Genomic DNA, 115,343 nt, shown 5'->3' with positions numbered 1-115,343 from the left:
TTCGTGGCTTCTATTGACACATCGGTAATAGACGAGCCCGAACCTATTTCTTCTATGGACGCAAAGAAATGGAACAAGGTGGTAAGCCGATCTGACGCTGTCGATAGTGCGGCTTGCCGATCAGACGGGTCAGGCGTGGGCCCATAGGCATGCCGCAAAACCCGTTCACCACATAGCTTCGCCGCAAGCTGCAGGGCTTCCCTGGCGATTACTGGCGCCCAATCTTCCTCGTCGTCTGGGTTTGTCCGCAAATGGCTCGTCCTGCTGACGAACAAATCCAGGGCTTGCTGCATCGCTCCGTGGTCCAATGGAGGATGACTCATGCGACGGTTCCAGCGCTGGTGTCACCCACGAACTGCCCCCACGCCTCCAGCAACCCACGCCGCATGTCGAGGAACTTGGCCCGCTTGTACGCACGGATCACCTTGTCGGGCACGACGTGCGCCAGGGCGGCTTCGGCCACCGCGTCGGGCACCTCGGGCATCTTCTCGGCTGCCCAGTCCCGGAATGAACTGCGAAAGCCATGCACGGTATAGGCGTGTCCCGCGTCCCGCAGGGCCTTGCTCAACGTCATATCGGAAAGCTGCTCATTTTTACGGTTGGGGAAGACGAGGTCGTCAGGCTCGTGACCGCCTTCCTCGAATATCTGCTTCAGCAGCGCGACCGCTGGCTTGCTCAGCGTGACGGTATGCGCGGTCCTGGCCTTCATCACCTCGGGCGGCCGGTGCCACTCCGCCTTGTCCAAATCAAAATGCTTGCGCCGTGCCGACCGAACCTCACCCGAGCGGGCTGCCGTCAGGATCGTCAGCAATAGCGCCTGACGCCCTTTGGTCGGTGCCCCGGCATTCAGCTGCGCCACGACGGCTGGGACTTGATCATAGGGCATGGCGGCGTAATTCCCGCCCTGTGCCTGCTTGGCCAAGCCGACCGTCACCGACTTGCGCGGCGCCTCACTCTTCCGCCACCCCTTCGACTTGGCGAAGTCCAGCACCTTACTGATGCGGAACCTCACCTTCCGCGCCATGTCGGTCTTGCTGGTCCAGATCGGCGCGACAGCGTCCCGGATATGCTCGGCATCGATCCGGTCGACACGCATCTTGCCTAGGGACGGATAGGCGTGATTCTTGAGCGAGCTGAGGAAGACAGTAGCGGTCTTCTCCGACCAGCCACTCTTCAGCGCTTCGTGTGTCGCCTTCGCTGCTTCCTCGAATGTCGGGACCTTACGGCGCTCACGGTCACGTTCAGCGATAGGGTCCAGCCCGGACTTGGCAGCAGTGCGCAGCAGCCCGGCCTTCTCCCGTGCCTCGCTGAGCGTCAGGACCTTTTTATGGAGGATGGGAATGGCGATCGGGGGAGGGGTGCTGCGATCCGCTCCGACGCGGCTGGTCGTGTCGACAGAACCCAGGCCAATGTCCCGTCGCTGCCCATCGACCTGCACGCGCAGCAGCCAGGACTTTGCGCCAGTCGGCTTGGCAAGCAGGTACAGGCCATCGCCATCGGCATGGCGTCCGGGCTTGGCGTTCTTGACCGATAGGGCTGTCAGCTTGCCCATAATTCTCCCTCAACCGTTCCCTCACTATATCGCGGCTTATAGCGAACGTCCACGAACGATTACGGAACAAATGGACTTTGTCTGTTCTCGTCATAGGAGAGGAAGCGGTCGGGAACGAACGGTGGCGGTCAAATAGTTAGATACCGGCCAGGGGCACCACTTCCGTCAGATCGTTTATCATAACCGCCGAAGCGCGGTGCCAGGCCCAGGCGCCGGGCCTCCGACCCGTGCACCCATAGCTTGACATGTTGGAGAATGTTGCTCAGATGTTCTCGCCGCGTGGATAGCGGGGCAGCAGCATGATCGACATTTCAGACGACGAACGGCGACGCGCCTTCTCGGTATGGCTGCGGAGCGGTAGGCTGCCATCGGTCAGAAGTGCTGATGGGATAGAGCTTAAATTCAATCCGTGGCATGACACTGAAACCGGACGGTTCACCTTCGCCGGTGCTGGGCGGCATTACGGTCAGTGGCGCGGCGGTGGTTTTTCCGGCGGTGGCGGCGGGAAGGGCGGGGGTGGCGGTGCGACCGGATCAGGGGATTGGCCGGCTCGACCATTGCAACCGAAATCGCAGAATTCGGCAAATCACACGACTTCAAAAAGCTCGATGCGGACTGCTTCTCCGAGCAAGCGGCCGGCACCTTCGCAGCCGTCCGCTCGCGGCACATGGGCCGGTGGTGGGTTCACGGGGGGTGGCGGTGGTAGCTTTGGTGGGGCGGGAGCATCCGGCACGTGGGGGCCCCCCGAGCCGACACGTCGGCCGGTTTCACGCGGTTCGGCGACTGCCATCGGGTTTTCGGATCGTTCCGGCGCGACGAACACGGCATCGCCACGACCTGCAAGCGCACAAAGCGAGCAATTCCGTACGGTCGTTCGCAACGGCTATACGTATCAGATAGACGCGCGAGAGCGGACGCGACGAGTTTCCGGCACGTTGACGGTTGCCGACGCCCCATCGCGGTCTCGTACGTCACAGCGACACGCTGGTGGAGCAGAGCGCCGCACGAGCGACGACGGTGGCCATTATATCGCGTCGCGCTTCAATGGTCCGACCGAGGCGTTCAACCATTTTGCGCAGGACGCCAATTTCAACCGGGGCGGCTACCGTCTGCTCGAGAACGAATGGGCGCGGGACAAACGTGCCGGACGGGCGGTGTCGGTGAAGATTGTTCCGCAGTTCGGAGGTGGTTCCGTGCGGCCGTCGACGATCAATGTGTGGTGGACAGTCGATGGGGAAAGAAAGAGCGTGAGATTTCCCAACGAACGATCGGAGAAGCGCCGTGGCGGAAACTGAATCGGAACGTCTGCTGGAGGAGATCGGCGGATTGCTGATGGAGGATGGCGAGTATCCTTCAGAACCTACGCTGCTCTACGCGCAACTCAATCACAACATGATCGGAGAGTCGATCTACAAGGAACTCGGCAATCAGCTCCTTTTTCGGTGGCCGGTGAACGAACGCCTTGCCTACGCACTCCTCGAATTGTGGGAGGCGCAGGACGGTCAGGACCGATGGTCGGAACTGGAGTATGTGCTTCGCGACGGCCAATTCGAAGTGGCCTACTTTTACCCGGACGAAATAGATCCGCAGGAAAACGTGATCGAGCGCCGCGAGCGTGCGCTGCGGCGACATTTCGGAGAGAAGCCGATCGTATACCCACCCTTACCCACAGACGACGAACTTCAGAGCTATGGCTTGTAGGTCACATCCTGTTGGGCGTTTGGCGCGAGATCGAAATTCTCCAATGATTTGAGTGGCCAGCTTTGTCTCCTGCGGGGCACCACTTCCGTCAGAGCGCGGATCATAGCCGCCCTTGCGATCGAAATCGCGAAATTCGGTACGGCATGGGCCCTCAAGCGGCTCGACGCGGATTGCGTCTTCCAGCAGGCAGTCCGCGTCTTCACGATCGACCGCTCGGGGCGTTTGGACTGGTGGCAGCTTCAGTTGGGGGCGGCGCATTTCCGGCACGTTGACCGTTGCCGACGTGGCGAGGCGGGTTCGCACGCTACAGCGCCGGGCGGGCGGCGTTGAGTGCCGCGCAGGCGATGATGGCGGACATTACATCGCCACGGGCTTCAACGGTCCGACCGAGGCGCTCGATCACCTTGCGCAGGATGCCAATGTCGACCGGGGCCGCTACCGCTTGTGGGAGGCGGGATGGGCGTGATCGGTGCCCGAAGCGCGAATAGGTACTGCGCGATGGAAAATCGAGGCCGCCTACTTCTACCCTGACAAAATCGAAGGAGAGAAGAATGCGTTCGAGCGTCGCAGACGTTCGTTGCTGCGGAATTTCAGCGATAAACCAGTCTTTTATCCGCCTTGGTCGCCAGCCGATGAGGGAATGTGCCTCTGCCGCTAGGTTGCGTTGAGACTCACGCCAACCTCAGGAATTAAATAAGTCAGTGACTTTCGTGGAAACTCCATATTTGTAAGTCGTCAGAGTAAGAAATTGGACGAATCTGAAAGGATTACTGGTCTTCGTCCGAAGCAGGCTAGGCAATATTGACTTTTCCATGATTGTTCTTTATATGTTCCGGTAGTTGTTGGGGGACAGCATGGCGGGAACATCTGGCGATAGGCAATCCAGTCCATTTTCATGGTGGTTGCGGACGGGTAGGCTGCCGTCGGCTCTGGGTTCGGATGGTCGCGAACTCAAATTCAACCCGTGGCATGATGCGGCAGACGGCCGGTTCACCTTTGCGGGGGCGGGGAGTCGTCATGGTGCTGGCGGTGGCGATGGAGGGCAGGCGGCTAACCGGCCTGTCTCGAGCCGGGGCGGACGCGTGCAGTCCCTGGGCAAGCCGGGACGATCGCCGATCGCTACGGCGCCGAGGCCGGGATCGGCGCGCGTGGTGCCGTCGACGATCGGCGGCCGAAAGTCTCGCACACTGGACGCGTCGCGTACGAAAGCCGAGGGCGTCGGAGGGACGCGACGCGACAATCCGCTCGAGCCTGTCGCCGAATTCGCATTGGGCGCGGGAGAAGGGATTTACGACGTCGGCCGAGGGACGGTGGCGGGTGTCTACTCCGTGCTCACGACAAATCCCGTCGTCACCATTCGCGAAGCCGGACGCGGAATTGCGAACACGATCGATACGGTGATCGCGGCGGAAGACACGCCTGCGCGAATCCAGATCGCGCGTGCGGCATCGGCCGTCGCCAATGCCTCCGCGCGGGATCTCGGTCGTGCGACGGGAACGATCGCTGCAAATGCCGCGCTGACGGCGGCGCCCGCGGCCGCGATCTCCAAGGTCGCGAAACTACGTCGACTGCGCATGGCGAAACCACGCCCGACCTTCGATCCTCCGCAAGTCGGCTGGAAAAGGGAAACGCTCCCGCCCAAGGATCCCTGGAAAGCCTATAACGACGCTGCGGTCGGATCGCGTCCGGGCCACGCGCCGACGCTGATGCGAACGATGGCGGACGGCTCGAAGCGGCCGGTGAAGTTCGATGGCGTCCAGGGCGATTACATGATCGATCGAAAGTGGAACGTTCGCGATCAGGCGAGGTCGCGAGCGCAGGTCATACGACAGTCCGAGGTTCTGGCGCAGCATAACCTGATCGGACTGTGGGAGGTCCCGTCGCCCGTCAAGAAAGCCAAAGCTCTCAGGCTGTTGAAAAAGCTGAACGTCCGCAACATTCATGTAAAGGTGGTAAAGCCATGATAGCCGAGCAGATCGCGCATATTATCGCCAATGTTATCCTTTTGCTCGATATGGACGAAGGGGACGAAATCGATGCCGATACGGGGGCACAGTTCCTTGAGTGGCTTGGGGCGAAACTCGAAGAGCTGGACCGCGATTTCCTGCGTCAACTGATAGATGCGTTCGGGGCCATCGCCGATCAATTTTCTGTCGAGAACCAGCAAGCGGTGCGCGACATACCCTATGGCTATTATCTCGAAGAGGCGCTGGCGGCCGACGATCCGGTGAGGCTGGCCGAGTTGGACGCCATCCGGGATGCGCGAGACTGATCGCGGTTTCGGGCGACGAAGGACTGCCTGGCCGTCGACGCGGAGAGGGTCGGCGATTCCGATCGCCAGTGCTGTCCCGTGCCTTATCGCGACGGGGCGTGGTCAGGCGGTATCGTCGCTTTCGTCGCGGAGCGCGCGTCCGGCGATCGTGATCTCACTGACGAAGCAGGCCAGCCCCGCGACCGCGAAGACGAGTCCGCCGCCGAAGAAGACGAAAAGGATCGTCGCGTGGCCGGAATCGCGCAACGTGCCCAGGAACAGCGTTATCGCCGCGCAACAGGTCATTGCCCCCGCCGCCGCGGTGAGGGTCACGGCGATGTCGAGGATTTTCGACCGCAAGCGCAGGCGGCGCATCTCGAAACTGTCCGATCGCCCGTCGCGCTTCAGCGCCTGGATCCGGTCGCTGATCCGACCGAGCCGCGTCGCGAAGACGTTCAGCAGCGAACCGACCGCGGTCAGCAGGAATATCGGTGTCAGCGCCAACTGGATGACATGGGCGGCGGCGTTCAGGGGGGCGGTCATATCGTCTCGGCTCTCCGTCGCAGGAGGATCGTTCCGCCCGCGATGATGTTCCGTGACGTTCGCGATTGTCCTGGCCAGACCCACCGCCTGCCCATCGGGTTCGCGTGCTACGCCAAGGTGATCAGCGGCAACTGAACCTCGTTGCGCGACAGGACGGCCTTGGCCCTTTGCGCCGCCCCGACCGCCTGGCGATAATGGATCGTCCCATAGCGCTCGGCCTCCGCGAACGGCAGCGGCGACCAATCCTCCGATGGATAGACCTCGTTGTAAATCGCCTCGGCCGCCGCGCGAAGCTGCGTGTCGTGTTGCATGACCATGTCCCTTTGCTTTGCAACGAATAGAACAAAGAGGGAACGATTCGCAAGGCGGCGTTGATCCACGTGGTAAAATCGATAACCTCCCTTAACCGACTCAATCGGTTTGGAGGATGCCATGGTTCGGACCCTGTTGTTCGCCGCCGCCGCCCTGACGATGGTGGCGACTCCCTCGTTGGCGGCGCCGTGCCGCGATGCGAAGGGCAAGTTCATCAAATGCCCCGACAAGACACCCGTGAAGGCGGCCCGCTGCAAGGACGCAAAGGGCAAGTTCGCCAAATGCGGCACGCCTGGCGCCAAGCCCGCCTGACCTGATCGGACCAGCGCCGCCATCGCGCCCGTCCGCTGGCGCGGTGGCGGACGCGGACGCTCCGCGCGATCAATCCGCGTTAAAGGCGGAAACCTCTGAAACCTCCGGCGCCAAGGCCCCATCGGCCCGACGCGCTCCGATAGCGTCGCCGATCAGCAGCAGGGCCGGATCCTTGTCACCGATGGTCCGGGTGAGGAAGCTCAGCGCGTCGAGGCGACCGGTGAGCAGACGTTCGTTCGGCAGCGAGACGTTGACCGCGATCATGACCGGCGTTTCGGGCGGCATCCCGGCGGCGACCAGCTGGCGTGCGATGACCGGCGCGGCCGCGCGGCCCATATAGACGGCGAGCATCGCATCGGGCGCGGCCAGTGCGGACCAGTCGAGCGAGAGCGCTTCCCCCTCGCGCAGGTGCGCCGTGACCAGCGTCAGGCGACGCGCCAGCCCACGCAGGGTCAGCGAGATCGTCCCCGAGGCGGCCGCCGCACTGGCAGCCGTAATGCCGGGACAGATGCGGACCGGGACTCCGGCCGCGCGACAGGCGTCGATCTCCTCGGTCGAGCGGCCGAAGATCGACGGGTCGCCGCCTTTCAGCCGGACGACGCGCCGCCCCGCGCGCGCGGCGGCGACGATCAGGCCGTCGATCGTAGCCTGATCCTTCGAATGGCGGCCCGATCGCTTTCCGACACTTGCGCGCTCGGTCGCGTCGGGGATCAACGCCAGGATATCGGGCCCGACCAGCGCATCGTGGAAGACGATGTCGGCGGCGGCGATTAGGCGTTCGGCCTTGCGGGTCAGCAGATCGGGATCTCCCGGACCTGCGCCGACCAGCCAGACCGATCCGGCGGGGAAATCATCCATGCGCATGGTGGGGCTCCTGGGTTTCGGCGAGAAGTCGGGCGAGGGCGGGGCGGCACGATCCGCAGTTGGTGCCGGCACCCAGCGCCGCACCGATCGCGGCGACGTCGGTAAGCCGCCGGTCGCGGATGGCGGCGACGATCGTGCGGACGCCGATATCGAAACAGGCACAGACGATCGCGCCGCGTTCGACCGCCGCACCGGGGGCGCGTCCGGCGAGGATGGTGGGCGCGACCTGCGGCGCGCTCAACTGCGCGATCAGCCAGTCCCGGCCGGGGAGTTCCCCGCGTTCGGTGACGAACAGCGCGGCGGCGAGTCGATCATCGGCGATCACCGCGACCCGGCGTGATCCGCGCGCGGGATCGGTCGCCTCGACCCGCTGACCTTTGGGCAGCATCGCCTCGAGCGCCGCCGGATCGCCATCGCCCGCGACCTCCCACAGCCAGCCGCCCGGCACCGCCACCCGCGTCGCCCACAGGCAGTCCGGCGTCGTGGTCGCCTCACCGGTCAGGATCGCGAAGCCGCGCCAGCGGGTCGCGACGGCGGTGATGCGGGCGGGGGTCCGCTTGAAACCGGGCTGGCCCGAATGGGGATCGGTCAGCGGGCGTGGAAGCAGCCCGGTACGCCCGCCGGTGGCGGTCCGGTCGGTCCAGTGGATCGGCACGAACAGCTCACCCGGCCGTTGCCCCACACCCACCGACACGCGGTAGAGGCTCTCCCCCTGCGGCGTGCCGACCCGCGCAAGTCCGCCATCGTGCAATTTCAGTCGCGCGGCATCGTCGGGATGAACCTCGACCAGGGGCTCCTCGCGGTGGCGTGCCAGCCTGGGGGCCAGGCCGGTGCGGGTCATCGTATGCCAATGGTCACGATAGCGCCCGGTGTTGAGCGTCATCGGCCAGTCGCGCAGCGGTTCGGCCAGCGGCTTCTGCGCGACGGGGATCAGGCGCGCGCGGCCATCGGGCGTGGGGAAGCGGCCATTGGCGAAGGGCGTGCCGCCCCAGCGGAACGGCGCCATCGCGTCATAGTCGCCATTGCCGCCGCTCGACCGGCCGGGCAGCGCGAACAGGCGCGAACCGTCGTTTTCATAATGGGATAGACGACAATGCTCGCGCCAGATCTCGGCCGGGCGGTCATAGGAGAAGGCGGTCTTCCACCCCATGCGGCGACCAACCTCCTTGACGATCCACCAGTCGGGCCTGGCTTCGCCGGGCAATGCGAACAGCGCGCGCTGGCGGCTGATCGTGCGATCGCTGTTGGTGACGGTGCCGTCCTTCTCGCCCCAGGCGGCGGCGGGCAGGCGGACATGCGCGAAGGCCGAGCTGTCGGTCTCGGCGATCACGTCGCTGACCACCACGAAGGGACAGGCGGCCAGCGCTTCGCGCACCGAACCCGCATCGGGCATCGACACGGCTGGGTTGGTCGCCATGATCCAGATCGCCTTGATCCGGCCCTGACCGAGTTCGCGGAACAGGTCGACCGCCTTCAGCCCCGGCCTGGGGGCGATGGTCGGGGACGCCCAGAACCGCTGAACCCGCGCGCGGTTCTCGGGTGCGAAGTCCATATGCGCGGCGAGCGTCGAAGCCAGCCCGCCGACCTCCCGCCCGCCCATCGCATTGGGCTGTCCGGTGATCGAGAAGGGCGCCGCGCCCGGTTTGCCGATGCGACCGGTGGCGAGGTGGAGGTTGATGATCGCATTGACCTGATCGGTGCCGGTCGTCGACTGGTTGATCCCCTGGCTGAACAGCGTGACGGTGCGCGGGGTGGCGGCGAACAGCTCGTAGAAGCGGCGCAGGTCGGCGGCCGCGACGTCGCAGGTCCTGGCGACCGACCAGAGGTCGCTGCCCTCGTCCAGCGCGGTCCAGAAGTCGGCGGGTACGTTGAGCGAGGTCCTGACGAAGTCCTCGTCCACCACGCCCGCCGCCCATGCCCAGGCGAGCGCGCCGTTCATCAAGGCCACGTCGCTGCCCGGCCGGATCGCGAGGTGGAGGTCGGCCTGCTCGGCGGTTTCGGTGCGGCGCGGGTCGATCACGACCAGCTTCGCGCCCGCGTCGCATCGCTCGCGGATGCGCTGATAGACGATGGGATGGCACCAGGCGGTGTTGCTGCCGACCAGCACGATGAGGTCGGCGGCGTCGATATCCTCGTAACTGGCGGGGACGATGTCCTCGCCGAACGCGCGGGTGTGACCAGCGACCGCGCTCGACATGCAAAGGCGGGAGTTGGTGTCGATGTTGGCCGAGCCGATGAAACCTTTCATCAGCTTGTTGGCGACGTAATAGTCTTCGGTGAGCAACTGGCCGGAGACGTAGAAGGCGACGCTGTCAGGCCCATGCTGCGCGACGGTGTCGCGGAAGCGTTTCGCCACGAGGTCCAGCGCCTTGTCCCACGACGCCCGGCGCTTGCCGATCATCGGGTGGAGGAGGCGGCCTTCCAGGCCGACGGTCTCGCCCAGATGCGTGCCCTTGGAACAGAGCTTGCCGCGATTGGCGGGGTGGTCGGGGTCGCCCTCGATCCGGACCGCGCGGTCACCGGTCACGGTCGCCCGGATGCCGCAGCCGACGCCGCAATAGGCGCAGGTGGTGCGGATCATAGATCCTCCCCGGCACGGGGAGGGGGACCAGCGAAGCGGGTGGAGGGGGGCTTCCGCAGGCGGATCGCTCGCGGCGATCCCCCTCCACCACGGCCTGTGGCCGCGGTCCCCCTCCCCGTGCCGGGGAGGATCATCACGCCGCCGCCTTCAGGGTGCTGGCGCGGCAGATCAGCACGCGGCCGCCGCTGATCTTCACCGGTACGGTCGGCGTACAGCCCTTGTCCTCGCCCAGCGCCTCGCCGGTGCTGAGTGAAATCCGCCAGTTGTGCAGCGGGCACGCCACCGCGCCGCCATGGACGATGCCCTGGCTCAGCCGCCCATGCTTGTGCGGGCAGCGATCGAGGAGGGCGAAGACGCTGTTCTCGCCGGTGCGAAAGACGGCGATGTCGTCGCCGCCCTCGACCTGGACCGTGCGGCTGCCGCGCAGCGGGATTTCCTCGACCCAACCGATATCGAGCCATTCGCCAATCATGCCAATTCTCCAACCGGCTGGAAGCGCGCCATCGGCGCATGGATTTCGCGTTCGGCCCCGGCGACGCGCTCGGCCCAGGGGTCTTCCTGCGAGAATTGCTGCGAATAGAAGAAGCGCCGGGCCAGTTCGGCGCGCGCCTCTTCGTCGGGCAGGAGGCGAGACTGGATATAGGCGAGGCCGACCCGCTCGATCCACGGCGCGGTCCGCTCCAGATAGCGCGCCTCCTCGCGATAGAGCTGGATGAAGGCGGCGCACATCTCCATCGCCTCTTCCTCGGTCGCGACCTTGCAGAGCAGGTCGGTGGCGCGGACCTTGATCCCGCCATTGCCGCCGACATGCAGCTCGTAGCCGCTGTCGACGCAGACCACGCCGAAGTCCTTGATCGTCGCCTCGGCACAGTTGCGCGGACAGCCCGACACCGCGATCTTGAACTTGTGCGGCATCCACGACCCCCAGGTCGCGCGCTCCAGCTTGACGCCGAGGCCGGTCGAATCCTGCGTACCGAAGCGGCACCATTCCGAACCGACGCAGGTCTTCACGGTACGAAGCGACTTGCCATAGGCATGGCCAGACACCATTCCCGCCGCGTTCAGATCGGCCCAGACGGCGGGCAGATCCTCCTTCCTGATGCCGAAGATGTCGAGCCGCTGGCCGCCCGTCACCTTGACCATCGGCGCGTTGAACTTCTCGACCACGTCCGCGATCGCGCGCAGCTCCTTGGGGCTGGTGATCCCGCCCCACATGCGCGGCACGACCGAATAGGTGCCGTCCTTCTGGATGTTGGCGTGCATCCGTTCGTTGACGAAGCGGCTCTGCTGGTCGTCGACATAGTCGCCGGGCAGCGCGCAGAGCAGATAGTAGTTCAGCGCCGGGCGGCAGGAGGAACAACCGTCCGGGGTCGACCAGTGGAGCCTCTGCATCACCTCGGGAATGGACGTCATCCCCTGCGCGACGATCTCGCGGCGGACATCGTCATGGCCGAAGCTGGTGCACTTGCACATGGTCTTGGGCCCCGCCTCGACCTCGCCACCCAGCCGCAAGCCGAGCAGGCTCTCGACGATGCCGGTGCACGACCCGCAGCTTGCCGAAGCCTTGCAGCCGGAGCGGACCGCATCCAGACTGTGCGCGCCGCCGTCGATGCAGGCGAAGACCTTGCCCTTGGTCACGCCGTTGCAGCCGCAGATTTCCGCATCGTCGGAAAGCGCCGCAACGGCCGCCTTAGGGTCCGCGAGGGCGCCCCCCTGGGCGAAAGCCTGGCCGAAGATCAGCGCGTCGCGGATATCGCCGACGCTCTCGCCCTTTTTGAGCAGGTCGAAATACCAGTTGCCGTCGGCGGTATCGCCGTAGAGCACCGCGCCGACGATCCGGTCGTCCCTGACCACGACGCGCTTGTAGATGCCACGGCTCGCATCCCGCAGCACGATGTCCTCCGCGCCGTCGCCGCCGCCGAAATCGCCCGCCGAGAAGACGTCGAGCCCGGCGACCTTCAGCTTGGTGGCGGTGGGGGCGGGGCGGTAGCCGGACGGCGCGCCGGTCAACGCATCGGCCAGCGAGCGGCACATGTCCCAGAGCGGCGCGACCAATCCATAGACCTGACCGTCATGCTCGACACACTCACCGACCGCCATGATGCGCGGGTCGGAGGTGACCATATGGTCGTCCACCTTGATCCCGCGCCCGACCTCGAGGCCCGCCGCGCGGGCGAGCGCGACCGAGGGGCGGATGCCGACCGCCATCACCACCAGATCGGCGGGGATCTCGCGCCCGTCCTTCAGGCGGATCGCCTCGACCCTGCCGTCGCCCAGGATCGCGGCGGTGTCCGCGCCGGTCAGCACGGTCTGGCCGCGCGCCTCCAGCGCCTGCTTCAAGAGCCAGCCCGCCGCCTCGTCCAGCTGCCGCTCCATCAGCGTCGGCATCAAATGAAGCACGGTGACCGTCATCCCCCGGAGCGAGAGGCCATGCGCCGCCTCCAGCCCGAGCAGCCCGCCACCGATCACCACCGCGCTGCCACCCCGCTCGGCGGCGGCGAGCATATGCTCGACATCCTTCATGTCGCGAAAGCTGATGACGCCGGGCAGGTCATGGCCGGGAACCGGGATGATGAAGGGATCGGAGCCGGTCGCGATCAGCAGCCGGTCGTATCCCAGCACCATGCCGCTCTTCGCGGTGACGGTGCGCGCCTCGCGGTCGATCGCGGTGACGGGATCGCCGCTGACCAGGGTGATGCCGTTATCGGCATACCAGTCGAGGCCGTTGATGACGATCTCGTCGAACGTCTTCTCGCCCGCCAGCACCGGCGACAGCATGATCCGGTTATAGTTCACCAGCGGCTCGGCACCGAAGATGGTGACGCGGTAGCGGGCGGGATCGCGCGCCAGCAATTCCTCGACCGCGCGGCAACCGGCCATGCCGTTGCCGATGACGACTAAGTGCTCGCGGGCGTCGCCCGTTGGCAAATGCTCGCGGGTATCGGTCGCCGCGACGACGGGGCGGTGTTCCATCAGATGGTCCAGTCCAGTTGCAGCCAAAGCTTTTGGGTGTCGGTGGCGAAGCGATCCGCCTGATAATTCGCGTAGCGGAGCGAGGCGGTGGTGCGGCCGATCTTCCCTTGCGCCAGCAGGTCGATCTCATTGCCGTAATGGCGGACCAGCCGGTCGCTTTCGAACCGGTGCCAGATCGCCGACAGGCTGACCGCCTTCACCGCGCCGACCTGTTTCCACCCCCAGCCGGTACTGGCGTACAGGTCGCGGATACCGTCGGGCGGGGTGGTGGTGAACTTGTCGGCCCAGCCCTGGAACTTGAAGATCGAGGACAAGGGCGTCTGGAAGCTGGTCAACGCCTGCCCCCTATCGGCGCCCAGCACCTCATAACCGCCGCCCAGGCGCGGGCCGTTCAGGTCAAGCGCGACATCGGCCAGCCAATAGTCGGCCGAATAGCTGTTGGGATTGCGGTGATAGTCCGACTGACGCGCCCAGCTGGCCTGATAGGCGAGCTTCGCCTTGCCCAAAGCCTTGCTACCCGCCAGCCGGGTGCCATAGGTCTGGCTCGACAGGCGGAAACCCTGCACGGCGGCCTCGTCCTCGTCGATCAGATAGGCGAACCCGGTCAGCGTGCCGATCGGCGAGGCCCAGCCGAGATTGGCCAGCACCGTATCACCGCCGATCGAACGCGGCCGCGCGCCGGTGCCGTCTATCCCCCAGACGGTACGCACGCCCCAGACATAGCTGAGGTCGGCCTTCACACCCTTCACCGGCACCAGCTCGACCCGCACCGCGTCGAAGGTCTGGCCGTTGTTCCGGATCGCCGCCGCACCGACGAAGCGCTCGTCGTCCAGCACGATACGCTGCCGCCCGACGGTCAGGGTGAGCGGATCGGTCTTATACTGGACCTGGGCGCGGTAGAGGCCGATGCTCTGCGGATCGCCGATCAGCGGACGGGCCGCATTCGGGTGCACGCCGTCGAAATAGTCGGGGACGATGGCGAGGTTGCCCTGCGCCTCCGCCAGCGCCGACCAGTGGCCTTCGCTCGCCTGCAAGCCCGTGCGGACCCGCATCGTCACGGCATCGGCGTCCTGGGGCAGTCCGTCCTGCGCGACATGTTCCTCGCGCAGCCGGACATCGACGAGCGGCTTGATCGTCTGGGCCGTCGCGGGGGCGGCGATGGCCATCGCAGACAGCAGGGGAAGGGCGCGGCGCATCGACATCAGATCCGCACGCCTTCGGCCGCGCCCCAGCTACGCCGCCAATGGCCCTTGACCAGTGCCAGTCCGGCCAGCGCGACCAGGGCAAGCGCGGCAAAGATCAGGAAGCCGCCCGAAAAGCTGCCCGTCCATTGCTTGGCGAAGCCCAGCGAGGAGGCGAGGTAGAAGCCGCCAATGCCGCCCGCCATGCCGACCAGTCCGGTCATCACGCCGATCTCGGCCGCGAACCGCTGCGGCACCAACTGGAACACCGATCCGTTGCCGACCCCCAGCGCCAGCATCGACAGGACGAACAGCGCGAGCGAGGCGGCGAACCCGTCGACCAGCGCCACGCCGGTCAGGGTGACGGCGGCGGCGGCAAAGACCGCCATCAGCGCCTTCACCCCGCCGATCGCGTCGGCCAGCGCGCCGCCCATCGGCCGCACCAGCGACCCGGCGAAGACGCAGGCGGCGGTGGCATAGCCCGCCTGAACCGGGGTCAGGGCGAAACGGTCGGTGAAATAGATGGGCAGGCTGGCGGCGAGACCCACGAACCCGCCGAAGGTGACCGCGTAGAAGCCCATCAGCCACCAGGCATCGGGCTGGCGAAGGGGCGCGAGATATTCGACCAGGCGGCGTGGCGGCGGCGCGCCCGGCGCGTCCTTGGCCATGACCATATAGGCGAGGAAGACCAGCCCCAGCGGCAGGCAGGCGAGCCCGAGCACCGCGTTCCAGCCGAACAGCTTGGCGAGCGCCGGTGCGAACAGCGCGGCGAGTACCGTACCCGAATTGCCCATGCCCGCCAGACCCATGGCCTTGCCCTGATGCTCTGGCGGATACCAGCGGCTGGCGAGCGGCAGCGCGATCGCGAAGCTGGCGCCCGCAAAGCCCAGGATCACGCCCAGCGCCAGCGTACCGCCGAAGCTGTTCACGCCCAGCACCCAGGCCGAGAACAATCCGGCGATGACGATGATCTGGCTGATGGCGCCCGCGCGCTTCGGTCCGATCCGGTCGACCAGCAGGCCGTTGACGACGCGAAGGATCGCCCCCGCCAGCGTCGGAACCGCGACCATCACGCCCTTTTGCGCGGGCGTCAGCGCAAGGCTGGTCGCGATCTGTGGGGCGAGGGGGCCGAGCAGGACCCACACCATGAAGGCGAGGTCGAAATAGAGGAAGGCGGCGATCAGCGTCGGCGTGTGGCCGCTCGACCAGAAACCGCCATCCTCCGTCTTTGCCTGTTCGGTGTCGTCCCAATATGCCGTCGCCATCGTGCCGCCTCCTTGGGGCCAGGGCCCAAAACGAAAAAAGCCGCCAGGACGTGGACCTTTCGGTCACATCCTGGCGGCTTCGTTGCCTCCAAGCGGGGAACGGGCCGTGCCCGCCTCCGCCAGCGCGCTACCCCGTCGTTGGAGCGGCCTGCGCTGCTATCTCGTGCCCGACGCCATTGCCGGGCGAATCGAAAATTGCCTGATTCGCGGCGAGCGTGCAAGTGTATTTCGCGGCTGCAGCAAAATGCCTCGAATTTCCCTCGTGCCGGGACGGATCAGGGCAGGCTGGCGAGATACCCCGGAATATCATCCGGATCGAACGCCCGCCCGTCGAAGAAGCGGTCGCTGCCCAGCACCAGCCGCCCTTGCGTAGAGCCCGCGCCGATAGGCTCGATCAGTGCGCCTTCCAGCTTGGAACTCGCGCCCGGCAGCGGTGCCCCCGATCCGGCCAGCGCGGCGCGGTAGAGGTCGGGGCGGAACACGCCCTGCGCGATTTCGGCGTCGCGGGGCGAGAAGGCCATGCCCTCCCACCGGATCATCTGCGCATAGAGCCAGGCCGCCTGGCTGCGCCACGGGAAGTTCGCCGCCTCGCGATACTGGAACATGAAATCGGGATAATGGACCGGCTCGCCACCCGGCGTCACGCGGATGCGATCGGTGATCGCGCGCAGGACCGCGTCGACCGGCGAGTCGAGATAATCCGGCCGCGAGAGGATCGTGGCGCTCTCCCGCACCGTTTCCGGATCGACGAAATGCGCCGCCGCGGCGTGAAGTGCGCGGACCAGCCGCAACAGGCCGTCGCGTCGATCGTCCGCCCGGTCCGCCCGCATCGCCAGCACCTTCTCCACCCCGCGCCGCCAGATCTGCGCGGTCGCCAGTGCGATCCGTCCGACGCCGCGATCGACCGCGATCGAATTCCACGGCTCGCCGACGCAGATGCCGTCCACCTCCCCGGCGGCCAGCGCATCGGCGGCGAAGGGCGGGCTGGTGACGACGATCTCGACATCGCTGTCCGGCCGGATGCCGACCCCGGCCAGCCAGTAGCGGAGCATGTAATTGTGGCTGGAATGGCGGTGCACCACCCCGAAGCGCAAGGGGCGTCCGGCATCGCGGCGCTCTTTCGCCACGCGCTTGAGCGCGGCGCCGATCGCCACCGGATCACCCAGCGTCTCGCCAAGGCTCACCGCCTCGCCCAGCCCGATCGAGACGGTGACGGCGTTGCCGTTCAACCCCAGCACGAAGGGAACCGCCATCGGCACCGCCGGACGGTCGCGGCCGAGCGCGGTCGCGATGGCGAGTGGCGCGACGAGGTGCGCGGCGTCGGTATGGCCATAGAGCAGACGATCGCGCACCGCCGCCCAGGTGACGTCACGCACCAGTTCGATCCCGATGCCCTCGGCCTCGGCAAAGCCCAACTCGCGCGCCAGGATGGGCAGCGCGGCATCGACCAGCGGCAGGAAGCCGATGCGGAAGAGGTCGAGGCTCACGGCAAATCTCCCATCAACTCCGCGCTGGTCACGATCGCCTCGGCCACCTCGGCGATGCGGCGGTTGGAGGTCATCGCGTGGCTGCGCAGCAAGGCATAGGCGGCAGGTTCGTCCACCCCGCGCATTCGCATCAGGATCGCCTTGGCCCGGTCGATCACCTGCCGGTCGGCCAGTGCGGTCCGTGCCTCCGCAAGCTCGGCCTGGAGCCGCGAAAAGGCCTGAAACCGGCGCACCGCCAGGTCGAGGATCGGCTTGATCCGCTGCTTGGCCAGGCCATCGACGACATAGGCGGAGACGCCCGCATCGACGGCGGCCATCGTCGCTTCCGCGTCCGACTGGTCAACGAACATCGCGATCGGACGGTCGAGCGCGCGCGACATGGCGAAGAAATCCTCCAGCACGTCGCGGCTGGGATTTTCGAGGTTGATGAGGACGACCTCGGGCGCGGCGCGCTCGACTTGCGCCGCCAGCGGGCCGGCGGGGTCGATCACCACCAGATCGGTCAGCCCCGCCTCCCGAAGGCCATCGGAGATGATCGCCGCGCGGGTGCTGCTCGTGTCGATGATCGCGATCCGCATATGGGCGTGATGCCGCGTCCGTTCGGCAGGGACAAGAGCGGGCGGGAAAGAACCGTCGGCACAGGTGTCTTGCCTCGGCTAATGTCCGACTTTACGTGGCACGAGGCGGGTCGTTCCGACGCGACCTCAATAGGATAGGGAGGGGGCGGTCATGGCGCAATCGAACCGGTCGCAGGGCCTGCGCGTCCTGCGCTTGTCGCTCCTGGCGGGCGCGCTCGCGCTCGGCGGGTCGGCGTTGCGGTCCGAATCGGCGGGATGGACGCTGTCGGGCGATATCGTCCCCGCGCACGACCCGGTGCTGATCCATGCGGGCGACGCCTATTATTCCTATTCGACCGGGCAGAATGGTCGCGGACCGCTCGTCGCGCGCATGTCGCGTGACCTCCACCACTGGACGCCGCTGGCCTCGCCGCTGCCCGCCATCCCCGCCTGGGCGCGGGCCGCCGTCTCCGGTGCGCGCGACATGTGGGCACCCGACATAACGCGGGTCGGTGGGCGGTATCGACTCTATTACTCGGTCTCGACCTTCGGCAAGCAGCGCTCGGCCATCGGTCTGGCGACGGCGACGACGCTCGATCCCGCCGACCGCGCTTATGGATGGCGCGACGAAGGGCTGGTGATCGCGTCGCATCCGGGCGACGATTTCAACGCGATCGATCCGGCCTTCGCCCGCGACCGGGCGGGCGGGCAGTGGCTGGCATTCGGCAGCTTCTGGGGCGGGATCCAGTTGATCCGGCTCGATCCGCGCTCCGGCAAGCCAGCACCGGGCGCGCACCCGACCATGATCGCGCGCCGCGCGGCCGGGGAAGCCGATGGCGGCGCCGACGCGATCGAGGCGCCGTTCATCGTCGATCATGGCGGCTGGTACTATCTGATCGTGTCGTTCGACCTGTGCTGTCGGGGCAGCAGGAGCAGCTATCATCTGCGTGTCGGACGCTCCCGATCGATCGAGGGGCCGTATCGCGACCGGTCCGGTCGCGCGATGCGCGAGGGCGGTGGGACCGTTCTGCTGCGGGCGGACGCGGAGGGACGCGATCGCTTTCGCGGGCCGGGTCATGCGGGCGTGCTCCAGGACCGTGACGGGCGCGATTATCTGATCCATCATGCCTATGACGCCGCCGCGAACGGCGCGTCGACCTTGCGAATCGCGCGGCTCGGCTGGGATGCGGAGCAATGGCCGGTCGTCGGAGCGGAGGCGCCTTAACTTCGGGTGCCGCCCGATTCGAGCAAACCCTTGGTCGAAAATGAATATGACGGAGCAGGTCACTTACCTCGTCGGCCATAGCGCGGTTGATCGCGGTTATATATCGGACAAGACCCGGTTGCGGCGTCTTGCACTGCGGAAAAACCGTAAGCGCTGATTATGCGGCACTATTCGCCGAATGTTTGCGCTACCAGTGCTGCGACCGCGCGCAGTGACGGTGTTACTGAAAAACCACGACATGAAAACTCCCTCATAAATTCGTCATCAAAGGCTTGACCAATTCTTGGGATAGTCAGACAAATCCCCGCGAGGGGCACCGAAAGTTCGGGCCATATGAGGGGAGATTCGATGAAGCACCACGTCCTGCTGCTGTCGGTTGCGCCATGGGCGCTGATGGCCGCGCCCGCCATGGCGCAGACCGCCGCACCCGATCAGGGCGCACAGACAGCCGATCCGAACGCGCCGATCGAGACCCAGACTCAAGTGGGTATCCAGCAGGATGTTCAAGAGGTTCCGGATCGCAGCCCGGTCCAGTCCTCGACCACCGGCCTGGAAAGCGAGGCCGTCGACCCGCGCGACATCGTCGTCACCGGCTATCGCGCCAGCCTTGGCAGCGCGCAGGCGATCAAGCGCAATTCCGACGCGATCCTCGATGCGATCGTGGCGCAGGATATCGGCAAGTTGCCCGACAATACGGCGGCGGAATCGCTGGCGCGCGTTACCGGCGTCCAGGTCAGCCGCTACAGCGACGAAGTGAACCAGGTGCTGGTTCGTGGCCTGCCCGACGTGGCGACGACCTTCAACGGTCGCGACATTTTTACCGCGGAGGGACGCCGCGTCGCGCTCCAGGATTTCCCGGCGGGTGCGCTGGCAGGCCTGGAAGTCTACAAGTCCGGGACCGCGGACCTGCTGGAGCCGGGCCTTGCGGGCCTCATCAACGTGCGTTCGCGTCGTCCCTTCGACTTCGAGAAGGGCTTTACCGTCGCGGGGGGCATTCGCGGCACGTATAACGATCAGTCGAAGAAGTTCGACCCGCAGGGCAACCTGCTCATCAGCCAGCGCGCCGACACCGCGATCGGCGAGATCGGCTGGCTCATCAACGCCTCCTATACCCAGGCGCAGTATCGCAACGCCGTCCGTTGGGGCGAGGGCAACACCAACTCTCCGACGGCGGGCACGACGGTCCTGCCGACCTCGGTCGGCCGCGATTTCCAGATCCCGACCGCCGTCGGCGTCTATAACGACAGTGGCAAGCGCTGGCGCCCGGCGTTGAATGCCAGCGTCCAGTGGCGCCCGGCGCACAATCTCGAACTCTATTACGACTTCCTCTATCAGGGCTATCGCGGCGAAATCGCCAATGACTGGTTCCGGGTTCCGCTGCTCGACAACAATCCGACGCTCAGCGACGTCGTCCTGCGCCCCGGCCAGCCGCTTCAGGTGCAGAGCCTGACCAAGACCGGCGGCTATCGTCCCGAGGCGTATCGCAGCACGGCGAAGGGCTACACCAACACCTATCAGGCGGCGGGCGGCGCCAAATGGGATGTGGGCCGCGCCCATCTGTCGACCGACCTGGCCTATACCAACTCGGAATATGGTTCGGACGAGTGGAGCTTCGACACGGCCTTTTCGAAGGTGCCGGTCGCCAACGTCAATTTCTTCGTCGATGACGGCGTGTCGTTCGACCTGCCCGGCTTCGACAACACCAATCCGGCCAATTATATCTGGCGCGGCTATTACGAAGCGACCTACCGCGTGCAGGGCAAGGGGTGGCAATGGCGCACCGACCTGGATCTGGAAACCGACCTGTCGCTGCTGCCCCGGCTGCAATTCGGTGTCCGCTGGACGGATCGCGATGCGTCGCTCAAGCGCGGCAACCGCTATGCCTATACCGAGCCGCTCGCGATTCCGCTGGCGGACGTACCGGCGGGCCAGTTGGGGCTGACCCAGAATGCCTTCCGTGGCAATCAGGGCTTCACGAGCTGGCTGATGCCATCGCGCGACGGCATCGCGGGCAACGCGCCGCAGCTTCGCCAATATGCCTTCGACGCGCTTCAGCGGCTTGTTGCGGGCAATCCGGCGGATCAGGGCTATCGCGACGCGCTGAACCGCTTCGCCTCGCCCGAGGTCCAGCTCGATCCGCTCGCCGCCTTCTACGCGACCGAACAGACCTACGCCTTTTATGGCCAGGCGAAATATGAGTTCGACGTCGGCTCGATCCGGTTCGACGGCCTGATCGGCACCCGCGTGGTCAACACGGTGGGCGAATATCGCGGTATCTCGACGGTGTTGTTCGATGGCGTTCGTCGCAGCGAGGTGCGCACCACGCGCGCCAATTATGTCGACATCCTGCCCAACGTCTCGCTGCGCGTCCGGCCAAACGACAAGCTGCAGATCCGCTTCGGCTTCACCAAGACGCGGACGAAGCCCGAATTCGGCCAGCTCAACCCGGCGCTGAACATCGAGCAGAACAGCCAGGCGGTCATCCCCAACCAGCCGCTCGACCCGCGCTTCCCGGCGGGCCTGAACACGCGGCCGAACGCCTATGGCAGCGGCGGCAACCCGGACCTGCGCCCGCTGACCTCAAGCAACTATGACGCGACGGTCGAATATTATTTCTCGCCGACCGCCTCGCTGACCGCCGCCGTGTTCTACCGCGATCTCGACGGGTTCATCAGCAATTACGTCAACCGCACCATCGATCCGTTCTATGGCCTGATCGAGATCAACCGGCCGGAAAATGCGGGCAAGGGCCGGATCAAGGGCGTGGAAGTCGGCGGCCAGACCTTCTTCGACTTCCTGCCGGGGCTGTGGAGCGGCTTCGGCGTGCAGGCGAACGTGACCTATCTGGAAGGCAAGCAGCGTTATCCGGCCAATCTGTTCGCCTCGGCCGGTGGCACCACGCCGCCGCCATTCGTGCCGATCACCGGCCTGTCGAAGTGGACCTATAATATCGCGCTGTTCTACGAGAAGGGCGACGTCTCGACCCGCCTGTCGTTCAACAATCGCGATGCGTTCCTCAACGGCAACTTCATCAACGGCGACGGTTTCTACAACGGCGAGGGCACGACCCGTCTCCAGCGGCTCGACTTCGGCTTCAACTATAACCTGACGAAGGAGATCACGATCGCCTTCGACGCGGCCAACCTGCTGGCCAAGCCGTTCAACAACTATCGCAGCTATGGCAACGGACTGTCCTACCCGCGCGACGTGCGCGACGAGGGGCGCTATTACGGCGCGGGCGTTCGCTTCCGCTTCTGATCCGATCGACCCTGATACGGGGCAGGGATGGCATGCCGCCATTCCTGCCCTTTTTTTTGTGTCCGAGCGGTCAGCAAAAACCCCACCGGTCGGGGTCGACCGGTGGGGCGCTTTGCGTCCGGGAGGAGGGATCAGACCAGCGCGTTGCGGCGGATCAGTTCCTTATACCACTGGGCGCTCAGCTTGGGCGTGCGCTTCTGGGTCGCGTAATCGACATGATGGAGGCCGAAGCGCAGCGCATAGCCGTCCGCCCATTCGAAATTGTCCATCAGGCTCCACAGGAAATAGCCCTTGAGCGGATATCCCTCGGCGGCGGCGCGGCGGAACTGGCCGAGATAGTTGCGCAGGTACATGATCCGGTCGCCGTCATCGACCAGCCCCTTGTCGTTCAGCACGTCGTCGGCAGACGTACCGTTCTCCGAGATGTAGATCGCCTTGGGCTTCCACAGCTCGCTGACCGCGCGGACGCCCCAATAGGCGGCTTCGGGGCCGACATAAAGCCAGGGCGAGGCCATGCGCGGCGAATGCGCCAGATGCGGCAGCGGGGTATAGCCACGCGGATCGACGGGGTTCGCCTTGACGTAGGTCGGCGTGTAGATGTTGAGCGCGACGAAATCGAGCGGGCTGCCGATCGCCGCCATGTCGCCCGCCTGGACCTTGGGCGCATCGGCCCCGGCGGCGGCGAGATAGCTGTCGATATATTTGCCTTCCAGGACGGCGGTCAGGAACATGGCGTTCTCGTCGCGCATCGCCTTCTTCGTCGCCGCGATATGCTCGGGCGTCTCGATGACGGGGACGAAGATGCTGGCATTGTCGGCGATGCCGACCTCGGTCCCCGTCCTGGCGTTGGCGCGGATCGCCTGGACGCCCAGGCCGTGCGCGAGCACGCCGTGGTGGCGGACCTGGTTGACCTGTCCCTGCGGCAGCTTGAGCCCCGGCGCGTGGATGCCGACCATATGGCCCAGATCGGTGAAGCAGCGCAGCTCGTTGACCGTCATGAAACGGTGCACGCGGTCGGACAGCTTGCCCGCCATGAAGCCCGCATAGTCGGCAAACGCCTTGGCGGTGTCGCGATTCTGCCACCCGCCGGGCAAAGCCTGCGGCAGGTCCCAATGGAACATGGTGACGTTGGGCTGGATACCCGCCGCCAGCAGCCCGTCGATCACGCGGTTATAGTAATCCAGGCCCTTCTGGTTGAACTTGCCGCGCCCCTCGGGGAAGATGCGCGACCACGCGATCGACATGCGATACGCCTTCACGCCAAGGTTCCTCAGGAGCGCGATGTCCTCGTTATAGCGGTGATAGCTGTCGCAGGCGACGTCGCCATTGTCGCCATTGGCGATCTTGCCGGGCGTGTGCGAGAAGACGTCCCAGTTGGTCTGCCCGCGACCATCTTCCTTCACCGCGCCTTCGATCTGGTAGGATGCGGTGGCACATCCCCACAGGAAGTCCTTGGGAAAGCTCAAATCCTCTGCCTGGGCGGCGGCGGCGCGGGTGGCGGCGAGCGTGCCCCCGCCGGTGGCGAGCGCGGCACCGCCCATCACCATGCCGGTCTTCATGAAATCGCGACGGTCCATCGAAAGTCCTCTCTGCAATCGGTATGATATTCGTGATCTGAACGGTGGCTGGCCGTGCCTTCAGCGCGGCTGGGCGAGCGGGCGGGTCAGGTCGCTCGCGACCCAGACCAGCGGCGCGTTCCAGTTGATCGCGACTTCGTTGTGGCCATAGGCCCGCGCATCGTCGATCCAGCAGCGCTGCCCCACGCAGCGCCCCTTCATCGGCGCGGAGACCGGCTCGGGAAAGCTGGTGCTGTTGGCGCCACCGCTCAGGACGCCGGGCGGCGGGCCGGGCATCTTCGCGTCGAACTGGTGCGCCCAGAAACGGTGATGGGGGTTCTTCAGCGGCTTCCACCCGAACCCGCTGACATAGCTTTGGTCGAGCGGGTTGCGGCCGAGGACATAGTCCATCGCGTCGACCTCGGCATCGCGGTAGCGCGGGTCGCCGGTGAAACGCGCGGCCAGCGCCAGGATCATCGCGCGTCCCATCAGCGCGCTGTTCGATCCCCAGCTATAGGCGGTCGAGGCGAAGGGAATGTGGTATCCCGAGCGCGAATCCTCGTCGAGCAACCGGTCGGCCAGCGCGATCAGCCTGGCGCGCGCCGCCGCGCGCTCGGACGGCATGACGCCGGTCGCGGTGGCGAGCGTGATCGTGCCGAGCGCGGCGGTGCCGGCCCAGCTCGGCTCGCCATGGAGCGGCGCGGTGTGGAGCGGATTGCGACGCAGCGCCTCGGCGAGTTCGGGCATGCCGGTCGTCGCATAGAGTTCGGCGGTGGCCCAATAAAGCTCGTCGGTCAGGTCGTTGTCGCCGTAACCGCCGCTGCCGTTGAACGCCTGCGCGGCGTAGATGTCGGGATTGCGCAGCGCCGCCTGATAGGCCTTGCCCGCCGCGACGAGGCAGCGCCTGGCGAAGGCGTCGTCGATCCCGCGCCAGATCCGCGCGCATTGCGCGGCCGTCGCGGCGAGGTTGAGCGTCGCCGCCGTGCTGGGCGGATAGAGCAGCCGTTCCTCACGATCGTCGGCGGGCGCGGTGGGCAGCCTGGTCCAGTTGCGGTCGGCGACCTTGTGATGCGCCATGCCCCCGGCATCGACCATGGTCAGCCGGTAGGGGCCTCGCCCCTGCTGCCCGACGGGTAGCGCGAGCTTCTGGCCGTCGGGCACCTGCATCGCGAGCAGGAAGCGCATTTCCCAACGAGTTTCGTCGAGCAGGTCGTTGACGCCGTTCCCCGCCTCGGGCAGCGCGGCGGCGCCATCGGGGAAGGGGGGCTGGCTCGCGTCCACTTCATAGAGATTTTGAAGCATCCACAGGGCGATGCCGCCATTGACGACATATTTGCCCTGGTCGCCCGCATCATACCAGCCGCCGGTGACGTCGAGCGTGTAGGGACAGCCCGGCCAATCGGTCCCGGCGAGATCGATGCCCTTGAAACAGGTCACGACCTCCTTCGGATGCCCCGCCGCGCGCGCCCATTGCGGCCCACCCGCAAAGCGCGCCTCGATCGCCACGCCGGCGCGCTGCTGATAGAAGAAGTTGAGCGCGGCGCGGGCGAGCGGATCGTAGAGCTTCGCATCGATCGCGAAGGGATGGCCGACATGGCCGTCGACCCGCAGCCTGTAGGTGCCGGGGGTGGCATAGCGGGTCAAGTCGATCTGATGGACCTTGTCGCCCGATGCGGCATCGGCTCCGAAAGGCGTCGTCCGCCCCTCCGCGACGACACGGCCAGCCTCGTCCAGCAATTGCCAGGGCAGCGGCGCCGATCCGCTGGCGGCGACGATCGCGCGCTTGGCGGTGTCCGGGCGGAAGCCGAGCTGGTTGAGATGCGGGCCCGGCGCATCGCTTGCACCGATCCCGAGCAGCGCGATCAGGGGAAGGACGATCCGCTTCACAGCAGCGGTCCTCCCGCAGCGGGGGCTGTTCGCGAGAAGGCGAACCCACCGTCGGCCGCGTCCGTCGACGTCAATCCGGGAGCGAGCGGCGAGGGCGCGGTCATGCGCAGGAAGTCGCCATGGCTGGGCAGGCGTGCCGCCACATCGGCATAGCCGCCGCGTATCTGTTCAAGCGCGTCGGCGACCAGATCCTCGTCCAGCGCATCGACGGCAGGCTCCCAGCTTTGCGGCACCAGGCCCTGGCCCAGGCACACCGCGACCCAGCTCGGATTGGCGAAGAGATCATAGCCTTCGCGGAACAGCCGCCCCTTGCCCGACCACAGCGCCATCTTGCGCGCCAGGCTGTCGGGCACGTCCATCGTCCGCACGCGGTTCCAGAAGGGCGTGTCGCTGCGCCGGGTCGCCTTGTAATGCAGGATGATGAAGTCGCGCACATCCTCGTACAAATCGTGCATCTGGCGGTTGAACTCGTCACGCTCGGCGGGGTCGAAGCGCGTGTCGGGGAACAGCGCGACCAGCCGCTGGATCGCTGCCTGGACCAGGTGGATGCTGGTCGACTCGAGCGGTTCCAGGAACCCGCTCGACAGTCCAAGCGCCACGACGTTCCGGTTCCAGCTTTGCCGCCGTCGCCCCGCGGTGAAGCGCAACTGGCGCGGCTCGCCCAGCAATTCGCCTTCGAGACTGTCGAGCAACTTTACCCGCGCGGTCTCGTCGTCGAGGAAGTCACTGCAATAGACCAGGCCATTGCCCATCCGGTGCTGGAGCGGGATTCGCCATTGCCATCCGGCGTCGCGTGCCGTCGCGCGGGTAAAAGGGTCGGGCTCGCGCGGATCGGGCAGCGCGCAGGGGGCGGCCACCGCCCGGTCGCAGGGCAGCCACCGGGCATAGCTTTCGTAGCCGGTCTCCAGCGCCTCCTCGATCAGCAGGCCGCGAAAGCCCGAGCAGTCGATGAACAGCTCCCCCTCGATCCGCCGCCCGTCGGCCAGCGTGACCGCCTCGACATAGCCATCCTCGGGGCGCAGCGCGACCGTGTCGATCCGCCCCTCGATCCGGGTGACGCCGCCCTGTTCGGCATAGCCGCGCAGATAGCGGGCATAGAGCGAGGCGTCGAAATGGAAAGCGTAGAACAGCTCGCGGATCGGCGAGCGGGCGTCGGCCTTGGCCCGGCCGAACCGGCCCGCCCTGGCGGCGACCGCGCTCATCGACCAGTCGGCGATGCCGGGGATCGCGCGGCGGTGATGTTCGCGCAGCCAGAGCTGGTGGAAATGCACCCCCTGAAGATCGTGGCCGAACCGCCCGAAAGGGTGGAAATAGCGCTCGCCCTTGTCGCCCCAGTCGACGAATTCGATGCCCAGCTTGAACGTACCGCCGGTCTTGGCGAGGAAGTCGTTCTCGTCCAGGCCCAGCATCTGGTTGAAGGTGATGATCGGCGGGATCGTCGCCTCGCCGACGCCGACCGTTCCGATCTCCTCGGATTCGACCAGGGTCACCTGGGTATAGCCGTTGTTGAGCAGCCGGGCGAAGGCGGCGGCGGCCATCCAGCCAGCGGTGCCGCCGCCGACGATGACGACCCGGCGGATGCTGTGGTCATGGGGGGGCGTCACGCTCATCGGGCAAGGCGTCTCATCTGGGCCGCGCGCCATTCGTCATGGGCGGGCATCTGGGGAAGGGCGGCGGCGATGGCGTCGGACAGGCGGGTCATGACCGCCGCGACCTCGCCATCGGGTACGCCGTGGACCAGCGGATCGACACGGCGCGGCAGGAATCCCTGACCGAGCAGCATCGCGGCCCAGCTATCGCGCGCGAAGGTTTCCTCTTCGTAGAAGGGAAGGCGGCCGCGCTCGGCGAACTGGGTCAGGCTGTGCTCCAGGCTGGCCGGGGGCTCGGCAAGGGCGACGGCCCGCCACATGGGTTCGGGGCGGCGCGCGGTGCGGTAACGCGCGGCCAGAAAGTCGCGAACCCGCTCCGCCTCGGCCAGCGTCTGCCGGTTGTAATCGGCGGCTTCGACCGGGGCCATGGCGCGGTCGGGTAGCATCGCGATCAGCCTGTCGATCGCGCTCAGCGCCAGATGGAGGTTGCACCATTCGAGTGGCTCGACCTGAGTCGCGGCGTCGCCGATCGCGATGCAGTTGCCGTGCCAGGGCCGGGGCCGCGTGCCGGGTCGAAGGGCGATCACGGGCTCCGGCCGTGCGCCACCCTGCGCCATCGTCGCGGCGGCGTCGGCATCGGACAGATAGGCGCTCGCATAGGCGAGGCCGACCTGTTCGCCGCTCGACCAGCGCCATCCCGCCGCTTGCGCGATCACCTCGGTCAGGACGGGTGCGCCGGTGCCCGCCGGGCTGGTGCCCAGCAGGACCCGGTCGCACGGAATCCATCGGCTCCAGTCCTGCCAGGCATCGTCGATCGCGCCGCGCAACACAGCCTGGGGGCCGCTGGCGTCGAGGAACAGGTCGGCGGTCAGCGACCGGCCCTGCGCGGTCGTGACCGCCTCGACATGGCCGCGCGCGTCGACGCCGACCGATGCCACCGAGTCGGCGATCTCGACCACGCCGACATGGGTCGCGAAGGCGCGCATCATCGCCAGATGACGCGGCAGGTCGAGCGTCAGGCCGAATTCGTGCGCGCCGAACAGCCCGCCCGGTGCTGGCGGAGCGAAGCGTCCGTCGCGCGCGATCCGGGCGGCGGGCGAATAGGCGTCGAACGGCTGTGCCGCGCCGTCACGTGCGGCGCGGACCCAGTGGAGATGAAACGCCGCCGGGCCGATGCCATGGCCATAGGGACCATAGGCGTGGACATAGTCGGGCAATCCCTCCGCCCAGCCGATGAACCGCGTACCGAGGCGATAGCCCGCCCCCGATCGTGTGACGCCGTCGTCGATGCCGATGCCCAGATCGGCCTGAAAGCCGGGCAGCGAGGGCAGGGTGCAGGCGATCCGGTCGGCGAGCGCGTCCGGCGGGACCGGGCTCGCGAGCAAGGTCACGTCGAGGAACGGCGCACGGCGCTTGAGCGCGGCGGCGGCGCACCATGCGGTCAGGCCGCCACCGACGACCAGGATGCTGCGTATCGGCGTCGCGTCGCTCATGCCGCCGCTACCATCGGGCAGTATCGCTCGAGGAAGCCACGATGATCGGGCCGTCCCGCGACCTCGTCCGCGATTTCCCGGCGCAGACCGTCGACCGCGCGCAACAGATCGGACGTGCTCGCGACATCGGCGCGTGGGTCCCATCCCCCGGGCACCACGCCCTGTCCGAGATAGACCGCGATCCAGCTCGCATCGAGGAAAACGCCCTCGCGATACTTCACGACTCGCGCCCGCCTGCGCCACAGGTCCAGCTTCTCGGCCAGACTGTCGGGGATCGGCATCGTCCGGACATAGTTCCAGAAGGGCGAATCGTCGCGGGTCGTGGCGTGATAATGCAGGATCAGGAAGTCGCGAATCCGGTCATATTCCAGGTCGGTGATCCGGTTGAACTCGTCGCGGTCCGACGCGGCGACCTGTCGATCGGGGAATAGTTCGACCAGCGCGGTGATCGCCTGCTGGACGAGATAGATGCTGGTCGACTCGAGCGGTTCGAGAAAGCCGCTGGCCAGGCCGATCGCGACGCAATTGCCGACCCAGCTTCGCCGTCGCCGCCCGGCCTTGAACCGCAGCAGGCGCGGCTCGGCCAGCTTTTCGCCCTCGACCGCCGCCTCCAGGGCGCGGGCGGCATCCGCGTCGCTGACGAAATCGCTCGCATAGACATAGCCATTGCCGGTGCGGTGCTGCAGCGGGATACGCCAGCGCCAGCCGGCAGGCATGGCGATCGCGCTGGTATAGGGGGTGACGGCGGTCTCGGTCCGGCACGGCATCGCCACCGCCCGGTCGGTCGGCAGCCATTTCGACCAGTCCTCGAACGGCTCCTCCAGCGCCTGGCCGAGCAGCAGCGAACGGAAGCCCGAGCAGTCGATGAACAGGTCGCCCTCGACCCGCTCGCCATCGGCCAGCGTGACCGCGCGTATCAGGCCGGTGTCGCCGTCCCGCTCCACGTCCACGACCATCCCCTCGGTCCGCACCGCGCCCGCCTCTTCGGCCAGGCCGCGCAGATAGGGGGCGAAGAGCAAGGCATCGAACTGATAGGCATAGCCATAGGTCGAGGCGAGCGTCTGCCCCTCGCGCAGCGGGTGGTCGAACCGCGCATCGCGTGCCAGCGCGCAGGCATAGGACAGCGAGTCGAGCGGCGGCAGATCATGCCCTTCGCGCAACAGCCGCGTCCAGTAATGGTGGAAGTCGATCGCCCCCGTGCCGCGTCCGAAGGTTCCGAACGGGTGAATGTAACTGTCCCCGATCCGGCCCCAGTCGCGGAATTCGATTCCCAGTTTGAAGGTCGCGCGGGTGCGCGCCATGAACTCGGCCTCCGGGATGCCGAGCCGCTCGTTGAATGCGCGGATATGGGGCAGAGTGGCCTCCCCAACGCCGACGACACCGATCGCCTCGGATTCGATCAGGCGCACGCTGCACTGTCCCGGCAGGAGACGCGCCAGCGCGGCGCCCGCCATCCATCCGGCCGTGCCGCCGCCCACGATGACGACCCGCACCCTTTCCTGCGACACGCCGCGTTCCCCTCGATCAGACCCGTAAAGCCAGGCCGTTCGGCCATTTCATGGCGCGCCTTTAACCGCGCCGCAATCCATCAAGATCGAAGCGTTGCAGGAATGTCGCACCTTGGTCCGGATCGGTTATTTGTCGGTTACGCGATAAGTTAAATGTCTTGTGAAAAGGTTTTTGGTAGCGCAATCAGCTGTCTGAATATTGCGCCGATAAGCGCAGATTCGACCTAATCGGGCGACGCCACAGGGGCGCGCACAAAGGGGGGGATGACCATGATGCGCACCTTTGCGCCTTTCACTGCCTATGCCGTTCGCGTTAACCGCCTTCTCATCGGCGCGTCTGCCGGTGCGTTGTGCATCGCCGGGCTGAGCGTGCCCGCCATGGCGCAGACCACCGGTTCGCAAACCTCGGCCGATCCGGACCAGAGCCCGAGCTCGCCGACCGGTTCGATCGCGGGACAGGGTACGGCCGGTTCGGCGACGCCGCGTACCAGCGCCAGCACCCAGGCACCCGGTTCCCAGCCGCCTGCGGGCGATGACGTCGGCAACGAAAAGGAAGTCGTCGTCACCGGCATCCGCCAGAGCCTGGCGAACGCGCAGTCGATCAAGCGCAACTCCGACACGGTCGTCGATGCGATCACCGCCAGCGACATCGGCGCGCTGCCCGACCGTTCGGTGACCGAGGCACTGCAGCGCGTTCCCGGCGTGTCGATCAGCCGCTTCGCCGCCGCCAACGATCCCGACCACTTCTCGGTCGAAGGGTCGGGCGTCGCGGTGCGCGGCCTGACCTTCGTCCGCTCCGAGTTCAACGGCCGCGACACCTTCTCGGCCGGTATCGGCGGCCAGGCGATCAACTTCTCGGACGTGCCCGCCGAACTGCTCGGCTCGGTCGAGGTGTACAAGAACGCCACCGCCGAGCTGATCGAAGGCGGCCTGGCTGGTACGGTCAACCTGAACACCCGCAAGCCCTTCGACAACAAGGGCTTCCACCTCGGCTTCACCGCCGAGGGCAATTATGGCGACTTCAAGAAGAAGTGGTCGCCGACGGGCTCGCTGCTGGTGAGCGACACCTGGGACACGGGCATCGGCCGCTTCGGCCTGCTCGGCAACGTCTCCTATTCGCGCGTGCAGAGCCGCGCGGACAGCATCCGCATCACCAACATCCAGACCCGCGACAATACGCTGGCGCTGGCGGCCAATTCGACCACGGCGCAGAATTGCCGCAATCCTCTCCCCGGCACGGTCGATCAGACGACTCTGCCTGTGGGCGGCGCGAGCGGCTTTGCATGTGGTGCGACCAGCACGCCTGGTGCGGACGGCTTCCTCGATCCGGCCTCGCTGCGGTACGCCCCGATCGGCGGTCAGTTCGCGACGCAGGAGTTCGACCGCAAGCGTGACGGCATCGCGCTCGCCGGTCAGTGGCAGAGCAATGACGAGCGGACGCTGCTGACCGCGCAGTTCCTGCGCACGCACACGGTCAACAACACCTCGGAACGCACGTTCGAAACCGCGCCCGACCTGTCCGAATACGATACCTATCCGATCGGCTGTCTCCAGAACAATCTGGGGCCCGCCAATTCGACGATCGCGCAATGCCCGACCGGCACGACCAAGAACTATGCCTACGACGCGGGTGGCCTGTTCCAGTCGGGTTACATCACCGCACCGGGTAACGGCTATCGCTCGGCGTGCAGCGGCCAGGCGACGTGCTGGGTTCCGACCGGGGGCACGCAGCAGTCGCTGGCGCGCGGTATGACGCGTGACGAGAATACCGTCACCGACTTCGGCCTGAACCTGAAGACGCAGCTCGACGATCACCTGTCGATCAACATCGACGGCGACTATACGCGCGCCACGAAGACCAGCACCGATTTCCGCGTGTTCGGTTCGACCTTCGCCGATTCCGAGCTCGACCTTACGGGCAATCTCCCGGTCGTCATCCCGCACAAGCCGTCGACGCTCCAGGCGAGCTGGGCGACCCCCAATCCGACGCTGAACCAGCAGAGCGATGCGGATTATTTCGCCAACCGCAACGTCCAGTTCTGGCGTGCGGCGATGGATCATCTGGAACAGAGCAAGGGTCGCGAATACGCCTTCAAGGCGGATGTCGACTATAAGTTCGACGACGGCAGCTTCTTCACCCATGCCAAGTTCGGTGCGCGCTATGCCGACCGTGCGTCGGAAGTGCGCTACACCACTTATAACTGGGGTGCATTGTCCGAAGTATGGGGCGGCGCCAATCCGGTGTCGTTCGCGCAGTCGCCGGGTCAGTCGGAACTCTACAGCTTCCCGAATTTCTTCCGCGGGGCGACCAACGGCTCGCCGGCGGCCTATTACTACACCGGTAATCTGACCGATGGCTATCAGCAGTCGGCGGCGTATTTCCAGTCGATCGGCAAGCTGTGGCAGCAGAATGTCCTGACCGCCAACCCCAGCGCAACGCCGCCAACCGTCTGGGCCCCGCTCGCCCAGCGTGCCGGTGTCGTCGCCGGTACGCCGTATCTGCCGTCCGAAATCCAGCTGGTGAACCAGCAGGACAAGAACGCCTATGCGCAGCTGAACTTCGCGACGCCGGGAAATCTGTTCGGCAATGTCCGGATGAGCGGCAATATCGGCGTTCGCTATGTTCTGACCGACGTCACGTCGTCGGGCTCGATCGGCGCGCCGACCCAGCAGCAGACGGGCACCACCGACGCGTTCGCCAGCCGTTGCGCGCCGCAGCCGGTTACGCAGAACGGGCAGCCTGTTCTTCAGAACGGCGTCCCGCTCGTCGCGGTGCCCTCGGGTATCTGTCAGCTCGGGCAGGCCGGGTATAATGCGATCCAGCAGTTCTCGACCGGCATTACCACGCCCGACACGGCGCACAGCCAGTATCATTACTTCCTGCCCAGCGCGAACCTGAAGTTCGGGATCGGGCGCGACGTGGTGCTGCGTCTGGCGGCGTCGAAGGTCATGACCCGTCCGGATTTTGCGAATATCCGCAACTTCCTGCAGCTGGGTTTTGACACCAACAGCGGCCAGATCACCGCCACGGCGGGCAATCCCTATCTGAAGCCCGCGACCGCATGGCAGTTCGACGCCACCGTCGAATGGTATTTCGCCCGCGTCGGTCAGCTGTCGGTCGACGTCTTCTACAAGTCGGTAAAGGACTTCTTCTATCAGTCGCTGACCAACCGCACGATCACCAGCAACGGCATCACACAGACGGTGCTGGTCCGTGGTCCGTCTAACTATGACGGCACCGGCAAGATCAAGGGTGTCGAGGTCGCCTATCAGCAGACCTTCGATTTCCTGCCGGGTCTGCTCAGCGGGTTCGGCGCAAGCGGGAGCTATACCTATATCGACAGCTCTGGCCTGCCCAATTCCTATCTGAACGGCGGCGCGCCCGCGAGCACCTCGAACATCAAGCCGGGCAATATCCCGCTCGAGGGCCTGTCGAAGCATACCGTGAACGCGGCGCTGTTCTACGAGAAGGGACCGGTCTCGCTGCGTGCGGCGTATAACTGGCGCTCGAAGTATCTGCTGACCCCGGCGGACGTGATCTTCCCGTACACCTCCATCTATCAGGATGCGGGCGGGCAGTTGGACGCCTCGGCGTTCATCAACCTGAACAAGTATCTGAAGATCGGCGTGCAGGGCGTGAACCTGGCCAATCAGGTCATCAAGACCGAGCAGGCCTATATCAGCGGTTCGACCGCGACCGCCCCGCGCTCGTACATCGTCAACGATCGCCGCTTCTCGTTCGCGCTTCGCGGAACCTTCTGATGCGGAGGTGAGGGTCGGAGCCTTCGGGCTCCGGCCGAAAGGTGACCGAACGAAATACCGCCCGCGTCCCGAAGGGGAGGCGGGCGGTTTTTGCTATGGGCTGTACCCTCATCCCCCGTTCAGTTCGACTTCGCTCGGTGCGAACGGGGCGGGGGCGAACAGGCTCTTGTTCGCGAAACGGGCGGGACGACGCTAGGCCGCCCCGGCCGTCATATCAGTTGTGCGGCAGCTTCGACCGATCGAAATTCGGCCCCAGGTCGAGCAGGAACGCCGGGCCGACCTCGATTACCTGCTTGGCGCCCGCCAATTGGACCGAGATGTTCGCCTTGCCCGCCGCGAAGGCCTGCGCCGCGACACCCGTCACGAAATAGCGCTTCCACGTCGATCCCACCTGCACCGGCTCGCTCGCGATCGGGGTATAGGGCGGCTCGGAGCCACCCATGCCGACCGGTATGGTCACCGTCTGGCCCTCGGCGGCGGCGGGCGCGCGCAGGAAGACCATGGTCATCAGCGTGTCGCCCACGGCGATCGGCTTGACCGTGGGATAGGTGACGCCGCTGTCCCATGGGTTGGCCCCGGCGCGCGCGACCTTGATCTGCACCGCATTGCCGCCGGGCACGTCGGTCGCCGGAACCTGCTTGGCGGTCTGGTTGGGGCCATAGGGCGTCCAGCCGATTCCGGGTGTGTTGATGGCCTTGTCGAAGATACTCGGCTGTGCCGCCGCGCTGGGCGCACCCGCCTGGTCCGTCGTCGCCGCAGGCAGCGCGGCGGTCAGCATCAGCATCCATCCGATCATGTGGCTATTCCCTCCTCTCGGCCGGATTATCCCGGTCCGTCGAATCGATTGTAACGCTCCCAAAATGGCTGCCAAGCGCTATTTTACAGCGCCTTGGCCCTATTGTCCTATGATCTTGACCAGCGGTTCCGCGGCCTGTCCCGACGGCAGGCGCCCGCTTGCGGAGAGGCGGCGCGCGGTGTCGTCCCAGCGCAGCGTCGCGCTTCGTCCGCCGGTCTTGCGATAGGCGTTGCTGGAGCCGTCATCGTCGTACAGCGGGAAGGCGGCATCGCGGCCGGGATAGACGCGGATGCTCTCCAGGCTCTGCGCGGTGGCGGTGCTGGGCACCTGCACGCCCATCGGCACGATCGAACCGGCGCGGACGAACAGCGGGATATGGTCGATCGGGGCCGCCGCCTCGATCCACTGGCCGCCGGTATAGCGCTTGTCGGTCCACCAGTCATACCAGTCGGTGCCGCCCGGCAGATAGACACGGCGCGACGTCTGTCCCTGTTCGGTCACCGGCGCGACCAGGAAGGCGGGGCCGAACATATATTCGTCGCCCAGCGTCTTGACGGTCGGATCGTTGGGGAAGTCCATGAACAGCGCGCGCATGAAGGGCGCGCCGGTCTGGTTCGTCTGCCGCCCCAGTGCATAGATATAGGGCATCAGCGAATAGCGCAGCCGCAGCGCGCTGGCGAGGATCGGCTCGGCCGCCGTGCCATAGTCCCACAGCGCGGTGCCCGGCCGCTGGCCATGGATGCGCAGTGTCGGGGTGAAGGCGTTATACTGGAACCAGCGGACGAACAGCTCGGGATAGTCCCGGTAGGACGGCGCCATCGCGGTCGCACCCGCCGGATCGACCAGCACGGGATGCTGCGCCTCCGGTCCGCTCGGCCATTGCCAGCCACCCGTGTCGCTCGACCAATAGGCGATGCCGCTCGCGGTCATGCCGAGCCCTGCGGGCACCTGCCGCCGCAGCGCCTCCCAGTTGGACTGGACGTCCGACGACCAGAACAGGCAGCCATTGGCCTGTGTGCCCAGATAGGCGGCGCGACACAGGATGACGTTGCGCATGTCCGGCCGGTCGCGCGCCGAGCCTTCCGCGACGCTGGACGTATGGAGCAGCGGATAGACGTTGCGGTAGCGATCGCCCGAACCGATGGCGTAGAAATGCCCCTCCGGCACCAGATCGGGCTCGGTCTCGTCCAGCCAGGCATAGTCGAAGCCCTGGGAAAAGATGTTGTCGCGGATCTTGCCCCAGAACCAGGCGCGCGCGTCCGGATTGGTGCTGTCGATCAGCGCGCCCGCGCGGTCGGAGCGGATCGGCAGGCCGTCGACGGGATTGCCGTCCTTGTCCTTCATCAGCCAGCCCTTGGCGGCGAGCGTGTCGTACCAGCGGCTTTCACGCTCGAAGCGCGGCCAGATGCTGATGATGCTGTGCATCCCCATTGACTTGAGATGCGCGTTCATGCCCGCGGGATCGGGGAAGGCGGTGCGGTCGATGTCGAGCTGCCCCATCCGCGTCCAGTAGAACCAGTCGAGCACCATGATGTCGAGCGGCAGGCCACGCTTGCGATAGCCGTCGGCGACCTCGGTCAGCTGGCCCTGGGTTTCGTAGCGCGCCTTGCTCTGGATAAGGCCGAAGGCGGCCTTGGGCGGCAGCGGCGTCGCGCCGGTCAGCCGGGCGTATCCGGCATAGAGTTCGTCGGTGGTCTTGCCCGCTATGACGAAGAACGACACCCGCTCGCCGACGTTGGACGCGAATTTGGTCGCGTTCATGAGGCCCGGCGAGACGGTGGTCGCGGACGGGTTGTCCCACAGGATCGCATAGCCCTTGTCGGTGACCATGAAGGGGACGCAGACGGACTCGCCGCCGGGGCGGTCGTAATCATGGCGACAGTCGATCGTCCGCCCGCGCAGGTCCAGCACGCCGTCCTGGAACTGACCGAGCCCGTAATAATGGGTGTCGAGCGTATCGGAGAAGGTCGCACCGGCGCGGAACGTCTTCTCGCCAGAGACGGTGTGCGGCGCCATCTCCCAGCCGTTCATCCTGGTCAGCGGCTTGCCGTCCGCACCCGCGAAGCTGATCGAGACGGGGGGCAGCGAGGGCGCGAAGTAGCGCTCCATCTGGCTGGGGGGCTTGGGCCATGGCTGTGCGTTGACGGTCACCGTCATGCCGGGCGAGGCGAAGATGTCGCCGGTCGTATCGGTACGGTGCGACCAGCCGCCATTGTCGCTCTTCGCGATCAGGCCATAGCCGGGCTTGCCCTCCGCCTCCGCCCGGTCAGTGGCGATGGTGACGCGGACGATTCCGGGGGCATAGGGCTCGACCGAGACGAGCGCGCCGTTGCGCTCGACGGTCGCCAGCGGATCGGCGGCCAGCGCCGAGGGGGCAACACTGGCCAAGAGAGCCGATGCGGCGACGGCCCAGCGCCGCCCACCCGTCATCACCGCCGCGCGCGCCATGCCCCGCATCAATCCATCCCCCATTAAATAAAGCGTTTTGTGTGAACGCTACCCTATCGCTGGTGCCGCGATGGGGGAAGGGGAAATGGCGTCAGGCGCGAAACGGGTCGCTGACGGTCGCACGGCCGGCGCGGTCATGCCGCCCGGCCAGCCGGAACCGGTATCGCGGGTCGCTCGCGCGGGTCAGGGTCAGGTCGTACCAGCCCAGCGAAGCGTCGAGCGGCCAGTGATGGCGGCCGGGCTTCAGCGGCGCTGGCGACGGGGCGGCGTTGCCCGGTTCGCGCCGAACCATCCTCAGATCGCCGAGCGTCGCCGGGACGAGCAGCGTGACGCCGCTGTCGTCGACGGATGCCTCGACCGGCGCGACCGACGCGCGGGCGGCGAAATGGCGGTGAAAGCCGTTGGGGCCGAGGATCCAGAGGTCATGGCCGATGGCGGTATCGGTGGGCCAGACATGGTCCACCGCTGTCCCCGCCGCCAGCGTGAAGCGGTGCGGCGCCTGGGTCAGCGCGTTGCGGTCATAGACATGGAACACCGCGCCTGCTCCCTCCGCCACGAAGCGAAGCCGGACACGGTCCGGATCGGCGGCCTGGGTCACGGCCAGACGATAGGGAAGGGGGCGCGAGCGGCGGATCCCGGTTTCCTGCTCGGGCGCGCCGACGAGGGCGGGGGCGTCGGGGCTGACCTGTCCCGGGATCGACGCGGCCCGCGCCGCCGTCTTGCGCGGGTCGGGCAGGCGGGGCGGCGGCGCGTGATCGGTGGCGGCGAAGTCGAACGCGCTGGTCAGGTCGCCACAGACCGCGCGCCGCCACGGCGATATATTGGGTTCGTGAAAGCCGAACCGCGTCTCGAGGAAACGGATGACGCTGCTATGGTCGAAGACCTGCGAATTGACCCAGCCGCCCCTGCTCCAGGGTGAGACGACATACATCGGCACGCGCGGCCCCAGGCCATAGGGGCGGCCGCGATAGGCGGGCTTGTCGACATCCGCGTCACCGCTCGACGGCACGTCGTGATATTCGCCCACAAGGTCGACCGTCGACGCCCCCAGCAGCGTGCCGTCGGCCGCGCGCGACGGCGCGGCGGGCGGTGGCACATGGTCGAAAAAGCCGTCATTCTCGTCGAACATGACGAACAGCGCGGTCCGCGCCCAGACCCTGGGATCGGCGGTCAGCGCGTCGAGCACCTCGGCGGTATAGGCCGCGCCCTGGGCCGGACTGGAGGGGCCCGGATGCTCGGACCCGGCGGCGGTCGCGATGATGTACGACACCTGCGGCAGGCGGCCCGCGAGCACATCCGCCTTCAGCCGGTCGAGCCCCCGTGTGGTCAGTGCCCGCTCCCTCAGGGCCGGGTCGCCCCGGCCATGATACGCATCGCGATACGCCTTGAAACCGACCAGCGGATTGTCGGTGAAATTGTCCGCCATGTCCTGGTAGATGCGCCAGTCCACGCCCGCCGCCTGCATCCGCTCCGGCGTCGTGGTCCAGCGATAGGGATCGGCCGCACCGCCATTCTCGACGAAGCTGTCATGCGAATTGGCGATCGCCGGGCCGCCCGCCCGTCCGCTCGGATCGTTGGTGCCGCTCCACAGGAACAGCCGGTTGGTGTTGGTCCCGGTCTGCACCGCGCAGTGATAGGCGTCGCAGATCGTGAACGCCTCGGCCAACGCGAACTGGAAGGGCAGGTCGGCGCGGCCGTAATGACCCATGGCGCGCTGTTGCTTGACCTCGGGCCAATGGCCCATCCGCCCTTCGTCCCAGGCAGCCTGCGCGTCGGGCCAGCTATGGGGCGTGCCCTTCATCCGCATCAGCGCGAAATGCCGCTCGGTATCGAGGCGGAAGGGGGAGACGAGGCGCGGGCCATCCGCGGCGCTGCGATCCATCTGTTGCCAGACGGTGCGGGGGGCTTCGCCAGGCGCCGTCGGGCTGAGGGGGATTGGGAAGCGGTCACCGAATCCACGCACCCCGCGCAGCGTGCCGAAATAGTGATCGAAGCCGCGATTCTCCTGCATCAGGATGACGACGTGGTCGATGTCGCGGATCGTGCCGGTTCGCCGATCGGGCGCGATCGCGGCGGCTCGCGCGATCGCCGGGGGCAACGCGGCGGACCCGGCGAGCATGGCCCCGGCAGAGAGGAGGGAGCGGCGGGAGAAGGTGACCATGCCCCGCCATGGCGGACATGTTTGACCGGAGCATGACGCACCCCCGATCCTCCCCGTGCCGGAGGGAGCAGAGGCGCCACTATACGCCGTCTATATGCGAAACCGGGCAATCGCTCTCGCATTGCTACGCTGGCCAAGCCTAATTGCCCGGCCCTGGAGGTCGCCCATTTGTTCGCGGCGGTCTTTCCATAGGGGCATATATGAAGACCATCACCTTTTGCGCCGCCACGGCGCTGTTCGTGTTTCCCGCCGCCGTTTCGGCGCAGAGCGCGGCGGAGACCGCACCGCCGCCGCCCGTCACGGTCAGCGGATCGGTCGCCCTCGCATCCGACTATCGCCTGCGCGGCATCTCGCAGTCGGACGAGCATATGGCGGTGCAGGGTGGTCTGACCCTGACCCACGAAAGCGGCGTCTATGTCGGCACCTGGGCATCGAACCTGGCGGGGTGGGGCACGTTCGGCGGCGCGAACATGGAGCTGGACCTGATCGGCGGGTACAAGACCAAGATCACGCCGAACGGCACGCTCGACGTCGGACTGACCTGGTACATGTATCCGGGCGGCGCGAACAAGACCGACTATGCCGAACCCTATGTCAAGCTGTCGGGCACGACCGGCCCCGTCTCGCTGACGGCGGGCGCCGCCTACGCGCCCAAGCAGCAGGCGATCGGCAAATGGTACGACAACGGCGCCAGCGCGGCGGCGGGTGTCTATGACCATCCCGGCGCGAAGAGCGACAATCTCTATCTCTGGGGCGACGGTGCCGCCGCGATCCACGGCACGCCGATCACCGCCAAGGCGCATGTCGGCCATAGCTGGGGCATGAACGGCCTGGGCCCCAACGCCACCGCTCCGACGCCGACCGGCGATTACTGGGACTGGTCGCTCGGCGCGGACACGACATATCGCAACCTGACGCTGGGTCTCGCCTGGGTCGATACCAGCATCTCCGACCGTGACGCCGCCTATCTGCGGCCGAGCTTCAGCAAGGGGCAGGACGGCACCGGCAATATCGCGGGCAGCACCTTCCTCGCCACTCTCACCGCCGCATTCTGAGGAGCAGGGATATGGACGATCTGATCTGGTTGCTGGTCATGGCCGGGCTGGTGGCGGCGACGCTCGCCTATGCCCGGCTCTGCGACCACGCGTGAGGGGGCTGAGACCATGACCCTCGACCTCTGGCTGGCGGCGCTGACCGCGCTCGGCCTTCTCGTCTATCTGGTGGCGGTGCTGATCCGCCCCGAACGCTTCTAAGGGGGCGGCATCATGACGCTTCAAGGATGGGCCCTGATCCTGGGCTTCGTCGCGATCCTCCTCGCGCTGACCAAGCCGGTCGGCGCGTGGCTGTTCGCACTGTATGAGGGGCGGCGCACGCCCCTGCATGTCGTTCTCGGTCCCGTCGAGCGCGGCTTCTACGCGCTGTCGGGTATCGACCCGGACGCCCAGCAGGGCTGGCGGCGCTACGCGCTGCACATGCTGATCTTCAACGTCGCGTTGATGGTCCTGACCTATGTCGTGCTGCGCGCGCAATATTATCTGCCGGGCAACCCGCAGGGGCTGGCCGGGCTGACCCCGCATCTGGCGTTCAACACCGCGATCAGCTTCACGACCAACACCAACTGGCAGAGCTATGGCGGCGAGTCGACCATGTCGAACCTCAGCCAGATGCTGGGCCTGACCATCCACAATTTCCTGTCGGCGGCGACCGGCATCGCGCTCGCCTTCGCGCTGTTCCGCGGGTTCGCAGGGCGCGAGACGAAGAATCTCGGCAATTTCTGGGCCGATATGACGCGCATCACCCTGTACCTGCTGCTGCCGATCTGCGTCGTCTATACCGTGTTCCTGATCGCCAGCGGCGTGCCGCAGACGATGGCGGGCGTCGTCAGCGTCGACACGCTGGAGGGCGTTCGCCAGTCGATCCTGCTCGGCCCCGTCGCCAGCCAGGAAGCGATCAAGATGCTCGGCACCAATGGTGGCGGCTTCTTCAATGCCAACAGCGCGCATCCGTTCGAGAACCCGACCGCGCTGACCAACCTGGTCCAGATGCTGTCCATCTTCGTCATCGGCTTCGGCCTGACCTGGTGCTTCGGCAAGGCGGTCGGCAACACGCGCCAGGGTTGGGCGATCCTGTCGGCGATGATCCTGCTGTTCCTGGGCGGTGCGGCCGTCTGCTACTGGGCGGAAGCGGCGGGCAACCCCGTGCTGCACCAGCTCGGCGTGGCCGGTGGTAACATGGAGGGCAAGGAGGTCCGCTTCGGCGTCGCCGCCTCGGCGCTGTTCGCGGCCGTCACCACGGCGGCATCGTGCGGCGCGGTCAATGCGATGCACGACAGCTTCACCGCGCTGGGCGGCCTGATCCCGCTGTTCAACATGCAGCTGGGCGAGGTCGTCATCGGCGGCGTCGGCGCTGGCATCTACGGCTTCCTGTTGTTCGCCATCCTGGCCGTGTTCGTCGCAGGGCTCATGGTCGGTCGTACGCCCGAATATGTCGGCAAGAAGATCGAGAGCCGCGAGGTGAAACTCGCCGTCCTCGCCATCGCCGTCCTGCCCTTGTTCATCCTGGGGATGACGGCTCTGTCCTGCGTCACGGGGCAGGGGCTGGCCGGGCCGCTCAACAAGGGGCCGCATGGCTTTGGCGAGATCCTCTATGCCTTCACCAGTGCGGTGGCGAACAACGGCTCGGCCTTTGCGGGCCTGACCGCGTCGACCCCCTGGTATGACGGCCTGTTGGGCGTCGCCATGTGGGTGGGCCGCTTCTTCATCATCGTGCCGATGCTCGCGATCGCGGGCAGCTTGGCGGCGAAGAAGCATGTCCCCGCCTCGGCCGGTTCCTTCCCGACCACGGGCGTGTTGTGGGTCGGTCTGCTCGTCGGCATCGTGCTGGTGCTGGGCGGCCTGACCTTCCTGCCGAGCCTCGCCCTTGGTCCCATCGCCGATCATCTCGCGATGATCCGCGGTCAACTCTTCTGATCGGGAGCGCCAGTCGTGGCCAATTCCCCTACCAAGAGCCTGTTCACCGCCGAGCTCGTGCTCCCGGCGATCAAGGCGTCGTTCGTCAAACTCAACCCGCGTGAACTGATCCGCAACCCGGTGATGTTCGTGACCGCCGTGGTCGCGGCGCTGCTGACCGTTCTGCTCGTCGTCGGGCATGACGGGCTGACCACCGGCTTCAAGCTGCAACTGGTCGTCTGGCTGTGGCTGACCGTGCTGTTCGGCACCTTCGCCGAAGCCCTTGCGGAGGGTCGCGGCAAGGCGCAGGCGGCAAGCCTGCGCGCCGCCAAGGCCGAACTCACCGCCAAGCGGCTGAAGGGCGCTGGCCAGGAGTGGGAGAGTGTCCCCGCCAGCGCGCTGAAGATCGGCGATGTGGTGCTGGTCGAAACAGGCGACCTGATCCCCTCCGACGGTGAAGTCGTCGCCGGTGTGGCCAGCGTCAACGAAGCCGCGATCACCGGCGAGAGCGCGCCGGTGATCCGTGAGGCGGGCGGCGACCGTTCGGCGGTGACGGCGGGCACCCGCGTCATCTCCGACGAGATCCGGGTGCGCGTCACCGTCAATCCGGGTCAGGGTTTCCTCGACCGCATGATCGCGCTGGTCGAGGGCGCCGAGCGGCAGAAGACGCCGAACGAGGTCGCGCTGACCATCCTGCTCGTCGGGCTGACCATCATCTTCCTGATCGCGGTCGGCACCATTCCGGGCTTCGCGTCCTTCGCGGGCGGCAGCATCCCGGTGGCGATCCTGGCGGCGTTGCTCATCACCCTGATCCCGACGACCATCGCGGCCTTGCTGTCGGCGATCGGCATCGCGGGCATGGACCGTCTGGTCCGCTTCAACGTGCTCGCCAAGTCGGGCCGTGCGGTCGAGGCGGCGGGCGATGTCGACGTGCTGTTGCTCGACAAGACGGGCACCATCACCATCGGCGACCGTCAGGCGAGCGAGTTCCGCGCCGTCGGTGGCGCCGATGTCGACGCGCTGGCCGAGGCGGCGCTGATGGCCAGCCTGGCCGACGAAACCCCCGAAGGTCGCTCGATCGTCGTCCTGGCGCGCGAGCAGTTCAAGGTTGCGATCGCCAGCCTGCCTTTCGATGCGGAGATCATCCCCTTCACCGCCCAGACCCGTATCTCGGGCGTGCGGATCGGTGAACGGCTGATTCAGAAGGGCGCGGTCGACTCGATCCTGCGCGCCCATCCGGGTGTCGGCGAGACGGCGGCGGCGACGCAACTCCGTCGTGTCACCGACGAAATCGCCCGGGCCGGTGGCACTCCGCTGGCGGTGGCCGAGAATGGCCGCCTGCTGGGTGCCATCTTCCTCAAGGACGTGGTCAAGGCGGGCATCCGCGAACGTTTCGGCGAGCTGCGCCGCATGGGCATCCGCACGGTGATGATCACCGGCGACAACCCCCTGACCGCCGCCGCCATCGCCGCCGAGGCGGGCGTGGACGACTTCCTCGCCCAGGCGACGCCGGAGGACAAGCTGGCGCTGATCCGTCAGGAACAGCAGGGCGGCAAGCTGGTCGCGATGTGCGGTGACGGCACCAACGACGCGCCCGCACTGGCGCAGGCGGACGTGGGTGTCGCGATGAACACCGGAACCCAGGCGGCGCGCGAAGCGGGCAACATGGTCGATCTGGACAGCGATCCGACCAAGCTGATCGAGGTCGTCGGCCTCGGCAAGCAGCTCCTTATGACGCGCGGGGCGTTGACGACCTTCTCGGTCGCCAATGACGTCGCGAAATATTTCGCGATCATCCCGGCGATGTTCGTGGCGCTCTATCCGGGCCTGGGCGTGCTGAACGTCATGGGGCTGGCGACGCCGCAATCCGCGATCCTGAGCGCGATCATCTTCAACGCGCTCATCATCCCGCTGCTGGTTCCGCTGGCGCTGAAGGGCGTCGCCTACAAGCCGATGGGGGCGGGGCCGCTGCTGGCCCGCAACCTCGCCGTCTATGGTCTGGGCGGCCTGATCGCGCCGTTCGTCGGCATCAAGATCATCGACCTTGTGGTCGGTGGCCTCGGCCTCGCATAAGGAGTTCACATCATGGGTAAGGATTTCACCTCCGCTTTGCGGCCCGCGATCGTGATGACGATCCTGTTCGCCGCGCTTCTCGGGATCGCCTATCCGCTGGCGATGACCGGGATCGGCCAGGCCATCTTCCCGCATCAGGCGAATGGCAGCTTGGTGGAGGTCGGCGGTCACGTCATCGGCTCCGAGGTCGTGGGCCAGGCCTTTGTCAGCGATCGCTATTTCCAGACGCGGCCCTCGGCGGCGGGCAAGGGTTATGACGGGCTCGCCTCGTCGGGCTCCAATCTGGGGCCGACCTCGCAAGCCCTGGCGGATCGGGTGAAGGCCGACGTCGCCAGGCGCCGTGCCGAGGGCGTGATGGGCGACATGCCCGCCGACCTCGTCACCGCCAGCGGCTCGGGACTCGACCCCGATCTGTCGCCCGAGGCGGCGCAGGCGCAGGCGCCGCGCATCGCCCGCGTCCGCGGTGTGGGCGTCGAGCAGGTCCGCGCGCTCGTCGTCGCCAAGACCGAGGACTCGGTGTTCGGCGACCCGCACGTCAACGTCCTCGCCCTCAACCGCGCGCTGGACGCAACGCCCGCGCGATGACGGGAGGCGAGCCGCGCCCCGATCCGGATGCCCTGCTTCGCGCCGCCGAGCGCGAGGGGCGCGGCCGCCTGAAAATCTTCCTCGGGGCAGCACCCGGCGTCGGCAAGACGTTCGAGATGTTGTCCGAAGGGGCCGCACGACGGCGCGACGGTGTCGATGTCGTCGTCGCGGTGGTCGAGACGCACGGCCGCGTCGAGACCGAGGCACTGGTCCGGGGGCAGGAGGTCATGCCCCGCCGCGCCGTCCCCTATGAGGGGCGGACGCTGCATGAGATGGACCTCGACGCGGTGCTGGAACGCGCGCCCCGCCTCGCATTGGTCGACGAGCTCGCCCACACCAACGCGCCGGGCAGCCGCCACCCCAAACGCTATCAGGATGTCGAGGAGCTGCTGGCGGCGGGGATCGACGTCTATTCGACGGTCAATATCCAGCACGTCGAGAGCCTGAACGACGTCGTCGCCAGCTTCACCCGCGTCCGCGTGCGCGAGACGGTGCCCGACCGCATCCTGGAGGCCGCCGAGATCGAGGTGGTCGACATTCCGCCCGACGAACTGATCGAGCGGTTGAAGGCAGGCAAGGTCTATCTGCCGCAGGAAGCGACGCGCGCGCTGTCGCATTTCTTCTCCAAATCCAACCTGTCGGCGTTGCGCGAACTGGCGCTCCGTCGCGCGGCGCAGGCGGTCGATGCGCAGATGCTCGACCATGTGCGCAGCCTTGGCGTCGGCGGGCAATGGGCGGCGGGCGAGCGGCTGGTCGTCGCGGTCAGCGAATTGCCCGGTGCCGACGAACTGGTCCGCGCCGCCAAGCGCGCCGCCGATGCGTTGCGCGCGCCCTGGACCGCCTTGTTCATCGATACGCCGCGCACCGCGACCCTGGGCGAGGCGCAGCTTCGGCGGCTGGCGGCGACGATGACGCTGGCGACGCAGCTCGGCGCGGCGGTCGCGACGGTGCCCGCGCCCAGCGTGGTCGAGGGCATCCGCGCCTTCCTTACCGATGCGCGCGCCACGCAGCTCGTCGTCGGCAAGGCCAAGCGATCGCGCTGGTTCGAGCTGCGTCACGGTTCGGTGGTCGACCGGCTGGTGCGCGAGACGCCGGGCGTCACCGTCCACGTCCTGCCCGTCGGCGAAGCCCCGGCCGACCCGCAGGACCGGCGATGGCGGCGCGGGCAATGGGGCTCGCCCATCGGTTATGCGCTGACCATGCTGGCGGTCGTCGCGATCACCGCGATGGCGAGCGCGCTGTTCCACATCCTCGACCTCGGCAATGTCGCTCTCCTGTATCTGCTGCCCGTCATGGCGGCGGCGAGCCTTTATGGCCTGCGGACCGGCGTCTTCGCGGGGATCGCATCGAGCCTGGCCTATAATTTCTTCTTCCTGCCGCCCGTGGGCACGCTGAGCGTCAGCAATCCCGAGAATGTCATTTCCATCTTCGTGCTGCTGGGCGTGGCCATCGCGACCAGCCAGTTGACCTCGCGCGTGCGGGCACAGGCCGATCTCGCGGCGGCGAGCGCGCGCGACAATGCGACGCTGGCCGGGTTCCTCCACCGGCTGAGCGGGCTTGCCGATCCGGCCGAGGCGGCGCGGGTGATCTGCGAGGATATCGCACGGCTGTTCGAGGTGCAGGCCGTGCTGCTCACGCCGTCCCCCGCTGGTCTGGCGGTCCAGGCGGCGACCAAGCCCGATTATCGGCTGGAGACGATGGAGATGGCCGCCGCGCACTGGGCGTTCGATACGGGCGCACCCGCGGGCAAGGGGTCGGCGACGCTGGCGGCGTCCGAATGGCTGTTCCAGCCGCTCAAGGCGGGCGAGCGGGTGCTGGCCGTCCTCGGGCTCGCGCGGGAGACGGGGGGAGAGCCGGTGCGCGCCGATCGCCTGCCGCTGCTGACCGGGTTGATCGACCAGGCCGCGCTGGTGCTGGAGCGATTGCGGCTGGAGGCGGAGGTGCGCGACGTCGATGCGGTGCGTACCCGCGACCGGCTGCGCGCGGCGCTGTTGTCGTCGGTCAGCCATGATCTGCGCACGCCGCTGACCGCCGTGATGGCCGCCGCCGGGCAGTTGCGACAGGGGGCGACGCCCGACCTGATCGCGACGATCGAGGGGGAGGCGGCGCGGCTCAACCGTTTCGTCGCCAATCTGCTCGACATGGCGCGCGTCGAGGCTGGGGCGCTCAAGCTCAAGATCGAGGCGATCGACCTCAGCGACGCGGTGACGGGGGCCGCGCATGACGCCCGCCGCGCGCTGGAGGGACATGCGGTGCGGCTCGACGTGCCACCCGACCTGCCGATGGTCCGGGCCGATCCGCAATTGCTGCATCACTGCCTGCTCAACCTGCTCGACAATGCCGGGCGCTATGGCGATCCGGGCACCGAGATCGTGATAGAGGGACGGCATCGCCATGGGATGCTGCGGCTGTCGGTGCTCGACCACGGCCCCGGCCTGCCACCGGGTCGTGAGGGCGAGGTGTTCGAGACGTTCCGGCGGCTGGAAGGTTCGGACCGGGTGATCGGCGGCACCGGCCTCGGGCTCGCCATCGTCAAGGCCTTTGCCGAAGCGATGGGGTTGAGCGTAGAGGCGGGCAATCGCGAGGACGGCGACGGCGCGGCATTCGCGCTGTGCTTTCCGCGACATCTGATCATGCGCGATGGCGCGCCGGAGGGAATGGCCTGATGCCAGCGACGATCCTGGTGGTGGATGACGAGGTCGCGATCCGCCGCCTGCTGCGCAATACGCTGGAACAGGCCGGGCACCGCGTCGTCGAGGCGCGCGACGGGCGCGAGGCGCTGGCCCATGCGGCGGCGGAGCATCCGGATGCGGTGCTGCTGGATCTCGGCCTGCCCGATCGTGACGGTCTGAGCCTGATCCCGCTGCTGCGCGGGCCGGCACGGGTCGTGCTCGTGGTCTCGGCGCGCGAGGCGACCGAGGAGAAGGTCGCCGCGCTGGATCTGGGCGCGGACGACTATGTCACCAAGCCGTTCGACAGCGAGGAACTGCTCGCCCGGCTGCGGGTCGCGCTTCGCCACGCGCGTGCGGCGGAGTCGGCGCCGAGCGTGGTGCGGACCGGCGACCTGGCGATCGATCTGGACCGGCGGCTTGTCATGCGCGGGGCCGAGGAACTGCACCTGACGCGCAAGGAATATGACGTACTGGCGATCCTCGCGCGGCATCCGGGTCGGGTGGTCACGCATGACAGGATCATCGACGCTGCCTGGGGCGGGGACGAGGACCCGCGCATCGATTACCTGCGGATCGTGGTGCGCAACCTGCGCCAGAAGCTGGAGGCGCCCCAACCCGTGGGCAGCGTCATCGCCAACGAACTGGGTGTCGGCTATCGGTTGCGGGTCGACGCGTGAGCCAATCGCCCCGGCCTTAACTGGGATGACGGGCCCTAGGGCCGGATCGACATTCAGCCTATTCTCCCCTCTCCCCTGGACAGGGGAGAGGGTTAGCGAAGCTTGCCAGCGTGCTGGCTAGCGCAGCTTGGGTGAGGGGTTGAGCAAGCCTTCGGCTCGCGCGCTCTTCGAGCGCATCACCCCTCACCCAGCTCCGACGAGGCCTTTGCCACGCAAAGACCAAGTCTGCGCAACCCTCTCCCCTCTGCGAGGGGCGAGGGAAGGACAGGCATAGTTCAATGTCGATCGGCCCTAGAACGTCTCTCCCGCTCGCAGCGTCAGGACCTCGACCCCGGTCCGCGTCACGGCCACCGTATGCTCGAACTGTGCCGACAGCTTGCCGTCGTCGGTCACCACCGTCCAACCATCGTCGGCGGTCGAGCATTTCCGCGTGCCCTGGTTGATCATCGGCTCGATGGTGAAGGTCATCCCCTCGCGCAGCACGTCGCCGGTGCCGGGGCGGCCGAAATGCAGGACATCGGGTGCCTCGTGCATCTCGCGCCCGATGCCGTGGCCGCAATAGTCGCGGACCACCGAATAGCCGCTGGCCTTGGCGTGCTTCTCGATCGCGGCGCCGACATCGCCCAGCCGCGCGCCGGGGCGGACCTGCCTGATTCCCCGCCACATCGCCTCCTGTGCCACGCGGACCAGCCGCCTGGCTCCGGGCGAGACGGTGCCGACCATATAGGTCTTGCTGGAGTCGGCGATGAAGCCGTTCTTCTCGAGCGTGATGTCGAGATTGACGATATCCCCGTCGCGGATCACGTCCTCCGCGCTGGGAACCCCGTGGCAGACCACCTGGTTGATCGAGCTGTTGAGCACATAGGCGAAGCCATATTGCCCCTTGCTCGCGGGCCGCGCCGCCAGGTCCTGGGTGATGAAACGTTCGACCAGATCGTTGACCGCCAGCGTCGACATGCCCTCCAGCGCGACGCGGTCGAGCATTTCGAAGACTTGCGCGAGCAACCGTCCTGAGCCGCGCATCAGCGCCAGTTCGTCGGGGGTCTTCACCATGTCAGGCGACTTGCGGCTGAGGCAGCGACAGGTCGGCCATGGTCATCTGCCCGCGCACGATCTCGTGGAAGGTGAGGCCGGGATTGGCCTCTGCCAGCATGCCCATCTTCATCCAGAACTCGGCCTGCGCGTTGATCGAGCGGCACATGACCGCACTGGCGCGACGGATATCCTCATGCAGGTCGTCGGCGATTTTTACGATACCCATATATGAACCGTATATGCTTCGTATAGCGGCGGTGCAAGGCCGATCAGGATGGCGCGGTGGGGCGGCTGAGAACGAAGGCCGCGCAACTGCCGATGATCGCGGCAACCAGCAGCGCCAACGGCCAGCGCGGCGTGGCGCTGAGCAGGAACAGGCCGTAGCCCAGCGCCATGCCGCCGCACGCCATCACCTTGCCGCGAACGCCGATCGCGCCGTTCCGTCGCCAGGCCCGCAGGACGGGGCCGAAGCGGGGATGGTCGAGCAGCCACGCCTCGAGCCGTGGCGACGAGCGCGCGAAGCAGCCCGCCGCCAGGATCAGGAAGATCGTCGTCGGCATCAACGGCAGGATCGCCCCGATCACGCCGAGCGCGACGAACAGGCATCCCAGGGTGAGCCAGCCGAGCCGTATCATCGCACGGGCGTAGCGGCGCGCATGGCCGGGGGGAAGGGGGGCGTGAGGCGGAGGGGGTAGCAGGTGGCAGGCGGGCCTCGCCACCGATCCCACCCCCTCCCGCAGGCGGGAGGGGGAAGGGGGGAGGGCCTCGCCACGAGCGACGTCGCCGGTGGCTTTCCCTCCCCCAACCCCTCCCGCCTGCGGGAGGGGAGTGAGAAGGGCAGCGCGCGGCCAGCTTTATCCGCCGGACCTTATCGCCCCGCCACCCCGAGCTGCGACAGCATGAAGGCCTGCCACTCGGCATTCTGGCGGATCCGCTCGAACCGCCCGGACTTGCCGCCATGCCCGGCTTCCATGTTCACGCGGAACAGCAACGGGTTGGCATCGGTCTTCTTCTCGCGGAGCCTGGCCACCCATTTGGCGGGCTCGTAATATTGCACCTGGCTGTCCCAAAGGCCGGTGCCGACATAGAGCGCCGGATAGGCCTTTGCCGCGACATTGTCGTAGGGCGAGTAGCTGAGCATGTAATCGTAATAGGGCTTGTTCGCCGGATTGCCCCATTCGTCATATTCGAAGGTGGTCAGCGGGATCGAGGCGTCGAGCATCGTCGTCACCACGTCGACGAACGGAACCTGTGCGATGATCAGCTTGTAGTCCTGCGGCGCCATGTTCGCGACGCCGCCCATCAGCAGACCGCCCGCGCTGCCGCCCATCGCCGCGACCCGGCCCGGCGCCGCATATTTCTGCGCGACCAGATAGCGGGTGACATCGATGAAGTCGGTGAAGCTGTTCTTCTTGTGAAGCAGATGGCCGTCATCATACCAGCCGCGCCCCATTTCCTGGCCGCCCCGGATATGCGCGATGGCATAGACCACGCCCCGGTCGAGCAGCCCGATCCGCCCCGCATCGACCGACGGATCGGTGGAGATTCCGTAGCTGCCATAGGCATATTGGAAGAGCGGCGCGGTGCCGTCGCGCTTCACGCCCCTGCGATAGACGAGGGATACGGGAATCCGCGTCCCGTCGCGGGCGGGCGCCCAGACCCGTTCGGTGACGTAGAGGGACGGGTTATAGCCGGGCACCGGCGTCACCTTCAGCGTGCGACGCGCGCCGGTGCGGGCGTTGATCTCATAGGTGGTGGTCGGCGTGACGAGCGAGCCATAGGTGTAGCGGACCCAGGGCGTGTCCGGCTCCTCGTTGGTCGACAGGCCCATGCGATAGGCGGGCTCGTCCGCCTTGACGGGGATGGACTTGCCCGCATCGGTGAGCAGGCGGATCATCCGGTTGCCGCCCTCGCGCTGGTCGATCGCGAGGAAGCCGTTGAACGGCTTGAAATCCTCGATGAACACCGTGTCGCTGCCGGGCACCAGGTGGCGCCAGGCGGCAACACCGCGCGCCGCATCGCCATCGGCCAGCGTCGCCAGCTTGTAGTTCTTCGCGCCCCGGTTGGTGCGGATGATCCAGCGGCCGCCGAGATGGTCGGCGCTGTAGCGGAACTCCCGCTCGCGCGGCGCAAGGACCGTGAAGGCGGTCGGCGCGTCGGCGGCGGCGCAGCGCTGCTCGTCGCTGACCGTGCTCGAGACGCTGATGCAGATATGGCGGTCGTCGGTGGTCCGCCCGACCCCCATGTTGAAGGTGTCGTCCTTCTCTTCGTACAGCATCCGGTCCGCGCTGACCGGCGTGCCCAGCAGATGCGCCATCACCCGGTAGCCGCGCAGCGTCGTCGGGTCCTTGGCGACGTAGAGCAGCGTCTTGTTGTCGGCGGCCCAGACGATGTTGGGCTCGATGTTGGTGATCGTGTCTTGGTACACGCGGCCGGTCGCTATGTCCTTCACCTTCAGGACATATTGCCGCCGCCCGACCGTGTCCTCGGCCCACGCGACCAATGTGTTGTCGGGACTGACCGACCAGTCGGACAGCGCGAAGAAACTATGGCCCTTCGCCATGCTCGGCTGGTCGAACAGGATCGCGGCGGGTGCCGTCTCGCTCCCTCGACGCCGTTCGATCAGCGGATAGTCGGCGCCGGTGACGAAGCGCGACGAATACCAATAGCCGTTCTTCAGATAGGGAACGCTGCTGTCGTCCTGTTTGATATGCGCGACCGTCTCGTCATACAGCTTGGCCTCGAGCGGCTTGAGCGACGCCAGCTGCGCATCGGCATAGGCGTTCTCGGCATTGAGATAGGCGAGCATCTCCGGGTTCTTGCGGGTGTCGTCACGCAGCCAGTAATAATCGTCCTCGCGCGAGCCGTTGGGCGAGGTGACCTGGAACGGCTTCTTGGCCACGACCGGCGGCGTCGCCTGCTGCGCCGGGGCGGGCATGGCCAATGCCATCAGACTCGTCGCTGCCAACCACCGCATCATCATGCCCCCTCAAATTCCGATGTGGGGAGGATGGCCGCGCCGGGGAATGCAGGCAAGCGCTTATCGGCTGGCGCGGCGAAGGATGGCGAATCCCAGAATGCCGGACAGCAGCGATCCCGCCAGCACGCCCAGCTTCGCCTCGGCCTGAAGCAGCGGGTCACCAGGAAAGGCGAGCAGGGTGATGAAGATGCTCATCGTGAAGCCGATACCGCAAAGCAGCGCGGTGCCGAACATCTGGGTGCGGGTGGCATGGGCCGGTGCGTCGGCGAGGTCGAGGCGAACGGCCAGCATCGTCATGCCGAAGACGCCCGTCACCTTGCCCAGCACCAATCCTATGCCGACGCCGAGCGTCACCGGCGACACCCAGGCCTGGACCGGCAGGCCGAGGATCGGCACCCCGGCATTGGCGAGCCCGAAGAGCGGGACGATCAGGAACCCGACCGGCCGATGCAGCGCATGTTCCAGACGGTGGAGCGGGCTGTCACGCGTATCCGCCTCGCAATCGGGACGCGCGGGGGTGCGGGTCATCGGGATGGTCAGTGCGAGCAGGACGCCCGCGATCGTCGCGTGAATGCCCGACCGGATCATGAATACCCAAAGCACGACGCCAACCAGCAGATAGGGCGAAAGCCGGGTCACGCCGCTTCGGTTGAATGCGACGAGCAGCAGCAGCATCGCCGCCGCGCCGCCAAGATCGGCCAGCGACAGGGCGGTCGAGTAAAAGGCCGCGATCACCGCCACGGCGCCCAGGTCGTCGATGATCGCCAGTGCGGCCAGGAACACCCTGAGCGTCGCCGGAACGCGGTCGCCGACCAGGCGGATGACCGCCAGCGCGAAGGCGATGTCGGTCGCGGCCGGGATCGCCCAGCCCGATGCGGTGCCCCCGCGATTGAAGGCAAGGTAGAACAAGGCGGGCACGATCATCCCGCCCAGCGCCGCCAGTCCGGGCAGCACGCGTCGCGGCCAGCTCGACAATTGGCCGTCCACCACCTCGCGCTTGATCTCCAGCCCGACGAGCAGGAAGAAGACCGCCATCAACCCGTCGTTGATCCAGTGCAATAGCGACAGCGGACCCAGCGGCAGATGGAGGATCGCGGCATAGGAGTCGGCGATCGGCGAATTGGCAAGGACCAGTGCCAGCGCCGCAGCGGCCATCAGGACGATCCCGGCGGCGGTCTGCGATTCGAGGAACTGGCGGATGGCGCTGGCGCGCATGGGATTTTTCATGGCTGTGGTCCGGGCGAGGCTGATCCTCGCTGGCGGCCCGACCAACGATCATCCTGCCCGCGCTTCACCAGCGAACACCCTGCCGCGATGTCACACGGCCCGCATTCGGAGGCAATCAAATCCTCCCCGGTTAGGGGCAGGGGGGCCATGCGAAGCGTGATGGAGGGGGCGGGGCGCCCGCTATGTGTCCCCCGTCAGTGAGCTATGCGCCCTCAGCTTCCGGCGCGGGAGCGGATGGATCCGGTCCGCTATCCTCCGTCCTGCCGCGCGTACAGGCGATGCCGATCGCCGCCGCGATCAACCCGGCCGCCGCGACGCCCGCCGCGATCTTCGGCCCGCTCCCGCCGCCGGTCTCGCGGACCGCATCGCCGAACAGGTCCAGCAGGTGCCGGGTCACCGCCTCGGGATTTTCACGCTGCGGGAAATGGCCGACGCCGGGCAGTTCGACCATCGTGAACGGGCCGGTGAACTTGCCCGGCACGTCGCGCGCGGTGGAGGGCGGGTTCACCCCGTCGACCGCGCCGTGCAGGTAAAGCGCGGGCAGCGACAGCGTCTTCGTCGCCTTCACCCTGTCGGCGAGCCAGGTGCCGCGCGGATCGGGCTGCGCCTCGTCCCAGCGCGCACGGTAGCTGTGGATCGTGACGGCGGGCCAATCGGGATTGTCGAAGGATCTGGCCACGCGCTCGAACGTCGCCTCGTCGAACCAGCCGGGGGGCGACCAGTTGACCCAGTGGACATGCGCGAAGCCACGCCGGTCGTCGCGCACGGCCTGCGCCCCGCGCCGGGTCGCCATGAACCAGTGATACCATTGCCGCTGCGCCTGGTCGAAGGACGGCGTCGCCATGCCGCCCAGGCGCGGTGGCGTGCTGAGCATCGCCAGCCGCCGGACCCGTTCGGGCCAACCGATCGCGAGCGCTTCGGCCGCGTTCGAGCCCCAGTCATGGCCCGCGACCATGAACCGGTCGATGCCGAGCGCATCCATCAGCGCGATCGCATCGAGCGCCAGGATCGCGCTGTCGCCGGTGCGCGGAGCATGGTCGTAGCGGAAACGCGTCGCGCCGAACCCGCGCAACGTCGGAACCACGACTCGCAGTCCCGCCTGTGCGAGCCGGGGCGCGACCTTTGCCCAGGTCGTCGCGTCGTCGGGCCAGCCATGGAGCAGGAGCACGGCGGGGGCGTCCTCCGGCCCGTAGAGGTCGCAGGCGATGGCGAGGTGGTCGGTGGTGATCGTCGACATGCGGGGGTAACCCGCACTCTTCCGGCCCGTTCCATTGGCGATGCAGCGACCTCGGACGAGTTGGGGCGTCGGCGCGGTGGTCGTCGGATCGTCGAAGCCTAGAGGGATGCGGGCACGATATTTGAACAATTTCGTGCGGCTGCAATTGAATGCGATCGACTGGTCGGTCGCAAACCCGGTGGCGGGGCGGCTGGCCCAGGATCATGGCCAGACCTTGATCGCTCGGGCGCAATCGCGTTCTAGGCCCGATCGACATTCACCTATGCCTGTCCTTCCCTCGCCCTCGTAGAGGGAAGAGGGTTGCGCAGACTTGGTCTTTGCGTAGCAAAGGCTTAGTCGGAGCTGGGTGAGGGGTGAAGCGCTCGAAGAGCGCGCGAGCCGAAGGCTCGCTCAACCCCTCACCCAAGCTGCGCTAGCCAGCTTGGCTGGCAAGCTTCGCTAACCCTCTCCCCTGTTCAGGGTAGAGGGGAGAATACGCTGAATGTCGATCCGGCCTAGGGGGCGGGGCGCGTTAGACGAATGGACCGAGATGCGGTGGAGACGACGTAATTTGGCCTCGATGAGTGCCGACGTGAATGATGGGCTGGCCCCCGGTGTCGAGGCGGTGACCAGCGGCGCCCCCCGGTCTCAGCCTGCCCAGACCCGCGGCTACCGGGTGATCGCGCTCGTCGTCGCCTCGGCGCTGTTCATGCAGCAGCTCGACGGAACGGTACTGACCGTCGCGCTGCCGACCATGGCGCGCGACCTGGCGACCCCCGCCACCAGCCTCAGCCTGGCGCTGACCAGCTATCTGCTCGCGCTCGCGCTGTTCATTCCGGCGAGCGGGACGCTGGCCGACAAGTTCGGATCGCGCACCGTCTTCTGCTCGGCGATCGGCATCTTCCTGCTCGGCTCCATCCTGTGTGCCCAGTCGGGGTCGTTGTCGACCCTGGTCGCCGCGCGTTTCCTGCAGGGCATTGGCGGGGCGATGATGGTGCCGGTCGGGCGGCTCGTCCTGCTGCGCAGCGTCGCCAAGGAGGATATGGTCCAGGCACTGTCCTGGCTGGTGATGCCCGCCCTGATCGGGCCGATCCTGGGGCCGCCGCTGGGTGGTTTCATCGTCACCTGGCTCGACTGGCGCTGGATCTTCTACCTCAACATTCCGATCGGCATCATCGGGATCATCGGCGCCTGGATGCTGGTGCCCGAGGTGCGCGGCGATGCGCGGTTGCGGTTCGACGTGTCGGGCTTCGTTCTCTCGGGCGTGTCGCTGGGCTGCCTGTTGTTCGGGTTCGAGCTGGCGAGCCGTCCGGGGACGGGCTGGGTCGCGCTGGTCCTCCTCATCATCGGTGTGGTGTTCGGCTGGCTGTATGTCCGCCACGCGCGGCACACGCATGATCCGATCCTGGACCCCACGCTGATGCGCGTGCCGACCTTTCGCCTGTCGGTGATCGGCGGATCGCTGACGCGGATCACCCAGGGGGCGCAGCCATTCCTGCTGCCGCTGATGTTCCAGATCGGCTTCGGCCTCAGCGCCGCCAAGACGGGCACGATCACCATGGCGGGCGCGGTCGGCGCGCTGGCGATGAAGGCGCTCGCGCCGCGTGTCCTGCGCCGCTGGGGCTTTCGGCGCAGCCTGATCGTCTCGGGACTGGTGAGCAGCGCGGGCTATGCGACCTGTGCGCTGTTCCGTCCCGACTGGCCGATCCCGCTCATCACCTTCGTGCTGGCGCTGTCGGGCTTCTTCACCTCGTTCCAGTTCACCGGCTTCAACGCGATCGCCTATGCCGATGTCGAGAAGGACCGGATGAGCGCCGCGACCAGCTTCTATGCCACCTTCCAGCAACTGACGCTGTCGCTGGGCATCTGCACCGCCGCGACCGTGCTGGAGCTGGGGACGCTGGTCGAGGGCAAAGGCGGGCCGACGCTGGACAGCTTCTCCGCCGCCTTCGTGGTGGTGGCGGTGATCTCCACCTCGGCGATCATCTGGAACCGCCGCTTCGCCCCCGATGCTGGCGCGGCGATGAGCGGGCATCGGTCGCACGGCGGCGACGACGAATGACGGATCGGTAATGTCGTTCCCGTCCAGCAACAATCCAGGATAAGGATCGTTACCGGCCATCATCCAGTTTAGGAGTAGGCCGGTGGCATCGCAGACGGTGATCGTGACAGGGGCGGAATCGGGGATCGGCGCCGCCTGTGCCGAGGCGTTCGGAGCCACCGGGGCTCGGGTGGCGGTGCTGTTCCACAGCGACCAGGCCGCCGCCGATGTGACCGCGGAGGCGGTCCGCAAGGCGGGCGGCGAGGCGATGACGGTGCAGGCGGAGGTCAACGAAGAGGCATCCGTCGACCAGGCCTTCGGCGCGGTCGAGCGGCAATGGGGTCCGGCCGATGTGCTGGTCAATTCGGCCGGGCTCAACATGGCGGGCGTGAACGTGCGCGATATGACCCTGACCCAATGGCGGCGGATGATCGATACCGATCTGACCGGCGCCTTCCTGACCTCGCGCCGATTCCTGACCGGGCGGGGTGAGGCGACGGGCGATGCGACCATTCTCCAGATCTCGTCGATCCACGCCTTTGCGGTACGCGCGGGCGGGGCGGACTATTGCGCGGCCAAGGGCGGTCTGTCGAACCTGGTCCGCACGCTCGCCATCGAGGAGGCGGCGCGCGGCGTGCGGGTAAACGCGATCGAGCCGGGCATGATCCTGACCCCGATGAACGCCAAGGCGCAGACCGACCTCGATTATCGCCACAAGCTCGAACAGAATATCCCGATGCGCCGCGCGGGCAACGCCTCCGAGGTCGCCGACCTCGCGGTGTTCCTGGCCTCCGACAAGGCGCGCTACATCACCGGCGCGCGGATGGTGGTCGATGGCGGCCTGTCGCTGTTGCAGGCGGTCGGCGCATGATGGGGCCCGACGCCGCGAACCCGGTGGCCGACCCGCATCGCAAGGACCGGGTCGCCGACGCGCCGCTCGATCTCGACTTCAACGTGAAGCGGATCGAGACGGTGACGCTCGATGGCCCCCCCGCACTGATGGCGCGCGACCTGATGAGCCCCTTTGTCTGGCGCGAGGCCGATGGGCGCTTCGGGATCATGGTGCGCGCGGTCGTCCGTCCGGGCGAGACGCTGACCGACACCGGCGTGATCTGGGCGGGATGGAGCGAGGACGGGCGGCACTTCGCCATGCTCGACCAGCCCTCTATCGTGCCGGGACCGGGCGACCATGACGCGGGCGGGGTCGAGGATCCGACGGTCGTGCGCGGCGAGGACGGCTATATCGTCTATTATTCCGGCGTGCTCGCCGATCACGCGCATGGCGAACTCTCCTATGCCACCGGGCCATCGATCGATCGCCTGACCAAGAGCGGCGTCGCGCTGGCGTCGTCCAAGTCGGAGGGCAATACCAAGGAGGCGACGGTCGATCGAAGCGCCGATGGCCGCTGGCGGCTATTCTACGAATATGCCGCCGACGAGGCGTCGCGCATCGGCCTGGCGATCGGCGCCGACGTTGCGGGCCCCTGGACCGAACAGCCGACGCCGTTCATGCCGCGCGAGGAAAGCTGGGATGACTGGCATCTGTCGACCGGTCCGCTGCTGACCGACGATCCGACGTGCCCGGTCATGTTCTACAACGGCGCGACGCGCGACGCGCGCTGGCGGATCGGCTGGGTCGCCTTCGATCGGGATTACACCCGCGTCGTCGCACGCGGGATCGAGCCGCTGATCCTCCCGCCCCCCGCCGACGATCGCGGGGCGACCGATATCGCCTTCGCCGCCTCGGTCGTGGTCGGACCGGATGGGATCTGGCTTTACTATTCGCTCGAAGATCGGCGACTATCGCGGGCGCTTATCCGACGTAGCTGAGTTGAGAGGTTCAGCCACGCCCTGTTTCAGAAGGCTTGTCGATGTCCGTAGAAACGATGCCGCCCCGTGACGCCGATCCCGTCGCGCCGAGCATCCATGCCTCCATTTCCCCCGCGCCAGCGCTGCGGCCCGGTCGGCCCTATGCCCGCGACGAGCTGCTGCACGAACTGTTCGATGCGAGCTGCCGCGATCACGGCCAGCGGACCGCGCTCCGGCTGATCGGTGCGGACGAGGAGTTCGGGCGCTCGACCGAATGGAGCTATGCCACGCTCGCCCGGCGCAGCCTGTCGCTGGCGCATCATCTGCGCAGCCTGGGGGTGGGGAAGGGGGACCGTGTCGTCCTGTGCCTGCCGCGCGGGCTCGACCAGTATATGGCGATCCTGGGCGTGTTGCGCGCGGGCGCGGCCTATGTACCGGTCGACTGGGGCTATCCGCAGGATCGCATCGCCTACATCATCGAGGACAGCGGCGCGGCGCTGACCATCACCACCTCCGGCCGCGCGGGCGAGATCCCCGGCGCGACGCTGGCGCTCGACGCCGAGCTGGGCGATCTCGCCGCCGAACCGGCCCTGCCGCTGGGCCGCGACGTCACCGGCGGCGATCCGCAGGATCTGGCCTATATCATCTATACCTCGGGCACGACCGGACGACCCAAGGGGGTGATGATCACCCATGCCAATGCCTGCCACCTCGTCCGCTCGGAAAGCGCGATCCTCGCGCTGGAGCCGGACGATATCGTGTTCGGCGGGTTCAGCCTGGCCTTCGACATGTCGGTCGAGACGATGTGGAGCGCCTTCTTCGTCGGCGCCAGGCTGCTCGTCGCGACCGACGCGCTGGCGTCGAGCGGGCCCGATGTGGCGGTCGCGCTGGCGGCGGAGCGGGCGACGATCTGGCACGTCGTCCCCTCGCTGATCGCGCTGGTCGAGCATCCGGTTCCCAGCCTGCGCTTGATCAACATGGGGGGCGAGGCCTGCCCGGCCGACCTGCCACGCCGCCTGGCGCGACCCGGCCTGCGGCTTCTCAACACCTATGGCCCGACCGAGACCTCGGTCACCGCGACCTGGACCGAGGTTCATCCCGGTCAGCGGATCACCATCGGCAAGCCCTTGCCCGGTTATACCGCGTGGATCGTCGACGAGGCGCTGCAACCCGTGGAGGCGGGGCAGGAGGGCGAGCTGGTGATCGGTGGCCCCGGCGTCGGCGTGGGCTATGTCAACCGCCCCGACCTGACCGCCGAGAAGTTCACCATGACCCCGTTCGACACGGTGTCGGGGGCACCGGAGCGAATCTATCGCTCGGGGGATCTGGTCCGGCTGGATGCGGCGGGGGACATCGACTTCGTCGGGCGGATCGACACCCAGGTGAAGATCCGTGGCTTCCGCGTCGAGCTTGCCGAGATCGAGGCGGTGATCGGCGAGGCGCCGGGCGTCGCGCAGACGGTGGTGCATCTCTTTAACGACGCCGACGGTTCCGAATTCCTCGCCGCGTTCATCGTCGCGCGCGGGGGCGAGACGGTCGACATAGCCGCGATCAAGGCGCGGGTGACCGAGCGGCTGCCCAACTACATGCGCCCCGCCGCCTATCAGATGATGGCCGCGCTGCCGACCCTGCCCGCATCGGGGAAAGTGGACCGCAAGGCGCTGGTCAAGCCCGAGATCACCCTGGATACCGGGCGCAGCGTCGAGGCGCCGGTGACCCCGATGGAGGAAAAGCTCCACGCCATCTGGACCGAGGCCTTTGCACCGCAGCCGGTGTCGGTGACCGACGATCTGTTCGAGGATCTGGGCGGCCATTCGCTCAAGGCGGCACGGCTCGTATCGGCGGCGCGCAAGGTGCCGGGGCTGGAGGGGCTGTCGCTCGAGGATCTCTATGCCGCGCCGACCATCCGCGCGCTCGCGTTGCGGATCGGCGGGACAGCGCCGGTCGACGTCGCGACCGAGGAAAGCTTCCACCGCGTGCCCGAATGGAAGCGCAGGCTGTGCATCGCGGCGCAGACGGTCGCGCTCCTGCCCATCTACACGATCGCCGGGTTGCAATGGTTCTTCCCCTATGTCGCCTATACCCATCTGGCGGGGCGGATGAGCCGGATCGATGCGCTCATCACCAGCGCGCTGTTCTTCACCATCGTGCCGGTAGCCTCGATGCTCTTCTCGATCGCCGCCAAATGGCTGATCGCCGGGCGGTTCAAGGCGGGAGACTATCCGCTATGGGGCGGCACCTATTTCCGCTGGTGGCTGGTCCGCCGGATCATCGCGGTCACCGCCACCCCCTATCTGGCGGGCACGCCGATGATCCGCGGCTATTACCGGATGCTCGGCGCCAGGATCGGCAAGCGTGCCTATCTCGGCACCGGGATCATCGACACGGCCGACCTGTTCACCTGCGGCGACGATGCGATCGTCAGCGACCAGGCGGTGATGGCGACCAGTTCGGTCGAGCGGGGGCTGTTGCGCCTGGGCACCGTGAAACTGGGCGCGCGATCCTTCGTCGGGGGACAGGCGGTCGTCGGCCGCAACGCGCGGCTGGAGGAGGACGCGGTCCTCGACGACATGTCCGCGCTTCCCGCCGAGACGGTCATCCCCGCGCGCCAGCGCTGGACCGGCTCCCCCGCCGCCTTCGACCGGATGGTGGAGCCGGGCGAGGTGCGGACGGCAGGCAAGCGACCGGGGCCCGCGCTGGGGCTGCTGATCGGGGCGCTGCTGCTGCCGATCATCGCCATCCTGCCGATCGCACCGGGCCTGATCGCGCTGATCGAGCTCGACTGGGCGACCACCGGCTATGGCTATATGCTCGTCTCGCCGCTGCTCGCCGCGACCTATATCGTCATGATGTGCGTGCTGACGGTGCTCGCCAAGCGACTGGTTCTGGGCCGGGTCCAGCCGGGTGTCTATGCGCTCGATAGCTGGTTCTATGTCCGTTACTGGATGGTGCGGCAGATCAACGACCTGGCGCTACGGCTGCTGCATCCGATCTTCGCGACGCTCTACGTCATTCCCTGGTATCGTGCGCTGGGGGTCAAGGTCGGGCGGAGGGCGGAGATTTCGACCGCCAGCGCGATCGTTCCCGACCTGGTCGAGATCGGCGCGGAGAGCTTCATCGCGGACTCGGTGATCTTCGGCGCGGCGAAGATCGGCCATGGCACGATCGAACTGGCGCATACCCGGATCGGGCGGCGCAGCTTCATCGGCAACTCGGCGTTGCTCCCCACCGGCGCGCAGATCGGTGACGAGGTGTTGATCGGCGTCCTGTCCAAGCCGCCCGAAGACCCGGCGCTCGCCACCGAGCCGGGCAGCACCTGGTTCGGGTCGCCCGCGTTCAAGCTGCCGGTACGACAGGTCGCGACGATGTTCGACGAGGGCGCGCGCTTCAATCCGTCGCGCGGCCTGATCGCCACCCGCCTGTCGATCGAGGCGATCCGGACCACCCTGTCGCTGACCGCCTTCCTGGTCTTCTTCAGCGCGCTCCTGTCGGTGGTCGGCGATCTCGACGATCTGGAGCGCGGCGGGCTGGTGATCGTATCGACCTTCCCCTTCCTCTATGTCGGCTTCTGCCTGGCGTGCGGGCTGTTCGTCCTCGCGCTCAAATGGCTGGTCGTCGGGCGGTACAGGGCGACGACGGCACCCTTGTGGAGCACCTTCGTCTGGCGGACCGAGCTGGTCACCGCGACCTATGAGAATCTCGCGGTCGCCAATCTGCTCGAGCCTTTGCGCGGCACGCCGTGGATCGGCCTCTACCTTCGCCTGATGGGCGCCAAGGTCGGCAGGCGCTGCTATATCGATACCACCGACCTGACCGAGCACGACCTGGTGACGATCGGCGACGATGTCGCGCTCAACGATTATGCGGGCCTCCAGACGCATCTGTTCGAGGACCGGGTGATGAAGGTCGGCGCGATCACCGTCGGCGACCGCGCGACGATCGGATCGCTGGCCATCGTGTTGTACGACGCCGAAGTCGGGGCGGATGCGCAGCTTGGCGACCTGTCGGTGGTGATGAAGGGCGAGACCCTGCCCAACGGCACCAATTGGGAAGGCAGCCCGGCGCGGATCGTGACCGGGGGATGAGCCCGATCCTCTGGCATGACGGAGCGCTCGATCGGCTGGATCGAGGGGACGTCGGGCCAGTGGTCTGGCGTGTCGACGATCCGGGGCGAGGGCGGCGGGCGGGGCTTGCGTCATCGCTCGTCGCGCATCTGGCGGATCGGGATACGGCGTCCGTCCGCCTGGCGCGCAGCGTCGCGGGCGCGCCGCTGATCGTCGATCCGGCGGGATGGCATCTGGGGCTGGCGGGACGCGGGGGACAGTGCCTGATCGCGGTCGCGCCTTGTCCGATCGCGGTCGATCGGGAGGTCATCGGCGACGATCCCCCGCTATGGGACATGCTGACCATGCATGAGGCGGAAGCGCTTCAGGCGCTCGACCCCAAGGATCGACCGCGCGCATGGCTGCGTCGCTGGACGATCAAGGAGGCCCATGCCAAGCTGACCGGCGAACCCCGTCGGCTGGCACCGGAGACGATCGAGACGCGGGTGATCGACCGCGATTTCGCGACGGCGGCTTGCGAAGGCGTCTCCCACTGCTGGACCCGCGAACGGGACGGTGCGATCGATACCGTCGCCTGTTGGAAGGATGCCACATGACCGACCCCATCGTTCGTCCATACAGTCCCGAGGACCGGGCCGACGTGCTGGCGATCTTCGACGACAACCGGTCCGACTATTTCGGGGCGGGCGACCGCGAATGGCTGGAGGAGACGCTCGACGAACCCGACGGCCCGGCCTTCGTCGTCGCGGTAGACGGCCACGCGGCGGCGTTCGGCGGCTACGAGATCTGGGAGCATTACAACAAGGCGCTGCTCTATTGGGGCATGGCCGCGCGACGCTATCAGGGGTGCGGGCTGGGCCGGCTGCTGTTGTTCGAGCGGCTGCTCCACGTCGCCACGAGTGCCGAGCCGCGCACCCGCTATGTTACGGTCGACACCTCGCCGCAGATCGCGCCCTTCTTCCGGCATTGCGGGTTCGAGGAGACGGCGGTCTGGCCCGAAGGCTATCGGTCGGGGATGACGATGCACGAGCTTCGCTTCGATCTGGCATCCGTTACGCCCGAGGCCATCGTCGCCCTGCGGGACGCCGCATGGGCCGCGGCTCGCGACAAATTGGCCCGTCGCTGACGCATCGTCCGATCGGGCTTGCCAAGCCGCACCCGGCTCGCATAGCCTCGCATATGCAATAGCGAATTCGCATAGATGAGAACAGGGCGGAGCGAGAGGCGCGGGGCCGACATGGCGCGCACCGGCCGTCCGGATCGGGAGAGTCGGACATGAAGGCGACGCGACGCGAGATGATCGGCGGAACCGTGGCGGCGACGGCACTCGCCCCGGCCGTCGCGGTCGCTGCGACCGCGCCCCAGCAAATGGGCGCAGGACGTGCACTGAAGGTCCCGCCGCCCGCTCGTTTCACCCCCGACTGGGAATCGCTGACCGCCGGATACAGCGCGCCCGACTGGTTTCGCGATGCCAAGTTCGGCATGTGGGCGCATTGGACAGCGCAATGCGTGCCCGAGGCTGGCGACTGGTATGCCCGCAACATGTATCTGCCCGGCAATCGCGCCTATGACCATCATCTGAAACATTATGGTCATCCCGCCGATGTCGGGTTCATGCAGATCCAGAACATGTGGAAGGCCGATCGCTGGGATCCCGGTCGGCTGCTCGACCTCTACAAGAAGGCGGGCGCGCGCTATTTCATGGCGCTGGCCAACCATCACGACAATCTCGACGCCTATGACTCGCAATACCACCCCTGGAACACGATGTGCGTCGGACCGCGAAAGGATATCGTCGGCACCTGGGAGAAGGCGGCGCGCGAGCGCGGGCTGCGCTTCGCCGTATCGAACCATTCGGCACATGCCTGGCACTGGAACCAGCCCGCCTATGGCTATGACCCGACTGGCAGGCGCGCGGGCGAGCGCTACGACGCCTGGAAGCTGACCGCCGCCCAGGGGCGCGGACAGTGGTGGGAGGGGCTGGACCCGCAGCAGCTCTATGTCGGCCGTCACATGCCGATGCCCGACGGCATCCGCACGCTCGAGGAAGCCAATGCCTGGCACGACGCCACCGACCTGATGTGGAACGAAGGCGTTCCGGCGGGCACCAATTTCGCCAGCAACTGGCTGCTCCGCGCCAAGGACCTGGTCCAAAAATACAAGCCCGACATGGTCTATTTCGACAATTTCGACCTGCCGCTCGAGAAATACGGGCTGGAGTTCACGTCCTGGTTCTACAACCAGTCGATGCAGTGGAACGGCGGCAAGCTCGACGCGGTGGTGACGGGCAAGATGACCCCGCCGCAGCGGCGGATGGGTATCGTCGACGATGTCGAGCGCGGCGGGAAGAATTATATCGAGCGCTTCCCGTGGCAGACCGACACCTGCATCGGCGGCTGGCATTACGATGCCGAGACGTACAGGAATGACGGGTACAAGTCGGCGGCCAATGTGCTTCACACGCTGTGCGACGTCGTATCGAAGAACGGCAACCTGATGCTGTCGGTGCCGATGCGCGGCGACGGGACGATCGACGACAAGGAAGAGAAGGTGGTCGAGGAGATCGCCGACTGGATGGGGCGCAACGGCGAGGCCATCTATGGCAGCCGTCCCTGGAAGATTCACGGCGAAGGCCCGACCAAGGCCAATTCCGGCCTGTTCTCGGAAGGCGGCCCCAAATCGGCCTATACCGCGAAGGACGTGCGCTACGTCACCCGTAACGGCAACCTCCATGCGCTGGTGCTCGGCTGGCCGGAGGACGGGGTGGTCCGCATGACGTTGCTGGGCAGCGGCAACCCCACGATGCCGGGTCAGGTCCGTCGTGTGACGATGCAGGGCGACAACACCCCCTTGGCCTTCAGGCGGACCGGCCAGGCGCTGGAGGTGACGCTGCCCGACCGCGCCCGCCACCCGATCGGCGTCGCGCTGATCGTCGCGGGGGAGGGCGTGGTCGCTTGATGTCGCGACGGGGAGGGGGGCGCTCTTGGCCCCCCTCCCGCATGGCATCGCTATGTGCAAGGCACAGACGCCGATGCCCAGCCGTCTGGCGCAGGCCGATTCAGGCACCGGCCGCCTGTCCATCGATCCTGGCGGACAGGTCCAACGCCACGCCGACGCGATTGTCGACCGTTCGCCAACCCCTCTGGCCGAGCGCATTGCCGACGCCTGCGCCGGGCGATGCGAGTTATCCGGACGGGCACGCAAGCGGACTACCGCAGCGCGATACGAATGCCCCGCCGATATAGGCGGCGATATCCCATTCCGAAGATCGCTCGATGCTCTACGACGGTGGGCCGGAGGTGCCGGGCGGAACGCCCTGATGCTCAGATTGCGAGGAACGAAACGTGAGATACCCGTTCGAATATTTCTCGGAGCCGTCATTTCAGCACTGGCGTTCGCACGAGACCAGATCGACCGCTCGGGAAAGAGATGGGTTCACGGTCGATCCCCACGCAATGGCGGATTTCCACGACTCTCCGGGTAGGAACAGGCGCTTAGCATCGTGGCTGCTGGCGCGGTCGGGCAGGCGGTGGCGGATGACGATGCATCTTGGCGCGGGTGGTTCAGCGGGAATACAGTGTCGCCTGGCAATAGGCCGACGGGGAAGGATGATTTGCCATGGCGATCAATATGCAGGCCCAGGCGGTGGCAGCGGATATGGACCGGCTGTTCCGGCCGATCGCAGGGCGGGCCGCCGCGGCGCTCTCGGCCACTGAGGCGGATCGCGGCGGGCATCGGCGCCGGGGGCTTCGCTGGGCGGCGTTCGGCGTGCCGGTCGTCCTCGCGGTTGGAGGAGCGGCGCTGAGCTTCAACTATGTCGGCGACGCGTGGCGCGTGCCCACCGCCCCATCCAAGGCGGTAGCCCCGGCGACATCACCGGCGCGACCCTCGATCGCGCCGCCGCCCGCCGCCACCGACAGGATGGCAGCGCCCGGCGCGGTGCCGAGTGGGGTGGGAACCGGCGGACAGACGATGACCGAGCTTGCGGCCGCGGATCGCGCCGGTTTGCCGCGTGAGGGCCGAGCGGCGTCGGAGCCTTTCTATGGCGATACCCTCGACGCACGCACGGCCACCACGACCAGCCCGCGCGCGGCATCGTATCGCGGCGCGGTCGATGCCGCCCCGCGCCAACGCCGCCAGCGACGCGCAAGTGGCAACGCCTCCGATTGCGCGCCGGGAAGCCTGCGCGATCAGTGCATCTATCAGGATGTCCTGACCGCCGATGGTCGCCTGCGCCGCGCCTATGAACGGGCCCGACAGGATGGCGTGTCCAGCCGCGAGCTGACCGAGATCGGGCGAAGCTGGCGAAAGGCGCGCAACAGGGCGGAGGACGACCCGGACGGCACGATCCGCCGCTATGAGCAACTGGCGGACGCGCTCGACGATCTGCGGCGGGGGCCGGGTCAGTGACCGTCGCCGCCACCGAACCCACACCCCTGGCCATGGTGCAATGGGGCCCGGACTGTCCACCGTCCGCGCGCGCGACCTCGACCGAGGGGCGCGTCATCTATGCGGTCGGGGACATTCACGGCTGCTATGCCCAACTCACGGCGCTGATCCGGGCGATCGTCGCGGACATCGCCAAGCTGAGGAACGAGCAGCCCGTTTCGATCGTGTTCTGCGGCGACTATGTCGATCGAGGTCCGGAATCGCTCAAGGTCCTCGCGGCCCTGGTCTGGATGGCGCGCCAGGCGCCGGTCGAGGTCGTGTTCCTGCGCGGCAATCACGAGGCGATGTTCCTCGAATTTCTGGAGACCCCCGATCGCGCCTTGCCCTGGCTGAACCGGGACGGCGCGCGCACGCTGGCCTCCTATGGCGTCGTTGCGGCGGCGGACGAGGATTGCTTCCGGCTGCGGGACCGGCTGCTCGACGCGATGCCCGCCGCGCATCTGGAGTTCCTGCGCGGCTTGCCGGTCCGGATCAGTTGCGGCGACTATGTCTTCGTCCATGCCGGACTGCGGCCCGGCGTCGCACTCGCGCGGCAGGACGAGCAGGACTGTCTGTGGATCGGCGACGAGTTCCTGTCGTCCGACCATACGTTCGAAAAGGTCGTCGTCCACGGGCATAGCTGGACGTCGGACACGCCGCAGGTCACCGACCATCGGATCGGCATCGACACCGGCGTCTACGCGACCGGGGTGCTGACGGCGGTCCGGCTGCACGGTGCGAGCATCGCCTTCGTCCAATCGCGGTTGCCCGGGGCCGAGCCGGTCGGGGCGGATGCTTCGGAGAAGGCGGACGCGTCGCCCGCCGTCTGAAGCCTCCCGGCCGCGCTGCATGAAAAATTGGCCCGGTGACGGATCACCGGGCCAGAGGGGGAGGTGGAGAAGGGGGATCAGAACGAGGCGCGGACACCGAAATTGAAGCGCGTGCCGAAATTCTGGATGTTCTTCACCCGTTCTTCGAGGACCGAATAATCGAAGGTGTAGGAGTTGGTCAGATTGACCCCCTGCACATAGATCTGGAACGCGGGCGTGATGTCGTAGGACGCGCTGAAGTCGAGCTGGCCGTAGGCGCGACGATTCTCCGGCTGGCCATAGTCGCTGAAGCAGGTTCGCAGGAAGGACGAGCGCCAGTTGTACGACGCACGCGCCTGGATGCCGTATTTCTGGTAGAAGAGGCTGCCGTTCGCCGAGTGGGGCGACAGGCCGTTATAGCCGCAACTGCTGTTGGTGTTCGCCGCGCGCTTGGCGGTGTCGCTGACATAGGTGTAGTTGCCCGCGATACCGAAACCGCCGATGAAGCCCGAGGCGATCCGGTCGGCGGTCAGCTGCGCGCCGACTTCGACGCCCGCGACCGATCCGGTCGCGCCGTTGCGGGTGCGCGTGTCCTGGAAGGTGTAGTTGCCGATCTGCACCGGCAGCGTCTGCTGCTCGAGGAAGTCGGAGAAATCCTTATAGAAGCCCGCGACGCTGATATAGCTGACATCCGAGATGTAGAATTCATAGGACAGGTCGTAATTGGTCGACTTGAACGGGCGCAGCGTCGGATTGCCGCCGCCCGATACGGCGGCGGTGACGCGGCCATTGTAGAAATTGTTGACGCCCAGATCGGTCAGCGTCGGCCGCGTGATCGTCTGCGAGAAGGCACCGCGCAGCACCATCCGGCTGTTCAGATCATATTTGACGTTCGCCGAGGGCAGGAAGTTGCGGTAATGATTGCGCACATTGACCGCGACCGGACTGCCCAGCGGAATGTTCAGATTGTCGTCGCCGGGGTTCACGAAGATTCCCAGGATCGGTTGCGAAAAGCCGCTCGAGACGACCGAGGTGTCGGTCACGCGGAAGCCGACATTGCCCGACCAGCGCGGGCCGCCCAGCCCGACATTGATATAGCCCGCCCAGACCTTCTCGACCACGTCGAGCAACTGGGCCGGCCGGTCGCGGAGCCCGAACGGTCCGCCGGGCAGCGCGAGCTGCTGCGCCGCCACCGCCGCCTGTTCCGCCGAGGTCCGGCCCTGGCGCGCCAGTGCGAGTACGGACGGCTGTGACAGATAGGCGAGCACGGCGGCGGGATCGAAGGTCAGGAAGTTGACCGGGGCCCGGTCGCTGCCCGAGATCTTGGGCAGGTAGTTGTTCAGCGTATAGGGCGACAGCAAGTTGGCAGGGATGGGTATGTCATAGCCGCAATAGGTGCAGACCGTGTCCGAATTGTCGGCCGTGGTCTGCGTCTTGTGCCGCTGGTTATAGGCCATGCCGAACAGGATCGATTTGACCGGGCCGTTATCGTCGTTGCGATAATCGCCGTCGAAATGGAATTCGCTGCCCTGGTCGCGGACATGGCCTTCGCCGACCGAGCTGTAATGCGCGCGCATCAGCGACGGGTCGGTCACGTTGCCCAGGTTGCTGATGATCGGCATGGTCACGCCGGGCAGCAGGTCGTAGCGCGGCGCGCTCTGCGCCAGCGCGCCGACGACGATGAAGGCGCCGGGCGTCCGGTTCTTGGCCTGGGTGGTCGAGGCGTCGAACTTGAGGTCCAGATTGTCGGTGACGCTCCACTTCAGATTGCTGCCGATCTGGTAGGAATTGGTGAAACGGTTGCCATAGGTCGACGCATTGTCGTTCTGCGACACGGTCACGCGCTGGTCGCCCAGTGCCGGATCGGTCAGTGCCGGATTGTTCGCGAGAAACTGGGTGCCGGGTCGGTTGAAGCCGACGACGGTGCCGTTGCTGTTCGTGGTCAGCCCGATGAAGCGGGGGGTGAAGAACGGGCCGAAATAGTGGCCGTTACTCATCACGTTGAACTTGGAATAGAGTCCATCGACGGTCAGCAGCAGCCGGTCGCCGAGCTTGGCCTGGAAGGTGGACGAGACGTTCAGCCGCTCGCGGCTTTCGTCATAATGGTAGAAGGCCGAGTCGCGCGGCGTGTAGATATTGGCGGCGCTGTTGACGAGCGACGCCGGGGTCAGACCCGCCGAGCTGGGTGTCCCCGCGATCAGGCCCTGCACCCCGGGCAGCCAGCCATGGATCGCGAACTGGTCGAACGCGCTGTAGCGCTTGGTATAGGAGGCCGCGACGACCAGGCCGATCGTCTTGTCCGTGTTGGCGAAGGAGGCGGTGCCGGAAAAGTCCGGGCTCGTCTTCTTGGCGAGCGTGTCATACATGCCGCCCGCCGAGACGGTGAGGTGCGCGCCGGTCTTTCCATCCAGCGGCTTGGCGGTGATGATGTTGACGGTCGCGCCGATGCCGCCTTCCTGGAGCTGCGGCACGGTGCTCTTGTAGATCTCGGTGCGCTGGATCATGTTCGGCGACAGCACGTCGAACGAGAATTCGCGGCCCGGATTGTCGGTCGCCATGATGCGGCCGTTGACCAGCACGGTGTTGAACTGCGGACCCAGGCCGCGAACGGTGATGAACTGGCCTTCGCCGCCGCTGCGATCGATGGCGACACCGGTCACGCGCTGCAACGAGTCGGCGATGTTGACGTCGGGGAACTTGCCGACATCCTCGGCCGACACCGCATCGACGATCATCGTCGAGTTACGCTTGATCGCTTCGGAGGATTTCAGGCTCGCACGAATGCCGGTGACGATGATGTCGCCGCTGCTGGGATCACCGGCAGTCGCGCCTTCGCCGGTCTGGACGTCGGGTGGCGTCTGGACCGAGGCGGTGGGAGTGGTCTGTGCCGCGAGGCTGCCGGGCAAGGCGATGCTCGCCACGGCACATAACCAATGAGCCTTTTTCATATCCCCTCCTTTTGTAACCGCGGTCGATTCGATCGTCGGCTTGACGTGCAACCTAGGTTTCACCGGCGCTAATAGTCAAATCAAAAAGTTGATCTGATATTTCAGAAAATGTTTTGCACATTTTTATGATTGACGGCGGGGCGCGTGTCGCCGCAAGAATGGGCTGTCCAACACGTTGATCCGTTTCGCCAATCGAGCGGACGGCGACGATGATATTTCAGGAGGGGGAATGACGGCCAACAGGATCGCGGGCTATCGCGTGACCCGTCTTCAATTTCGTCGCGACCGGAAAGTCGGGGATTCGCAGGTCGGTACGACCCAGGCGAACATCGTCGCCCTGGAACTGATCGACGAGGCGGGGCGCGTCGGCCTGGGGTTCGCGCAGGTCCTGTTTCAGCCCCTGCTGCCCGAGGCGACGATCGACTGGGCCTTCGGGCAGGAGGTCTTCCCGATGCTGGAGGGGCAGGAGGCCGGGGCCTTGGCGCTGCGCGTCGGGCGACCGCGCGGCGGCAATGTCCGCAAGATGCTCGTCCCGTTCGAGGAGGCGATCCAGCACGCGGTATGGGATCTGTTTTCGCAGAGTAGCGGCCTGCCGCTCTGGCGACTGCTCGGGGCACAGCGCGACACCGTCCCGGTCTATGCCAGCGGTCTCGACTTCCATCTGTCGGACCACGACTTTACCGAGTTGTTCGGCCGCGCCGCCGATGCGGGCTATCGCGGATACAAGATCAAGGTCGGCCACCCCGACATCGCGCGCGACCTGCATCGACTGGACCTGCTGCGCAAGGCGACGGGCGATGACGGCAGACCGGTGATGATCGACGCCAACGAAGCCTGGACGGCCGCCGAGACGCGGGCCGCGCTGGCAATGTTCGAGCGTGCCGGGCACCGCATCTACTGGATCGAGGATCCGATCCCGCGCGACGATTTCGACGGGCTTCGTCGGCTGCGGCTCGCCTGTCCGGACACCCGCGTCAACAGCGGCGAGTATCTGGACCTGTCGGGCAAGCGCAAGCTGCTCCAGGCCGATGCCTGCGACATGCTGAACGTCCATGGCCAGGTCAGCGACGTGATGCGTGCGGGCTGGCTGGCGGGCGAGCACAATGTCGAGGTGACGTTCGGGAACAGCTTCCTGGAGATCGGCGTCAACATGGCACTGGCGCTACCCGGCGTGCGGTGGCTGGAATACAGCTTCCAGAATTTCGAGCATCTGGTCGAGGAACCCTATGTGATCCGGGACGGCCTGATCCGGGGGCATGACCGGCCGGGTCACGGCCTGCGATTGAGCGAGGCGGTGCGATCGACCCACCATACGCCCGAGCCGCTCGATGAGGATGCGCTGCCGCCCGCGCCCGGCTGGGAGCGCCCGGCATGAGCGTCGGGTTGACGCCGTCGCTGGAGGAACCCGCCGCCGTGCTGGCGGCCGCGACCGATGGTGCGGCGGCGCGCCATTACGTCACCGGGCGACGCAAATGGGTGCTGCTGGTGTCGCTGGGCCTCGTGTTCTTCACGCTGCTCACCCTCTACGCATCCTGCCTTGGCGTGCTGTTGCCCAACCAGATCCAGAATATTGATCCCGCGGGCAAGGCGAAGACGCTGGGCATCATCTACGCGATCACGTCGGTGTTCAGCACGTTGACGACGCCGATCGCGGGCGCACTGTCGGATCGGACGCGCAGCCGCTTCGGACGCAGGACGCCGTGGATCGTCGTCGGCGCGACCATCGGCGGCGTCGCGATCATCCTGACCCCCCATGGCGGCGGGCTGGTGGGGATAACCGCGATCTGGCTTGTGTCCGTGGTCACGCTCAACGCGATGCAGCCCGCGATCACGACGCTGGTCGCCGATCGCTTTCCGCCCGAGGAGCGGGGACTCGCCTCGGGCGTCGTCGGCGGCGCGATGACGGCGGGCGTGTCGTTCGGCACCTTCTTCGCCGGTACGCTGGCCAGCCAGATCCCGCTGGCCTATGGCATCGTCGGCACCGCGATCATCGTCGTGTGCCTGGCGTTCGTGCTCGTCAATCCGGAGCCGCAGGTCGCGCTGCCGCCATCGACGCCGCTGAAGCTGGGCGCGTTCCTGAAGGGCTTCTGGATATCGCCGCGCGCCTATCCCGACTTCGCCTGGGCGTTCCTGGGCCGCTTTTGCATCTATATGGGCTATCAGGCGATCCTGACCTATCTGCTCTACATCCTCCAGGATCATATCGGGATGAGCCAGGGGCGCGCGAACCAGATGATCGCGAGCATGTCGATCGTCACCTTCGTCGCGCTGGTCGTATCCGGACTGGGCTCGGGCGTGCTGTCCGATCGCCTGGGGCGGCGCAAGCCTCTCGTCTTCCTCGCCAGCCTCATCATGGCGGCGGCGGTGGCGATGCCGCTGATCGTGCCGACGGCGCATGGCATGTTCGCCTATGCGGTGCTGATCGGACTGGGCTACGGCGCGTTCATGTCGGTCGACCTGGCGCTGATGACGCAGGTCCTGCCCAAGCCCAGGCCGGGCGAGGAGGATGCGACCGGCAAGGACCTGGGCATCCTGACCACCGCCGTCAACGTGCCGCAGATCCTCAGCCCGGTCATGGCCGCCGCGCTGCTGTCGGCGACGGGCAACAATTATACGGTGCTGTTCATCGTGTCGGGCGTCTTCGTCCTCGTCGGGTCGTTCCTCGTCCTGCCGATCCGGTCGGTACGATGACATGGCGTCGATCGGCGGCCGATTGGCACGGCTTAGGTGAGACCCGATTCATGCTGTCCGCCGCCCGTGCGCAGCATCTTTACGCCTTTTCCGCGGGAGATACGGAATGACATCACGCTTGATCGGAGCGGGCCTGGCTCTGCTGTTCGTCCACCCGGCCACGGCGGCGCAGCAACTGCCCCCCGCGCCCGTCATCCCCTCGGCTCAGGCAGGCGGCGTTCCCAATTCGCACGAGTCGTTCAGCGCCATCTCGCTGCCGGTGCCATCCGCCGCCATTCCGGTCGTGCTGCGCGTGTCGCCGCAGGGGGACGATGCGGGCGACGGATCGGCGGCGCATCCCTTTCGCACGCCGGAGCGCGCGCAGCAGGCGGTGCGGCGGCTCAACGGCGTCCATGACGTCACCGTCGAACTGGCGGACGGCGTCTATACCCTGACGGCGCCGCTGCGCTTCACGGCGGCGGATGGCGGGCAGGGCGGGCATGTCGTCCGCTGGACGGCGGCGGCGGGTGCGCATCCCGTGCTTTCGGGAGGTATGCCGGTCGGTGGCTGGACGCTGGCCGACCGCGCGCGCGATATCTGGGTCGCCGATGTGCCGCGTGGCCTCGACCCGCGCCAGCTCTGGGTGGCGGGCCGCATGGCGCAGAGGGCGCATGTCGCGATCCCCCGCAAGGCCGTCGCCTTCACCGCAACGGGCATGACGATCGTCGATCCCGCCTGGCGCTTCCTGGCAAGCCTGCCCGACCAGTCGCGTATCGAGGTCGAGCAGACCGGGTTCTTCACCGATCGCCGCGCCGTCGTCGACCGGATCGACGGCGATACGATCCGGATGCAGCAGCCCGGCTGGCGCAACAACCTGATCGGATACGACACGCTGGCCAAGACGCTGGCGGGGGACAAGGGGCGGCTGTTCCTGGTCAATTCGCTCGCCTTCCTGCGTGACGGGGGGCAGTGGTTCGTCGATCCGGCGGCGGGAAAGCTCTATTACAAGCCGATGGCCGGTGAGGACATGGCCCGGATCGCCGTCGTGCTGCCCCGGCTGGAGTCGCTCGTGTCGATCGCGGGCAGCTATGACCGGCCGGTGACCGATCTGGGTTTCGATGGTCTTGCGTTCCGCCACACAAGCTGGCTCGCCCCCTCCAGCGCGGAGGGTTACGCCAGCCAGCAGAGCGGTTCCTACCTCGCCGGGCTGATCCCCGGCTTCCCGGAGGATCCCATCCGCGATTGTAGCTGGGGCTGCTGGGCGTTCGAGACGATGCGCAATCGCTGGCGCCAGCAACCCGCCGCGGTGCAGGTCGCGGCGGCGGTGCGCGTGACGTTCGACCGGGCCGAGTTCACGCAGCTGGGGCAGGTCGCGCTGGGCATCGGCAACAATCCGGAAGCCAATGACAGCGGCATCGGCTACGGTGCGGCGGGCGTCGAGGTGCGCCGCAGCCGCTTCGGCCAGCTCGCGGGCGGGGCGATCATGGTCGGCGGCATCCTGCCCGATGCGCATCATCCGCCTCGGCCTGAGATGGGCGTGCGCAATGTCGTCATCGCCGACAATCGCATCGAAACCGTGTCGCAGGACTATAAGGAACAGGCCGCGATCCTCGTCACCTATGCGGCGGGTACGGTGGTCATGCATAACGACGTGTCCGACGCACCCTATGACGGGATCGACATCGGTTGGGGCTGGGGCGTCAACGATCCGGGCGGCAGCGGCGCCTATCGCACCCGGACGCGCGGCTATTACGACCAGCCGGGCAATATCGTGTACGATACGCCCACGATCCTGCGCGATACGGTGGTGCAGGGCAACCGCGTGCACAAGGTCAAGCAGTGGTTCGCCGATGGCGGGGCGATCTATCACCTCTCGGCCGATCCGGGCGCGCTGATCGCCGAGAATTTTGTCTATGACGTGCCCGGCGGCATCGGCCTCTATCTGGACGAGGGATCGCGCTACGTCACCGTCCGCCAGAATGTCATCCAGGGCGTCGGCGTCTGGCTGAACGCGAACACGATGGACAGCTATCGCCCGCATCGCACCACGCTGGACAATGTGGCGACGGGCAACTGGTATGACGGCGGCCGCCTGAACGGATCATGGGACGCCTATATGGACAACCGGCTGATCGACAATGTGAAGGTGCCGCCCGGTCAGTGGCCCGCGGCGGCGCGTGCGGTGATCGATGCGTCCGGTCCCAGGGCGGACGAGGCGAAATGAGCCAGCCGGGGAATTCTCAGCCGCTCGGAGCCGGTGGCGGCGGCCGTCGCAAAGCGGTAGGAGCGAAGGTCATGAAAGAGCCCGTTTCCGTCAAACGTCCACGTACCCGGATCACCAAGGTCGACGAACCGGTCGAGTCCGGCCGCCGCCTGGGCGAGATGGCCTATCGCCGAATCCTGGAAGGCCTGTTCGACCGGCGGATTTCGGCGGGGTCGTTCATTTCGCAGAGCGAGTTGATGCAGTTGCTCGACCTGCCGATCCAGCCGCTTCGCGACGCGCTCCGCGTGCTGGAGACGGAGGGCATCCTGAAGATCCATGCCCGGTCCGGCATCGAGTTTCTCAAGGCCGATCTGGAGCTGGCGCGTTCCACCTATCAGTTCCGGTCGATCATCGAGCGCTCCGCGGCACGCGCCTTTGCGGAAACCGCCGACACCGCCGAGATCACCAGGCTGATCGCCGATCACCGCGCGCTCCTCGAGCGGCTGGAGTCGGGGCAGGCGGACGAGCGTGCCGCCGACGAGATCGAGCAACTGGAACAGCGCTTCCACAGCAGCATGATCGCGGCGCTGCGCAATCCGATGATCGAGACGACGGCACGGCGGCTGAAAAACTATGTCGCGGTCATCCGCCTCGACCTGACCGCGACGACGCCGCGCATGATCCGCACCATCCGCGAGCATCTCGACGTGCTCGACGCCTGTCTGGCGCGCGATCCGGCGGCGGCGGAGGCGGCGCTGGGCTATCACTTCCAGGCCGCGTTGCAGCGGATCCTCGGCATGGTCTGAGCGCCGCGCCGAGGCGGTAAGGCGGCGGCGTGGAGAGCGTCGTTTGGCGGAGGCGATGACGGGCCGACGCGGTCGGCTTGCCGATATTCGACGATCGAACGCCCACTCGACGGGTTCGTCGGCACGGCCGGCCAGGTCGCTGCCGGGTCCACAGGGATGACGCCAGTCCGCGCCCCTCGTCCAGCGCCACCAGCGCGACGCATCACCGCCAATGTCGCGGCCTTCTGGACCGATGTGAAGGACTATCAGACGACGATCGTCGACGTGGAGCGCAACGGCGTCAGCTTCTTCACCAACGCGGCCAAGGTTCGTACCCGCGGGGTCGAGGCTGATGTGCGAGCGGCCCCGACACGCTGGCTGACGCTCTATGGATCGGGCACCTATGACGATGCGCGGTACATTTCCTATGCGAATGGGCCGTGCCCCATCGAGGTCACGGGGCGAACCCTGTGCGATCTGAGCGGCCAGCGGCTGCCGGGCGTCTCGCGCTGGGCCGTCTCGGCCGGGGGAGAGGTTCGCACGACGCTGCGCAGGACGTCGGGCGAGGATCACGAAGCCTATCTGGGATCCGCTAACAGCTATCGCTCCACGACCAACAGTACCGCCAGCCTCAGCCGCTATTCGGGCATTCCGGGCTATGCGCTGCTCAATATCCGGTTCGGGATCCGGTCGGCGGATGGCCGCTATGACATACAATTCCGGGGTCGCAACCTGACCGACGCGACCTATTACCTGTCACTCGCCGCCAACAATGCCGATGCCATCACCGGGACGCTCGGCGACCCCGAACCTATGGCCTGACGCTTCGGACCAAATGGTAGAATGGTCCCCGGCGTTCGTCGCTCACAGCGTTCCGCCTTCGGCAAGCGTCTTGAGCTGGTCGGCCATCGCGCCCCAGCCGCCCTCGAAGCCCATCGCCCGGTGCTGCTCCAGCGCCTCGTCGGTCCAGTGCCGGGCGGTCGCCGTGAAGCGGGTGCCCGCGCCGTCCTCCACGATCGCGAACAGCCCGACCAGGAACGGGCCGCTCGGCTGCCAGTCGCCCGTGAACGCGTCCGTAAAGACGAAGCGGCGTTCGGGCTGGAAGTCGAGGATGATGCCTTCATTCGGCATTTCCTCGCCATTGGGTCCGTGCATCACCACCAGGCTGCGGCCGCCGGGTCGCCATTCGATCTCTCGCGTCGCGGCACGCCAGGGGCGGGGGCAGAACCAATCGTCGAAGCGATCGATCATCGTCGTCCATACGGTGGCGACGGGTGCCTCGATATGTCGTTCGACGCTGAGTTCGCGGTTCATGCCCTCTCTCTCCTTTGTATAGCAGTGTGACGTCGCGCTTGAAATGCCGAACGCCGACGTCCTTGGCCTGGACGGAGGTGCCCTGCTGTGCGGCCGGCATTATCGCTTTTTGGGCCGCTCGCTCATCGAGGTACGCACCAGATTGCTGAAGATCAACCGCACAAGATCGACCTGGCGATTGCTACCGGTCTTCACGAACACCTGTTTGAGATAGCCGCGCGCGGTGCCCAGCTTGACGTGGAGCGACTGGGCCGCGGTCGCCAGCGTCTGCCCCGACGCCAGCAGGCACGCCAATTCGGTTTCCACGCGCGACAGCCGAAAGAGCTTGCACACCGGTTCCGCGAGCTGGTGAATGTCGAGGCCGGGGTCGACGAAGAAGAGCAGCGCGCCGTCCCCGTCGTCGAGGTCGGAGCGAGGCGCACGCACGAACGACGTGACCAGGGGCGGGCCATGCTCGCGCCGCAGCATCAGAAGCGGCATCCGGTCGCCCGCCTTCGCGACGCCATTTTGCGAAAGGACATATTGGATCGCCGTCAGCAATGTCGCCGCGTCGCTCCGGTCGGTCGCCTGCACCTGGCCGCGATGTTCGCGGATGCCGTCCTGTCGATCCATCAGCAGGCGCGCGGTATCGTTGGCGAAGGCGATATGGCCGTCACCCGACAACAGCACGATACCGATCGCGACGAGGTTCAGCCCCGCCTCCACCCCGCTCGACCGACGCTGCGCCAACCGCATGAACTGCCACAGGCGCATATAGGCCGCGACGCTTGGCCAGTCGCGCAGGCACGCAATCTCGACCTCGCGCCGCTGCTCCTCGTTCGGTTGACCGAAGACAAGGTTGACGAACGTGCTGGCATGGCCGGGCGTCCGCTGGACCGGGATCACCAGCGTCGTCGTGGCGGGGGACACGGGCTGGCGTTCGAACCAGATCGGCACGGGCGCGTGATGGCCGATCCGGGGTTCGATCTGCTCCGCAAAGCGTAGCAGCGCGGCCTGAGCGGCCTCGTCCAGCCCCTCGGCTGCAAGGCAATGCGTCTCTCCCTGGTCCGGTACGCTGGTCAACGCCCAAGCGTCGGCGCCCAGGCTTCTCGCGAAGTGGCGGATGATAAGACCGACGTCGTCGGAAGATGCGGCGGTCGATCGGTCGACGTCGTCCAGCGTGACGCGCGCAAGACGCTCATGCGCGCAAGTCGCCGCTACCATCGGTGAATGCCGAATGCTCTCCCAATCGTGCATCGACATCGTTGTGCCGCGCGCGAAGGCTCCCGAAGAGAGCATTGGCAGATCTTCTTCTGCCGACAACGCACCACCTCTCCAAAGATGGATCCCGATTCCCTGTGTCGGGTGTCCCCTTCTACGCCAACAGAAGAGCTTGGGATTGGATCCTTCGCATCCCGATTTGAAACAGGCGTCCACCAACAAAAATGACAAGACCCTCATTTGGGGGTGGTCGACGCCGACGATTGGGGGGAGCGCTCGCCCGCGAATGGGAGGAATGGTTAACCAAACATTAACGATATTTCATGATCCGTCCGGTCCGCAGCGTTGCCGGGCTTCTGAAATTGCCGGGATGACCGGCCAACAAGGGGTGCTTGACATGAAATCGAGTCTTCTGATCGCCGCTTCCATTCCGGTATTGGCCTGGACCGTGCCCGTGGGCGCCCAGACCACCGACCCCGCCCAGAGCTACACGGCGACCAACACCGGCAATGCGGCAGGCAATGATGTGGCGAGCAGCGCCTATAATACCGACAACACCAACAATTCGACCAACAACAGCAACAACACCTCTTCGAACTCGCAGGCATGGACGGACAATACGAACCGTTCGACCACCGACAATTCGAACTACACGCGCACGAACGCGTCGACCAACGACAGCGGCAATACGGCGACCACGACCTGGACCGACTCGTCGGATCGCTCATGGACCGACAATGCGAACCGCTCGACGACGGACAACTCGAACAATTCGCGCACCAACAATTCGACGAACGACAGCAACAACACGGCCAGCACGGCCTGGACCGACTCGTCGAACCGGTCGATGACGGACAATTCGAACAATTCGCGGACGAACAATTCCACGAACGACAGCAACAATACGGCCAGCTCGACCTGGACGGATTCCTCGAACCGGTCGATGACCGACAATTCCAACAATTCGCACACGACGACGGACAGCAGCGGCGCTTCGGGCGCACAGGTGGCGGCCAATAACGGCAGCACCGCGACTGACAGCCGTAACCAGTCGGTGACCAGCACCGACAATGCCGACCGCTCCATGACCGACAATTCGAACCGCTCGGTCAACACCACCAACTCGTCGGCCAGCGGCGCGCAGGTCGCCGCGAACAATGGCGGCTCGGCCTCCGACAGCCGTAACCAGTCGGTGACCAACACCGACAATGCGGATCGGTCCTACACCTATAACGATCATGCCGATCGCTCGACGGTGAATACCGACAATGCCAATCGCTCGACGAACACGAGCACCACATCGGCCTCGGGTGCGCAGGTCGCCAATAACGGCGGCGGATCGGCGACCGACAGCCGCGACCAGTCGAACAACTCGCGCATGACGACGACGAACACCGACAATTCGGCGAGCGGCGCGCAGGTGGCGGCGAGCGGTGGCAGCATGGCGAGCGACAGCCGCAACCAGTCGACCACGACGCATACGTCCACGTCCAGTGCCTCGGGCGCGCAGGTCGCCAATAACGGTAGCGGTTCGGCCAGCGACAGCCGCAATCAGTCGATGACCGACAATTCGCAGGTCAGCTCGGCCAGTGGCGCGCAGGTGGCGGCGAACAACGGCAATGCAACCGACAGCCGTAACCAGTCGACGACCGACAATTCGCAGACCAGCTCGGCCAGCGGCGCGCAGGTGGCGGCGAACAACGGCGACGCGATCGACAATCGCAACCAGTCGACCAACGACAATTCCGACCGCCGCAACACGGCCCGGAACTCGGGCAGCGGATCGGTCGCGACCAATGGCGATGCGAGCTATGCCGACAGCTCGTCGCGCAGCACCGGCTATGCGACCGCCGGAACCGGCGCAGCCTCGACGTCCAACGTCTTCGGCGCGAGCGCGGTCGTGTCGTCGGCGACCCTGGCCAGCTATGTCACCGGCGTTCGGGTCGACTATGGCCAGACCCCCGGCGGCGCGACGGCCTCGGTCGACAACAGCCTGACGACCGGCGACGGGGCGTTCCAGAACCTGGCGGGACTACAGTCGCTCAACATGAACACCGGCGTCGGCGCATCGCAGAATTCGGCGGTGAACGTCAGCGTTTCGGCCGGGGCGATCAACCTCGGTGGTGGTCAATAACAGGCAGTGGGTGGGGAGGGCGGTGGCAACGCCGCCCTCCCGTCTCTCTGCGATCGGTCGGGAGCACGACACATGCGTATTCTCTTCCTGGGTGCGACGCTGTTGACGGTCGCGATCCCCGCGGCGGCAACGGCCCAGACCGCCCCGACGACCACGGCCGAACCCCAGGCGTCACCATTTGGCAGCGCCGCGCCGGTCGACAACGCACTGCTCGGAACGGTCACCGGCCAGTCGGACCTGTCCCAAGTGATCCGTGCCCAGAACAGCAGCACGGTCAGCGGCAACAGCGTCAGCGGTCATTCGGAGACGGGCACGATCAGCTTCGACCAGAATAGCTTTCAGGGCCTGAACGGCCTGTCGCTGCTCAGCGCGAATACCGGAAACAATGTTTCCATCAACTCGTCGCTGAACGTCAACGTCGCGATCAACCAATAGCCATGGGGCGGGCGGCGCGAGCGCGGCTGATCGGGTTCGGGGGGATGCTGACGCTCGCGGGTTGCACGGCGATGCCGCTGCCCGAGGGCGGGAACAGCGTCAATTTCTCCTCGACGCTCAATTTCGGAACGCCCGTCACCAGCCTGATCGGCCGTCGCTTCGAAACCGTGGTGCGCCAGCAATACGACTTCAGTTGCGGTTCGGCCGCACTCGCGACGCTGCTTCGCTTCCATTATGCCGATCCGCAGAACGAACAGAGCGTCTTTCTGGGCATGTTCCGCGATGGCGACCGGGCTCAGATCCGGCGGCTCGGCTTTTCGCTGCTCGACATGAAGCGCTATCTGGCGGCGCGGGGGATCGCGGCGGACGGCTTCAAGGTCAGCATCGAGCAGATCGCCAAGGCGCGCATTCCCGGCATCGCGCTGATCGACTTCGAAGGCTATCGCCACTTCGTCGTCGTCAAGGGGATCGATGACGATACGCTTCTTCTCGGCGACCCGTCGCTCGGCCTGCGGCGCGAGACGATCGGGCGCTTCGCCAGGCAGTGGAACGGCGTCTTCTTCATCATCAGCGGTCGTGATGCGGTGGGGCGATCGCATTTCAACATGCCCGCCGACCTGGCGCGCGCGCCGCGTGGTCGGCCCTTCCTGCCAGCCGACCCGCTGGAAAGCGCGCAACTCGCCTTGACCCGCCCCCGTCTCGGAGAATTTTGACATGCCGCTCGCGATCCTGTTCGCCGCGGCGCTGGCGACCGCCGCGCCCGAATCCGACGATCCACGTCGTGTCGGCGATGCGGCGCCGGTGCCGGATCGCGAATTGGCGACGATGCGCGGCGGGCTGATGCTGCCCAACGGGCTGAACGTCGCGATCGGCATAGACATCCAGACGCGCATCGACGGCGTGCTGGCGCTCCACACCATCTTCTCCAGCGAAGCGCCGGGCGTGCGCGTCTTCACCAATGGCGCGACCGGCCAGGCGCAGGTGCCCGGCACCGTCACCGTCGGGACGGGCGAGCCCGACTGGCCGACCGTCTCCGTCTCGCGCACGCCGACCGGGACCATCGTGACCGCGCCGGGGGCGGGATCGCCGGGCGTCAACATCGTGTCCGGACCGACGACCGGCTGGCTCGACGCCTCGGGCCAGACGCCGGTGCCGGTCACCCCGAACGGACCAGCCGTCGCGGCGAGTTCGGGGACGATCCGGCTGACCAGCGACGATCGCGGCAGCCAGGTGCAGTTGCTGACCCCGACGACCGAGATACGGCACCTCGTCGGTCAGGCGACCGGCGCGGTGGTGTCCAACACCGCCAATGACCGGGTCATCGACACCGTCAGCACCGTCAACGTCAACCTGGTCGGACTGCCCGCCGGACTGATGAACGGCGTCCTGATGGTCAACCGCATCGCCACCGAAGCCGCCGGATCACGCTGAACCCCATGACGAAGGAACGATCATCGATGCGACCATCGGCCTCTTTCGCGCTCCTTTCGCTGGGCCTGATCGCCGCGCCATCGCTGGCCCAGCAACAGGTGCCCGCGACGACGGGTGTGGACGGCGGCAATGAGGATCTGCGTCGCACGCTGGCCGCCGAACGCCAGGAGCTGGAACGCCAGCAACGCGCGCTGGACGAGCAGCGGGCGCGGATCGATCGACTGGAGGCGCGGCTTTCCGGGCGTGGCGATGCCGCGACGCAATCGGCGCAGACCGCGCTGCCGCCGGGCGGGGTGCCGTTGCCCGCCTCGCCACCGCCGGTCCCACCGCCCGCGACGGCCGTCGCCTCGACGGCGGGGGGAGAGGTGCAGACGGTCGGCGAGGCACCGTCCGACCAGCGTCAGGTGCAGGTCGCGGTGCTGGCCGAACAGGGCGGCATCATCACCAAGGCCAGACGCGCGACGATGGAAGTGAACTTCGAATATGCGCGCGCCGACCGCAATCAGGTGGTGTTCCGGGGCGTGCAGATTCCCGAGGCGGTACTGATCGGCGTCTTCGACATCAACGAAAGCCGACAGGATGTGCTGACGGTCGGCGCGGTCGGGCGACTGGGGCTGACCAGCCGCCTCGAGATCAACGGGCGGCTGCCCTTCGTCTATCGCTCGGACAAGTCGGTGCTGGCGCCGGTCGCCAATCCCGGCCAGCCCAATGCCGGGCAACTCGATCGGCCGGTCAGTGGCGCGAACATCGGCGATATCGACTTCGGGCTACGCTATCAGATCACCGATGGGCGCAACGGCGCGCCATATCTGATCGCGGGCGTGCAGGCGGTGGCGCCGACGGGCACCGATCCGTTCAGCGTGCCGCGCGATCCGCTCGGCAATGCGCTGAAGGGAGCGACGGGGGCGGGATTCTGGGGCGTCACGCCCAATTTGACCGCGATCCTGCCGACCGATCCGGCGGTGCTGTTCGCCACGCTCGGCTACACCTATAATTTCGCGCGCACGATCAACCGCCAGATCGGCGCAGCCTATATCGAGCGTGTCGCGCCGGGCAGCCAGCCGTCCGCCAGCGCAGGCATCGCGATCGCGCTCAACCCGCGCACGTCGATCAGCTTCGGCTATGCGCACACCTGGGCGATGGGCACCAGGACGCGGGTGCGGGCGCTCAACCAGACGACGCAGGAACTGGGCGACGCGATGACGGCCGTCAGCCGTGACCTTCAGATCGGCCGCCTGTTGCTCGGGGTGAGCTATCGCACGTCGCCGAGCACGACGATCAACTGGAATGTCGAGGTCGGCGCGACCGACGACGCGGCGGATGTGCGCACGACGTTGCGTATCCCGTTCACCTTCACCGCCTATTGAAGGATCAGCGAACGCGGACCTCCATCGCCACGCGACGGTTCCCGGGGGCGACTTCCTCGTCGTCGCGCATCTCCAGCAGCGGTCGGCCATCCATCGCCCAGTGGACGCGGCGCACGCGTGCGTCGCGCCCGTCACCGCCGACGCCATTGCCCCAGCTATGATAGATATAGAGCGGGTTGCCATCCTCGTCGCTGGTGAAGCTGCCATGTCCCGGCCCCTGCTCGTATCGGCGATAGTCTCGCTCGCCCGCTGGCATCGGCACGCTTTTCTGGAGCGGCGACGACCATTTGCGCCACGCATCGATACGCGTCGGATCGCTGTCGAGCGGCGCGGAGATGCCGTTGACGACATAGGTCGGGCTGACCCCCGAACTGGAATAGACCAGCGTCACCCGCCCGCCATGGACGAGCGCGAACGCGCCCTCGGCCAGGTTTTCCTCCACGGAGGTCTCCGGGGCGATGATCGGCGACGCCGGCCCGGACAGCCGGGTGGGGTCATCGGGGTCGACCCTGGCGATCCACGTCAACGGATCGCCCATCGCGCCGGAGGTCGGAATGTAACGCTGCGACCATGTGTAATAGCCCTGACCGCGCAGCTCGAAATAGGACATGTCGAGGCTGATATTGGCGGGCATTTCGGGGCGCCCCAGCAGTGTGCCGTCGGCGTTGCCGATCGCCATCGGCTTCGACCAGTCGGCGGGATTGGCGGGGTCGCCGCCGTCGCGGAGCTGGATGATATGCGACTGCACCGTCGACCATGACCCGCCTTCGTTCGACCGGTCGTCGGTCGGGTTGAAGCAGGGCGCGAATAGGATCGACAGCTTGCCGCCGATCTCGTGGATTTCCGGCGCCCAATAGCATCCGGCGATCACCCGGCCGGCCGCCGTGGCGTCGCGGCGGGTCCGTCGATTGAGCAGGTCGACTTCGCGGTCGCGGCCGCCATGTTCGTCGCTGAGACCTTCGATCGTGTCCGCGATGCGAAGCGGCAGGTGGGCCGAGCCGACATTGTCGTTGTTCGTATCGTCGGTGGCGGTGAAGAGGTAGCGGACCCGTCCGTCATGCTCCCAGCGATAGATATCGGGATCGGCGCGGTTGTAGGCGAAGATCGCCGGATAGCGAGGCTGGCGGATGGTGCCGTGAACCCGGTAAAGGCCGGGCGTGGAAAGCTGTGCCATATCGGCGGCGTCCCAATCCACCGCGCGCGTGGCGGTGGAGCCGTCCGAATAGCCGAGCGTCACGCGCACCTTGGCGAGGTCGCCGGTCCGGCCCCGGGCAATGACCTGGGGGGCGACGTCCGCGGTGCGGTTGACGATGCGGCCGAAGCGCGCGGTCAGCGCCGTCGCGGTGGCGGCATCGATCGGCAGCGTGTCCTGGGCGGTGACCGTCACGACACCGGTGCGAACCCCGCCGACATTGCCGGTCGAGGCGATCCGTCCGCGCCGTCCACCATGTGCCGGATAATAGGGCGTTTCACGCCATTCCACCCGGGCGAGGTCGGCGACCGTCGTCCAGCGCGGCTGGCCTGCGCGGTCGGTCCATGACACGACATAGTGGCGGTTCGCGCTGTCCCAGATGGCACGTGGCTGGCCAATCCCCTGATCGGATTGCAGGTCCAGCGTGCCGAGCTCGACGAACTCGCCGGATTTCGGATCGCGTTGGAAGATGACCGTCGCCGAGGGGGCGGGGTCCGGAACGCCGTCCATGTTCACGCGGCTCGCGATGACGCCGATCGATCCGTCGGCGAAGTGGAAGAGGGACGGATCGGCCACGCCCCGGAGCGCCACGCGATCGACACCGGTATAGGTGCCGCGCGCGAAGACGATGCCGTAATCGTCGTTCATCGGGGTCATCAGTCCATCGGCTCCGGTCAGCGACAGATGGACGCTCCGCGCGACGGTCGGCTGGTTCGCCTCCTGCGCAGTCGAGGGAGTGCGCGCATAGGCCTCGAGCTGGCGGGCGGACTTGCCCAGCAGCGTGACGTTGAACGTCTTGGTCAGGGTCGTGCCATCCGGTCGCATCAGCGTTCCGTCGAGACGGGTCCGGCGTGCGCCCTCATCGGGGTTCGTCAGGACTCCTTCGGGCAGGGCTCGGCCATCGGCGCGCCAGGTGGCGACATATCCCGCAGGCACCGGCAGCCTCGTTCCCGATGCCAGGACCGGGGCGACGACCCAGCGTTCGGCAAGGGCGGCCTCGTCGGCTGCGACCGCGTTCCAATGGGCCACCAGACGGGCATGCTCCGCCGCGGTGATCGGCAACACCGTGCCGTGGCGCGGGGACTTTGGCAGGTTGAACCGACGCGGATAGGACCACGCGATCTTGCCATCGGGCGATTGGGTGGCGAGCGATTGGGTGGCGAGCGGGATATATCCGACGCCGCCATAGTCATCGACCCACAGGAAATACCGGAACCCGCTCGTATCGCCGGGATTGGCGCGGAAGGCCGTCGGGCCCTCCACCTCGGGCGTTCCGGCGCGACGGCCGATGCAGCGATCGATGATCGTCCACGCGCCGGAACGTCCATCGGCGCGGAGGTTGGTGGATGTCTGCGCGAGGATGTCGCTCGACGGACAGCCCGCCGCGTCGCTGACCTTGGTGAAGCGGTAATATCGGCCCTTGTCGGCCATGACCGTCGCGTCGATCATGCCCTTGGCCTTGACCGCACCGGGAACGTCGTCGGCCTTGAACCACGGCTCGGGCGTGGTGAAGGTGCGGAAGTCGCGGGTCGTCGCGCGCAAGATCTGCGGGCCGTCGCCATCCTCGACCTTGTGGTCCGCGTCCTTGTAGAGCGTGGAGGTCCAATAGACGACATAGGCGCCGATCGCCGGGTCGTAGGTGGCCTCGGGCGCCCAGGTCATACCGGCATCGGGCAGGTTCACGCGGACATGCCGCTGCTTGCCCCAGTGGATCAGGTCGGTCGATTCCCAGATTTCGAGATGCCGGCTGCCCCGGCTCGTCGAACCGCCCCAGCCGGTTCGACCCGTCGAAAGGTCCGTGGCGAGCAGGAAGAAGCGATCCCCCTCGGCCGAGCGCATGATGAAGGGGTCGCGGAGGCCGCGCGTGCCCTCGTGCGATTCGAGGATCGGCCGGGCGTCGTTCAGGCTCTTCCATTGCAGCGCGTTATTGCCCTCGGACACGGCGAAACGGAGCTTCTCGCCGTCGATCGTGTTGCCGGTGAAATAGACGAACATATAGGCGGAGGGCGGATGCGCGGCTGGCGGCGCGGCCTTTACGATCACGTCGATCGGGACGGATACGGACGCATGGCCCGGCATCGCGACCGTGGCGGTCAGGCGCACGCGGCGGTCGGCCCGGCCGCGCGTGACGCGCCCCTTGCGAACGATATCGGCGCCTCGGCCGCGATCGGCGTCGGAAATGACAGCGGGATCGGACGAGCGCCAACTGATCCGTGCGTGACCCGGGTCTCGCACGTCAGCGAGCCCGGTCAGCGTCGACGCGTCGTCGGGCAGCGTCAGGTTTCCGCGAACCGGGGAAGCGAAGGCGGGCTGGTTGCGCAATGCCTGCGCGACGGCGTCGGTCGCCGGATCGGCGGCCGGGGCCGCCGCCGTCAGGGCAAGGCAGACGATGCTCAGGGGACGCAGCGCGCCATTCATTCGGACTCTCCCGGTAGCGGCGATGGCAGCCGCGGCGCCTCGTCACATCATTACCCGTTCATTATGTCCGACATTTGCCCGGTCGCAAGGGGCTTCATATCGTATTGCGCTGTGTCCGTGCGAGGTTCACCATCGGGTGATGATCAGCCTGCTCGCCATTGCCATAGCCTTCGCCGCGCAACCCGGCGCGACCGTCACGCCGCCGGTACAGGCGGGCGCGTGGGACGTGCGGTCGAAGGTCGTCGACCTCGCCATACCGGGCGTCCCCGGCTTCTTCGTCCGTATGGCGCGGGGCAAGAGCAAGGCGGAGCGCAAGCAGGTCGCGGCGGGGCAGGGTATCGAGGCGCTGCTCGCACCCGACCCCAAGGCGCAGTGCCGGATCGAGAGCCAGACCGTCGCCGATGGTCGCTACGCGCAGACGCTGGCCTGTCCGCAGAAGAAGGGCACGCCGATGCGCATCGTCCGCTCGGGAAGCTATAGCGCGACGGGCTTTGTCGGGCAGGCGATCGTCACCGGTACGACCCCGAAAGGCGCGCTGCGGATCGTGCTGGACCAGCAGGCGAGCCGCGTCGGGGCGTAACGCGGCGACGCTACTCAGCCTTCCTTCGGTACGAGCGCCTGCCGGATCGGCTCGACCCACTGGTCGCGATCGATATCGTACAGGATGAAGTCGCTGTCGAATTGCCAATAGGCCCAGGGAAAGCCGTGCGCTTCCGCCTCGCGGCGGACCGTCGCGGTGTAGCGGGCCCGCGCCGCCATCGGCGTGCCGCTCTTCTCATAGGCGCCGAACTCCCCCATCAGCACGGGGCGGTCATTGGCCTTCGACCAGGCCCCCACCTTGTCGTAATCGGCGTTGATCCGCGCTTCGTCGGCGGCGGTGAACGGCACGCCCTTCACACCGACCATGTCGTGCGCCCAGGGCGCGCCCTGATGGGTGAAGCGGAACGGCTCATAGGAATGGAAGGTGACGAGGATATTCCGGTCGTCCTTCGGCAATTCCAGCTTGGGCAGTTCCTCCAGATTATTCCAGCGGCTGGGCCCGATGACCAGTGTGCGCGTCGGATTGGTCGCCCGGACGACGGGGATCAGTTTGCGCAGCATCGCGTTCCAGCGCGCATCGTCCAGCGGCGCATGTGGCTCGTTGAGCAGTTCGAAAAGCACCGTGTCGGGCGCGTTGCGATATCGCTCGCCGATCTGGGTCCAGAAAGCGATCAGCTTGGGCTCGCACGCGTCCGGTTCCGCCGAGCATAGGTTGAAGTCGTGTTCGTCGATGATGACGCTCAACCCCGCCGCCGTGGCGTCCTTGACGACCCCGTCGAGCGTCCTCAGCCATTGCGGATCGAGCCGGTTCTGCGCGTCCATATGGCCGAAGGACTGAAGGACCACGCGGACAAAATCGAACCCGCCCTGTCTGATGATCCGGAAATGGCGCGCCTTGAACCGCGCCTTCGCCGGAACGCGCCAGATCGGGTCGTAACCGAGGATATTGACCCCCCGGTGAAGATGCGAGGCCGTGCGCCAGGCCGGGCCGGACATCGCCGCTGCCGAGGTGGTCGGCTGTGGCGTCGCCTGGCTTGCGGCGTTGGCGGGTGCGGCGAGGACCATGGCCGAGGCCAACAACAGGGACATGCACCGCACAGAGCCAAACCTTTCGACAACCGGGAAATATGTCGTCCGACGATAGACGCTCCGGCCCATCCTGTCCTCCACGCGTTTCCATGTCCGGCGTCAGCGCAGGATGATGTTCGCACCGTGCTTGTGCGCGCGGATTTCCTCTTCGGTCAGCCCGTTGATCTCGTGCGGGAAGATGAGCCAGTCGTTCGTCTCGTGGACGAAATAGTCCGGCCTCAGATCGGTGACGTTGCGCGAGGGCTTGTAATAGACGGTGGCGACCTTCACCTCGTCGGGAATATTCCTCCGGCACCGCAGATGGAGTTCGTTCAGCAGCGCGCGGATCGAGCGCCCGGAATCGAAGACATCGTCGATCAGCAGCAGGCGATCCTCGGGGTCGAGGACGTCCACCAGATGGCCCAGGCCGTATATGCGGACCTGCGGCTCCTGCTGGTCGATGCCGGTGTAGGAGGCGGTGCGGATCGCGATGTGATCGCTCTGCACGCCGCGATATTCGAGCAGTTCCTGAACCGCGATGCCGACCGGCGCCCCGCCGCGCCAGATGCCGACGATATGCGTCGGACGAAAGCCGGAGTCGAAGACGAGATTGGCGAGGCGGAACGAATCCTCCAGAAGCTGATCGGCGGACAGGTAGATTTTGGTGGTCACGGATGGTCCATCATCGTTGCAAGGCGGGTGATCGATGCCGCCGGAGTTCCGTCATCCCGGCAAAGGCGGCGATCCTCGGCTATCGTCAAACGCGGCTCGTCGGAGGCGTCGACATGGTTCGGGACGACGCGATTTCCTTAAAGCCCGTTTGAAAACGCGCCGCAAGCATGTTCCCGGGAGATCAGAATTTGGCGATCAGCGTCACGCCGCCGATCATCAGGACCGCGCCGAGCGCCCGCCAGGGGTTCATGGCATGCGGCTCCATCCGCAACAGGCCGAAGTGATCGATCGCCAGGCTGGCGATGATGTTCGCGGTGATGGTGATGCCGTTGACCGGCCCGGCGCCCAGCTTCTGGATCAGCAGGAAGCCCGCGAAGACCGCGACCGCGCCGACGATGCCGCCGAGTGGCGCCCACCAGGGCATGGCGGCCAGGTCGCCCGCCACGGGCAGGGGCTTTGGCATGCAGGCGAACAGGGCCAGGGTCAGGAAGAGGACGAGCATGAACGAGATCGACGTGGCAAGCCACGGGTTGCCGATCGACTTGTTGAGCTGTCCCCCCATGGCCGCTCCCGCCGCCTGAAGCATCCCGGCGACGAAGATGAAAGGAAAGGCCCAGACCGTGTTCATCGTGAGCATCCTCTCAAAGATCGGCTGCTCAACATCGGATCATCCTGAAATATCCCGTCGCATGGGGACATGGCGATCATTTCATGGAGTCATCATCGAAATGCCATGCGGAACGGGTCTCGCCACGCCGGATGCCGCCATTGCCGACAATTCCACGGGCTGGAACAGCGAGGAGACATCCAGACGCGAAAAACAGCGACAAATGGGCTGGCGCCCGATGGCTGCAACGCCCTAATCCCTTGCGGATGCACACGCGTTCCACCGTCCCGCACGAGATCATGAGCCATGCGGATTTCAAGACGCTTGCGCAGCCCGCGCCGTCGGTGACCTTCGCCTATGGCAGCGATCCGCTCGAGCATGTCGAGTTTTGGAAGCCGGAGGGAAGCGGCCCATTCCCCGTCGTGCTCTTGATCCACGGTGGCTGTTGGCAGACGGCCGTCGCCACGGTGGGTATCATGGGGCGGTTTGCCGAGGCTCTGGTCGATCGGGGCGTGGCGGTCTGGAATGTGGAATATCGCGGGATCGACGTGCCGGGCGGCGGCTATCCCGGAACGTTCCTGGACGTGGCGGCGGCTGCCGACCTCTTGCGCGACCGAGGCGGGGCGCTCGATCTGGACATGGGACGCGTCGTCGCGGTCGGCCATTCGGCGGGCGGGCATTTGGCGCTCTGGTCGGCGAGCCGACATGCGATCGCGCAGGGAAGCGTCCTGCACACCGAACGACCGCTGACCCCGGTCGGCGTCGTCAGCCTGGGCGGTCTGCCCGACCTGGCCCATGTACGGATCGCGGCGGCGGAGGCATGTGGTGCCGATACGGTGGAGCGGCTGATCGGGCCCGCGACATCGGCACGCCCCGATCCCTATGGCGATACGTCGCCGGTCGCATTGGCGCCGCTCGGCGTCGCGCAGATACTGGTTTCGGGTGAGGCTGACACGATCGCGCCGCCATGCTTCGCCGACGATTACGCGGCCAGGGTCGAAAGGCGGGGGGATAGGGTGCAGAGGCTGACGATCGCCGATCAGGGGCATTTCGAACTGATAACGCCGGGCAGGCCAGCGGGTGAGGCCGCGATCGGCGCGGTCCTTTGCCTGTTGGGGCTCGAACAGCAGGACGACCGATGATGACGGCAGGTTTCACCCGACAGGATGCGCTGGCACTGGACGCCGCCAGTTCGCTCACCGCGATGCGCGACCGGTTCGCGTTGCCCGAGGGGGTGATCTATCTCGACGGCAATTCTCTCGGCGCGCTGCCGCGCACGACGCCCGCGCACCTGGCCCAGGTCGTGACCGGCCAATGGGGCCGCGACCTCATCACCAGCTGGAACCGCCACGACTGGATCGGCCTTCCGACGCGGCTGGGCGGTATGATCGCGCCGCTGGTCGGCGCGCGGGCCGATGAGGTGATCGCGTGCGATTCCACATCGGTGAACCTGTTCAAGCTGATCGCCGGTGCCGTGGCGTTGCGGCCGGACAGGCGGACGATCCTGATCGAGGCGGATGGCTTCCCGACCGATCGATATATGGCGGACGCGGTCGCCGCGCTCATCGGCGGGGCCGTCCGCGCCGCGCCGCGCGACGCGCTGGCGAACCAAATCGACGATGATATCGCGCTCGTCGTGGTGACCCATGTCGATTACCGTTCGGGCGATCGGCGGGACATGGCCGCATTGACCGCCGCCGCGCATCGAATGGGCGCGCTGATCCTCTGGGACCTGAGCCATAGCGCCGGGGCCGTGCCGGTGGATCTGGCGGGTAGTGACGCCGACCTGGCGGTGGGCTGCGGCTATAAATATCTCAACGGTGGTCCGGGCGCGCCCGCCTTCCTCTTCGTTGCCCGGCGGTTGCAGGACGCGCTGCCGTCCGTCCTGTCCGGCTGGATGGGGCATGTGCAGCCCTTCGCGTTCGAGCAGAGCTATCGCCCGGCGACGGGGCTTGCGCGCTTCCTGTGCGGGACACCGCCCATCCTTGCGATGGCGGCGCTGGAGCAGGGGCTAGCCCAGTTCGACGGGGTCGACCTTCCGAACCTGTTCGCCAAGGGGGAGGCGCTGGGCGATCTGTTCATTCGGCTGATGGAGGCGCGCTGCGGGGGGCAGGGTTTTACGCTGTCTTCCCCGCGCGAGGCGCGTGCGCGCGGCAGCCATGTCTGCTTCGCGCACGATCACGCCTATCCGATCTGTCGCGCGCTGATCGAGCGTGGCGTGATCGGTGACTTTCGCGCGCCCGACCTGCTGCGCATGGGCTTCGCGCCGCTCTACACGCGGTTCGTCGATGTCTGGGACGCGGTCGAGATCATCCGCGAGGTGATGACCGGCCGCGCGTGGGAAGACGAAAGGCTGCAGCAACGCGAGGCGGTGACGTGAGCGGCGAACCGGGAGGAAACCTCCGCCGCCGCCTGACCTCGGGCCAGTTGGCGATGATCGCGATCGGCGGGGCGATCGGCACGGGCCTTTTCCTCGGCAGCGGTCTGGCGATCGGGCTCGCCGGTCCGGCGGTGCTCGTCAGCTATGCGATCGGCGGGGTCATCGCATTGCTGCTGATGGGGTGTCTCGCCGAGATGACCGTCGCGCATCCGACCAGCGGCTCGTTCGGCGATCTGGCCGGGCTGTACCTGGGTCCATGGGCGGGGTTCGTCGTGCGCTACGCCTATTGGTCGGCGCTGGTGCTCGCGGTCGGGACCGAATTGACCGCGGTCGCGATCTATATGCAATTCTGGCTGCCGTCGGTGCCGGGCTGGATCTGGATGCTGTTGTTCGGCGCGGCGCTGCTGCTGGTCAATGCGGCGAGCGTCGGGCTGTTCGGCGCGATCGAATATGTCTTCTCCGCGATCAAGGTCGCCGCGATCCTGGGCTTTCTGCTGCTCGGTTCCGTGGTCGTCGCGCGCGCGCCGGAGGGATCGGCGATCGGGATAGGGAACTACCTGGCCCATGGCGGCTTCGCACCCCATGGCTTCGGCGGCCTCTGGAGCGCGGTGATCGTCTCCATCTTCAGCTATCTCGGCATCGAGATGATCGCGGTCGCGGCGGGCGAGGCGGTCGATCCCGAACGCGCGATCGTTCGGGCCTTTCGCGCAACGATGCTGCGGCTGGCGATCTTCTACCTCGGCACGCTGGCGCTGATGCTCGCGATCGTTCCGTGGACCCAGGCCGGTAGCGCGTCGAGCCCGTTCGTCGCGGTGATGCTGGCGGTCGGCATTCCGGGCGGCGCGGGGCTGCTCAACGCCGTGGTCCTGACCGCCGCGCTGTCCGCGATGAACAGCCAGCTCTACACGGCGACGCGGATGCTGTTCAGCCTCGCCCGCGCGCGACAGGCGCCCCGGCCGCTGGGCAGGGTGAACGGCGCGGGGGTGCCGCTGATCGCCTTGCTGGTATCCGCAATGGGGATAGCGCCCGCGACGTTGCTGTACCTCTACGAGCCGCAACGCGCATTCGGCATGATGATCGGCATCTCGGCCTTCGGGGCGATGTTCGCCTGGATGATGATTTTCGTGACGCACCTGGCCTTTCGCAGGCGATCACGGTCCGGCGCCCTCGCGTTTCGCATGTGGGGCTATCCGTTCACGAGCGCGGCCGGGGCGGCGGCGATGGGCGCGATCCTGCTCACCACGCCCTTCACCGGCCCGTTCGCATCGACCCTGCTTTATGGCGTTCCCTTCCTGCTCCTGCTGTCGCTGAGCTATGTCTTCGTCAGGCGGGCGGGAGGCGGCACCCAGTGATGTGCATTGCTGCCGGGACCGATGACCGGGATTCGAAAAGGCCGACCACGCCACGCCACCCCGGTATGGGACTGGCCGGATCCGGCTAAGGCGACGATGCCAGGATTGCGGGTCTTTCGCTTCCAATCGAAAACTGGGCATTCTCAAGAAATTTGTCCGCGGTTAGAGATGCATGATCCATCATCCGCAAAAGGTTCCATCCTGCCATGACCGGCGTCCGCTATCGTTTCGGTCCCTTCCAGATGGACGTCCCGCAACTGGCGTTGACCCGTGATGGCACGCCGCTGAAACTGGGCGGGCGCGCGCTCAACCTGTTGGCGGTTCTGGTCGAGGCGGAGGGGCGGTTGGTGGCGCGTGACGCGCTGATCGACCGGGTTTGGCCGAACCAGGTGATCGACGACAGTGCGATCCGCGTCCATCTGTCCGCCGCGCGCAAGGCGCTGGCGATGCCGAGCGGCGAAGCCACGATCGTGGCGGATGCCGGGCGAGGCTATCGACTGGCGTTGCCGGTCGAGCGGTTGGGCGGCGGGGACATGCCCCCCGTGACCGAAGGCCGCGTGTCCCGGCTGCCCGCGTCGCTCGGGCGAATTTTCGGGCGGGACGACGTGATCGCGACGATCGCCGAGGAACTGGTCGAGCGGCGCTTCATCTCGATCGTCGGCCCCGGCGGGATCGGCAAGACGACCGCCGCCACCGCGATCGGCCACCGCCTGGCGCAGGCGATGGGTATCGAGGCCTGGTTCGTCGATCTGGCTCCCGTGACGGACGCGACGATGGTGGCGGCGGCGCTCGCCACCACGCTCGAACTCCCGGCGTCCGGCACAGATTTGTCCCGGCGCATCGCGGCAAGGCTGGGCGAGCGGCCCTCGCTCATCCTCCTCGATAATTGCGAGCATGTCATCGATGCCGCCGCGTCGCTCGCCGAACAGGTGCTGCACGCCAACGCGCGGGTGATGCTGCTCGTCACCAGCCATGAACCGCTACGCGCGCAGGGCGAGTGGGTCCACCGGCTCGCCGCGCTCGAACTGCCCGACGAACATGCGACGGCCAGCCTGGAGCAGGTGGTCCAACTCTCCGCCCCGGCCCTGTTCGACGAACGCGCCCGCGCCGCCAACGCCGATTTCCGTCTCGATGCACGCAGCGCGCCCCTGGTCGTCGACATCTGCCGCAAGCTGGACGGCATTCCGCTGGCGATCGAACTGGCCGCCGCACGGATCGACACGATGACGCCGCAGGCGATCGCCGATGCGCTGGACGATCGTTTCGCGCTGCTGACGCGCGGGCGGCGCACCGCGCTGCCGCGCCACCGGACGCTGCGCGGCGCGCTGGACTGGAGCTACGACCTGCTCGCGGTGCCGCTTCAACAGTTGCTCGATCGGCTCGCGCTGTTCCGCAGCCATTTCGATATCGACGATGCGGCGGCCATGGCGGCAGGTGCGGGCATCGGCCGGTTCGCGGCCGACGCGTTGCTCGCCGAACTCGTCGCCAAGTCGCTCGTCGTCGCGACGCCATCGTCCCGGTCGATGCGCTACCGGTTGCTGGATACCACGCGGCATTATGGGCAGGAACGGCTGCGCGCGACCGGTATGGCCGAACAGGCGCACCGCGATCACGCACATGTGCTGCTGCGCGGGCTGGCCGACAGTGCCGCCGCCTGGGAGGGCAAGGCGCCGCGCGAATGGCTGGCCGAATACAGCGTGCGCATCGACGATGTCCGCAGCGCCATCGCCTGGGCCGGCGGAGGCAAGGACGCCAGCCTGGCAGCCGAACTGGTCATCGCCGCCGCGCCCCTGTGGTTCCACCTGTCGCTGCCCGCCGAATTCCTGCGCTATGCCGAGGGGGTGATCGCGAACATGGCGGCGGGTGCGGTGGAGCCCGCGCGGCAGGTCGAACTGCTGACCGCCTATGGCCATGGCCTCTGGCATACCGAGGGGCCGGTTCAGGCCATGGCCGATGCCTTTGCCCGCGCGCTGTCACTGGCCGAGGAGATCGGTTCGGCCCCGCTCGCCTTGCGCGCGCTTTGGGGGGTGTGGGCGCAGAGCATCCTGGCCGGGCGCTATGTGGAAAGCCTCGTCCTCGCCGAGCGCTTCGATGCGCGAGTGGGTGCGCACGGCGCCCTGGCGGATCGGCAGACGGCGGCTCACATGCTGGCGCTGTCCCTGCATTTCTCGGGGGACCACGCCGGGTCGCGCCGCAAGCTGGAGGTAGTGATGGCGGGCGACGCCGCGCCCGAACGCGCCAACCATGCCAATCACGCCCAGGTCGACGGCAAGATCGCGGTGCTCAGCCTGTTGATGCGGCTCCATTGGGCCGAGGGCGACCTGGCGACCGCCATGGCCCTTGCCCGCGACTGTGCGCAGGACGCCGAGCGGATCGATCACGCGCTGTCCACCTGCTACGGGCTGGCGGTCGGCTGCATTCCGGTGGCGATCGCGGCGAATGAGCCCGCGCTGGCGGCCGAATGGATCGCGGCGCTGGCACGGCGCACGACCCGCCACGGCCTCGACCACTGGCACAGCTTCGTCTTGGGATATGGGCGGGCGCTCGATCCCGCCGCCCGCGCGCCCGATCGGGTCAGCGGGATGCAGGCGGAAATGTATGCCGTCGCAGCGGGCGGCGGGGGGGACGTGCCCTGGCGGCGCGAAGGCGCTTAACGACTCTTCACGACGCTTCACTCGCGGGGATCGGGTGCGGCGGCCATAGTCCTTCTTGTCAGTCGGTCAGTGATCGACACGCGATTTGAAGGACTTGCCCCGTGCCTCACGACATCATTCCTGCCAGCGCGGCACGCGCCGTGCGGCTTTCGACGGTTGCCGAGCATCCCGTCCTCGATCCCGTCGTCCAGTCGTTCCTTGACCGTTGGCAGGAAGGCGCCGACCGACAGGGCGAAGGCGCAACGACGCTCGTGACGCTTCGTCCGGCTCGGGGCGACCGGCCGCTGCCACTGTTCCTCTATCTGGAAGTCGCCTCGGATCGGCGCGAGGACCGGTTGCCCGCGCTGCAAGCGCTCGCGGAGGAAGCGGGCGTCGCGATCCTGCGTTACCGGATCGCCGATGCCGACCTGTCGGGTGCCGCCGCGCTGGTCGCGGCGATGCCGCTGGCCGATCGGGGGCCGATCGCGGTCGGCGGTGACGGTCTGGGCGCGGCGATCGCCCTGGCGCTGGTGGTGGCGCGACCGGTCGGTTGGTCGATCCGGCTGCTCATATTGGCGACCCCGACGCTGGGAGATCCCTCCGACGTGGCTGGCACGGAATGGCTGGACACCGACCGGGCGGAAGATCTGGCGGGGAAAGCCGCTGCGATCGTCGACCCGGTCGCGATGACGGTCGATCCCTTCGGTTTCCCCCGAACGCTGCTACTCACGGCCGAGGCGGACCCTTTCGCCGAGCCCGCCGAAGCACTGGGCCGCCGCCTGATGGGGCAGGGCGTCGACCTGTCCGCCGCGCGGGTGATCGGCATGATCCATGATTTCACCTGGCTGCCCGCGCTTCGCGACGCGGCGGGTACGATCGACGCGATGCACGCCATCGCTGCCGCCTTGCGCGATCACCTTCACACCCCTGCCTTCGAGGAGCCTTTCCCATGCTGATGCCGCACGACCTGTCGCCGTCGTCCACCGACCCCAATGCGCTGTTTCCCCGGATTTTGATCGGGGGCGGCGGACTATTGCTGGTGGGGCTCGCATGTCTTGCCATGGGCCCGGACGGCACGCTGGCGATGCTGCTGTTCCTCTATCTGATCGGCCTCGCCATCGTGCTGCGCGCCGTGATGGCGGCGCCCGCCCGACGATAGATCGCGCACCACGGCTTTTCCATTTTCTTGAACGAGAAGGCCGAAACTATCGGGATATTCCGCCAAGACGGTCTTGCATAATCTCCCCTCAACACCAGCCAAGTCGCTCGAAAAACAGGAAGGAAGACACGATGCCCAAAGCCACCCCGACCCCCGGTTCCTCGCTGCTGTCGCCGACGGACCACAGCCTGATCCTGATCGATTTCCAGTCGCAAATGGCCTTCGCGACCAAGTCTATCGGCGCCGAGCTGCTGCGCAACAACGCCGCGCTGGTCAGCCGTGCCGCCAAGTCGTTCGGCGTGCCGACCATCCTGACCACGGTCGCCGAGAAGAGCTTCTCCGGCCCGATGTTCGACGAGATCGTCGAGGCGTTCGATGGTCAGCCGATGCTCGACCGCACCAGCATGAACACGTGGGAAGACGCCGCCGTGATCGAGGAAGTGAACCGGATCGGCAAGGACCGGATCGTGTTCGCGGGCCTGTGGACCAGCGTGTGCATCGTCGGCCCCGTCGCATCGGCGATCGACCAGGGTTTCGACGTCTATTTCATCGCCGATGCCTGTGGCGACATCTCCGTCGAGGCGCACGACCGCGCGGTGCAGCGGATGATCCAGCTCGGCGCCAAGCCGATGACGGCGCTGCAATATCTGCTCGAACTGCAACGCGACTGGGCGCGCACCGAAACCTACGCCTCGACCACCGACATCGCCCGGAAATGGGGCGGCGCCTACGGCCTGGGCGTCACCTACGCCAAGACCATGTTCGGCGCTTCCGAGGGCGGCCACGCCTGATCCCTTCACCCGCTTCATAATCGAAAGGAACGACCCATGACTTATGTGACCACGCAGGACGGCGCCGAAATCTTCTTCAAGGATTGGGGCCCCAAGGACGCGCAGCCGATCGTCTTCCATCATGGCTGGCCGTTGTCGTCGGACGACTGGGATAGTCAGATGCTGTTCTTCCTGAACGAAGGCTTCCGTGTCGTCGCGCACGACCGGCGCGGCCATGGCCGCTCCAGCCAGATCGGCACCGGCCATGACATGGACCACTATGCCAGCGATGCCGATGCGGTCGCCCGCCACCTCGACCTGACCAACGCGGTCCATATCGGCCATTCGACCGGCGGGGGCGAAGTCGCCCGCTACGTCGCGCAATATGGCATCCCGCAGGGGCGCGTCGCCAAGGCGGTGCTGGTCAGCGCGGTCCCGCCGATCATGGCGAAGACCGACGCCTATCCGAACGGCCTGCCGATCAGCGTCTTCGACGGGTTCCGCGACGGCACCGCCGCCAATCGTGCGCAATTTTTCCAGGATGTCGCCGCCGGGCCGTTCTACGGCTTCAACCGTGAAGGCGTGACGCCACAGCCGGGCGTGATCGCCAATTGGTGGCGCCAGGGCATGATGGGCAGCGCGCAGGCGCATTATGCGGGCATCAAGGCCTTTTCGGAAACCGATCAGACCGACGATCTGAAGGCGATGACCGTCCCGACACTCGTCCTGGCGGGCGATGACGATCAGGTCGTTCCCTATCATCAGGGCGCCGAGCTTCAGGCCCGACTGCTGCCGAACCCGACGCTGAAAATCTATCCGGGTTTCAGCCACGGGATGCTGACCGTCAACGCCGACGTCATCAACCCCGATCTGCTCGCCTTCGTGCGCGGCTGATCGACCGTCGGGAGGCTGTACGATGAAACCCTATCTTCTCTCGCTGGGTGCCGGTCTGCTGGTCGGCATCGTCTACAGCCTCCTCGGCGTCAAATCGCCCGCGCCGCCGGTGATCGCGCTGGTCGGATTGTTCGGCATCCTGCTGGGCGAACAGGCGGTGCCGGTGGCGCGGCACTGGATCGGCGCCCCGGCCAGCACGGTCACCGCTCCGGCCCCGGACCGCAAACCATGATGCCCACCCGTCGCCAGACGCTCGCCGGGCTCGCCGCCACCGCCGCGTCCCCGTTGCTCGCCGCCCGAAGGAATGCCGCCATGACCGATCTGATCCTCGTCAATGCCAAGGTCACGACCCTCGACCGTGAAAATCCGGAGGCGCAGGCGATCGCGATCCGCGACGGCAAATTCCTGTGCGTCGGCACCGAGCAGGAGGTTCGCGCCGCCGCGCCCCGCGCGCAGGTGATCGATGCGGGCAGGCGCCGGATCATTCCCGGCCTGATCGACAGCCACATGCACATCATCCGGGGCGGGCTGAACTATAACATGGAATTGCGCTGGGACGGCGTGCCGACGCTGGCCGATGCGATGGCGATGCTGAAGCGCCAGGTCGACAATACGCCCGCGCCGCAATGGGTGCGCGTCGTCGGCGGCTTCACCGAGCATCAGTTCGCCGAAAAGCGCCTGCCGACCATCGCCGAGCTGAACGCCGTCGCGCCCGACACGCCGGTCTTCATCCTGCACCTGTACGACCGTGCCCTGCTCAACGCCGCGGCCTTGCGGGTCGTCGGCTATACAAAGGACACGCCAAACCCGCCGGGCGGCGAGATCGTGCGCGATGCGGCGGGCAATCCGACCGGGCTGCTGCTTGCCAGGCCCAATGCGACGATCCTCTATTCGACGCTCGCCAAGGGCCCCAAGCTGCCGCCGGAATATCAGCTCAATTCGACCCGCCATTTCATGCGCGAGATGAACGGGCTTGGCGTCACCGGCGTGATCGACGCGGGCGGTGGCTTCCAGAACTACCCCGACGATTACGAGATCATCGAGAAGCTGCACGCCGACGACCAGCTGACCGTCCGCATCAGCTACAATCTGTTCACCCAGAAACCCAAGGAAGAGCTGGCCGATTTCTCCGGCTGGGTGAAGCAGGTGTCGCCGGGACAGGGCGACGACACCTATCGCCATAACGGCGCGGGCGAGATGCTGGTCTATTCGGCGGCGGACTTCGAGGATTTCCGCGTCGAGCGCCCCGATTTGCCGCCCGGCATGGAGGGCGATCTGGAGCCGGTCATCCGGCTACTCGCCGAGCATCGCTGGCCGTGGCGGCTTCATGCCACCTATGACCAGACGATCGGTCGCGCGCTCGACGTCTATGAGAAGGTTCACCGCGACATTCCGCTGACCGGCATCAACTGGTTCTTCGACCATGCCGAGACGATCAGCGACCGGAATATCGATCGGATCGCGGCGCTGGGCGGCGGCATCGCGGTGCAGCACCGCATGGCCTATCAGGGCGAATATTTCGTCGAACGCTATGGCCAGAAGGCCGCCGAGCGGACGCCGCCGATCGGCAGGATGATCGCGGCGGGCATTCCCGTCGGTGCTGGCACCGATGCGACGCGCGTCGCCAGCTACAACCCGTGGGTGTCGCTCAACTGGCTGGTGACCGGCCGGACGGTCGGCGGGCTGTCGCTCTATCCCGGTGCCAATCGCGTCAGCCGCGAAAAGGCGCTTCGCATGTGGACGCATGAGAACACCTGGTTCTCGAACGAGGTGGGCAAGAAGGGGCAGATCAAGGTCGGGCAACTCGCCGATCTGGCGGTCCTGTCGAACGACTATTTCGCCGTGGCGGAAAGCGAGATCCCGCACCTCCGCTCGGTCTTGACCATCCTGGGCGGCAGGGTCGTGTCGGGGGAGGGGGATTACGCCCCGCTTGCGCCGTCGCTGCCCCGTCCGATGCCCGACTGGTCCCCGGTCGCGACCTTTGGCGGCTATCACCGCTCGCCGGAGCGCGCCGCGACGCTGGCGAGCGCCTGTGGCTGCGCGAGCGGTTGCGCGGTGCATGGCCATGACCATGCCGCCGCACTCGGCGCCGATGTCCCCGCCGCCGATGTGCAGAGCTTCTGGGGCTCGTTCGGCTGCGGCTGCTGGGCCGTCTGATCCATCCCGACCAAAGGAGAATTGCCATGAAGAAGACCATGTTCCTGGCGGCCGTCGTCCTGTTCGGCACGGCGCCCGTCACGGCCCAGAAAACCCCCGATTTCGCGGTCGGCCCGCAATATGACACGACGCATGTCTATGTTCCGCAGGACCAGTATGACGCCTTCATGCGCAGCTTCGTCGCCACGTTCGGCGGCAGCCTGAGCAAGCAGGGCGCGTTTCAGGTCACGCCGACCCCCAGCAAGACCAAGTCGCAACTGGCGCTGACGCCCGCAGGCAGCGTTTCCGCCTTCGGTTTCCTGACGCCCATTCCCTATCCTTTCGGGCAGGAACGGACGGGGTATCTCGTCACCGACATGGACAAGGCGGTCGCGGCGGCGGTGAAGCATGGCGCGGTGCGGGTCACCACGACCTTCCCCGACCCGATCGGGCGCGACGTGGTGGTGCAATGGCCGGGCGGCATCAACATGCAGCTCTATTGGCATACCACCAAGCCGAACTACGCGCCGCTGGCGACCGTGCCGGAGAACCGCGTCTATCTGACCGCCGATGCGGCCGGCGCGTTCCTGAAGAGCTGGGGTGGCTATGCTCATGCGCGGGTGCTTTCGGACGATGCGGCGGCGGACGGCGCAGACATCGGTCAGCCGGGCAAGACCTATCGCCGGGTGCGCCTGACCTCGGGCTATGGCGACATGATGGTGATCGTGTCGGACGGCCAACTGCCCTGGCCCTATGGCCGTGACGTGACGGGGTATAAGGTCACCGACCTGCAGGCGACGCTGGCCAGGGCGAGCGCGGCGGGGGTCGAGACGTTGGTCCCTCCGCATGTCGCGGGCGATCGCCAGTCGGTGATGGTCCGTTTTCCCGGCGGGTATATCGCCGAAATACACGCGCCCGTGATCCGCTGACATGCGCGCATCCACCACCCCTCACTTCGTCGACGTGATCGTGCAGAGCCGCCTGGCGTGGTTCGTCGCGCGGCTTGCGCTCTGCGGCGCCTATCTCCTGGGCGGCATCGTCAAGCTGACCGACTGGCCGGGGGCGGTGGCGGAGCAGGCGCATTTCGGCATGACGCCGCCCGCGATCTGGGCCGCTCTGACCATCGCGGTCGAGCTGGTCGGGCCGTTGCTGATCCTGACGGGGCGTTTCGTCTGGCTGGGGGCGGGAATGCTGGGGGTGTTCACCGCGCTCGCCGCACTGACCGCCAACGCCTTCTGGACGATGCCCCCCGGGCCCGGGCGTTTCGCCGCGACCAACGGCTTTTTCGAGCATATCGGGCTGATCGGCGGCTTCGTGCTGATCGCGATGATCGCCGGGCGAGACCGTGCTTGAGGTCGCCCTTCTGGTTGCGGTTGCGGCTTCGGCGGTGCAGGTCGATGCCGGAGCCGCGGGGCAAAGCGGCACCGAGGCGTGGCAGGCCCCGACGCTGACCATCGTGCGCTATGACGAGCATTGGGACCGGCTGGCCGATCCCGATGCCCGCGACGACCGCTGGACCGAGCCCTTCAAATACATCCCCCTCGGTGACGACGGAGCCTATCTGACGACCGGGCTGGAGCTGCGGGCGCGGCGCGAGGCGTATCGCGACAATCTGTGGGGCGGCGCGGCCGCGCCCGATGATGTCTATGTCTGGCTGCGCGCATTGCCCTATGCCGATCTTCATGCGGGGCGGGTGCGCGGCTTCGTCCAGCCGATCATGGCCTATGCGATCGGCGTCGCGCCCGCCGCCGGGCCGATCGACCAGACTCGCGTCGACCTGTTGCAGGGCTTCGCCGACGTCCGACTGGGCCCCGCCGAAACCGGCGCGAGCGACGCGGTGGGCGTGACCTTGCGTGCCGGGCGACAGATGCTGTCCTTCGGAAGCGAGCGGCTGATCGGCACGCGCTATGGCCCCAATGTCCCGCTCGCGTTCGATGGTGGCCGGGCGATCGTGTCGCTTCCGGGCGCTCGGATCGACCTGCTGGCGGTGCGGCCGGTCCAGCCGGAGCCGCACAGCTTCGACGACCGTAGCTCGACGGCGAAGTCGCTCTGGGGCGCTTATGCTACCATGCCGTGGGGGCAGGGCGGGCTGGACCTCTATTATCTCGGCTATCGCAATCGCCTCGCCTCGTTCGGCGGCATCACCGGGGTGGAACGGCGCCACAGCCTTGGCGCTCGCCATTATGGCGCGGCCGGACCCTGGCACTGGAATGTCGAGGGGGTGATGCAGTTCGGGCGGTTCGCCGATCGATCCATTCTTGCCTGGACCGTGGCGACCGAGCTGGGCCACCGCTTTCCCGCCGCACCCCTGTCACCCGACCTTGTCCTGCGGTTCAACATGGCCAGCGGCGACGGCCATGCCGGAGACAGGCGGCTGGGCACCTTCAACGCCCTGTTCCCCAAGGGCAAATATTTCGGTGAGCTGTCGCCGATCGGGCCGAGCAACATCATCAACGTCAATCCGCGCGCCAGCTTCGTGCTGGGGCACGGCGTGTCGGCGAGCGTCGCCGCCATGGCCTATTGGCGGCAGTCGCCGGGTGACGGCGTCTATGACATTCCCGGCAACCTGATCCGCGCGCCCGGCACCGCGACCGCGAGGTTCATCGGCAAGCAGGCGGAGGTCGCGCTGGCGTGGCAGGCGACGCCCGAACTCGAACTCTCTACCTCACTCTCGGCCTTTGTGCCGGGCGGCTTCATTCGCCAGACCGGCCCGGCCCGAACGACGGGCATGTGGGGGCTGGAGGCGAATTTCCGGTTCTAAGGATGACGACCATGACCGACTCTCCCCGTTTCGACCCGCGCATACCCCTTTTGCTGGTGCTTTCCGTGACGACCGGGCTGGTCGATGCGGCCAGCGTGCTGGGGCTGGGCAAGGTGTTCACCGCCAACATGACCGGCAACATCGTCTTTCTGGGCTTCGCGGCGGCGGGAACGCCGGGTTTTGCCTGGCCCCTCTTCGTCGCGGCATTGCTGAGCTTTCTGGTCGGTGCGCTGATCGGCGGGCGGACGGCGCGCGCGCATGTCGGTCGCCCCGAGCGCCGCTGGCTGTTGACCGCAGCGGCGATCGAGACCGCGTTGCTATGGGTCGCCGCCGCGCTGGCGATCGGCATGGGCCGCGACAGCCCGGCGTCCGCGCCCGTCTTCGCGATCATCGCGCTGACCGGGCTGGCCATGGGGTTTCGCAACGCGACCATCCGCCAGATGAAGGTCGCGGATCTGACCACGACCGTCCTGACGCTGACGCTGACCGGTCTCGCGGCCGATTCCGCCGCTGCAGGGGGAAGCAACCCCAACTGGACACGTCGCATCGCGGCGGTGGCGGCGATCTTCGTGGGCGCATGCGTGGGGGCGGCATTGCTGCTGCACGTCGGGCTCGCCGCGCCGCTCGCGCTGGCGGGGGCGCTGGTGCTGGGTGGTACGATCGCCTGCACGCTTCACCCCGCATCGAACGGAGTCGTCAAGGCGTAGGGGAGGGTATCCGGCCGCCCGGTGCTCAGATCTCGCCCAGTCCCGGCATGTCGCGATCGGCCGCCCCCGCCTCGACGAATTGCTGGAGCAGCCACGATGCGGCGGGGCCGGGCGGCAGGTCCCGCCGCCAGACCCCGGCAAAGCGGTACATGCCGCCGGGATGATCGGGCATGTGCAGCCGCACGAGCGCACCGGTCGCCAGGTCGGTCTCGATCAGCGACAGGGGCATGTTGCCCCATCCGATCCCTTCGCGCAGCAGCGAATGCTTGGCCCCCAGATCGGCGAGCCGCCAGGTACGCGGGCTCATCACCGAATAGTCGCGCCCCTCGGTAAAGCGCGAGCGGTCGGTCAATACCAGTTGGATATGGTCGCGCCCCGCGCCGGGCGCGATGCGCTCCATCCGGGCCAGCGGGTGATCGGGCGAGGCGACCGGCACCATCGCCAGTGCGCCCGCTCCGATGCACTCCACCCCTTCGATCCCGGCCGCGACCGGTCCCGAGATGCCGATCGCGGCCGTCTGGTCCAGCACCATCGCGGTGACGCTGCCCAGCGCCTCGACATGCAACCGCAACGACACGGTCGGAAATTCGGTGCGGAAGGCGCGCAGGATCGTCCCCAGCCGGGGCGCGGGCAACATCACGTCGACCGCCAGATTGACCTCCGCCTCCAGCCCCTCGAGCAGCCCCTTCACCTTGGCGCGCAGGCCATCCACGCCCTCGCCGATCGCCCGCGCCTCGGCCAGGACGGCGCGGCCTTCGACCGTCAGGACCGGCTTCTTGGTGCCTTCGCGGTCGAACAGCCGAACGCCAAGCTGCGCCTCCAGATTGGCGATGCCATAGCTGATGACAGACACCGCCCGGTTCAGCCTGCGTCCCGCCGCCGCGAAGCTGCCCGTGTCGACGACCGCCAGGAAAATCTTGATCTGGTCGAAGGTGGGAAAGCCGGGATTTGACATTTCAATTCCATCGAACGTTGGCGCCAGATTTATCTCACTGAGCAGGCATGTCGGCAAGACATATATCCGGGGCAACAGACGGGCCGATCCGCCCGGCTTCAAGGAGATAGATGATGATCGAGGTTCGTCCCTTCGCTGGTCTCGGTGGTGCCGATCATGGCTGGTTGAATGCCAAGCACCATTTCAGCTTCGCCGACTATTATGATCCCGCCCGCATGAGCTGGGGTGGCCTGCGCGTCTGGAACGACGACACGATCGCCCCGAAGACGGGCTTTCCGCCGCACCCGCACCGCGACATGGAGATCATCACCTATGTCCGCGAAGGCGCGATCACGCATCAGGACAATCTGGGCAACAAGGGCCGCACCGAGGCGGGCGACGTCCAGGTGATGAGCGCGGGCACCGGCATCACCCATTCGGAATATAATCTGGAGGACGTGACGACGAAGATCTTCCAGATCTGGATCGTGCCCAATGCGCGCGGAGAACAGCCGAGCTGGGGCGCACGTCCTTTCCCCAAGGGCGAGCGGGCGGGGCAGTTCGTGACGCTGGCCTCGGGCTATGCCGAGGACGTGGACGCGCTGACGATCCGCACCGATGGCCGGGTCGTGGCCGCGACGCTCAAGGCCGGTGAGACGGCGGAATATGCGCTGGGTGCCGGACGTCGCGGCTATCTCGTACCCGCGACCGGCGCGGTCGAGATCGAAGGGCAGCGCGTCGGCGCGCGCGACGGCGCCGCGATCGACCAGACCGAGACGCTCCGCGTCACCGCGATCGAGGATAGCGAGGTCATTCTCGTTGACATCGCGTGAGTGAGACCGGCGAGGATCGAGTTTGGCAAGCTCGATCCTCGCCCCGGCCGTCGGCTTCCACGCTTGCACGATGAGCAGCGCCTTGGCCGGGATGCGCCCGATCGGCGCTGCCTGGTTTTCTCAATAGGTCGACTGTACGCGCCATTCGGGTGCAGGCGACGTATAGGCGATGAGGGCCGGTCGGGTTAGAACCAGTGGTCGTTCAACCGAAGGATCATCATGAAGCTCAGCGCACGCAATCAGATTTCCGGCACGATCGTCTCGATCACCCCGGGTGCCGTGAACGGTTCGATCAAGGTCGACATCGGCGGTGGCAATGTCGTCACCGCCAACATCACCGAAGAAGCGATTGCCGACCTGGGCCTGGCGGAGGGTGAAGCCGTGACGGTCATCATCAAGGCCAGCGACGTGATGATCGGCAAGTAACGTGAAGCTCGGCCCCCTCTGGCTGAAGATCCAGATCGCCTGCGGCGATGCACTGGCCATGGGGCCGGGCAAGGCCGACTTGCTGGAGGCGATCATCGAACATGGCTCGATCAGCGCGGCCGGGCGGGCGCTCGGCATGAGCTATCGCCGTGCGTGGCTGCTGGTCGACGAGATGAACCGCTGTTTCGACCCGGTCGTGGTCGAGACGATCAAGGGCGGCGGACGCGAGCGGGGCGCGCGGGTGTCGCCAACGGGCCTCGCGGTGCTCAAGGCCTATCGCGACATGGAGCGTGAGGCTTCGGCGATTGTCGACCGCCCGGCCTATGCGCAGCTGCGCCAATATCTGCGTGAGCAACCGCTGGCCCCCGATTGATCGCTGCAGGGACGGCAAATCTCTATATACGGCTGAATATAGCATCGATATACGACCGGATATAAAGCGGCGACAACGGCCGCTCCAAACGGGGTATCGTCGATGTCGAAGCGGTTCGCAGTTCTCCTGTGTGCAACAGTCATTCCTGTGTTCAGCGCACCCGCCCTGGCGCAAACGACATCGGACACGGCCACAAGCTACCGGGATCGGGACGAGGGCCTGCCCGACGTCATCGTCACGGCCCGGCGTCGGGCGGAGGATGCACAGCGCGTGCCCGCAGCATTGTCGGTGGTGGGCGGTGACCTCATCGATCAGAGCTATACGGTCAACACGCAGGGTCTGACGACGCTGATCCCGACGCTGAACTATAGCTCGGCCAACCCGCGCAATACCGCCTTCACGATCCGCGGGCTCGGCTCCAGCGTCGTTGCGGTCAGCCAGGCCAATGACGGGCTGGAGCCGGGCGTCGGCTTCTATGTCGATCAGGTCTATCATGCCCGTCCCGCGACCGCCGCGTTCGACTTCGCCGATATCGAGCAGGTCGAGGAACTGCGCGGGCCGCAGGGCACGCTGTTCGGCAAGAACACGACGGCGGGTGCGCTCAACATCACGACGCGCGCGCCGACCTTCGCCCGCGAAGGCTTCGCCGAGCTGTCCTATGGCGACTACAACTTCGTGCAGGCGAAGGGCTGGGCGTCGGGGCCGATCACCGACACCATCGCCTATCGGATCTCGGGCGTGTCGACGCGGCGCGACGGCGTGCTCGACAATGTCCGCACCGGCCGCGCGGCCAACACGCTCGGCACCCAGGCCGTGCGTGGGCAATTGCTGGTCAAGCCCGACGACACGATCCAGATGCGCGTCATCGCCGACTTCACCAACTTCCAGGCCTATTGCTGCACACAGGTCTATCTGCGTACCGGCACGAGCCTGCGCGCCGCCAACCGACAGTTCGGGGGACCGAATGGTCTGGCCGCCCAGTTCGGCTATGCCCCGCCCAGCACCAACCCCTATGATCGCAAAACCGACATCGACGGCCCGCTCGGCGTCGATACCAACGAAGGCGGCGTCAGCGCGATCGCCGACTGGAACCTCGGCCCGGTGACGCTGACCTCGGTCACGGCGTGGCGCTTCTGGAACTGGGATGCCGAGAACGACCGGGACTATACCGGCATTCCGGTCCAGCTATCGCAGCACATTCCGTCGCGGCAGGACCAGTATAGCCAGGAACTGCGTCTCGCTTCGAACGGCACCGGCCCGCTGTCCTATGTCGTCGGCCTCTACGGCTTCCGCCAGCGACTGACCGGGCGGCCGATCAGCATCTACGGTCCGGCGGCTGCGCGCTATCTGATCGGGACGAGCGTCACGACCGGCACGGGCGCGAATGCCGTCGTGACGCCGGTGCCGTCCAACCTGCTCGACGGCTACGGGCAGGATGGCCGCACCGACTTTCGCAGCCTCAGCTATGCCGCGTTCGGCGAGGTCAACTACCGCGTCTTCGACCGCCTGACCGCGACGGCCGGCCTGCGCTACACGCAGGAGGACAAGGATGGCTACTACAACACCACCGTCTCGGGTGGCCCTGCGACGACCAACACCGCGCTCATCAACGCCCGCCTCGGCGTGCTGCGCCCGCAAAGCTATGAGGCACATGACAGCGACGGCAGCCTGTCGGGGCGCGGGAACCTTGCCTGGCAGCTGACCGACACGACCATGGCCTATGCCAGCTATGCGCGCGGCTTCAAATCGGGCGGGATCAACATGTCGGGCCTGCCGCTCGACAGCAACAACCGCCCGGTGCTGGCCACCGCCGTGGTACGGCCCGAGCGCAACGAAACCTATGAGATCGGCCTGAAGAACACGCTGTTCGACAACCGCCTGATCTTCAACATCGATGGCTTCTACACCAAGGTCCGCGACTTCCAGGCGACGGTGGTCGAGAATTCGCTGACCCAGACGGTGCAGTTGCGCGGTTACCTGTCCAACATTCCGGAGGTGACGGTGAAGGGGATCGAGGCGGACGTGACCGCGCTGATCCTGCCGGGCCTGAGTGCCCGCACCAGCTTCGCCTATTCGGACGGCGAATACACCAACTATCCCGCAGGTCCGTGCCCGCTGGAGGTCCAGACGGCCGCGACGACCCGGTGCAGCCTGACCGGCCGCCGCCTGGCCTCGCTGCCGCGCTTCGCGATCACCGCCGGGCTGGATTATCAGCGACCGGTCGGTGATGGGCAGGTCTTCGTCCATATCGACACCGCCTCGCGCAGCGGTTTCAACGGCGACCCCAGCCTGTCACGCTTCACTTATATCCGCGGCTACAACCTGACCAATGCCAATATCGGCTACCGCTTCGCCGATGGGCTGGAGCTGATCGTCTGGGCACGCAACCTGCTCGACGCGGATTACATTCAGAACCTGACCATCCAGGCGGGCAATTCGGGGCTGATCGTCGGGACGCCGAGCGATCCGCGCACGGTCGGGGGGACGATTCGCTTCCGCTTGTGACTGGTCCCGGCAGACGAACGATCGCCGGGCGAAGCCGTCGGCCAGGGCACGACGGCAGGCCGCGCTCAACTCCAGTATTTCGCGCATGATCGCTATGGCTCGACGACGACCTCGTTCGCTTGCGACCGTATCTGGAGGCCGTAGGCGGAATGAAGCAGGTCGAGGAAGCCGGCACTGTTGCCGATCTGGAACGTCCCACCGATCCGCATATCCGCCACCTTGGGATCGGCAATGCGGATCGGCCGGTCGGTGTAGCGGTTGAAATCGGCCACCGCGTCGGCCAGCCGCTGGTTATCGAACACCAGCAGGCCCTCGCGCCAGCCGGTCATCGCGCTGACCCGTGCCGGTGCGGCCAGCGCGACCAGCGTGCCGTGCGGCTGGGCATAGGCGATGTCGCCCTGTCCGATGACGGCCGCGCGCGTGGCGGACCCGGCGGTCGCGTCCTCGACGCGGACCCGGCCCGAGAGGACGGCGACCGTGACCTGTTCCCCGTCACGCCGGACGGTGAACCGCGTGCCCAGCACGGTGACGGTGCGCGGCCCCGCATGGACGATGAACGGGTGGTCGGGGCGATGCGCGATGTCGAAATAGGCCTCGCCCTTGTCGAGCCACACCTCGCGCGCGTCCCCCGCCGACGCGGTGCGCACGGTGGTCGCAGTGTTCAGCTCTATCCGGCTGCCGTCGTGCATCGCGATCGTCCGCCGCACGCCGACCGGGGTTTGCACCGCGACCTGCGACGAGGCCGCGGGATGGTCTCCGGACGATTGGCGCGTATAGGTCGCCACCCCGACCAGCAAGGCCAGCGACGCGGCGATGGCGCCGCCCGCACGCGGACCGATCCCCCGCAGTATCGTCCAGGGCCTGGATCGACGGATGCGGGGCCGTGTGGTGTGGAAACCCAGCGCTCCCACGCGATCCGCTGCGGCCCAGCCGTGGCGCAGTCGCCAGAAGGCGGCCTTGTGCGCCGTCCCTTCGTCGAGCCAGGCCGCGAGTTCCACTTCGTCCTCGGCGGACCAGTCGCCGTTTTCCCGGCGGACGATCCAGCGCGCGGCCGTCTCCTCGATCTCGTGAGCCTGGGTCATTGACGGCGCGCCCTGTCGGCGGCCGACGACGGTCCACGGCGGATCTTGCCCGCGCCGCCCAGCATCGCGTCGGCCATCGCCCGGATGCCCAGCACCAGTTGCCGCTCGATCGTGTCGACCCCCACGCCCATGCGTTCGGCCGCTTCGCGGATGGACAGCCCCTCGATCTTGCGCAGCCGCACCACTTCGCGACAGCGCGGCGGCAGGCGGTCGATCCCCTGCTGGGCCCGCCGCAGCGCGTCGCGCGCTTCGAGATGGCGTTCGGTCGCCGACCGGTCCACCGCCAGGTCGATGCTCTCCATATCGGAGAATTGCTCGAAATGGACGATCCGTTCGCGCTTCGACCGGTTGATGAGGATGTTGCGGGCGATCGTGAAGACGTAACCCGGCGTGTTGGTCGGCAATCCCTGCCGCCCGCCGTTCAGTGCCGCCTCGTATATGTCCTGCCGGATATCCATGATCTGCTCGGACGAACGCCAATTGCGGCGCAGATAGCGGGTCAGCGACGCCTCCAGGGGAAGCACCTCGTCGCAAAACCATCGCTCAAGCTGCGCGTCGTCAATCATCGATCGTCCCAAGCACTCCCTTGTCAGAGCTATCACCGACCTTGAAGACAATCGAGTCGGAAGAACCCGTAACACCAAAGTCGGCGGTCATCGTAATTCATTGATTTATTGGAAAATGTAAGACAGTCGCCATTTATCTGTAATTAGATGTTACAGGTTTGCCCCCGTCAACTGTCGAAATTGCGGGGCGACGTGATCACGCGCGCTCCGAGATGGGGGCAGTCAGATGAAGAAGCAGATCGTTGCGGCCGCATTGGGGGCGACCGCGCTGACGGCGATGATGCCGATGGGGGCGGTGGCTCAGTCCGCGCAGACGGCGCGGACGACGGAGCGTTTCGACATTCCGGCGGGGCCGCTGGTCGAGGCGTTGCAGGCCTGGAGCAGGATCACCAGGCGCCAGATCATCTATCGAATGGAGGATGTCGGCGGCAAGCGCACGGACGGGCTTCGCGGCAATTATGACCCGACCCTCGCGCTGCAGGGGCTGTTGCTGGGCACCGGTCTGAAGCTGGTCACGACGGAGGATGGCGCGGTGGCGCTCCGCCCTTTGGCCGGCGACGAAATCAAAGACAGCGCCACCCCTGACATTCTGGTGAAGGGACGGCGGAACTGGACGCTCAACACCGGCATCGAACGCACGCAGAATGACAGCCAGCCCTTCATCGTCATGGACCGCAAGGAAATCGAGCGCAGCGGCGCGCCGAACCTCGAAGCGTTCCTGCGCAACCAGCTGAACGTCAACACCTCGCCCATTGCCGGCGATCAGCCAAAGGCGGGCGGCACGTCCGCCGGGACCCGGGTCGGGCTGAGCAACATCAACCTTCGCGGGATCGGGTCGCGCGACACGCTGATCCTGATCGACGGGCGTCGCCAGCCGGGCATCAACCTGGGCGATGGCGACATCAGCCAGCCGTCGATCACGGGTATCCCGATCGCGGCGGTGGAGCGGATCGAGGTGCTCGCATCCTCAGCGTCGGGCATCTATGGCAGCGGCGCGTCGGGCGGCGTCATCAACATCGTGCTGCGCCGCGACTTCAAGGGCGGCGAACTGTCGCTCAACTATGACAATACCAGCGATTTCAAGCAGGGGCGCGGCACGATCGATCTCGTCGCCGGGGTGCCGCTGGAGCATGGCCGGACGCGCGTGTCGCTGACCGCCAACTGGACCAAGTCGGAACCGCTGCTCTACAGCGACCGCGAAAATCTGCGCCAGCGTGGGCTGAAGGCGTTGTTGGCGAACAACCCCGACAGTTTCTACGGCGCCTACGCCTATCCGCCGCAGGGCACGACGCCGAATTTCATGTCCTATAACGGCCAGCCGCTGCAGCTGAAGCCTGCTTATGGTGGCCAGACCCTGACGAGCATGTACGGCACCATTCCCCAGGGATATGCCGGGGTGCAGACGGCGGGCATCACCCCGTTGCTGGCGGGGATCGGCAAGTATAATCTGGATCAGCCCAATACCGCGTCCGGTTTCGGCAAGCGCACGCCGCTGATCTTCCCGGTCGATCAATATAGCGGGTCGCTGGCGGTGCGTCGCGAATTCAACACCTGGCTGACCGCCTATGCCGAAGTCGGGCTGCAACATTCGACGGCATTTAGCACCTCCGCGAACGTCCTTCAGACGTTCGTTCTGTCGGCCACTGCGGCCAACAACCCGTTCACGCAGGATGTGCTCGTCACCCTGCCGGGTGATCCGCGCTATGACGTGACCGTCAAGAGCACGGCGTCGACGTTCCGCACGCTGGGCGGCGCGATCTTCAAGCTGCCCTATGACTGGCAGGCGGTGACCGAAGTCGCCTATTCCAAGTCGCGGAGTACGGTCGGCGACTCCGCCCCCGGCGTAGCCTATGAGGCTTCCAGCCTGCTCGGGGCGGGAACCCTGAACGGCTTCCGCGACACCTTGGCCTATCCGGTCGCCATTCCCTACGATTCGACGCCTTACTACACCCGGCAGGGCGGCGGCGACTCGTCGAACCTGGCACCGTCGCTGCGCCTGGCCGGTCCGCTGCCGGTGACCTTGCCCGGCGGTCAGGTTTGGATGACGATCAACGCCGAACTCAACGACCAGCAGGTCAAGGGGCTCCGGACGACGGTGCTGTCCCCGCTCTTCCCCTACACCCAATATATCCCGGATGGGCGTCAGACCACCAAATCCATCTATGCGGAAGCGGTCTTCCCGCTGGTGGGCGAGAAGCAGGAATTGCGTCCAGGCAATCGATATGGCCTTCCAACACGCAAGTGGCTTCGCAAATACTCTCGGGGTCTGCCAAGTCCAGGAACAGCATATGCGCCGCGTGTCCATGCTCGCGCAATTCCGCCGCAAGGGGTTCCGCTTTCGCGACATCCCTCGCTCCCATGAACACCCTGAAGCCCTGCTCGGCCAAGCGCTGCGCCGTGGCAAAGCCCAGTCCGGCGCGTCGACTGACGCCAGTAATGAGCGCATTCGGGCGATCTGCAATATAGTGTTCCATCGGCTGGCTCCACAGTCGTTATCCGACCGGCGCGCTTCTCGACCGAGAGACTCACACCGACGGACTGATAACCATCACATGATGGCCATGTCCGTCGTGGGGACTCCTTGGCACAAGACCAAAGACCAGAGCTCTCGTCACCGAGAGGCCTTGGGCTTACCACGCCAAGGCTGCCTTTTTCGACATCACCTCAATGTCATGTCCCGGAGGCACAGACAAGGGAGTGTCGATACTGGCCTGGCCCACGAAGCTTTGATTCACGCGCGGCCCGGCGCGGCCGCCCTACCGAACGAGGTCGCGTACAGCTCCCAGCGTTCCGGCGATCGCGATCGTCGCGTCGAAGCCGAGACGGCACTGGAAGGCGAGAAGGCGGCAGAAGAAGCGATCGTCGCCGCCGAACAGACGGGTCGTGCCGCTCAGATAGAGTTAGAGGCCGTCACTGGGCGCTTGCGGACATGCCGGGTCGTCACGTTGAGTAGCCCCTAGTTTTCTAGACGCCTTGAGCCATCAAAGCCTGCTGCCGTTCGAACTCGACGGGCGACAGCATC

At 66.8% G+C, this 115,343-nt stretch carries 92 protein-coding genes and 1 pseudogene (1 of these 93 running past the window's edge); 56 read left to right on the top strand and 37 right to left on the bottom strand.

The features are described from left to right. A protein-coding gene (locus tag LRP66_RS09855) for a hypothetical protein (protein WP_230482320.1) crosses the window boundary here: on the bottom strand, positions 1-293 show its beginning. 370 nt of this gene lie to the left of the window's left edge; 293 of the gene's 663 nt are visible here — the first part of the coding sequence; its start codon is at positions 291-293; its stop codon lies off the left edge, out of view. 26 nt (positions 294-319) lie between these two features. Beyond that, entirely contained in the window at positions 320-1,552 is a 1,233-nt protein-coding gene (locus LRP66_RS09850; protein ID WP_230482319.1) for a tyrosine-type recombinase/integrase, read from the bottom strand. 299 nt (positions 1,553-1,851) lie between these two features. Here LRP66_RS09850 and LRP66_RS18260 point away from each other — a divergent pair, with 299 nt between their 5' ends. From LRP66_RS18260 to LRP66_RS09825, 5 genes are all read left to right on the top strand, one after another. Next, entirely contained in the window at positions 1,852-2,847 is a 996-nt protein-coding gene (locus LRP66_RS18260) for a DNA/RNA non-specific endonuclease (RefSeq protein ID WP_329959262.1), read from the top strand. After that, positions 2,834-3,253 (top strand): hypothetical protein, encoded by a 420-nt coding sequence (locus LRP66_RS09840; protein WP_230482318.1) that lies wholly within the window; start codon positions 2,834-2,836, stop codon positions 3,251-3,253. Before LRP66_RS18260 ends, LRP66_RS09840 begins: the two co-directional genes overlap by 14 nt. A gap of 283 nt (positions 3,254-3,536) precedes the next feature. Beyond that, entirely contained in the window at positions 3,537-3,719 is a 183-nt protein-coding gene (locus tag LRP66_RS09835) for a DNA/RNA non-specific endonuclease (RefSeq protein WP_230482317.1), read from the top strand. A gap of 682 nt (positions 3,720-4,401) precedes the next feature. Then, positions 4,402-5,217, top strand: a complete 816-nt coding sequence (locus LRP66_RS09830) for a hypothetical protein (RefSeq protein WP_230482316.1) — start codon at positions 4,402-4,404, stop codon at positions 5,215-5,217. Then, the gene (locus LRP66_RS09825; RefSeq protein ID WP_230482315.1) at positions 5,214-5,525 is read left to right on the top strand and encodes a hypothetical protein; all 312 of its coding nucleotides are present in this window, start codon (positions 5,214-5,216) and stop codon (positions 5,523-5,525) included. The genes LRP66_RS09830 and LRP66_RS09825 overlap by 4 nt, the downstream gene beginning before the upstream one ends. A gap of 102 nt (positions 5,526-5,627) precedes the next feature. Here the strand turns inward: LRP66_RS09825 and LRP66_RS09820 are convergent, their stop codons facing one another. After that, on the bottom strand, positions 5,628-6,047 hold the full coding sequence (locus tag LRP66_RS09820) for a DUF2721 domain-containing protein (RefSeq protein ID WP_230482314.1): 420 nt from the start codon (positions 6,045-6,047) through the stop codon (positions 5,628-5,630). A gap of 107 nt (positions 6,048-6,154) precedes the next feature. Further along, on the bottom strand, positions 6,155-6,358 hold the full coding sequence (locus tag LRP66_RS09815) for a hypothetical protein (RefSeq protein ID WP_230482313.1): 204 nt from the start codon (positions 6,356-6,358) through the stop codon (positions 6,155-6,157). A gap of 121 nt (positions 6,359-6,479) precedes the next feature. Here LRP66_RS09815 and LRP66_RS09810 point away from each other — a divergent pair, with 121 nt between their 5' ends. Beyond that, the gene (locus tag LRP66_RS09810; protein ID WP_230482312.1) at positions 6,480-6,671 is read left to right on the top strand and encodes a hypothetical protein; all 192 of its coding nucleotides are present in this window, start codon (positions 6,480-6,482) and stop codon (positions 6,669-6,671) included. Positions 6,672-6,740: 69 nt separating this feature from the next. Here the strand turns inward: LRP66_RS09810 and cobA are convergent, their stop codons facing one another. The 8 genes from cobA to LRP66_RS09770 all read right to left on the bottom strand — a co-directional run bounded on the left by cobA (position 6,741) and on the right by LRP66_RS09770 (position 17,600). Further along, positions 6,741-7,529, bottom strand: coding sequence for a uroporphyrinogen-III C-methyltransferase (gene cobA / locus LRP66_RS09805; RefSeq protein WP_443026679.1), 789 nt, complete (start codon positions 7,527-7,529; stop codon positions 6,741-6,743). Then, positions 7,522-10,116: a nitrate reductase gene (locus LRP66_RS09800; protein WP_230482310.1), complete on the bottom strand. Its 2,595-nt coding sequence runs from the start codon at positions 10,114-10,116 to the stop codon at positions 7,522-7,524. The genes cobA and LRP66_RS09800 overlap by 8 nt, the downstream gene beginning before the upstream one ends. A gap of 133 nt (positions 10,117-10,249) precedes the next feature. Continuing rightward, positions 10,250-10,588 (bottom strand): nitrite reductase small subunit NirD, encoded by a 339-nt coding sequence (gene nirD, locus LRP66_RS09795; protein ID WP_230482309.1) that lies wholly within the window; start codon positions 10,586-10,588, stop codon positions 10,250-10,252. After that, positions 10,585-13,089 carry a nitrite reductase large subunit NirB gene (gene nirB, locus LRP66_RS09790; RefSeq protein ID WP_230482308.1) on the bottom strand — a complete coding sequence of 835 codons (2,505 nt, stop codon included), beginning with the start codon at positions 13,087-13,089 and terminating at the stop codon, positions 10,585-10,587. Before nirB ends, nirD begins: the two co-directional genes overlap by 4 nt. After that, entirely contained in the window at positions 13,089-14,285 is a 1,197-nt protein-coding gene (locus LRP66_RS09785; RefSeq protein WP_230482333.1) for an alginate export family protein, read from the bottom strand. The genes nirB and LRP66_RS09785 overlap by 1 nt, the downstream gene beginning before the upstream one ends. Positions 14,286-14,290: 5 nt before the next feature. Next, positions 14,291-15,535, bottom strand: coding sequence for a nitrate/nitrite transporter (locus LRP66_RS09780; RefSeq protein WP_230482307.1), 1,245 nt, complete (start codon positions 15,533-15,535; stop codon positions 14,291-14,293). Between the two features lie 275 nt (positions 15,536-15,810). After that, entirely contained in the window at positions 15,811-17,022 is a 1,212-nt protein-coding gene (locus LRP66_RS09775; protein ID WP_230482306.1) for a CmpA/NrtA family ABC transporter substrate-binding protein, read from the bottom strand. Further along, positions 17,019-17,600, bottom strand: a complete 582-nt coding sequence (locus tag LRP66_RS09770; protein ID WP_230482305.1) for an ANTAR domain-containing response regulator — start codon at positions 17,598-17,600, stop codon at positions 17,019-17,021. The genes LRP66_RS09775 and LRP66_RS09770 overlap by 4 nt, the downstream gene beginning before the upstream one ends. Positions 17,601-17,751: 151 nt before the next feature. Here LRP66_RS09770 and LRP66_RS09765 point away from each other — a divergent pair, with 151 nt between their 5' ends. Together LRP66_RS09765 and LRP66_RS09760 are read left to right on the top strand one after the other, a co-directional pair. Then, positions 17,752-18,804 carry an arabinan endo-1,5-alpha-L-arabinosidase gene (locus LRP66_RS09765; RefSeq protein ID WP_230482304.1) on the top strand — a complete coding sequence of 351 codons (1,053 nt, stop codon included), beginning with the start codon at positions 17,752-17,754 and terminating at the stop codon, positions 18,802-18,804. Between the two features lie 348 nt (positions 18,805-19,152). Next, complete coding sequence (locus LRP66_RS09760) at positions 19,153-22,062, top strand: TonB-dependent receptor (protein ID WP_230482303.1); 2,910 nt, start codon at positions 19,153-19,155, stop codon at positions 22,060-22,062. A 131-nt stretch (positions 22,063-22,193) separates the two neighbouring features. Here LRP66_RS09760 and LRP66_RS09755 read toward each other — a convergent pair whose 3' ends face one another. Genes LRP66_RS09755 through LRP66_RS09735 form a run of 5 tightly spaced genes read right to left on the bottom strand, consistent with a single transcriptional unit; the run spans position 22,194 to position 30,095 of the window. Further along, positions 22,194-23,639, bottom strand: coding sequence for a GH1 family beta-glucosidase (locus LRP66_RS09755; RefSeq protein WP_230482302.1), 1,446 nt, complete (start codon positions 23,637-23,639; stop codon positions 22,194-22,196). Positions 23,640-23,699: 60 nt separating this feature from the next. After that, on the bottom strand, positions 23,700-25,505 hold the full coding sequence (locus LRP66_RS09750; RefSeq protein WP_230482301.1) for a glycoside hydrolase family 9 protein: 1,806 nt from the start codon (positions 25,503-25,505) through the stop codon (positions 23,700-23,702). After that, the gene (locus LRP66_RS09745) at positions 25,502-27,115 is read right to left on the bottom strand and encodes a tryptophan halogenase family protein (RefSeq protein ID WP_230482300.1); all 1,614 of its coding nucleotides are present in this window, start codon (positions 27,113-27,115) and stop codon (positions 25,502-25,504) included. Before LRP66_RS09745 ends, LRP66_RS09750 begins: the two co-directional genes overlap by 4 nt. Further along, positions 27,112-28,587, bottom strand: a complete 1,476-nt coding sequence (locus LRP66_RS09740; protein ID WP_230482299.1) for a tryptophan halogenase family protein — start codon at positions 28,585-28,587, stop codon at positions 27,112-27,114. The genes LRP66_RS09745 and LRP66_RS09740 overlap by 4 nt, the downstream gene beginning before the upstream one ends. Beyond that, complete coding sequence (locus LRP66_RS09735) at positions 28,584-30,095, bottom strand: tryptophan halogenase family protein (RefSeq protein ID WP_268992446.1); 1,512 nt, start codon at positions 30,093-30,095, stop codon at positions 28,584-28,586. Before LRP66_RS09735 ends, LRP66_RS09740 begins: the two co-directional genes overlap by 4 nt. A 273-nt stretch (positions 30,096-30,368) precedes the next feature. Between LRP66_RS09735 and LRP66_RS09730 the strand changes: the two genes are divergently transcribed. Beyond that, positions 30,369-33,857: a TonB-dependent receptor gene (locus LRP66_RS09730; RefSeq protein WP_230482331.1), complete on the top strand. Its 3,489-nt coding sequence runs from the start codon at positions 30,369-30,371 to the stop codon at positions 33,855-33,857. Between the two features lie 214 nt (positions 33,858-34,071). On the opposite strand, the gene LRP66_RS09725 is transcribed toward LRP66_RS09730, so the two are convergent. From LRP66_RS09725 to LRP66_RS09715, 3 genes are all read right to left on the bottom strand, one after another. Continuing rightward, positions 34,072-34,653 carry a hypothetical protein gene (locus tag LRP66_RS09725; RefSeq protein ID WP_230482298.1) on the bottom strand — a complete coding sequence of 194 codons (582 nt, stop codon included), beginning with the start codon at positions 34,651-34,653 and terminating at the stop codon, positions 34,072-34,074. 99 nt (positions 34,654-34,752) lie between these two features. After that, positions 34,753-37,083: a glycoside hydrolase family 31 protein gene (locus tag LRP66_RS09720; protein ID WP_230482330.1), complete on the bottom strand. Its 2,331-nt coding sequence runs from the start codon at positions 37,081-37,083 to the stop codon at positions 34,753-34,755. 109 nt (positions 37,084-37,192) lie between these two features. Further along, entirely contained in the window at positions 37,193-39,262 is a 2,070-nt protein-coding gene (locus tag LRP66_RS09715; RefSeq protein ID WP_230482297.1) for a phosphocholine-specific phospholipase C, read from the bottom strand. Positions 39,263-39,462: 200 nt separating this feature from the next. On the opposite strand from LRP66_RS09715, the gene LRP66_RS09710 reads away from it, so the two are divergent. The 7 genes from LRP66_RS09710 (at position 39,463) to LRP66_RS09680 (ending at position 48,217) form a co-directional block, all read left to right on the top strand. Further along, on the top strand, positions 39,463-40,317 hold the full coding sequence (locus LRP66_RS09710; protein ID WP_230482296.1) for a TorF family putative porin: 855 nt from the start codon (positions 39,463-39,465) through the stop codon (positions 40,315-40,317). A 108-nt stretch (positions 40,318-40,425) separates the two neighbouring features. Next, a complete protein-coding gene (gene kdpF, locus LRP66_RS09705; RefSeq protein ID WP_037531783.1) occupies positions 40,426-40,515 on the top strand; it encodes a K(+)-transporting ATPase subunit F in 90 nt (29 codons plus the stop codon). 12 nt (positions 40,516-40,527) lie between these two features. Continuing rightward, a complete protein-coding gene (kdpA, locus tag LRP66_RS09700; RefSeq protein WP_230482295.1) occupies positions 40,528-42,231 on the top strand; it encodes a potassium-transporting ATPase subunit KdpA in 1,704 nt (567 codons plus the stop codon). 15 nt (positions 42,232-42,246) lie between these two features. Continuing rightward, positions 42,247-44,283, top strand: coding sequence for a potassium-transporting ATPase subunit KdpB (gene kdpB / locus LRP66_RS09695; RefSeq protein ID WP_230482294.1), 2,037 nt, complete (start codon positions 42,247-42,249; stop codon positions 44,281-44,283). Between the two features lie 12 nt (positions 44,284-44,295). Next, entirely contained in the window at positions 44,296-44,868 is a 573-nt protein-coding gene (gene kdpC, locus LRP66_RS09690) for a potassium-transporting ATPase subunit KdpC (RefSeq protein ID WP_230482293.1), read from the top strand. Then, positions 44,865-47,534, top strand: a complete 2,670-nt coding sequence (locus tag LRP66_RS09685; RefSeq protein ID WP_230482292.1) for a sensor histidine kinase — start codon at positions 44,865-44,867, stop codon at positions 47,532-47,534. The genes kdpC and LRP66_RS09685 overlap by 4 nt, the downstream gene beginning before the upstream one ends. Continuing rightward, the gene (locus tag LRP66_RS09680; protein ID WP_230482291.1) at positions 47,534-48,217 is read left to right on the top strand and encodes a response regulator transcription factor; all 684 of its coding nucleotides are present in this window, start codon (positions 47,534-47,536) and stop codon (positions 48,215-48,217) included. The genes LRP66_RS09685 and LRP66_RS09680 overlap by 1 nt, the downstream gene beginning before the upstream one ends. 291 nt (positions 48,218-48,508) lie before the next feature. Here the strand turns inward: LRP66_RS09680 and map are convergent, their stop codons facing one another. The 6 genes from map to LRP66_RS09650 all read right to left on the bottom strand — a co-directional run bounded on the left by map (position 48,509) and on the right by LRP66_RS09650 (position 54,696). Next, positions 48,509-49,270 carry a type I methionyl aminopeptidase gene (gene map, locus LRP66_RS09675; protein WP_230482290.1) on the bottom strand — a complete coding sequence of 254 codons (762 nt, stop codon included), beginning with the start codon at positions 49,268-49,270 and terminating at the stop codon, positions 48,509-48,511. A 1-nt stretch (position 49,271) separates the two neighbouring features. Next, positions 49,272-49,478, bottom strand: coding sequence for a ParD-like family protein (locus LRP66_RS09670; protein ID WP_230482289.1), 207 nt, complete (start codon positions 49,476-49,478; stop codon positions 49,272-49,274). A gap of 43 nt (positions 49,479-49,521) precedes the next feature. Then, positions 49,522-49,887, bottom strand: coding sequence for a YbaN family protein (locus LRP66_RS09665; RefSeq protein ID WP_230482288.1), 366 nt, complete (start codon positions 49,885-49,887; stop codon positions 49,522-49,524). A gap of 233 nt (positions 49,888-50,120) precedes the next feature. Further along, complete coding sequence (locus LRP66_RS09660; RefSeq protein ID WP_230482287.1) at positions 50,121-52,202, bottom strand: S9 family peptidase; 2,082 nt, start codon at positions 52,200-52,202, stop codon at positions 50,121-50,123. A gap of 90 nt (positions 52,203-52,292) precedes the next feature. Beyond that, complete coding sequence (gene nhaA / locus LRP66_RS09655; RefSeq protein WP_230482286.1) at positions 52,293-53,447, bottom strand: Na+/H+ antiporter NhaA; 1,155 nt, start codon at positions 53,445-53,447, stop codon at positions 52,293-52,295. A 214-nt stretch (positions 53,448-53,661) separates the two neighbouring features. Then, entirely contained in the window at positions 53,662-54,696 is a 1,035-nt protein-coding gene (locus LRP66_RS09650; protein WP_230482285.1) for an alpha/beta fold hydrolase, read from the bottom strand. A gap of 529 nt (positions 54,697-55,225) precedes the next feature. Here LRP66_RS09650 and LRP66_RS09645 point away from each other — a divergent pair. The 9 genes from LRP66_RS09645 to LRP66_RS09605 all read left to right on the top strand — a co-directional run bounded on the left by LRP66_RS09645 (position 55,226) and on the right by LRP66_RS09605 (position 67,847). Beyond that, complete coding sequence (locus tag LRP66_RS09645; protein WP_230482284.1) at positions 55,226-56,737, top strand: MFS transporter; 1,512 nt, start codon at positions 55,226-55,228, stop codon at positions 56,735-56,737. A gap of 82 nt (positions 56,738-56,819) precedes the next feature. Further along, the gene (locus tag LRP66_RS09640; RefSeq protein WP_230482283.1) at positions 56,820-57,587 is read left to right on the top strand and encodes an SDR family NAD(P)-dependent oxidoreductase; all 768 of its coding nucleotides are present in this window, start codon (positions 56,820-56,822) and stop codon (positions 57,585-57,587) included. Then, the gene (locus LRP66_RS09635; protein ID WP_443026677.1) at positions 57,584-58,546 is read left to right on the top strand and encodes a glycosidase; all 963 of its coding nucleotides are present in this window, start codon (positions 57,584-57,586) and stop codon (positions 58,544-58,546) included. The genes LRP66_RS09640 and LRP66_RS09635 overlap by 4 nt, the downstream gene beginning before the upstream one ends. 41 nt (positions 58,547-58,587) lie before the next feature. Continuing rightward, complete coding sequence (locus tag LRP66_RS09630) at positions 58,588-62,610, top strand: Pls/PosA family non-ribosomal peptide synthetase (RefSeq protein WP_230482282.1); 4,023 nt, start codon at positions 58,588-58,590, stop codon at positions 62,608-62,610. Beyond that, complete coding sequence (locus tag LRP66_RS09625; RefSeq protein ID WP_230482281.1) at positions 62,607-63,185, top strand: 4'-phosphopantetheinyl transferase family protein; 579 nt, start codon at positions 62,607-62,609, stop codon at positions 63,183-63,185. Before LRP66_RS09630 ends, LRP66_RS09625 begins: the two co-directional genes overlap by 4 nt. After that, positions 63,182-63,715 carry a GNAT family N-acetyltransferase gene (locus tag LRP66_RS09620; protein ID WP_230482280.1) on the top strand — a complete coding sequence of 178 codons (534 nt, stop codon included), beginning with the start codon at positions 63,182-63,184 and terminating at the stop codon, positions 63,713-63,715. Before LRP66_RS09625 ends, LRP66_RS09620 begins: the two co-directional genes overlap by 4 nt. A 149-nt stretch (positions 63,716-63,864) precedes the next feature. Then, the gene (locus LRP66_RS09615; RefSeq protein WP_230482279.1) at positions 63,865-65,547 is read left to right on the top strand and encodes an alpha-L-fucosidase; all 1,683 of its coding nucleotides are present in this window, start codon (positions 63,865-63,867) and stop codon (positions 65,545-65,547) included. Between the two features lie 660 nt (positions 65,548-66,207). Beyond that, on the top strand, positions 66,208-66,999 hold the full coding sequence (locus LRP66_RS09610) for a hypothetical protein (RefSeq protein WP_230482278.1): 792 nt from the start codon (positions 66,208-66,210) through the stop codon (positions 66,997-66,999). Then, the gene (locus LRP66_RS09605) at positions 66,996-67,847 is read left to right on the top strand and encodes a metallophosphoesterase family protein (protein WP_230482277.1); all 852 of its coding nucleotides are present in this window, start codon (positions 66,996-66,998) and stop codon (positions 67,845-67,847) included. The genes LRP66_RS09610 and LRP66_RS09605 overlap by 4 nt, the downstream gene beginning before the upstream one ends. A gap of 77 nt (positions 67,848-67,924) precedes the next feature. On the opposite strand, the gene LRP66_RS09600 is transcribed toward LRP66_RS09605, so the two are convergent. Beyond that, the gene (locus tag LRP66_RS09600; protein ID WP_230482276.1) at positions 67,925-70,774 is read right to left on the bottom strand and encodes a TonB-dependent receptor; all 2,850 of its coding nucleotides are present in this window, start codon (positions 70,772-70,774) and stop codon (positions 67,925-67,927) included. A 229-nt stretch (positions 70,775-71,003) separates the two neighbouring features. Here LRP66_RS09600 and LRP66_RS09595 point away from each other — a divergent pair, with 229 nt between their 5' ends. From LRP66_RS09595 to LRP66_RS09575, 5 genes are all read left to right on the top strand, one after another. Further along, entirely contained in the window at positions 71,004-72,149 is a 1,146-nt protein-coding gene (locus tag LRP66_RS09595) for a mandelate racemase/muconate lactonizing enzyme family protein (RefSeq protein ID WP_230482275.1), read from the top strand. Continuing rightward, the gene (locus tag LRP66_RS09590; RefSeq protein WP_230482274.1) at positions 72,146-73,465 is read left to right on the top strand and encodes an MFS transporter; all 1,320 of its coding nucleotides are present in this window, start codon (positions 72,146-72,148) and stop codon (positions 73,463-73,465) included. Before LRP66_RS09595 ends, LRP66_RS09590 begins: the two co-directional genes overlap by 4 nt. Positions 73,466-73,571: 106 nt before the next feature. Beyond that, positions 73,572-75,668 (top strand): right-handed parallel beta-helix repeat-containing protein, encoded by a 2,097-nt coding sequence (locus tag LRP66_RS09585; protein ID WP_230482273.1) that lies wholly within the window; start codon positions 73,572-73,574, stop codon positions 75,666-75,668. A gap of 71 nt (positions 75,669-75,739) precedes the next feature. Beyond that, positions 75,740-76,453 (top strand): GntR family transcriptional regulator, encoded by a 714-nt coding sequence (locus LRP66_RS09580; protein ID WP_230482272.1) that lies wholly within the window; start codon positions 75,740-75,742, stop codon positions 76,451-76,453. A 156-nt stretch (positions 76,454-76,609) separates the two neighbouring features. Beyond that, positions 76,610-77,254 (top strand): TonB-dependent receptor domain-containing protein, encoded by a 645-nt coding sequence (locus LRP66_RS09575; protein ID WP_230482271.1) that lies wholly within the window; start codon positions 76,610-76,612, stop codon positions 77,252-77,254. A 42-nt stretch (positions 77,255-77,296) separates the two neighbouring features. Here LRP66_RS09575 and LRP66_RS09570 read toward each other — a convergent pair whose 3' ends face one another. Continuing rightward, positions 77,297-77,746, bottom strand: a complete 450-nt coding sequence (locus LRP66_RS09570) for an SRPBCC domain-containing protein (protein WP_230482270.1) — start codon at positions 77,744-77,746, stop codon at positions 77,297-77,299. A gap of 99 nt (positions 77,747-77,845) precedes the next feature. Continuing rightward, positions 77,846-78,949, bottom strand: a complete 1,104-nt coding sequence (locus LRP66_RS09565; protein WP_230482269.1) for a helix-turn-helix transcriptional regulator — start codon at positions 78,947-78,949, stop codon at positions 77,846-77,848. A 394-nt stretch (positions 78,950-79,343) separates the two neighbouring features. On the opposite strand from LRP66_RS09565, the gene LRP66_RS09560 reads away from it, so the two are divergent. The 5 genes from LRP66_RS09560 to LRP66_RS09540 all read left to right on the top strand — a co-directional run bounded on the left by LRP66_RS09560 (position 79,344) and on the right by LRP66_RS09540 (position 84,313). Beyond that, positions 79,344-81,080, top strand: a complete 1,737-nt coding sequence (locus LRP66_RS09560; protein ID WP_230482268.1) for a beta strand repeat-containing protein — start codon at positions 79,344-79,346, stop codon at positions 81,078-81,080. Positions 81,081-81,152: 72 nt separating this feature from the next. Next, positions 81,153-81,515 carry a hypothetical protein gene (locus tag LRP66_RS09555; RefSeq protein WP_230482267.1) on the top strand — a complete coding sequence of 121 codons (363 nt, stop codon included), beginning with the start codon at positions 81,153-81,155 and terminating at the stop codon, positions 81,513-81,515. Positions 81,516-81,517: 2 nt separating this feature from the next. Continuing rightward, positions 81,518-82,228: a C39 family peptidase gene (locus LRP66_RS09550; protein WP_230482266.1), complete on the top strand. Its 711-nt coding sequence runs from the start codon at positions 81,518-81,520 to the stop codon at positions 82,226-82,228. A 1-nt stretch (position 82,229) separates the two neighbouring features. Continuing rightward, positions 82,230-82,946: a hypothetical protein gene (locus LRP66_RS09545; RefSeq protein WP_230482265.1), complete on the top strand. Its 717-nt coding sequence runs from the start codon at positions 82,230-82,232 to the stop codon at positions 82,944-82,946. 26 nt (positions 82,947-82,972) lie between these two features. Beyond that, positions 82,973-84,313, top strand: coding sequence for a transporter (locus tag LRP66_RS09540; protein ID WP_230482264.1), 1,341 nt, complete (start codon positions 82,973-82,975; stop codon positions 84,311-84,313). 4 nt (positions 84,314-84,317) lie between these two features. Here the strand turns inward: LRP66_RS09540 and LRP66_RS09535 are convergent, their stop codons facing one another. After that, positions 84,318-87,923 (bottom strand): family 43 glycosylhydrolase, encoded by a 3,606-nt coding sequence (locus LRP66_RS09535; protein ID WP_230482263.1) that lies wholly within the window; start codon positions 87,921-87,923, stop codon positions 84,318-84,320. 139 nt (positions 87,924-88,062) lie between these two features. Between LRP66_RS09535 and LRP66_RS09530 the strand changes: the two genes are divergently transcribed. After that, complete coding sequence (locus LRP66_RS09530) at positions 88,063-88,503, top strand: DUF3617 domain-containing protein (RefSeq protein WP_230482328.1); 441 nt, start codon at positions 88,063-88,065, stop codon at positions 88,501-88,503. A gap of 14 nt (positions 88,504-88,517) precedes the next feature. Here the strand turns inward: LRP66_RS09530 and LRP66_RS09525 are convergent, their stop codons facing one another. The 3 genes from LRP66_RS09525 to LRP66_RS09515 all read right to left on the bottom strand — a co-directional run bounded on the left by LRP66_RS09525 (position 88,518) and on the right by LRP66_RS09515 (position 90,831). After that, the gene (locus LRP66_RS09525) at positions 88,518-89,552 is read right to left on the bottom strand and encodes a glycoside hydrolase family 5 protein (protein ID WP_230482262.1); all 1,035 of its coding nucleotides are present in this window, start codon (positions 89,550-89,552) and stop codon (positions 88,518-88,520) included. A 99-nt stretch (positions 89,553-89,651) separates the two neighbouring features. After that, entirely contained in the window at positions 89,652-90,203 is a 552-nt protein-coding gene (locus LRP66_RS09520) for a phosphoribosyltransferase (RefSeq protein ID WP_230482261.1), read from the bottom strand. 181 nt (positions 90,204-90,384) lie between these two features. Next, positions 90,385-90,831, bottom strand: a complete 447-nt coding sequence (locus LRP66_RS09515; RefSeq protein ID WP_230482260.1) for a DMT family transporter — start codon at positions 90,829-90,831, stop codon at positions 90,385-90,387. On the opposite strand from LRP66_RS09515, the gene LRP66_RS09510 reads away from it, so the two are divergent. The 15 genes from LRP66_RS09510 (at position 90,824) to LRP66_RS09440 (ending at position 105,602) form a co-directional block, all read left to right on the top strand. Further along, entirely contained in the window at positions 90,824-91,066 is a 243-nt protein-coding gene (locus tag LRP66_RS09510; protein ID WP_230482259.1) for a hypothetical protein, read from the top strand. The genes LRP66_RS09515 and LRP66_RS09510 overlap by 8 nt on opposite strands. A 10-nt stretch (positions 91,067-91,076) precedes the next feature. Beyond that, positions 91,077-91,952 (top strand): alpha/beta hydrolase family protein, encoded by an 876-nt coding sequence (locus LRP66_RS09505; protein WP_230482258.1) that lies wholly within the window; start codon positions 91,077-91,079, stop codon positions 91,950-91,952. Next, on the top strand, positions 91,952-93,190 hold the full coding sequence (gene kynU, locus LRP66_RS09500) for a kynureninase (protein ID WP_230482327.1): 1,239 nt from the start codon (positions 91,952-91,954) through the stop codon (positions 93,188-93,190). The genes LRP66_RS09505 and kynU overlap by 1 nt, the downstream gene beginning before the upstream one ends. After that, on the top strand, positions 93,187-94,542 hold the full coding sequence (locus tag LRP66_RS09495; RefSeq protein ID WP_230482257.1) for an amino acid permease: 1,356 nt from the start codon (positions 93,187-93,189) through the stop codon (positions 94,540-94,542). The genes kynU and LRP66_RS09495 overlap by 4 nt, the downstream gene beginning before the upstream one ends. A 206-nt stretch (positions 94,543-94,748) precedes the next feature. After that, entirely contained in the window at positions 94,749-97,196 is a 2,448-nt protein-coding gene (locus LRP66_RS09490; protein ID WP_230482256.1) for an ATP-binding protein, read from the top strand. Positions 97,197-97,297: 101 nt separating this feature from the next. After that, positions 97,298-98,131 (top strand): alpha/beta hydrolase, encoded by an 834-nt coding sequence (locus LRP66_RS09485; protein WP_230482255.1) that lies wholly within the window; start codon positions 97,298-97,300, stop codon positions 98,129-98,131. Beyond that, positions 98,125-98,334 carry a hypothetical protein gene (locus LRP66_RS09480; RefSeq protein WP_230482254.1) on the top strand — a complete coding sequence of 70 codons (210 nt, stop codon included), beginning with the start codon at positions 98,125-98,127 and terminating at the stop codon, positions 98,332-98,334. Before LRP66_RS09485 ends, LRP66_RS09480 begins: the two co-directional genes overlap by 7 nt. Positions 98,335-98,465: 131 nt before the next feature. Next, positions 98,466-99,125: a hydrolase gene (locus LRP66_RS09475; protein ID WP_230482253.1), complete on the top strand. Its 660-nt coding sequence runs from the start codon at positions 98,466-98,468 to the stop codon at positions 99,123-99,125. Positions 99,126-99,161: 36 nt separating this feature from the next. After that, complete coding sequence (locus LRP66_RS09470; protein ID WP_230482252.1) at positions 99,162-99,998, top strand: alpha/beta fold hydrolase; 837 nt, start codon at positions 99,162-99,164, stop codon at positions 99,996-99,998. A 22-nt stretch (positions 99,999-100,020) separates the two neighbouring features. Next, on the top strand, positions 100,021-100,230 hold the full coding sequence (locus LRP66_RS09465) for a DUF1427 family protein (protein ID WP_230482251.1): 210 nt from the start codon (positions 100,021-100,023) through the stop codon (positions 100,228-100,230). 80 nt (positions 100,231-100,310) lie between these two features. Further along, a complete protein-coding gene (locus LRP66_RS09460) occupies positions 100,311-102,155 on the top strand; it encodes an amidohydrolase (protein WP_230482326.1) in 1,845 nt (614 codons plus the stop codon). A gap of 26 nt (positions 102,156-102,181) precedes the next feature. After that, positions 102,182-103,063, top strand: coding sequence for a VOC family protein (locus tag LRP66_RS09455; protein WP_230482250.1), 882 nt, complete (start codon positions 102,182-102,184; stop codon positions 103,061-103,063). A gap of 1 nt (position 103,064) precedes the next feature. Next, positions 103,065-103,487: a DoxX family protein gene (locus tag LRP66_RS09450; protein WP_230482249.1), complete on the top strand. Its 423-nt coding sequence runs from the start codon at positions 103,065-103,067 to the stop codon at positions 103,485-103,487. Positions 103,488-103,521: 34 nt separating this feature from the next. Further along, positions 103,522-104,895 carry an alginate export family protein gene (locus tag LRP66_RS09445; RefSeq protein WP_230482325.1) on the top strand — a complete coding sequence of 458 codons (1,374 nt, stop codon included), beginning with the start codon at positions 103,522-103,524 and terminating at the stop codon, positions 104,893-104,895. A gap of 11 nt (positions 104,896-104,906) precedes the next feature. Beyond that, positions 104,907-105,602 (top strand): YoaK family protein, encoded by a 696-nt coding sequence (locus LRP66_RS09440; protein WP_230482248.1) that lies wholly within the window; start codon positions 104,907-104,909, stop codon positions 105,600-105,602. 25 nt (positions 105,603-105,627) lie between these two features. Here LRP66_RS09440 and LRP66_RS09435 read toward each other — a convergent pair whose 3' ends face one another. Then, positions 105,628-106,557, bottom strand: a complete 930-nt coding sequence (locus LRP66_RS09435) for a LysR family transcriptional regulator (RefSeq protein WP_230482247.1) — start codon at positions 106,555-106,557, stop codon at positions 105,628-105,630. Between the two features lie 113 nt (positions 106,558-106,670). Between LRP66_RS09435 and LRP66_RS09430 the strand changes: the two genes are divergently transcribed. The 4 genes from LRP66_RS09430 to LRP66_RS09415 all read left to right on the top strand — a co-directional run bounded on the left by LRP66_RS09430 (position 106,671) and on the right by LRP66_RS09415 (position 110,673). Further along, positions 106,671-107,369: a pirin family protein gene (locus LRP66_RS09430; protein WP_230482246.1), complete on the top strand. Its 699-nt coding sequence runs from the start codon at positions 106,671-106,673 to the stop codon at positions 107,367-107,369. Positions 107,370-107,588: 219 nt separating this feature from the next. Next, on the top strand, positions 107,589-107,795 hold the full coding sequence (locus LRP66_RS09425) for a TOBE domain-containing protein (RefSeq protein WP_230482245.1): 207 nt from the start codon (positions 107,589-107,591) through the stop codon (positions 107,793-107,795). 1 nt (position 107,796) lies between these two features. Beyond that, complete coding sequence (locus tag LRP66_RS09420) at positions 107,797-108,168, top strand: winged helix-turn-helix domain-containing protein (RefSeq protein WP_230482244.1); 372 nt, start codon at positions 107,797-107,799, stop codon at positions 108,166-108,168. Between the two features lie 102 nt (positions 108,169-108,270). After that, positions 108,271-110,673, top strand: coding sequence for a TonB-dependent receptor (locus tag LRP66_RS09415; protein ID WP_230482243.1), 2,403 nt, complete (start codon positions 108,271-108,273; stop codon positions 110,671-110,673). Positions 110,674-110,765: 92 nt separating this feature from the next. Here LRP66_RS09415 and LRP66_RS09410 read toward each other — a convergent pair whose 3' ends face one another. Then, on the bottom strand, positions 110,766-111,755 hold the full coding sequence (locus LRP66_RS09410) for a FecR family protein (RefSeq protein ID WP_230482242.1): 990 nt from the start codon (positions 111,753-111,755) through the stop codon (positions 110,766-110,768). After that, positions 111,752-112,321, bottom strand: coding sequence for an RNA polymerase sigma factor (locus LRP66_RS09405; protein ID WP_230482241.1), 570 nt, complete (start codon positions 112,319-112,321; stop codon positions 111,752-111,754). Before LRP66_RS09405 ends, LRP66_RS09410 begins: the two co-directional genes overlap by 4 nt. 226 nt (positions 112,322-112,547) lie before the next feature. Between LRP66_RS09405 and LRP66_RS18340 the strand changes: the two are divergent. Beyond that, positions 112,548-113,318, top strand: a pseudogene (locus LRP66_RS18340) (TonB-dependent receptor); the annotation flags it as partial. 1,078 nt (positions 113,319-114,396) lie between these two features. Here the strand turns inward: LRP66_RS18340 and LRP66_RS18335 are convergent. Further along, positions 114,397-114,795, bottom strand: coding sequence for an SDR family NAD(P)-dependent oxidoreductase (locus tag LRP66_RS18335; protein ID WP_443026678.1), 399 nt, complete (start codon positions 114,793-114,795; stop codon positions 114,397-114,399). Positions 114,796-115,343: the final 548 nt, after the last annotated feature.

Origin of the sequence: Sphingomonas sp. Leaf21, from assembly GCF_916858675.1 — a bacterium.
In the GTDB taxonomy this organism is placed as follows: domain Bacteria; phylum Pseudomonadota; class Alphaproteobacteria; order Sphingomonadales; family Sphingomonadaceae; genus Sphingomonas.
The sequence above is the reverse complement of the archived record's forward strand: the minus strand, read 5'-3'. Positions and strand labels throughout refer to the sequence as shown.

Bases quoted from the DNA above. Each gene is read 5' to 3' on its own strand.
- LRP66_RS09850 (WP_230482319.1), bottom strand. From the start codon at position 1,552: ATGGGCAAGCTGACAGCCCTATCGGTCAAGAACGCCAAGCCCGGACGC.
- LRP66_RS18260 (WP_329959262.1), top strand. From the start codon at position 1,852: ATGATCGACATTTCAGACGACGAACGGCGACGCGCCTTCTCGGTATGG.
- LRP66_RS09825 (WP_230482315.1), top strand. From the start codon at position 5,214: ATGATAGCCGAGCAGATCGCGCATATTATCGCCAATGTTATCCTTTTG.
- LRP66_RS09820 (WP_230482314.1), bottom strand. From the start codon at position 6,047: ATGACCGCCCCCCTGAACGCCGCCGCCCATGTCATCCAGTTGGCGCTG.
- LRP66_RS09815 (WP_230482313.1), bottom strand. From the start codon at position 6,358: ATGCAACACGACACGCAGCTTCGCGCGGCGGCCGAGGCGATTTACAAC.
- LRP66_RS09810 (WP_230482312.1), top strand. From the start codon at position 6,480: ATGGTTCGGACCCTGTTGTTCGCCGCCGCCGCCCTGACGATGGTGGCG.
- cobA (WP_443026679.1), bottom strand. From the start codon at position 7,529: ATGGATGATTTCCCCGCCGGATCGGTCTGGCTGGTCGGCGCAGGTCCG.
- LRP66_RS09800 (WP_230482310.1), bottom strand. From the start codon at position 10,116: ATGATCCGCACCACCTGCGCCTATTGCGGCGTCGGCTGCGGCATCCGG.
- nirD (WP_230482309.1), bottom strand. From the start codon at position 10,588: ATGATTGGCGAATGGCTCGATATCGGTTGGGTCGAGGAAATCCCGCTG.
- nirB (WP_230482308.1), bottom strand. From the start codon at position 13,089: ATGGAACACCGCCCCGTCGTCGCGGCGACCGATACCCGCGAGCATTTG.
- LRP66_RS09785 (WP_230482333.1), bottom strand. From the start codon at position 14,285: ATGCGCCGCGCCCTTCCCCTGCTGTCTGCGATGGCCATCGCCGCCCCC.
- LRP66_RS09780 (WP_230482307.1), bottom strand. From the start codon at position 15,535: ATGGCGACGGCATATTGGGACGACACCGAACAGGCAAAGACGGAGGAT.
- LRP66_RS09770 (WP_230482305.1), bottom strand. From the start codon at position 17,600: ATGCGGATCGCGATCATCGACACGAGCAGCACCCGCGCGGCGATCATC.
- LRP66_RS09765 (WP_230482304.1), top strand. From the start codon at position 17,752: ATGGCGCAATCGAACCGGTCGCAGGGCCTGCGCGTCCTGCGCTTGTCG.
- LRP66_RS09760 (WP_230482303.1), top strand. From the start codon at position 19,153: ATGAAGCACCACGTCCTGCTGCTGTCGGTTGCGCCATGGGCGCTGATG.
- LRP66_RS09755 (WP_230482302.1), bottom strand. From the start codon at position 23,639: ATGGACCGTCGCGATTTCATGAAGACCGGCATGGTGATGGGCGGTGCC.
- LRP66_RS09745 (WP_230482300.1), bottom strand. From the start codon at position 27,115: ATGAGCGTGACGCCCCCCCATGACCACAGCATCCGCCGGGTCGTCATC.
- LRP66_RS09740 (WP_230482299.1), bottom strand. From the start codon at position 28,587: ATGAGCGACGCGACGCCGATACGCAGCATCCTGGTCGTCGGTGGCGGC.
- LRP66_RS09730 (WP_230482331.1), top strand. From the start codon at position 30,369: ATGCGCACCTTTGCGCCTTTCACTGCCTATGCCGTTCGCGTTAACCGC.
- LRP66_RS09725 (WP_230482298.1), bottom strand. From the start codon at position 34,653: ATGATCGGATGGATGCTGATGCTGACCGCCGCGCTGCCTGCGGCGACG.
- LRP66_RS09720 (WP_230482330.1), bottom strand. From the start codon at position 37,083: ATGACGGGTGGGCGGCGCTGGGCCGTCGCCGCATCGGCTCTCTTGGCC.
- LRP66_RS09715 (WP_230482297.1), bottom strand. From the start codon at position 39,262: ATGGTCACCTTCTCCCGCCGCTCCCTCCTCTCTGCCGGGGCCATGCTC.
- LRP66_RS09710 (WP_230482296.1), top strand. From the start codon at position 39,463: ATGAAGACCATCACCTTTTGCGCCGCCACGGCGCTGTTCGTGTTTCCC.
- kdpF (WP_037531783.1), top strand. From the start codon at position 40,426: ATGACCCTCGACCTCTGGCTGGCGGCGCTGACCGCGCTCGGCCTTCTC.
- kdpA (WP_230482295.1), top strand. From the start codon at position 40,528: ATGACGCTTCAAGGATGGGCCCTGATCCTGGGCTTCGTCGCGATCCTC.
- kdpC (WP_230482293.1), top strand. From the start codon at position 44,296: ATGGGTAAGGATTTCACCTCCGCTTTGCGGCCCGCGATCGTGATGACG.
- LRP66_RS09685 (WP_230482292.1), top strand. From the start codon at position 44,865: ATGACGGGAGGCGAGCCGCGCCCCGATCCGGATGCCCTGCTTCGCGCC.
- LRP66_RS09680 (WP_230482291.1), top strand. From the start codon at position 47,534: ATGCCAGCGACGATCCTGGTGGTGGATGACGAGGTCGCGATCCGCCGC.
- map (WP_230482290.1), bottom strand. From the start codon at position 49,270: ATGGTGAAGACCCCCGACGAACTGGCGCTGATGCGCGGCTCAGGACGG.
- LRP66_RS09670 (WP_230482289.1), bottom strand. From the start codon at position 49,478: ATGGGTATCGTAAAAATCGCCGACGACCTGCATGAGGATATCCGTCGC.
- LRP66_RS09665 (WP_230482288.1), bottom strand. From the start codon at position 49,887: ATGATACGGCTCGGCTGGCTCACCCTGGGATGCCTGTTCGTCGCGCTC.
- LRP66_RS09660 (WP_230482287.1), bottom strand. From the start codon at position 52,202: ATGGCATTGGCCATGCCCGCCCCGGCGCAGCAGGCGACGCCGCCGGTC.
- nhaA (WP_230482286.1), bottom strand. From the start codon at position 53,447: ATGCGCGCCAGCGCCATCCGCCAGTTCCTCGAATCGCAGACCGCCGCC.
- LRP66_RS09650 (WP_230482285.1), bottom strand. From the start codon at position 54,696: ATGTCGACGATCACCACCGACCACCTCGCCATCGCCTGCGACCTCTAC.
- LRP66_RS09645 (WP_230482284.1), top strand. From the start codon at position 55,226: ATGCGGTGGAGACGACGTAATTTGGCCTCGATGAGTGCCGACGTGAAT.
- LRP66_RS09635 (WP_443026677.1), top strand. From the start codon at position 57,584: ATGATGGGGCCCGACGCCGCGAACCCGGTGGCCGACCCGCATCGCAAG.
- LRP66_RS09630 (WP_230482282.1), top strand. From the start codon at position 58,588: ATGTCCGTAGAAACGATGCCGCCCCGTGACGCCGATCCCGTCGCGCCG.
- LRP66_RS09625 (WP_230482281.1), top strand. From the start codon at position 62,607: ATGAGCCCGATCCTCTGGCATGACGGAGCGCTCGATCGGCTGGATCGA.
- LRP66_RS09620 (WP_230482280.1), top strand. From the start codon at position 63,182: ATGACCGACCCCATCGTTCGTCCATACAGTCCCGAGGACCGGGCCGAC.
- LRP66_RS09615 (WP_230482279.1), top strand. From the start codon at position 63,865: ATGAAGGCGACGCGACGCGAGATGATCGGCGGAACCGTGGCGGCGACG.
- LRP66_RS09610 (WP_230482278.1), top strand. From the start codon at position 66,208: ATGGCGATCAATATGCAGGCCCAGGCGGTGGCAGCGGATATGGACCGG.
- LRP66_RS09600 (WP_230482276.1), bottom strand. From the start codon at position 70,774: ATGAAAAAGGCTCATTGGTTATGTGCCGTGGCGAGCATCGCCTTGCCC.
- LRP66_RS09595 (WP_230482275.1), top strand. From the start codon at position 71,004: ATGACGGCCAACAGGATCGCGGGCTATCGCGTGACCCGTCTTCAATTT.
- LRP66_RS09590 (WP_230482274.1), top strand. From the start codon at position 72,146: ATGAGCGTCGGGTTGACGCCGTCGCTGGAGGAACCCGCCGCCGTGCTG.
- LRP66_RS09585 (WP_230482273.1), top strand. From the start codon at position 73,572: ATGACATCACGCTTGATCGGAGCGGGCCTGGCTCTGCTGTTCGTCCAC.
- LRP66_RS09580 (WP_230482272.1), top strand. From the start codon at position 75,740: ATGAAAGAGCCCGTTTCCGTCAAACGTCCACGTACCCGGATCACCAAG.
- LRP66_RS09575 (WP_230482271.1), top strand. From the start codon at position 76,610: ATGACGCCAGTCCGCGCCCCTCGTCCAGCGCCACCAGCGCGACGCATC.
- LRP66_RS09570 (WP_230482270.1), bottom strand. From the start codon at position 77,746: ATGAACCGCGAACTCAGCGTCGAACGACATATCGAGGCACCCGTCGCC.
- LRP66_RS09565 (WP_230482269.1), bottom strand. From the start codon at position 78,949: ATGGTAGCGGCGACTTGCGCGCATGAGCGTCTTGCGCGCGTCACGCTG.
- LRP66_RS09560 (WP_230482268.1), top strand. From the start codon at position 79,344: ATGAAATCGAGTCTTCTGATCGCCGCTTCCATTCCGGTATTGGCCTGG.
- LRP66_RS09555 (WP_230482267.1), top strand. From the start codon at position 81,153: ATGCGTATTCTCTTCCTGGGTGCGACGCTGTTGACGGTCGCGATCCCC.
- LRP66_RS09550 (WP_230482266.1), top strand. From the start codon at position 81,518: ATGGGGCGGGCGGCGCGAGCGCGGCTGATCGGGTTCGGGGGGATGCTG.
- LRP66_RS09545 (WP_230482265.1), top strand. From the start codon at position 82,230: ATGCCGCTCGCGATCCTGTTCGCCGCGGCGCTGGCGACCGCCGCGCCC.
- LRP66_RS09540 (WP_230482264.1), top strand. From the start codon at position 82,973: ATGCGACCATCGGCCTCTTTCGCGCTCCTTTCGCTGGGCCTGATCGCC.
- LRP66_RS09535 (WP_230482263.1), bottom strand. From the start codon at position 87,923: ATGAATGGCGCGCTGCGTCCCCTGAGCATCGTCTGCCTTGCCCTGACG.
- LRP66_RS09530 (WP_230482328.1), top strand. From the start codon at position 88,063: ATGATCAGCCTGCTCGCCATTGCCATAGCCTTCGCCGCGCAACCCGGC.
- LRP66_RS09525 (WP_230482262.1), bottom strand. From the start codon at position 89,552: ATGTCCCTGTTGTTGGCCTCGGCCATGGTCCTCGCCGCACCCGCCAAC.
- LRP66_RS09515 (WP_230482260.1), bottom strand. From the start codon at position 90,831: ATGAACACGGTCTGGGCCTTTCCTTTCATCTTCGTCGCCGGGATGCTT.
- LRP66_RS09505 (WP_230482258.1), top strand. From the start codon at position 91,077: ATGCACACGCGTTCCACCGTCCCGCACGAGATCATGAGCCATGCGGAT.
- kynU (WP_230482327.1), top strand. From the start codon at position 91,952: ATGACGGCAGGTTTCACCCGACAGGATGCGCTGGCACTGGACGCCGCC.
- LRP66_RS09490 (WP_230482256.1), top strand. From the start codon at position 94,749: ATGACCGGCGTCCGCTATCGTTTCGGTCCCTTCCAGATGGACGTCCCG.
- LRP66_RS09480 (WP_230482254.1), top strand. From the start codon at position 98,125: ATGCTGATGCCGCACGACCTGTCGCCGTCGTCCACCGACCCCAATGCG.
- LRP66_RS09475 (WP_230482253.1), top strand. From the start codon at position 98,466: ATGCCCAAAGCCACCCCGACCCCCGGTTCCTCGCTGCTGTCGCCGACG.
- LRP66_RS09470 (WP_230482252.1), top strand. From the start codon at position 99,162: ATGACTTATGTGACCACGCAGGACGGCGCCGAAATCTTCTTCAAGGAT.
- LRP66_RS09465 (WP_230482251.1), top strand. From the start codon at position 100,021: ATGAAACCCTATCTTCTCTCGCTGGGTGCCGGTCTGCTGGTCGGCATC.
- LRP66_RS09460 (WP_230482326.1), top strand. From the start codon at position 100,311: ATGACCGATCTGATCCTCGTCAATGCCAAGGTCACGACCCTCGACCGT.
- LRP66_RS09455 (WP_230482250.1), top strand. From the start codon at position 102,182: ATGAAGAAGACCATGTTCCTGGCGGCCGTCGTCCTGTTCGGCACGGCG.
- LRP66_RS09450 (WP_230482249.1), top strand. From the start codon at position 103,065: ATGCGCGCATCCACCACCCCTCACTTCGTCGACGTGATCGTGCAGAGC.
- LRP66_RS09440 (WP_230482248.1), top strand. From the start codon at position 104,907: ATGACCGACTCTCCCCGTTTCGACCCGCGCATACCCCTTTTGCTGGTG.
- LRP66_RS09435 (WP_230482247.1), bottom strand. From the start codon at position 106,557: ATGTCAAATCCCGGCTTTCCCACCTTCGACCAGATCAAGATTTTCCTG.
- LRP66_RS09430 (WP_230482246.1), top strand. From the start codon at position 106,671: ATGATCGAGGTTCGTCCCTTCGCTGGTCTCGGTGGTGCCGATCATGGC.
- LRP66_RS09425 (WP_230482245.1), top strand. From the start codon at position 107,589: ATGAAGCTCAGCGCACGCAATCAGATTTCCGGCACGATCGTCTCGATC.
- LRP66_RS09415 (WP_230482243.1), top strand. From the start codon at position 108,271: ATGTCGAAGCGGTTCGCAGTTCTCCTGTGTGCAACAGTCATTCCTGTG.
- LRP66_RS09410 (WP_230482242.1), bottom strand. From the start codon at position 111,755: ATGACCCAGGCTCACGAGATCGAGGAGACGGCCGCGCGCTGGATCGTC.
- LRP66_RS09405 (WP_230482241.1), bottom strand. From the start codon at position 112,321: ATGATTGACGACGCGCAGCTTGAGCGATGGTTTTGCGACGAGGTGCTT.
- LRP66_RS18335 (WP_443026678.1), bottom strand. From the start codon at position 114,795: ATGGAACACTATATTGCAGATCGCCCGAATGCGCTCATTACTGGCGTC.